This window comes from Hyphomicrobium sp. (assembly GCF_009026145.1).
Classification (GTDB): Bacteria; Pseudomonadota; Alphaproteobacteria; order Rhizobiales; family Hyphomicrobiaceae; genus Hyphomicrobium_A.
On record NZ_WBUE01000004.1, the window covers coordinates 57672 to 166215 of the forward strand.

The following is a 108544-nucleotide window of genomic DNA, read 5'->3' on the forward strand; positions in this document are numbered from 1 at the left end:
TAGTGGACCAGCATGGCCTCGACGTGCTCGATGGCGATGCGCGCCTGCTCACGCAGCGACGGCGTCGCAGGCGGCGTGCCATGCGCCAGAAAGCTGGCGATGCGGCCGGGCAGCCATGGCGCGCCATAAGCCCCGCGGCCGATCATCACTCCGGCGGCACCGGAGGCCGCGAGCGCATCGGCCGCATCCTGCCCCGAGGCGATGTCGCCGTTGACGATGACCGGCACGGAGACGGCGTTACTCACCTCCCGCACCGCGCTCCAATCGGCGCGGCCCTTGAAGAACTGGCAGCGCGTGCGGCCGTGCACGGTGATCATCTTGACGCCGGCGCTCTCGGCGCGGCGTGCCAGCTCGGCCGCGTTGCGGCTCCTCTCATCCCAGCCGAGGCGCATCTTGAGCGTGACCGGCACGCGCACGGCGCGCACGACCGCCTCGATCAGCGATAGCGCCAAGTCGAGATCGCGCATGAGCGCACTGCCCGACAGCTTGCCGGTGACCTCGCGCGCTGGACAGCCCATATTGATGTCGATGATATCGGCGCCCAGCCCCTCGACGATGCGCGCACCCTCTTCCATCCAGCGCGCTTCGCGGCCGACGAGTTGAATGACCAACGGAGTCAGCTCGCTGCCTTCGGCACGGCGCAGGACGTCGGCGCGCTGGCGGACCAGCTCCTCGCTGGCCACCATCTCCGACACGACGAGACCGGCGCCAAGGCGTTGGGCGAGGCGGCGAAACGGCAGATCGGTCACGCCCGACATAGGTGCGAGCAGAACCCGGTTCGGCGCGCTATACCCTCCGATGGTGAGTGCGTCGGCGTTCGACGTCATCGCGACTGTGTGGCCTGCTCAGGAATTAGGCAATATGAAATGGTGCCCTTCATTTGTGCAGAATAGGGGGTCGCGCATTATTTCGCAAGCGCGAACAGACCCATCCACAATTGCTCGAAATCCCCGATCTAGCTAAGCAGGCCGGGGCTTTCTCGGTGGGTGCGACAATGGTGACGACGGCGGCGGTGATCGTAGCGGCGGGCCGCGGAACGCGCGCGGGCAGCCATGGGACGGTACCCAAGCAATACCTGCCCCTGGCCGGAGAGCCCGTGCTTGCGCATTCGCTGCGCGTGCTTACCGCACACCCGCAAATCGATGTGGCCCTGGTCGTCTACAACCTTGAGGATGCAGATCTTTATCAGGCAGCAACGGCTAGGTTCAGCCACCGTCTCCTGCCCCCGGTTGAGGGTGGAGACACACGGCAGGCCTCGGTGCTGGCCGGCCTCGAGGCGCTTGCAGCGCGTGCCCCCGACCGGGTGCTGATCCATGACGCGGCGCGCCCCTTCCTGACTGCCGAGTTGGTGGGAGACGTCGTCGCCGCGCTCGATATGAACGCCGGCGCCATCGCCGCCGAGCCGGTCAGCGACACACTGAAGCAGGCCGCCGCCGACGGCACAATTGTGCGCACCATCGATCGGACCGGGCTGTGGCGCGCCCAGACGCCCCAGGCGTTCCGCTACGACGTGATTCTCGATGCGCACCGCCGCGCCGCCACGGCCGGCCGCTTTGACTTCACCGACGACGCAGGCCTTGCCGAGTGGGCCGGCCTGCCCGTCAGGCTGGTGGCCAGCAGCGGGCGCAACATGAAGCTGACGACGGCCGCCGACATGGAGCTGGCCGAGCGGCTGCTGGCGCCCGCCGCCGCCTTCCTGGAGCCGCGCAACGGCACCGGTTTCGACGTGCACCGCTTCGCGGCCGGCGATCACGTGTGGCTGTGCGGGGTCAAGATCGCGCACACGCATGGCCTCGAGGGCCACTCCGACGCCGACGTCGGGTTGCATGCGCTCACCGATGCTCTGCTCGGCGCCATTGGCGATGGCGATATCGGCCAGCACTTCCCACCCAGCGACCCGGCCTGGCGCGGCGCACCCTCGCGCATCTTCCTCGCCGATGCCGCCGCGCGCGTCGCCAAGCGGGGAGGCCGCATTTCCAATGTCGATGTTACGTTCCTGTGCGAGGCACCGAAGATCGGCCCGCATCGCCAGGCTATGCGTGAGGCCATCGCCGAAATCCTCGGCATTGGCGTCGAGCGCGTCGGCATCAAGGCGACGACGATGGAAGGGCTCGGCTACATAGGGCGCCGCGAAGGCATTGCAGCCATGGCGAGCGCCACCGTGCTGCTGCCCAACGCGTGAGTGAGTCGAGTTGCTTTGCTCATTTGACCCCTGCGACAGAATCGCGGCATCAAGGCCCTAGGTGGTTGTATGACCACGAACTCGGGGGCCGACATGAACCTGATGACCAACACGCTGGAGCGCAAGCCGGTCGAGACGGCCAGCATCGCCGACATTGCCGAGACCACGGCAAACGCCTGTCTCGCCACGCGCGTCCGCCAGCTTTCGCGCATCGTCACGCGCGTCTACGACGATGCCATGCGCCCACTCGGCATCACCGCCAGCCAGTACACGCTCCTGGCGCAACTGGCTGCACGCGATGCCATCACCGCAGTCGAGATCGGCCATGAGCTCGACATCGAGAAGTCGACGCTGTCGCGCAACCTCAAGCGACTCTTGGCGCTGGGTCACATCAACATGGACCCTCCGGCGGGGCGGCGGGGACGCGGGCTGCACCTGACGCCCAAGGGCCAGGCGATCCTGAAGGACGCCTTCCCAATCTGGCAGGATGCGCAGAAGCGTGCCTTCACCGTGATGGGGGCGGAGAGCCGCAATACGCTCGACAACCTACTGCATCAGGCCGAGAAGCTGGTGCCAGCCTGACCCAGTTTGACCTCGCAGGCAGTCGCAGGATTATATTCGGGGGTGCTGGTGGCGCCCCCGAATGCTGTCGAGGTTCATGACCACGCTGTTTCCCCCTGACCTATACGACGCGGCCCACGTGCTGCTCGCCGACCTGCAGCGGCATGCGCTGCTGATCACGACGGCGGAAAGCTGCACTGGTGGGCTGCTGGTCGGGCTGCTGACGGAGGTGCCTGGCTCCTCAGGGATGGTCGAGCGCGGCTACGTCACCTACTCCAACGCCGCCAAGACCGAGCTGCTCGGCGTCCCTGCCGATATGATCAGCCGCCACGGCGCGGTCAGCGAGGAAGTCGCGCGCGCCATGGCCCAAGGCGCGCTGAAGCGGACGCCAGCGCACATTGCCATCTCTGTGACGGGCATCGCCGGACCCGACGGGGGCTCGCCTGAGAAGCCCGTGGGCCTCGTCTATCTGGCCGTGGCGGTCCACGGGGAGGAACCGCGTGTGCGCGAATGCCGCTTCGGCAATATCGGGCGTTGCGAGATACGCTTGTCGAGCGTGCGCGCGGCAATCGAGCTGTTGCGCACCGCGGTCAAGCCGGGGCTCCCGCATGCATGAACGAAAGCGCCGCCTGACAGCCCTTGCACTCGTCGCCGCCGCGGTGTTGCCGGTCGACGCGTTGGGCGCCGACCTTTCCGTGCGCGAGCTGACGACGCGCCTCTACCATGCCGAGCGCAGCCAGCCGCTGCAGCTGCGCAGCCTCGATCTGCGCGAGCTGGACTTGAGCGGCCTCGACTTCAAGGCCGCGACGCTCGCCGCCAGCAACTTGTTCGGCGCCGACTTGACGCGCGCCGACTTGTCGATGGCCGACTTACAAGGGGCGCGGCTCGACCGGGTGATCATCATTGGGGCGCGCTTCGACGGCGCGAACCTTGCGGGCACGAGCTTTCTACGGCCGTCGAGCTTCTCGACGCTCGCCGCGCCGGCGAGCGAGGCACCGAGCTTTGTCGGTGCCAATTTGCGCCGCGCGTTGCTGTTCGGCCGCTTCAGCCGCTCGAATTTCAGCGGTGCCGATTTGAGCGGCGCCATGCTCGCCCCGCTCAACCGGACAGGCTTCATCGAGCACATCTGGCGCACTGAACTGACGGGCGCCGACCTATCGAAGGCCGTTCTTTCCGGCGCTGATCTCAGCTACACGCTGTTGGCCTTCGCCAATCTGCGTGGCGCCAATCTGCGCGGCGCCGTATTGCGCAAGGCCGACCTGTCGCGCGCCGACCTGACGGGCGCCGATCTGACCGGTGCCGACCTCGCCGAGGCCGATCTCGACGGCGCCATACTCACCGGCGCGCGCGGCCTCAACACGGCGCTCGGGCTCGACCGTGCGCGCAACATCGACAAGGCCATCCGCTAACGGGTCAATGCGGTAGCGGCGCCGCTTGCGTACAGCGCCCGTGCGCGCGCCTCGAACGTGTCCGTGTACTTGCTCACCGCCTTGTCGAACAGGGCGCCCATCAGCATCGACAGCATGCGCGAGGAAAACGCGTAGTCGATATAAAAGTGCACCTCGCAGCCGCCTGCGACGTCGCGAAAACGCCAGCGGTTGGCGAGATACGCGAACGGTCCGTCGATCTTGACGACGTCGATCTCGCGACGCTCCGGGCGCAGCGTGACGCGGCTGGTGAACGTCTCGCGTATGGCGTGGTACCCGACGACCATGGTGGCGATGAGGGTCGAGTGCGTGCTTCCGACTTCGCGCGATTTTACGACTAGGCACTCGCACAGCGGAAGGAACTCCGGGTAGCGCTCGACGTCGGCGACGACGGCGAACATCTGCTCGGCCGAGAAGGGAACGCGCCGCGTCGTCTCGAAGGTCGGCAAGGCCTAGTGTCCCGATTCCGAAGTTCGCCAGGGTTCGCGGCTGGAGCCGAGAGCGAACTTCGGAATCATGAGGGACACTAGAATCGTAAACTCGCTAGTGTGATTCAGATCGAGAAATTCGCTCAATACCTGGCCGCTGATGATAGCGAATTTATCGATCATCACACTAGCTCCGTTCCCGCTTTAGGCGTGCGCTGCCCGCCGCGCCGCCCGCAGCTTCGCGAAATCATCGCCCGCGTGATAGGAGGAGCGCGTGAGAGGGCTTGCAGCAACGAGCGCGAAGCCCTTGGCGACGGCGATCGAGCGCAGCGCATCGAACTCGGCCGGTGGCACGAAGCGCACTACCGGCGCATGCCGCGCGCTCGGCTGCAGATATTGGCCGATGGTGAGGAAGTCGACGCCGGCCGAGCGCAAGTCGTCCATGACCTGCATCACCTCTTCGCGCGCTTCGCCGAGGCCGACCATGATGCCCGACTTGGTGAAAAGCCGGCGATCGATTTCCTTGGCGCGTTGCAGCAGGCGCAGCGAGTGGAAGTAGCGGGCACCGGGGCGGATCGACAGGTAGAGGCGCGGGACGGTCTCGAGGTTGTGGTTGAATACGTCCGGCCCCGCCGCGAGCACGGTCTCCAGGGCGCCATCCTTGCGCAGGAAGTCGGGCGTCAGAACCTCGACGGTGGTCGCCGGGGCCGCTTCCCGTAGCGCGGCGATGACACGGGCAAAGTGCTGGGCGCCGCCATCCTTAAGATCGTCGCGATCGACCGAGGTGACGACGATGTGCGTCAGCCCCAGCTTCTTGGTCGCTTCGGCAACGCGCCGCGGCTCGTCCGCATCGAGCGGGCGCGGCATGCCGGTGCGCACGTTGCAGAACGCGCAGGCGCGCGTGCAGGTGTCGCCCATGATCATGAAAGTGGCGTGCCGCTTCGACCAGCACTCGCCGATGTTCGGGCAGCCCGCCTCCTCGCACACCGTATGCAGGCCGTGGCTGCGGACGACGCGCGCCGTTTCAGCATGGGCAGCCGATCCCGGTGCGCGTACCCGGATCCACGACGGCTTCGCCGTGCGGGGACGCACGACGGGCTCCGCGGCGGGGGGCGAGAGATCAGATTTTGCAGGTGTGCTCAATTGGGAGGCTCCGGCCTTGCACCGTTGCCATCTTAGAGCGGTGCGCCAGCCTGGCAAATCGCCACGTTCGTCGGGCCTATTAGCGCCCGATGATGCGGGCGATGATGATGATCAGGATGGCGCCGATGGTGGCAACCAGAATCTGGTGCGCCCACGGCCAGTCGAGCAGAATCGGCAGCTTGAGAAGGCCGGCCTGCACGAGTGCTCCGCCGACGAAGGCGCCGATGATGCCGACGAAGATGTCGCGGATCAGCCCTCCACCGCCAAGCAGCAGGTGGGCCAGCCAGCCGGCAACGAGGCCGTTGACGGCCATCACGATCCACGGTGCATAGGCTGAATAGTCTTCCATTGGCCGTCTCTCCCCTCATTTGTGTTGGGCGCGTCTCAGGCGATGAGCCGTGCCAATAGAACGACGATGACGGCACCGACCGAGGCGGTGACGATCTCCGACAGGAATTTGTTGCCGATACCGAGGTCGATTTTCAGCGCGTCGAACAGATAGCCGCCGACGAAGGCGCCGATGATGCCGGTGATCAGGTAGCGCAAGAGACCCCCGCCGCCACCGAGCAGCAGCGAGGCGATGAAGCCGGCGATGATACCCACGGCTACGAAGACAAGCAGCGCACGCGTTTCGATATCCATGCGTCCCTCCCGTTCGCCACCTTCAGCCGGATGCTCTTCCCGCCGGTGGAATGTGCAACGCCCGCCCATAGGCCGCCAGCGCGCTCTCGCCCATCATCTCCGAAAGGGTCGGATGTGGGAAGACGGTGCGTATCAGGTCCTCCTCGGTGGCCTCGAGCTGCATGGCGATGACGAAGCCCTGGATCAGCTCGGTGACCTCGGCGCCGATCATATGGGCGCCGATCAGCTCGCCGGTGCCAGCGTCGAAGATGGTCTTGACGAGGCCGTCGCGCTCGCCCAGCGCCAGGGCTTTGCCGTTGGCGCGAAATGGGAACCGGCCGACGCGCACCTGTCGCCCTTGCGCCTTGGCGCGCGCCTCGGTGAGCCCCACCGAGGCGATCTGCGGGCGGGAATAGGTGCAGGCGGGAATGCGCAGCTTGTCGAGGGCGTGCACGTCGAGGCCCTTGATACTTTCGACGCAGATGACTCCTTCGTGCTCGGCCTTGTGGGCCAGCATCGGGCCGCCGGCGACATCGCCGATGGCATAAATGCCGGCGACATTGGTGCGGCCGACGCCGTCGGCGACGATGAGCCCCTTGTCGAGCTTGACGCCCAGCGCCTCGAGACCGAGGCCTTCGACGTTGCCGACAACACCCACGGCGGAGATGAGGCGCTCGGCGGTGATGCTTTGGCGCCTACCATCGCCGTGCTCCACGGCAGCGGTAATATCGTCCTCGCCGCGCTTCACCTCGACGACCTTGGCTCCCGAGAAGATGCGGATGCCATCCTTCTCGAACGACTTGCGCGCCAGGGCGGCGATCTCGGCATCCTCGGCGGGAAGGATCTCGGGGAGCAACTCGACAACCGTCACCTCGCAGCCGAGTGCGCGGTAGAAGGAAGCGAACTCGATGCCGATGGCGCCAGATCCTGCGATCAGTAATGAGTGCGGTAAGCTGGGTGGCAGCATGGCCTCGAAATACGTCCAGATGCTCTTCCCGTCCGGCTCGAGGCCAGGAAGAGTGCGCGGACGCGCGCCAGTGGCAACGATGATGTGCGCGGCCGTATAGCGGCCGGGACCGTGCGCTTCCTTGGGCGGCCCCGGGTTCTGGCGGCCGGTTTGGGCAGGGGGCTCGACCTCGATGGCAGCGTTGCCTCGCAGCTTCGCCGTGCCCCAGATGACGTCGACGCCGTTCTTCTTGAGGAGGAAGCCGACGCCGGCGTTGAGCTCTTGGGCCACCGCGCGCGAGCGCGCGAGCATGGCCTTGAGATCGAGCGTCGGCGCCCCTGGCGTGACGACCCCGAAGTGGGCGGCTGCGCTCACCTCGTGGAGCACCTCGGCCGAGCGCAACAACGCCTTGGTCGGGATGCAACCCCAGTTGAGGCAGATGCCGCCGAGGTGTGCTTGCTCGACGACGGCCGTGCGCAGTCCGAGCTGCGCGGCGCGGATGGCGGCGACGTAGCCGCCCGGTCCTGCGCCGATTACAATGACGTCGTAGTTGGAGGAGCTCATTAGTCTCAACGCCTCAGTGGCAAAACATAAGGCCCCGGAGTCGTGCGACACCGAGGCCATTGCATTCGTCGTGGCGGGACGGCGCGGCGCCGGCTCATACGTGACAGCGCGCGCCCAGGTACTTGTCGAGCAATTGGTTGTAGAGGTCGGCCTTGGCCTTCTGTGCCGCCCCTAGCTTCTTGCCGGAGTTCTGTTGCTCGACGAGGGAGGGGACCCCCTCTCGATCGAGGCGGTTGAGGTTGGAGCGAATGGATTGGCACGTCTCGCCACCACTCAAGCTTTGCGGTCCTGGATCGCCACTGCCGGTGTTACCGGCACATCCCGCGAGCAGCACCGCAATGGTGCCCGCGATTGCCCCGCCGAAAGCACGCGCGCGCCGACCGTTGCCTGACACCATCTCCTCCAATTGGTATTGGCAGCCAGGGCGTTTTTCACCACACGCACACCGAGCGTGCAACCCTTCTCATCGCTATGTGCAGAAATGGTCGAGGTCCCGCCGCATCTTGGCGACACAGCAGGCGCCGGCAGCTGGGCAACAAGTCGGGCTTCAGGGCGATTGCACGGACGTGCCGTCGGTGGCCGGTGTAGTGGCCGCTTGGGTTGTCTCCTGCGGCACCATAGCCGCGGCGACCGGCTTCTGCGCTGGAACCGGCGGTTTGGTGACGGCGGCCGTCTTGGCGGGCGTCGATCCCGCCGCCGTGGTGGTCGTCACCGGCTCGACAGGCGCCGTCGCGGCGACGCGCGGCGGGTAGCTCGAGCACTTGCTCTGGAACTCGGTGTTGGCCTTGTTGAGCTCGTCCGCCTTCGTCAGGTCGGTGGCCTTGAGCTTGTACTTTTTGGCCGCAGCCTTCGCGACCTTGTCCGGCACGCCTTCCGTATTCAGCGCCTCGATCTGCGAGGCGAGCGTGAGGCAGAGGGCTTCCGTCGACTTCGCTGTTTGTGTCGCCGCCTGCGGATTGACCGAGCCGGTGTTGAGACCAGTCGATAGACTGCCATCCTGGGCACACCCGGCGAGCATGCAGGCGAGTGCTGTTGCGTAGATTGCGTTTGAGCGCGCCGTCATTGGGATTCACTCCAAGGGCTAGAGTCGGTCACCAGGTACGCCCACGCTGTGTTCCCGCTTCTAGTCTTGCCCCGGGCCAGCAGCAAGCAAGTGCCCTATTCTTATGCTTTTCCGATCCCGTTGTGACGCTCTTACCTGGGGAAAGAGGCCCGGGCGTGCCCGCCGCGCCACAGGTTGTGGTGTGGTTGCAGGGCTGACGGTCACCTCCCGATTCGCCTTAACCATACTTAGATCAGCATGCGGACGGGGTCCTCGATGAAGGCCCGGAGGGCCCCCAATAGCGCTGCCCCGGTCGCGCCGTCGACGACGCGGTGATCGCAGGACAGCGTCACGCTCATGACGGTGGCGGCTTCCAAGCCATCTCGCGCGACCACTGGTCGTCGTTCAGCCGCGCCGACGGCGAGGATGGTCGCATGTGGTGGGTTGATTACCGCATCGAAAGCCCTGATGCCGTACATCCCGAGGTTGGAGATCGAGGTGGTGCCCCCCTGATACTCGTGCGGCGCGAGGCGGCGCTTGCGGGCGCGCTCGGCAAGGTCGCGCATCTCGTTGGAGATCTCCGACAGCGACTTCACCTCCGCATGCTTGATGACGGGTGTGAACAGGCCGCCTTCGATGGCGACGGCGACGCCGACATCGGAGTACTTGTGCCGCAGCATGCCGGCGTCGGTCCAAGTGGCATTGGCGGCCGGCACCTCCTGCAGCGCGAGCGCCATCGCCTTGATGATGAAATCGTTGACCGAGAGCTTGTAGGAGCGTGGACCGTCGGCCGGGGCCGCCGCATTCATGCGCTCGCGGGCGCGGATCAGCTCGTCGAGGCGGCAGTCGATCGACAGGTAGTAGTGCGGGATGGTCTGCTTGGCGATGGTGAGCCGCTCGGCGATGACGCGCCGCATCTTGTCGTGTGGGACGAGCTCATAGCTGCCTTTGTCGTAGAGGGCGAGGATCTTATCGTCGGGAAGCGCGGCGGCGGGGTGCGGCGCGGTGGCGACCTCGCGATGCGCCATGCCGCTATCGGCCTGCTTAACGGTGCCGGAGGCGAGCGCTGCCTCGATATCGCGCTTGATGATGCGCCCATGCGGGCCGGAGCCGGACAGCGCCTCGAGCGCCAGGCCCGCCTGCCGCGCCAAACGACGCGCCAGCGGCGAGGCGAGGATCCTGTCATGGGCCGCCATGTTCATGTTCCTCCCCCCCAGACGTAGAGGACAGACTTGACGGCGGCGACGACCTGCTCGGCCGAGGGCAGCGCGAGCTTCTCGAGATTAGCCGCATACGGCATCGGCACGTCGGCGCCCGAGACTTTGACCGGCGGCGCATCGAGGTCATCGAAGGCCTGCATGGCAACCTGGGCACAAATCTCCGAGCCGACCGAGCATACGGGCCATGCTTCCTCGACGGTCACGAGGCGGTTGGTCTTCTTCACCGAGGCGAGCACCGTCGCGAGGTCGAGCGGGCGCAGCGTGCGCAGGTCGATCACCTCCACGTCGATGTTATCCTTGGCCAGCTGCTCGGCCGCTTCCAGTGCGTAGACCATGCCGCGTGCGAAGGAGACGACGGTCGCATCGCGCCCGGTGCGGGCGATGCGCGCTTTGCCGATGGGAAGAACGAAGTCGTCTCCCTTGGGCACCGGGCCATGCGTGCCGTAGAGGATCTCGTTCTCGAGGAAGACGACGGGGTTGGGATCGCGGATCGCGGCCTTCAGCAGCCCCTTGGCGTCGGCCGGTGTCGACGGCGCGATCACCTTCAGGCCCGGGACGTGCGCATACCAGGCCGAGTAGCACTGGCTGTGCTGGGCGGCGACGCGCGCAGCGGCGCCGTTGGGCCCGCGGAAAACGATCGGCGCGCTAACCGTGCCGCCGGACATGTAATGCGTCTTGGCGGCCGAGTTGACGATCTGGTCGATGGCCTGCATGGCGAAGTTCCAGGTCATGAACTCGACGATCGGCTTCAAGCCGGCGAATGCGGCCCCGACGCCGATGGCGGCAAAGCCCTGCTCGGTGATCGGCGTGTCGATGACGCGCTTGCCGCCAAACTCCTCGAGCAGGCCCTGGCTGACTTTGTAGGCACCCTGGTACTGCGCTACCTCCTCGCCAATGAGGAAGACATCCGGATCGCGGCGCATTTCCTCGGCCATGGCGTCGCGCAATGCTTCGCGTACCGAGATGTTGACCGTCTCGGTTCCCGGCGCGATCTCCGACTCGGCCGACGTCGGCGGCGCCTCGTGGCGCACCTCGGCGACCTTGGACTGAGGAGGGGCCTGCTCCACCGCTTCGGGCGCGGGCGGCGCCGAGGCCGCTGGCGGCGGCGCTGCTGGCCGCTCCTCGTCACCTTGTATCAGTGCAATGGGAGTGTTGACCTTGACGTTCTCGGTGCCCGCAGGGACGAGGATCTTGGCCAGCTTGCCTTCGTCGACCGCCTCGACCTCCATCGTCGCCTTGTCGGTCTCGATCTCGGCAATGACATCGCCCGCCTTGATCGCCTGTCCTTCGTTCACCAGCCATTTGGTGAGTGTGCCCTCCTCCATGGTGGGCGACAGCGCAGGCATCAGGACTTCCGTGGGCATCTACCGCTCGCTTGCTGTCAGACCATTACGTCGGTGGTGAGCTCGCCCGCGTCGGGCTCGGGGTCGGCGAGCGCAAACTCAGCCGCCGCATTCACCTCGTCGCGCACCTGTCGATCGATGGCCTTCAACTCGTCCTCCGCAACGCCGGCTTCAATGAGCCGCGCGCGCACCTGCTCGATCGGATCCTGCAGCTCGCGCACTTTTTGCACCTCTTCGCGCGTGCGGTACTTGGCCGGGTCCGACATCGAGTGTCCGCGGTAGCGGTAGGTCAACATCTCCAAGATCATCGGTCCATGGCCGGCGCGCGCGTGGGCAATGGCGCGCGCCCCGGCCGCGCGCACCTGCTCGACGTCCATGCCGTCGACATGCTCGCCGGGAATGGCGAACGACAGCCCGCGCTGCGACAGGTTGGTGGTCGAGGACGACCGTTCGATCGAGGTGCCCATGGCGTACTTGTTGTTCTCGATGATGAACACCACGGGCAGCTTCCACAGCTCCGCCATGTTGAAAGCCTCGTACACCTGGCCTTGGTTGGCGGCGCCATCGCCGAAGTAGGTGAGGCACACGCCATTGTTGCCGCGATACTTGTCGGCGAAAGCGAGCCCTGCACCGAGCGGCACGCACGCACCAACGATGCCGTGGCCGCCATAGAAGCCCTTGTCGGGGGCGAACATGTGCATGGACCCGCCCTTGCCCTTGGAGCATCCGTGGCGGCGCCCGGTGAGCTCGGCCATAACGCTTTTTGCATCCATGCCGACGGCCAGCGTATGGCCATGGTCGCGATAGGCAGTAATCACTTGATCGCCCGGCTCCAGCGCCATCTGCATGCCGACGACGACGGCCTCCTGGCCGATATAAAGATGACAGAAGCCGCCGATGTGCCCCATGCCGTAGAGCTGTCCGGCCTTTTCCTCGAAGCGGCGGATGAGAAGCATGCGCCGATACGCGTCGAGCCGCTCCTCGCGCGTGAAGGTGAAAGCCGCCGGCGCCTTGCCGTTACCGGCGAAAGCGCCCTTGCTGCTGCCCGCGCCGGCGGGCTTCCGGCTGGGTGAAGCTTTCGCTGACACCATCACGGCTCCATGCAAATCGAGGGTGCGATGGGCAGCACCGACGCAGGAAGGCTGCCGTGGCTCGCACGTTGAATCGAACCCTACAAGAGCCGATTGCCGATATCTAGGACCGTGAGGTCATCAATACTTTTGACGGATGTATCGATATGTTTTGCGGATATGACCGGCGCGTGCCTTAGTGCGCCATCACCACAGCATCGTCGGGGCGCACGAAGCCAAGCACTTCGCGGGCGATTTCCTCGACAAGGTCCGGGTCGGGTTTTTCGGCGGCGAGCAGAGCGACGTCGCGCTCCAGCTTGGCGCGCACGGCCTCGAGGCTTTTGATCTCGAACTCCAACAGAGCTGATCGCTCGATCAGCCTGGATCGCGCCTCGAAGCCGTGCCTGCCATTGATTGCATGATGGACGAAGTAGGCCGTCAATCCCAGGCAGAGAAGCAACACCGTCGCCTGCCTTAGCCTCGAGCGTCGATCATGTTTTTTTGGCTGACGCAGCACTTGGGTACGCTGCACAAAACTGGTGGACACCGTCGTTATCCCACACGCTGCTTAATGGCAGGTAAAGCGCTGTGCCGGCCGTGCGAAGGACCATGCGGAGCACGGCTGCGCCGCGACGTTCAGCCATGACGGCGCCAGAGCTGGATGGCGTATTGGGTTCAGGCGATGCTGCGGCCGCGGATGACGCTCTTGCCGGCGTAGCGCGCCACATCACCCAGCTCGCCTTCGATGCGGATCAGCTGGTTGTACTTGGCGAGGCGATCGGAGCGGCACAGCGAGCCGGTCTTGATCTGCCCGGCATTGGTGGCCACGGCGAGGTCGGCAATTGTGGCATCCTCGGTCTCGCCCGAGCGGTGCGAGATCACAGCGGTGTAGGCGGCACGCTGCGCCATCGACACGGCGTCGAGCGTCTCCGACAGCGAGCCGATCTGGTTGACCTTGACCAGGATCGAGTTGGCGATACCGCGCTCGATACCCCGCTGCAGCCGATCCGTGTTGGTGACAAAGATGTCGTCGCCGACCAGCTGGCAGCGCGCGCCGACCGCCTCAGTGAGCGCCTTCCAGCCCTCCCAGTCGTCCTCCGACATGCCGTCCTCGATAGAGATGATCGGATAGCGCGAGAGGAGCGCTTCGAGGTACTTGACCATGCCGGCTGCATCGAGCGACTTGCCCTCACCCGAGAGGTTGTACTTGCCGTTCTTGAAGTACTCGGTCGCCGCGCAGTCGAGCGCCAGCATGACATCCTCGCCCGGCTTGTAGCCGGCGCCCTCGATAGCCTTCATGATGTAGGAAAGCGCCTCGTCGGCCGACTTGAGATTGGGGGCGAAGCCGCCCTCGTCGCCGACGCTCGTCGAAAGGCCGGCATCCTTCAGCGCCTTCTTCAGCGTGTGGAAGATTTCCGCGCCCATGCGCACGGCATCGGCGATCGAGTCCGCCGCCACAGGCATGATCATGAATTCCTGGATGTCGATCGGATTGTCGGCGTGGGCGCCGCCATTGACGATGTTCATCATTGGCACGGGCAGCACGTGCGCTGCGGCACCGCCGAGATAGCGATAAAGCGGCAGGCCGCTCGATTCCGCCGCCGCCTTCGCCGTGGCCAGCGACACGCCGAGGATGGCGTTGGCGCCGAGCCGCGATTTGTTGCGCGTCCCGTCGAGCTGGATGAGCGCCGCGTCGACGCCGCGCTGGTCCTCGGCGTCCATGCCGGCCAGCGCGTCGAAAATCTCCGAGTTGACTGCGGCGACCGCCTTCTCGACCCCCTTGCCGAGATAGCGGGCGGGATCTCCGTCGCGCAGCTCCACCGCCTCATGCGCACCTGTCGAGGCGCCTGACGGCACGGCGGCGCGGCCCGTGGCGCCATCCTCCAATACGACGTCCACCTCCACCGTCGGGTTGCCGCGGCTGTCGAGGATCTCACGGCCGATGATGTCGATGATGGCGGTCATAGTCGATACCTTATGAGTTGCGGGCCGCGGATGGGCATGGGAGGGTCCGGCGCGTTTTAGCTGCTCTTGCCGCGAGCGCAAAGGCCAGAAAATAGGAGCCGCAGGGTGCCGGCGGCCGTGTCGCATGGAGGCCAGTCATGGCGGAGACCAAGACCTATACCGGGAGCTGCCACTGCGGGCGCGTAAGTTACGAGGTCGAGGCCGATCTCGGCCAGGCCGTGGCGTGCAACTGCTCGATCTGCCGCAAGCGCGGCACGCTCCTGACCTTTGTTCCAACTGACAAGTTCCGGCTCGCGGGCGGGGCCGAATCCCTCACCGACTACCAGTTCAATAAGAAGGTGATTCATCACCTGTTTTGTTCCACCTGCGGCGTTGGCTCGTTTGCGCGCGGGCGCGCCCCCAACGGCATGGAGATGATCGCCGTGAACGTGCGCTGCCTCGACGGCGTCGACCCCGAGACGCTGAAGGTCAGGCACTTCGACGGCGCCAAGTTGTGAGCCGGCGGCAATGAATGGCGACGCGGCATTGGTCCTGTTTTCCGGCGGCCAGGATTCGACTGTTTGCCTCGCCTGGGCGCTCGAGCGCTATGCGCGCGTCGAGACGGTCGGCTTCAGCTACGGGCAGCGCCACGCGGCCGAGCTGGGGCAACGCGACAAGTTGCGCGCCGGCCTCGCCAACCTGAAGCCGGAATGGCACCAGCGGCTCGGGCACGACCACATGCTCGAGCTTCCCGAGCTGGGGCGCCTGAGCGATACGGCGCTGACGCGTGATGCCGAGATCGTGATGACCGAGACGGGGCTGCCCTCCACGTTCGTACCGGGCCGCAACCTCCTCTTCTTCACCTATGCCGCCGCCCTCGCCTACCGGCGCGGCATGCGCACGCTGGTCGGCGGCATGTGCGAGACCGATTTCTCCGGCTACCCCGACTGCCGCAACGACACGCTGCAGACGTTGGCCAAAGCGATCTCGCTGGGCACCGATGCCGATTTCATCATCGAGACGCCGCTGATGTGGATCGACAAGGCCGGCACCTGGGCGCTCGCAGCCGAGCTTGGCGGCGCAGCGCTGGTCGAGCTCATCGTCGAAGACTCGCACACCTGCTATCTCGACGTTCGCTCCCGCCGTCACGACTGGGGATACGGGTGCGGGCACTGTCCGGCCTGCGCGCTGCGCGCCAAAGGATGGGAGAAATGGCAAGCCGCGAAGAAGAGCTGATCCGCGCCGTGGACGCTGCCATCGCCGGCGACTGGGAAGCCGCGCACAACATTGCCCAGCGCCACGAGGGTGATGCGGCTGCCGACTGGCTGCACGCCGTGCTGCACAAAATCGAAGGCGATCATAGCAACAGCCGCTATTGGTACCGCCGCACGTCGCATTCTCACGGAGAGTTTATTGATTCGAACGCCGAGCTTGCCGCCATCCGCGCCTTGCTCACAAAATAGTTTCCGAAAAGTTCTTTTGGCGCGTGCGTCAAACGGCGCACGTCAACTCGCCATTAGTCGGCTCGCAACCTTGTGTGTGCGTTCGCATATCAGTGGTCGCATATACTCGCGGCACTGAAGGCCGAGGAGAATCCCCATGGGCGATATGAGCAAGGCTGCCACGCGCCGCAAGGCGCCGCTGCAGACACCGAGCGTCTACGATTCCAATGCCATTCGCGATCTGTCCGGCGCGCTCAACGCGCTGCTCGCTGACACCTTCGCGCTCTATCTCAAGACCAAGAACTTTCACTGGCACGTCAGCGGCCCGCACTTCCGCGACTATCACCTGCTGCTCGACGAGCACGGCGACCAGATCTTCGCCATGACCGATGCCCTCGCCGAGCGGGTGCGCAAGATCGGCGGCACGACACTGCGCTCCATCGGCCATATCTCGCGCCTGCAGCACGTCGAGGACAACGACGCCGACTACGTGACGCCGCAGGACATGCTGGCCGAGCTGCGCGACGACAACAAGGATCTGGTCGGACGTCTGCGCGAGGCGCACGATTTGTGCGACGAGCACGAGGACGTGGCCACCGCCAGCCTGATCGAGAACTGGATCGACGAGAGCGAGCGGCGCGTATGGTTCCTCTACGAGGCGACGCGCGAGAAGCACGCGCCCTAGACGGAACTTAGGTCTTCGAGAACCGCACGCGCGTTGGCGCGGCGGTGATTTGGTGCGCTTTGCGCGCCCGCAGAAGGAGAACCCCATGTCCCTTTGTCAGGCCGACAAACAGGCCGGCAAGACGGCGCTGCCGAAGCGCCGCCTCGGCCGCACCGACATGCTCATCACGCCCGTCGGGCTCGGCGCCTGGGCCATCGGCGGCGGCGATTGGGCTGTAGGCTGGGGCAGCCAAGACGACAAGCAGTCGATCGCCGCCATCCGCCATGCGGTCGAGCGCGGCGTCAATTGGATCGACACAGCGGCGATCTACGGGCTAGGGCACTCGGAGGAGATCGTGCGCAGGGCGCTGATGGACATTCCGGTCTCGCAGCGCCCGTTGGTGTTCACCAAATGCGGGTTGCGCTGGGACGAAGCCGATCGCATGGCGCCGCCGCACAACGTCGGCGACCCGAAAAGCATCCGCTTCGAGCTCGAGGCCTCCCTGAAGCGGCTCGGCGTCGACCGCATCGACCTCTATCAGATGCACTGGCCGGCCAGGGATGGCACACCGATCGAGGAGTACTGGCAGGCGCTGCTCGACCTCAAGGCCGAAGGTAAGGTGCGCGCCATCGGCCTCTCCAATCACAACGTCGCACAGCTGGAGGCAGCCGAGAAGATCGGCCATGTCGACACCCTGCAGCCACCCTTCTCGGCCATCCGCCGCGAGTTCGCCGCCGCCGAGCTACCCTGGTGCGTGCGGCACGACACCGGCGTCATCGTCTACAGCCCGATGCAGGCTGGCCTGCTCACCGGCGCCTTCACGGCCGCGCGGGCGAAGACGCTGCCGGCCAACGACTGGCGCTCGCGCAACGCCGAGTTCACGGGCGATAAGCTAAAAGCCAACCTCGAGCTGGCCGAGACGATGCAGGCCGTCGGCAAGCGCCACGGCACATCGGCCGCTGCCGCCGCGATCGCCTGGACGCTCGCCTGGCCGGGGGTCAGCGGCGCCATCGTCGGCGCCCGCGAGCCGGCCCAAGTTGACGGCTGGATCGATGCGGCGACCCTGCACCTGCGCCAGGCCGATCTCGACGAAATCGCCGCCACCATCGAGCGCACCGGCGCCGGATCCGGGCCTGCCCTACCCGCCGAGATGCCGCGCTAGGGTCCCCTGACCTTGAATGCCGGCTCCCGGGCGATTAGGGATGCCCGCATGTACGCCGTGAAGGAGATCTTTTACACGCTGCAGGGCGAGGGTGCGAACGCGGGACGCGCCGCCGTCTTCTGCCGCTTTGCCGGCTGCAATCTGTGGTCGGGTCGCGAGGAGGATCGCGGCAAGGCTGAGTGCCAATTCTGCGACACCGATTTCGTCGGCACCGACGCTGAAGGCGGTGGCAAGTTTGCCACCGCCACCGACCTCGCCGACACCTGCGCGAAGGCGGCGGGTGATGCCGGAGCAAACTTCGTCGTGCTGACCGGCGGCGAGCCCATGCTGCAGGTCGACGCCGAGTTGATCGATGCACTGCACGCGCGTGGCTTTACCATCGCCATCGAGACCAACGGCACCCTGCCGGTGCCGCGCACCATCGACTGGATCTGCGTGAGCCCGAAGGCCGGAGCTGACCTCAGGCAACGCACCGGCGATGAGTTGAAGCTCGTCTTCCCGCAGCCGGGGCTCGACCCCGAGCAAGTCGAGGGGCTGGCGTTCACGCACCGCTATCTGCAGCCGATGGACGGCCCGGATGTTAAGGAGAATACGGCGCGCGCCGTCGCCTACTGCAAGGCGCATCCCGCCTGGCGGCTGTCGCTGCAGACCCACAAGCTGCTCGGTATTCCTTGAGCGCTGCCGAGGTGGATCTCCTTCCCCCTTGATGGGGAGGGAGACTTAGGGCGCCAGAGGCACTGGAAGTGCTGCACAAAATCGCTTAGAGACCGGCATGCGCATCTACAAAGAGTTCCAGTTCGAGGCCGCTCACTTTCTGCCCAGCGCCCTGCCCGGGTCGCCCAACGCGCGCGTGCACGGGCATTCGTTCCGCGCCCGCGTCACCATCGAGGGCATGCCCGGCGCCGACACCGGCTACGTCTTCCACTTCGACGAGCTGGCCCGCGTCATGTCGGAAGCGCAGGAGACCCTCGACCATCGCCTCTTGAACGAAGTCGAGGGGCTCGAAGCGCCGACGCTGGAGCGCATCGCCATGTGGCTATGGAACCGGCTGCAGAACCTCGTGCCGGGCCTCGCCCAGATCGAGATCGCACGCGACAGCTGTCACGAGGGCGCCATCTACGCGGGGCCGGACAACGAGAAGCCCGGACCGTCGCGTCTCGCCGCGGAGTGAACCCATGGGTCAGAAGGACACCACCGTCACCATCCTCGGGCACGCCACCAAGCTGCCGCAGAGCCCGGATGAGGCTACGCTCGAGCGCGTGCCGAACCCGCACCCCGATGTGCGCTATGTCGCCCGCTTCGCGGCACCCGAGTTCACCTGCCTGTGCCCAGTGACCGGCCAGCCGGACTTCGCCCATTTCGTCATCGACTACATGCCGCGCGACTGGCTGGTCGAATCCAAGTCGCTGAAGCTCTACCTCGCCTCGTTCCGCAACCACGGCGCCTTCCACGAGGACTGCACGGTGGCCATCGCCAAGCGCCTCATGGCATTGCTCGAGCCGCACTTTTTACGCATCGGCGGCTACTGGTTCCCGCGCGGCGGCATGCCCATCGACGTGTTCTGGCAGACGGGGCCGGCGCCGGAGGGCGTGTGGCTGCCCGACCAGGGCGTGCCGCCCTACCGCGGCCGCTGAGGTTGCGCCGCGAGCGCGTGCACGAGATCGTACAGCTCGGCGATCAGGGCGCGGCGATCCGTGCCGTGCCGCAGCGCCTCGAAGGAGACTACGTCGCCGACGCGGGCGATGAGCCGACTGCCGACACTGCGCCGGAACTCGTGGACGAGCAGCGACAGCCTCAAGGTCATGCTCACCTGCGAGGCGAGGTGGAACAGCGGACCGCACTGGCCCTCGAAATGCACCGGGAGAACCGAGGCACGTGCGGCCTGCACCATGCGCGCGGTAAACAGCTTCCACGCCAGCTCCACCGCCCGGCCGAATGGATAGGTCGCCGTGGCCACGCCGCCGGCGGGGAATACGATAATGGTCGTGCCTTCGCGTAGCAGCCGGATCGCCTCGTTGCGCGTCGCAAGGTTTCGTTCCAGCGCCGCCGGCGTGTCGCGGAAGTCGATGGGCAGCGAGAAGGGGCCGAGCTCGGGCACCTTCATCAGCTCCATGTTGATCAGCACCTTGAACGGCCGCCCGAGATCCTCGGCCAATGTCATCGCCCCGATGCCGTCGAGAATGCCGAAGGGGTGGTTGGCGACGAGGACGAGCGGGCTGTCGGGCGGGATCAGGGGCGGCCACTGGCGTGCGATGATCTCCAGCTCGACATCGATCAGCCCGAGCATGGGGCGAATGGCCTGCTCGCGCCCGATGCATGCATCCGATCGCCACTGAGCGTAGAGCGGCGCGAAGTAGTCGCGCCCCGCCATCCGCTCGAGCATGCGGATGAGCCCGCGCTTCAACGGGGGGTCGTCGGCATTGGCATAGGACAGCTCAGGGAATTTCACGCGCGCCACCCTCAGGGGCTCGAACGGCATAGGACCCGTGCCAATGGTTTCAGACATCTGTGTCAAAACCGTACCCGCCCGGCCACGCAGGTGAGCCCCCAGCCCCACACCGGCTGCCCCACGCTGGCCAGAAAGGCCTGGCTCGGTTAGCCTCCCGCGCCTCGGAGGGGGAATGATTCGACCAACGATTCTAACGCTCGCCGTCGTCCTGGCGCTGATCTCTGCCGGACGCGCCGGAGCCGCCGCGCCGGCCTCCGATGCCCCGGTCGCCACCGACCCGGCCATCACGCCGCCCATGGCGCCGCCGCCGGATGCCAATCCCGTGGCCAGCGCCGTGCGCTCCAAGCTCAACGGCCTGCCAACCGACGGCTCAGCGCAGGAATTGAAGGAGCACGCTGTTCTCTCGGATTTCTACGCCTCACGCCGCGACGCGCCCCTGTGGCTGAGCGAAGCGGGTCTCACCGACAAAGGCGCCGCGCTCGGCGCGGAGATATTGAGGGCCAACGACTGGGGCCTCGACGCCGGGGATTTCGCGCTACCGGAAATCCCGCCGGCCGCGCAGCTCGACTCCGAGACCATCGGCAAGGCCGACGTGGAGATCTCGCTGGCGCTGCTGAAGTACGCGCGCCATGCGCGCGGTGGCCGCATCACCGAGCCGTCGATCCTGCTCAACTCCAATCTCGACCGCAAGCCGCAGCTCATCGATCCGGAAATCATCATCAACGGGGTCGTCGATGCGGGCGAGCCCGATGCATACCTGCGCGCTCTGCACCCCAAGCAGCCGCAGTTCGAGAAGCTGCGCCAAGTCTATCTTGCCAACCGCAACAAGCCGCTGGGCCGGAAGATACTCGCCAACATGGAGCAATGGCGCTGGATGCCCGATGATCTCGGGCAGGTCCACGTCATGGCCAATGTGCCCGAGTTCATGGTCTATCTCGTCAGGGACGGCGCCCCGATCCATTCCGAGCGCATCGTCGTCGGCGAGACGGGCAAGCAGACATCGATCTTCTCCCGTCCTTTGAAGACGATCGTGTTCAAGCCAATGTGGCGTGTGCCGGACTCGATCAAGGCGAGAGAGCTGCAACCCAACCTGCGGCGCGGCGGCAGCATGTTCCGCCAGTACGACCTCGAGCTGGAGACCAAGGATGGCCGGCCGCTCGATTATCAGAGCATCGACTGGAACACGGCCAACCTTCTCGACTACGAGGTGGTGCAGCCGCCCGGGCGCAAGAACGTGATGGGGGTGGTCAAGTTCACGTTCCCCAGCCAGCACACAATCTTCATGCACGATACGGTCGACAAGTGGATGTTCGCGCAAAGCACGCGTACGTTGAGCCACGGCTGCCTGCGACTGCGCAACCCAATGCGCATGGCCGAACTGGTGCTGGCCGAGGACAAGGGTTGGGACGCAGAGAAGGTGCAAGCGGCGATGCGCGATGGTCCCCGTAACAACGAGATCGTCATCGAGAAGAAGATTCCCATGCACCTCGTCTACTTCACGGCGTGGGTGGACGAGGATGACAAGTTGCGCACTTTCGGCGACATCTACGGCCACGAGAAGCGCATCTCGCTCGCCCTCGATGGCAAATGGGACCAGATCGACGTCGGGCGAGATCACCTGGCACCGGTCGAAGCCTCGGACCCGAGTAACTTCGCGCCAGCGCCGGTAGCGCGGCAGCGGCGGCAGAAACAGCCGGCCACCATCGTCGATATGGTCGGCAGTGCGCTGGGCGGGGCATTCTGAGCGCTTAAGGTAGCGCCATGGCCATAGCGTTGCACGATCCCCTGATCCGGCGCCTCATCCTGCACACTAGCATTTGGCTCGCAGTGCTCGGCGCCATCCTGTTCGTGTCGGCGGGCACTATCCACTGGCCACAAGCCTGGGTGCTGCTGATCGAGAGCGCCGTGCTGGGGCTCGCCTCGGGGATTCTCATCGCCCGCCACGACCCGCAGCTGTTGCGCGAGCGCATGCGCGGGCCGATCCAGAAGGGTCAGAAGCCGTGGGACAAGGCCCTGCTCGGCGGGATCTTCGCGCTGTGCATGGCCATCCCTATCGTCGCCGGAGTTGATGCCGTTCGCCTGCAGAACTCGCAGATGCCGCTATGGCTGGAAGCGATCGGCGCGCTCGCCCTCGCCTTCGGGCTCTACACGTTCCACGTCGTCATGGAGACGAACTCCTATGCCACGGCCGTAGTGCGCATCCAGAGCGAGCGCGGCCACCGGGTGATCTCCACGGGGCCGTACGCCTACGTGCGCCACCCGATGTATGCCGGTGCGATCTTCTATTTCCTCGGCTTCGCACTCCTGCTCGGCTCCTGGTACGCAGTTGCCATCGCGATCGTCATCATCGGGCTGTTCGGACTGCGCGCCGTGTGGGAGGAGGAAACGCTGGCGCGCGAGCTTGACGGCTATGCCGCCTACGCTGAGCGCGTCCGCCACCGGCTCATTCCCGGGCTGTGGTAATTTAGGGCATCATGCCCGTCGACGATCCATTCAATCTGCGGCGCTTCGTTGAGGCACAGGCGCCGGTCTACACGCGCGTGCTGGGCGAGCTTGCCGGCGGGCACAAGCGCAGCCACTGGATGTGGTTCGTATTTCCGCAGATCGCGGGGCTCGGTGCGAGCCCCATGGCTCAGCGCTACGCCATCACCTCGCTGGCCGAGGCCGCAGCCTATCTCGCCCATCCCGTGCTGGGGCCGCGGCTCAAGGAATGCACGCGACTTGTAAATGCCATCGAGGGTCGCTCGATCCGCGACATCTTCGGCAGCCCCGACGACATGAAGTTTCACTCCTCGATGACGCTGTTCGCCGAGTCGGCGCCCGACAACGCCGATTTCCGCGCCGCGTTGGATAAGTACTTCGCCGGCACGCCCGATCCAGCCACGCTCTCCCGTCTGTAGCCGCGATCCGGGAAACTCCTCCGACTACAGTCTTTTTTAGCAAATTTTGCCTAAGATTAGAGCAAACTAAGAATAATCGGAGGCGTCTATGATCGGGTTATTGATCGGTCAGATCGAGCTGATGTCGCTCGCGGAAGGCTTGCACACAGCTGCTTTCACGGTATTCATCCTCTCCGGCGTTGTCTGCTGCTTCAGGCGCACCGACATCGGGCGCGTGCAGCAACCACCCGCGCGGCCCCAAGAGGTTGTCGCAGTAAAGATTAGCGCACCTCCCCGGCGTCGGCGCAGCACTCGTGCTGCGCCAACGGCGAAGCCGCGGCCGAGGCAGTTGCAGCTGCCGTTGCGCCGCGCGGCCTGAGAGCCGGCTCGGCGTCGGGACGATGCCGGCGCTCCACATGTTGACGCAAACGGCCTCTATGAGCGGCCGCGCAGTCTGGCGCGCAACTTGTGAGGAGACAGGATGGCGACGGCCCGTGACGTGCGGCGCGTCGCGCTGTCGCTCGAAGGGACAAGCGAAGCGCCGCACTTCGACCGCGCCGCCTTCAGGCTGAAGCGCATCTACGCCACGCTCGCCGCCGACGGCAAAAGTGCCAACCTCAAGCCGACGCCCGACGAGCAGGAGTTCAAATGCATGCTGGCGCCGGAGGTGTTCGCCCCGGTGCCGAACGCCTGGGGCAGGCAGGGCTGGACGACGTTGACACTGGCCAAGGCAAGCACCGCAGACCTGCGCGCCGCGCTGGAAATGGCCTGGGCGCACGCGTTGCCGGCCAAACCACGGCGGGCAAAGCGCCCATGATGCGGGCCTCGGCCACAGGACTGCTTCTGAGCGCCTCGGTTTCGGCAGCATTCGCGGTCCATACCAGCGTGCGGTTGGCGGATGCTAGCGTTCGCTTCGACGGCACCCGCTGGCAGGCGTCCGCATCGATCAACAGCATTCACTTTGCGCCGCAAGGAGAGGCCGCGCGCACGCTCGACCCCGTGGAGCTGCACCTCGTCCGCGACGACGCGCCGTGTATTGCGCTGGCGCGGCGTGCGCTGCAGTTCGGCGCCTATGACACCACAGCTTTGTTGCCGGTCCAGATATCGATCGCGGGCGTCAATGGCGAGCGTTTCGCCGCGCATACGATGTGCCGCAATGCGACGCCGCAGGGCGTCGTCGCCTGTGTGAAGGTCGGCCCCCGCACCTATCTTCTGCAGTCGGTGCAGGTCGGCTGCGGCGGCCGTAACCCGTTCTCCGGCATCGATCCGATCGCCGAGATCGCCTCCGGCATCAAGTTCACTGGGCGCTAAGCTTTATTTCCTGACAGCATGGCCACGTTCGCTCGCACGAGCCCGTAAAATATGCGCCGGGTGAGAGGCTATCGGGCAGAGATTCTCGACCCCATATAACTCGTGAGCCGAGAAAGTCCCGGCTCGACCGGGTCGGCTACCCAGTACCGATCCGCGCCTGATCAGTGGGCCTTTGGAAAGGAACCCATGTCATGGCTGCTTACTATGATAAATCGCACCACCTCGTAATCTCCGACGATGAGGCCCGTGGCGGTGTCACGGGTCACAACGTGCGCTATGTCCTTGCGCTCAGCATTACCGGCGTCATCGCGGCATTTGCCGCGATAGCAATCTATTTAGGCTTCGACCGTCTGACCGAGCGCCTTTCAGGAGCGTTCACCAGGCACCCCTGGGAGATCGTGCAAAGCTTCGCTCCGTTTGCCGCGATCATACTTGCGGGCGCGATCATCCTCGGCCTGGCACTTGGAATCTGGAATGTCGTTGCCGGGCACAGTGAGGATGACAGTGAGAGCTTCATGCGCGCACGCGTAGCCACCCAGTTCGCGGTCATCTGCGTGATCATGGCGATCCTGTACGTCTCGACCTACTGAGGCCCACCCGGCATGACGGAGGTACATACTGTCCTCCGTTCCATCGTCATCCCGGCACTTGTTGCCGGGATCCATGCTGCCTCTCAATTAGGAGCAAGCGGATAATGGATCCCGGGGACAAACCCCGGGATGATAGGTCGGATGCTCAAGCCGCCTTATCGACCACGCCCGCCGCGCGTTTCAGGTCGGGCGGAGTCGCCTCCTCGCACAAGCTCGCGATGGCCTCGGCGAGCGGCATCACCTTCTGGTCTTGGCTGCCGAGGCGGCGCATGGACACCTTGCCCTCCTCCGCCTCGCGCTTGCCGACCACCAGCATCACCGGCACCTTGGCGAGCGAGTGCTCGCGCACCTTGTAGTTGATCTTCTCATTCCTGAGGTCGACATCGACGCGCAGGCCCGCCGCACGCAGTTGCTCGGCCACTTGCAGCGCATAATCGTCGGCGTCCGACACGATGGTCGCCACCACGATCTGCAAGGGCGACAGCCACAGCGGGAAATGACCGGCGAAGTTCTCAATCAGCACGCCAGTGAAGCGTTCGAGCGAGCCGAAGATGGCGCGGTGGATCATCACCGGCGTCTTCTTCTCCGAGTGCTCGTCGATGTAGAAGGCGCCTAAGCGGCCCGGCAGATTGAAGTCGACCTGCGTCGTGCCGCACTGCCAGTCGCGGCCAATGGCATCCTTCAGGACGTACTCGAACTTCGGCCCGTAGAAGGCGCCCTCGCCGGGGTTGATCGACGTCTTGATGCGGCCCTTGCCGCGCTTCTCGATCTCCTTGAGTACCTTGGCCATGATGGCCTCGGCGTGGTCCCACTGCTCGTCGGTGCCGACGCGCTTTTCAGGCCGCGTCGACAGCTTGACGACGATGTCCTTGAAGCCGAAGTCCTCGTAGATCGACAGCAAGAGGTCGTTCACCTCCAGGCACTGCTCCTCGAGCTGCTCCTCGGTGATAAAGATGTGCGCGTCGTCCTGGGTGAAATGGCGCACGCGAAGAAGCCCGTGCATGGCGCCCGACGGCTCGTAGCGGTGCACCTTGCCGAACTCGCCGAGCTTTAAAGGCAGGTCGCGGTAGCTCTTGAGGCCGTGCTTGAAGATCTGCACGTGGCCGGGACAGTTCATCGGCTTGCAGCAGAAGGTGCGCTCGTCGGGAAGCTCGGTGACGAACATCATCTCCCGGTAGTTCTCCCAGTGCCCGGAGACTTCCCAGAAGCTCTTCTCCATCATGTCGGGCGAGTTGACCTCGTTGTACCCGGCGGCCGCGAGCCGGCGGCGCATGTAGGCGATGAGCGTCTGGAACAGCGTCCAACCCTTGGCGTGCCAGAATACCGAGCCCGGCGCCTCCTCCTGGAAATGAAAGAGGTCCATCTCGCGCCCGAGCTTGCGGTGATCGCGCTTCTCGGCTTCCTCGAGCCGGTGCAGGTAGTCCTTGAGCTCGTCCTCGCTGGCCCATGCCGTGCCGTAGATCCGCTGCAGCATCGGGCGGTTCGGGTCGCCGCGCCAATAGGCGCCGGCGATCTTCTGCAGCTTGAACGCCTTGCCGACCTGCCCCGTCGAGGCCATGTGCGGGCCGCGGCAGAGGTCGAGCCATTCGCCCTGCTTGTAGATCTTGACGTCCTGATCCTCGGGGATGGCGTCGACCAGCTCGACCTTGAAGTTCTCACCCCGCTCGCGGAAGAACTCCTTCGCCTTGTTGCGGCTCCACACCTCCTTGGTGAAGGGCGCGTTCTTGGCAATGATCTCGCCCATCTTCTTTTCGATCTTGGCGAGATCGTCGGGATGGAACGGCTCCTGCTTGGCAAAGTCGTAATAGAAGCCGTTCTCGATGACGGGGCCGATCGTCACCTGCGTCTTCGGCCACAGCGCCTGCACCGCTTCCGCCATGACGTGCGCGGCGTCGTGCCGGATCAGCTCCAGGGCTTCCGGGTCGGTGCGGGCCACGAACTTGATCGTCGCGTCCTCGGTGATGGGATCGGCGAGATCGGCGAGCTTGCCGTCTAGGCTCATGGCGACGGTGCGCTTGGCCAGCGACGGCGAGATCGCCTTGGCGACGCTCATGCCGGTCGTGCCGCGCTCGATCTTGCGCGTGGCACCGTCGGGGAATGTCAGGGTGATTTGCTTGGAATCGGGGGCCGCGTCGGCCATCGCCTCTCTCCTCTCACTCGCTGCCTACCAATGCAGCGTAAGTTGGAGCGGTTACATGCGGCGCCGGGGGCCTGAAGTCAAGCCGGCGGGGACCGGAGCGGCGCTAGAAGCGCGTCTTGAGGACGTCGAGGCTGCAGGAGTCGCAGCACCGAATCCGCCCCGGCGCCCGCATTTCGCGCATGCAGGCACAGGACAATCGAAACCGGCCGCGGGCCTGGAGGAAGGCTCGCCCCTCTGGCGTATCGCGCAGACGGGGGTCGCCGCCCGCCTCGTTGATGGGCGTATCGAGCAGGGCGTCCGTAACCGGCTTGGTCAGCGCCGCACTTACCAGGCGGCCGCGCTCGCCGAGCCTAGCTTGCATGGCGATGGTCTCATCGAACAGCTTCTTTCTTTCGCGCCTGTTCTTTGCGCTTCGAACGAGCGACGCCATCTCGACGGCTGTGCAGTAGCTGTCGCGAAAGGCTGCATCGCCTTCGGCCGACTTGATGGCGTCGGAGAGCTGCACGAGCTGGTTGCGCAAGGGTGCTGCCTTCTCGAGCTCCGCCGGTGTCAGATGTACGGTGGGCCCCGGTTCGGATTCGCTGCCTTTCCGGTCGGGCGAGCCGCTATCGTCGCAGGGTACGCGGATAATCTTACCGACCGCCGCCACGTAGCGCGTGCACTCGACGTCCTCGGCCGCAACCGTCAGGTCCGCCACCAAAGGCATAGCGAGGCAAAGGGATAGGAGAACATAAGGGCGGCGCATTGAGCTTCCCTCCGGCAAAGCCGGAAATCCGCCCGCTAGGATTCCGCAGGTTAGGCGCCGATGCAAAGCATCAATTGAAGATAGAGAAGATGGCGGCGAAGAAGGCACCTATGGCCGCCAGGATGCCCAGGATGAGGTTGGCCAGCATTTCGAACAGGGTCTCGAAGGTATCCCAGACGGTGCTTCCCACCACCAGCACGCCGGTGCCGCCGGCCGCGATCAGCGCCGCCGTCACGGCGCTGAAGATGGTGTACCAGAGCGCCCCGAACAGGATGAGCCCGATGACGGCCGCCACGGCGACGGTACGAATTAGGCTCCTGGACTGTGGCTGGGTGGGAGGCGGCGAGGCGTTCATGAACGGGCTCCATTCGGGCCATCGATCATGGCGCGAAATGCGACGCCGGCAGGTGTTCCCTTGGGAACAATGCCGAGCGTCGCCCTACTTCTTCGGCGGCTCGAGGCCCATTTCGCGGTAGCGCTCGGGATCGTCCTGCCAGTTCTGGCGCACCTTGACGAACAGGAACAGGTGCACGGGGCGCTCGAGGATCTGGCTGAGCTCGCGGCGGCTGTCCATCGACACCTGCTTGATGGTTTGCCCGCCCTTGCCGAGCATGATCGCCTTCTGCCCGTCGCGGGCGACGAAGATCGTCTGCTCGATGCGCACCGAGCCGTCCTTGCGCTCGGTCCACGACGTCGTCTCGACCGTCGAGGCATAGGGCAGCTCGTCGTGTAGGCGGTGGAAGATCTTCTCGCGCGTGATCTCGGCCGCGAGCAGGCGCAGCGGCGCGTCGGTGAGGTCGTCGGCCGGGTAGTGCCACGGTCCCGGCGGCATGCGCCCGGCGAGATAGCGCCTCAAGTCCTCGACCCCGTCGCCGTCCGTGGCCGAGATCATGAACACGCTGTCGAACGCCAGCCGCTGCTGCACGTCGGTGGCGAGCGCCAGCAGCTTGGCCTTGTCGGTGAGCTTGTCGACCTTGTTGAGCACGGCGAGGCGGGGAAGCTTCACGTCCTCGAGCTTTTCGAGGATGCCTTCGACCTCCGCGTCGAGCCCACGCGCCGCGTCGATGACGAGGACGACGATGTCGGCATCGCGCGCGCCGCCCCAGGCCGCCTCCACCATCGCCGTATCGAGCCGGCGTTTGGGCGCAAACAGCCCCGGCGTGTCGATGAACACGAGCTGGCTGTCGCCTTCGTTGGCGATGCCGCGGACGGGAACGCGCGTCGTCTGCACCTTGTGCGAGACGATCGACACCTTGGCCCCGACGAGCGCATTGACCAGCGTCGACTTGCCGGCGTTGGGTGCGCCAATCACGGCGATGAAGCCGCAACGCTGCTGTGCGGGCGCGGGAAGACCGTCGTTGTCGCCGTGCTCACTCATGCACTTCCGCCCCCGCGACACCCTCGCGCTCCAGAAGCGCACGCGCCGCCGCCTGCTCGGCAGCCCGCTTGGAGGCCCCCTCCCCGCGCGCCGGCGCGCAACCGGTGATGCGCACCTCCGAGGTGAAGCGCGGCGCATGGTCGGGGCCCTTGCGACTGACCTCTACGTATTCGGGCAGCGCCAGGCCCTTGCCCTGCGCCCATTCCTGCAGGGCGGATTTGGCATCGGGACCCGCGCTCGCCGGGTGCTGCTCGTCGTGGCTTTCCCACAGGCGGCGCACGACGGCACGCGCGATCTCGAAGCCGGCATCGAGGAAGATGGCGCCGAGGATCGCCTCCATGGCATCGGCAAGAATGGTGCCCTTGGCGCGGCCACCGCTGCCGGCTTCGCTGTCGGAAAGGATGAGGTGCTGGCCCAATCCTATCGAGCGGGCGACGCGGGCGCAGGCCTCGCCGCGCACCAGGCGATTATAACGACGGGCGAGCTCGCCCTCGCTGGCGGAGGGAAAGCGCTCACTCAGCGCCTCGGCGATGACGAGGCCGAGGACGCGGTCGCCGATGAACTCGAGGCGCTCGTTATCGCTCTTCTGCGCCTTGCCGCCGCGCATGCTGGCGTGCGTCAAGGCGACCTCGACCAACTGCTGGTTCTTGAAGCGATGACCCAGCGCTTTCTCGAGTTCCTTGAATTTTCGCGGGCGCAATATCACAGGATGAGCTTAAAGCATTTGCGGGCACCGCGCTGGAAGGCGCGGCAGCCTCGGTAAGCGTGGTGCAAGTTAGCGGACCAGCTTGAAGAAACGGTTCCAGCGAATGTCGAATGGCCAGGTCCAGGGGCTCCACCAGCGGAAGGCATCCGGCTCGTCGACGGCGGCGGAGAAGAAGATGATCTCGGCGCGACCGATGAGATTGTCGAACGGCACGTAGCCGACGCCCCAGGAAGCGCGGCTATCGGTGGAGTTGTCGCGGTTGTCGCCCATCATAAAGAAGTGCCCCGCCGGCACCTTGTATGGACCGACATTGTCGAATGGGCCGTTCTCCTCGGAATCGAGCACGGTGTACTTCACGCCGTTGGGGAGCGTTTCTTCGAAGGCGGGGATGGGGCGCGGCGGACCGGCATCCTCTTGCGTGACGAAGTCGCCGATGCGCTTGCGCGGCACTTCCTCGCCGTTGATGTACAGGGCGCCGCCGCGCACGTCGATCTGGTCGCCCGGCAGGCCGATGACTCGCTTGATGTAGTCCGTCGAGTTATCGCGCGGCAGCTTGAACACCACGACGTCGCCGCGCTTGGGCTCGGCGGCAAAGATGCGCCCCGAAAAGGGGATGAAGTTGTAGAATGAATAGCGGCTGTAGCCGTACGACAGCTTCGAGACGAAGAGGTAGTCGCCGATCAGCAACGTCTCCTTCATCGACCCCGATGGGATGTTGAAGGGCTGATAGAGGAAGGTGCGCACCACCATGGCGATGGCCAGCGCTTCGATGACGATGGTGGCTGTCTCCAGCCACCCCCCCTTCCTGGTATTCGCCGATACGGCCATGCGATACTCCCAATGCGGGCAGCCCCGGCTGCACGCCCGGGCCGCTATAGCCATTTTGCCGGCAGGGCGCAATTCGCGTCGTTGTATCAGCCTGCCGGCGTAACGCGGCGCTCGAGGCCGCCCCCTCAGCGACGATCGCCCTTCTCGGGAAGCCCGGAAATGATGACGATGGCGGCCGCGAGGGGAAAATCGTCGGTCAATGTCAGATCGATGCGCACCTCGTAGCCGTCCGGCGTCATCTCCTCGAGAACCTTTGCCGCCCCACCGGTTAGCTTCAGGGTTGGGCGCCCCGAAGGCAGGTTCACGACGCCCATGTCGCGCCAATAGACGCCACGCCGCAACCCCGTCCCCAACGCCTTGGCGCATGCCTCCTTGGCGGCAAAGCGCTTGGCGTAGGAGGCTGCCCGCTCGCGCCGGCCTTCAGATTTCCTCCGTTCAACGTCGGTGAACACGCGCTCAATGAAGCGCTCGCCATAGCGCTCGAGCGTCTTCTCGATACGGCGGATATCGATGAGGTCGTTGCCGACGCCGAGGATCACGCCGACCTCGCATGCCGGCTTGCCGGCGCCGGTACTTTGCGCGCCTCGTCCATCAGAGCGCGCATGCGCTCCACGGCACGCGCCAGGCCGACAAAGATGGCCTCGCCGATGAGGAAGTGGCCAATATTGAGCTCCACGATCTGCGGCAGGCGGGAGACGGCGCCCACAGTATCGAAGGTGAGCCCATGCCCCGCGTGCACCTCGAGCCCGGCCGCATCGGCGAGGCGCGCTGCGGTAGCGATACGCTCTAGCTCGCGCGCGACCGCAGCGGCATTGCCTTCGAGCGCACGCTCGCAGTAGGCGCCAGTATGCAGCTCGACGATGTCGGCGCCGATGCGCTGCGAGGCTTCCACGACGGCGGCGTCCGGCTCGATGAACAACGAGACGCGCACGCCTGCGTCCTTGAGACTGCCGACGATGCGCTCGAGACGCGCGCCCCCGGCCGCGACATTGAGGCCGCCTTCGGTGGTGCGCTCCTCGCGCCGCTCGGGAACGAGGCAGCAAGCGTTGGGCAGATGGCGCAGGGCAATGGCGAGCATCTCCTCGGTTGCCGCCATTTCCAAGTTGAGCGGTCGCGTCAGCTCGCTTTTCAGGCGCGCGATGTCATCGTCGGAGATATGGCGGCGATCCTCGCGCAAATGCGCCGTGATGCCGTCGGCGCCGGCCTCCACGGCGATGTGCGCGGCCCGCAACGGGTCGGGGTGACTGCCACCGCGCGCATTGCGAATGGTGGCGACGTGGTCGATGTTTACGCCCAGGCGCAAATAGGCAGGGTTAGGCATCTCGGTAAGCCAGGGAAAGGAGCGGACGAACTACTCGGCTGCGGCCGTCGTCCGGTTCATAATGCGCAGCCGCCATCCACGGACAACATTCCTTGAAATATAGTAGACGATTGCTGCCGTGAGCAGGCCAATCGGCACGCTGCCGGCAAGCATGGGCCAGAGCAGCGGCCACAGCAGGGCAGCCGTGGCGTCGAAGAGCTGCGGCGAAGGCTCCAGCAGAGCGCCCCACAACAAGAGAACATTGCGCTGCACGGCGGAGGGGTCGAAGGCCCCTTCGAGCCCGACGATCTGCAGTCCCATGACGTAGGTGGAAACCCAGATGAACGGCCAGCTCAGCGGGTTGCCGACGAAGGTGCCGATGACCGCCGCCGGCACGCTGGCGCGCAGCATCAGCGCCAAGACCACAGCGAGAAAGGTCTGCACACCGAGCAGCGGTGTGATCGACACGAAGGCGCCCAGCGCGCAACCGAGCGCGATCTCATGCGGGCTGGCGCGGAGATTGACCAGGCGGCGACCGGCGGTACGCAGGCTTTGCGCCCACCTCCAGCGCGGGGGCGCCAATACCATAGCCAACCGGCCTTCGAACTGACGACGAGGGGTAAGCACCATACCTTAGAGTACTCCGATGCCGGCCGTACCTATGTCTGTTCCCCGCCTGACAGATTCTCCTATCAATCGAATACCCGCTCAACCTTGTTGACCACTGCTTTCTCACGAAGGCCGGCGATGATGTGGTTCAAATGCACCAGGTCTAGAACCTCCAGCTCGATGCGCATCTCCGTGAAATCGGAGGCCCGGCGCATCATGCGGACGTTGTCGATGTTGCCGCCCGCCTCCCCTATAACTTTGGCGATCTGGGCCAAAGTTCCAGGCTCGTTGAGGGCTGTGACGCTAATTCGCGCCGGAAAGCGCTGGGGCGTGTCGGTGTCGACATCCCATGTGACGTCGATCCAGCCCTCGTGCTCGTATTCCCTGAGGCGCGGGGAGTGGATCTGGAAGATACGGATCCCCTCGCCCGGGATCATGACGCCGACGATGCGGTCGCCGGGCACGGCGCCCCCCGGCTCGAAGGTGACGGGCAGGTCATCCTTGACGCCGCGGATGGCCAGGCCGCCCCCCTTGGGCTCGGCATCGCCGCGGAACTTAAGGCTCATCACCCGGTCGATATTGAACCATCCCTCCTGACCGCGAGCGCGGCCGAAACGGCGCGTGCGGCGATAGGTCGGCTTCTTGGGCTCCTGCTCGAGCGCCTCCGGGATCGCCGCCTTGAGCACGTTGTCGATGGCCAGCTCGTTGCGGCCGACGGCGGCGAGCGCATCCTCGAGCGACTTGTAGCCCAGCCGCGGCAGCGCCTTCTTCAGCTTGTCGTCGGTCAGCTCTTCCCCGAGCCGCTCGAAGTGGGAGGCGATGAGACGGCGCCCGAGCTCGGAGTACTGACGGCGGACAGCGTCGCGGGCGGCGCGGCGTATGGCCGAGCGGGCACGGCCGGTGACGACGAGGTTTTCCCAGGCCGCCGGCGGAGTGTGGTTCTTGGCCGTCTCGATCTCGACCTCATCGCCATTGCGCAGCTGCGTGTCGATCGGCACGTGGCGGCCGTTGACGAAGGCGCCCACCGCCCCGTTGCCGATGTCGGTATGGACCGCGTAGGCGAAATCCAGCGGGGTTGCGCCGCGCGGCAGGGCAATGAGGCGCCCCTTGGGCGTGAAGCAGAACACCTGGTCCTGGAACAGCTCCAACTTGGTGTGCTCGAGGAACTCCTCCGGATTGGAGCCTTCGAGCAGCGTCTCGACCAGCCGGCGCAACCAGACGTATGGCCCGCTGTCCTTCTCGAACTCGCCCGGCGACCTCGCCAGCGCTTGGCCGTTGAGACGGGCCGGGTCCTTGTAAACGGCATGGGCAGCGACGCCGTATTCGGCGATGTCGTGCATGACGCGGGTGCGGATCTGCAGCTCGACGCGCTGGTGGCGGGGGCCGACGATGGTGGTGTGGATCGACTGGTAGTTGTTCTGCTTCGGCGTCGATATGTAGTCCTTGAACCGCCCGGGCACGGTACGCCAAGTCGTATGGGCGACACCGAGCACGCGGTAGCAGTCGTCGATCGTCTTGGTGATGACGCGGAAGGCGTAGATGTCCGAAAGCTGCTCGAGGCTGATCTGCTTGTTCGCCATCTTGCGCCAGATGGCGTAGGCCTTCTTCTCACGGCCCGATACCTCGGCATCGATTCCGACCTCGGTGAGCTTATTGGCAAGCGCGGCGCGAATCTCCTCGACGAGGCCTTCGTTGGATTTCCTCAGCTCGGCCAGCTTCGCGGTTACGGCAGCGTAAGCGTCGGGGTGCAGCCAACGGAAGGCGTGATCCTCGAGCTCCTCGCGCATCTTCTCCATGCCCATGCGCGCGGCGAGCGGAGCATAGATGTCGAGCGTCTCCTCGGAGATGCGCTTGCGTGTCTCCGGCTTCATGTGCTCGAGCGTGCGCATGTTGTGCACGCGGTCGGCGAGCTTGACGAGAAGCACGCGGATGTCGCTGGAGATGGCGACCAGCAGCTTGCGGAAGTTCTCCGCCTGCTCCGCCTTTTTCGACACCAGGTCGAGGCGCCGGATCTTGGTGAGGCCGTCGACCAGCCGGCCGATCTCGGGGCCGAACAGCTGGTCGATTTCCGCCCGGGTGATGGGCGTATCCTCGATGACGTCGTGCAGCAGCGCCGTGACGATCGTCGCGTCGTCGAGCTTCAGGTCGGTGAGGATGGCGGCGACTTCCAAGGGGTGCGAGAAGTACGCCTCACCGGAGGCGCGCTTCTGATTGCCATGCGCCTTCATGGCATAGACGTAGGCGCGGTTTAGCAGCGCCTCGTCCGCCTTCGGATCGTAGTCGAGAACCCGTTCGACGAGTTCATATTGCCGCATCATGGCCCGCCGCTCCTAGGCCGGCCGCCGCAAGCAGTTGCCGCGAACCCGCGCAATGCGGGGTCCGGCCCGCTACTCATCGGCCGCGATCGCGCTCGCGGGGGCCACCGTTAGGACCGCCATTGGCCGATGGCTCGGTCGGCGTCATGCTTTCGAGGCCGCGCAGCAGCTGCTCTTCCGTCATCACGTCGACGACGCTGTCGCTCGACTGGTCGTCGCGGCCGAGCACCGGAGCGCGGCGCTCGGGCGGCAGCAACGGCGCGGCGGCAGCTTCCGGCTCGTCGACCTCGACGTTCTTTTGGATGGAGTGGATCAGCGACTCGCGCATATCCTCGGGCGGGATGGTCTTCTCGGCGATCTCGCGCAGTGCGATGACCGGGTTCTTGTCGTCGTTGACCGCGACAGTCAGGGCGCTGCCATCGGCGATCGAGCGCGCGCGATGGGCCGCCAGAAGAACCAGCTCGAAGCGGTTCGGAACCTTGTCCACGCAGTCTTCAACAGTCACGCGTGCCATCAGCGACACCCCTCTGGGAACGGGCAGATTAATCGGGAAACGGCGCGCCGCGCCGGCGGAACGCGGCCTGGCAGCGCCAATGGACTTCTAGTCGCATGAAAGATCGTGCAAATCAAGCCAGGATGAAGCATTGTTGATAGGCTTTGCCACGTCATGACTTCCAGGTGGCTCCAAGCGTCGACAAGATAAGCTGCGGCAAATTTTGCTGAAGCTTGGCCGTGGGCCTTAATTGGGCAGAATTAACTTGCGGAGATACTTGGTGCTTCACATTGTCGCTTAAATTCGAGCCAATAGAATGCTTTGCATGCCTCTGGAAGTGGTAAGAAACTTGGGTCTGCAGATTGCCGGTCGCTACGGCGCAGCGGGCCCCTTCCATTGAGAACTACTGCACCAGTGCTTAACCGGCACTTGCGGCCCTAAGGGTGAAGGAATGCATTTCTATCAGAACGAACGCATCGCTCTGTTCATCGACGGAGCCAACCTCTACGCCACCGCCAAGTCGCTCGGGTTCGATATCGACTACAAGCGCTTGCTTGCCCTGTTCCGGCAGAAGGGTCAGCTGGTGCGCGCGCTCTATTACACCGCGCTCGCCGAGGATCAGGAATATTCCTCGATCCGTCCCCTCATCGACTGGCTCGACTACAACGGCTTCACCATGGTGACGAAGCCGACGAAGGAATTCACCGACGCCTCCGGGCGCCGCAAGGTGAAGGGCAACATGGACATCGAGCTCACCGTCGATGCCATGCGCCTCGCCGAGAACCTCGACCACGTCGTCTTGTTCTCGGGCGATGGTGATTTTCGCAGCCTGGTCGCCGCCCTGCAGCAGATGGGCAAGCGCGTTTCCGTCGTCTCCACCCTGCAGACGCAACCGCCGATGGTCGCCGACGAGTTGCGCCGGCAAGCGGATCAATTCGTCGATCTTGCCGACCTCGAGCAGCTGATCTGCCGCGATCCGGCGACCCGCCCGGCGCGCGAAGGTCGCTTCGGAGGCGGCCGCGGCGGATATTCTTCGCGCGAGCCCGCCTCGTTCCAGGACAACGACGACCTCTCCGAGGAGGTCTGACGGCTCGCGGGCCATGGGCGCAGCGGGGGAGACATTCGCGCCCGAGGCGCCGAAGCTGTGCGGGAAGTGCCCGCGGCTCGTCGGCTTCCGCGAGGAGAATCGGCGCAAGTCACCCGACTGGTACAACGGTGCCGTGCCATCGTTCGGGGATGAGGCAGCGCGGCTGCTGATTGTCGGGCTGGCCCCAGGCCTCAACGGCGCCAACCGCACCGGACGCCCGTTCACCGGCGATTACGCCGGCGACCTGCTCTACGCGACCCTGCTGCAATTCGGTTTCGCGTGCGGCCGCTACGAGGCGCGGCCAGATGACGGCCTGCAGCTCGTCGATTGCATGATCTCCAATTCCGTGCGCTGCGTGCCGCCGCAGAACAAGCCCACTCCGGAGGAGATCGCGACATGCTGCGGATTCCTGCGCGCGCGCATCGCCGCTCTGCCGAACGTTTCCGTCATCGTCGCCTTGGGACGCATCGCGCATGACAGCACGCTGACGACGCTCGGCTGCCGCAAGTCGCAGTTTCCCTTCGCGCATGGGGCGCATCACGAGGTGCGGGGCGGGCTGCACCTCTTCGACAGCTTCCACTGCTCTCGCTACAATACCAACACGCGCCGCCTGACGCCGGAGATGTTCCACGCCGTGTTCGCCGCGGTTCGTGAGCTGTTGCCCGCTACCCCCGCCAAGCCGTCGCGGCCGCCCATAGGGCGTACCGGCCCCTGAGCGCCGGAGCGGACTTCCGCGGCGCTGATTGCGATGCTATCTGAGCGATGCGCAGGTTGCTGGTCGCCGCAAGCTTAGGAGAGCTGCCGCTATGGGTCTGGACATCGCTCCCGAAAAGGTGGCGCACGTGATCATCAAAGCGCGCGAGTACGACGTCAAAGTCGGTGCCTGGGACGACACGCGCGAGGATGGCGACGCCGAAGAGGACCCTAGTGCCATCCTCGAGGACTTCACCAACGATCCGACGCGTGCCGAGCTTGCCGGCTTCATCGACCGCATGAACTACGACGAGCAGGCGAACCTCGTGGCGCTGATGTGGGTGGGTCGCGGCACCTACGAGAAGGACGAGTTCGACGAGGCGGTGGATACGGCTCGCGCCGAGCGCGTCAACGCCACGTCCAACTACCTGCTCGGCATTCCGCTGCTCGCCGACTACCTCGAGGAAGGTCTCGAGAAGATGGGCTACTCGGTCGACGACGTGGAGAGCGACGTCCTTTAGGACTTGGCGATGGCGCGGCGCTTCTCGTCCAGCCAATCGAGCACTTCGCGGGCGTGCGTCGCCGGCCGCTCAACCGGATAGAACGTGTGGGTAATGCGGCCGTCGCGCACGAGCAGCGTCAGGCGCTCGAGGTAGGTAACACCGCCGGCCTCGAAGGTCGGCAGGTCGAGTGCGGCTTTGAACTTCAGATGCTCATCACTCAGCAGCGGAAACGGAACCGCAAGGCGGTCAATCAGCTCCCGGTGATGTTCGCCGGGCTGCCCGCTGAGACCGAAGACCTCGATGCGCTGAGCGCGAAACTTCAGATAGTGGTCGCGGAACCCCTCCGTCTCCGGCGTCGAGCCGTGCGCCCCGGGGATGGCATCCCAGCCTGGAGGATCGGTGAACCCCGGCCGCCCGGTCCAGGGGTAGATGTACACGACCGAGGCGCCCTTGCGGGTGCTTAGATTTACTGTGCCGCCGCGGCTCGAGGGCAACGCGACGTCGGGCAATGCCAGTCCCGGCACGAGATGGCGCGCGGCGGCGTCGCGCTGTGCAGTTTGCGTGCCGTCCGTGGTCATCCCTGCCGCGCTCTCAACCACTCCAACACGTCGGCGGCGTTCCCGTCGGGCGGAAATACCGGATAGAACGCATGCGCGATGACGCCATCTTCGATAATCAGCGCCATGCGCTTCAGGAGCGTTGCGCCCCCGACGAGCATGACAGGAAGGCGCAATGCGGTCGTGAGGCGGAGCGCCGCATCCGACAGCAATGGAAACGGCAGGTGCAGCCGTCGCGCCGCCTCCTGCTGGTAGTCGGTGTCCTGGGTCGACAACCCGTACACGTGGTCGGCGCCGGCGGCCACGAGGTCCGCAAAATGATCGCGAAAGGCGCAGCTTTGCGGCGTGCAGCCGCGCGCGCCAGGTGTCTCGTCCCAGCCATCCGGAAGCGGTACGCCCGGACGCCCGGTCATCGGGTAGATGTACGCGACCGTGCGCCCACGCAGGCTGGCGAGTGTCACGCTCATGCCGTCCGTGGCCCGCAGGGCGATGGCCGGAACTGGGGTACCGGGCAGGTGGCGTGTGCCCCCGTCGTCCACCGGACGTGGCAGGCGCGACCAGTCGGTGATCAGGAAGTCGCTCATGGCGACGGTCGACATCACCCCTTCTCCCGCATGATGCGTGCCTTTTCACGGTTCCAGTCGCGCTTCTTCTCGCTTTCGCGCTTGTCGTGCAGCTTCTTGCCTTGTGCCAACGCGATCTTCAACTTGGCGATGCCGCGCTCGTTGAAATAGAGCTCGAGCGGAACCATGGTCATGCCCTGGCGCTCTACGGCGATGGCGAGCTTGTGGATCTCCTTGGCGTGCAGCAGCAGGCGCCGCTTGCGCCGCGGCTCGTGCTGGAAGAAGCGACCGGCCCCTTGATATTCGGGGATATAGGAGTTGATCAGCCACAGACCACCGTCCTCGACCGAGGCATAGCTCTCGGCGATATTGGCTTGGCCCTTGCGCAGCGACTTCACCTCCGTGCCCGTCAGCTGCAGGCCAGCTTCCAGCATATCGGTGAGGAAATACTCGTGACGAGCCTGCCGGTTCTCGGCGACGATGCGGCGGCCGTCGTCTTTTTTGGCCGCCATGGCCTGTCAGCCTCCAACGCTAATTGTGCCGCGCCGCGCTATTCGGCAGCGCGCGCCTGGACGAGGCCGACGCGCACCAGTGCGGCATCGACGATGCGCTGCGAGGCCTGCGAGATCGGCACCAGCGGCAGCCGCGTCTCAGCCTCGCACAGGCCCAGCCGCGAGGCGGCGTACTTCACCGGCCCGGGGTTGGACTCGCAGAACATCGCGTCATGCAGCGGCATGAGGCGATCCTGAAGCGCGAGTGCCGTCTTGAAATCACCGGCGAGGCACGCGTTCTGGAACTCGGCGCACAAACGCGGGGCGATGTTCGACACGACCGAGATGCAGCCATGGCCGCCGTGCGCCATGAAGCCGAGCGCCGTGGCATCCTCGCCGGACAGCATATTGAAGTCGGGTCCCAGCGCCAGGCGCTGCTGGGAAGCGCGCGCCAGATTGGCCGTCGCGTCCTTGACGCCGACGACATTCTTCAGGGCGAAGCAGCGCACCATCGTGTCGACGGCCATGTCGATCACCGAGCGACCGGGAATGTTGTAGATGATGATCGGGATGTCGGCTGCGTCGTTGACTGCCTTGAAGTGCTGGTAGAGCCCCTCCTGCGTCGGCTTGTTGTAATACGGCGTGACCACCAGCACCGCGTCGGCGCCCACCTTGGCGGCGTGGCGCGTAAAATCGATGGCCTCGCTGGTTGCGTTGGAACCAGCACCGGCGATGACCGGCACGCGCTTCTTGGCAGTCTCGACCGTCAACTCGACGACGCGCTTGTGCTCCTCGTGGGAGAGGGTGGGGCTCTCACCCGTCGTTCCTACCGGCACCAGACCGTGCGTGCCCTCGCAGATCTGCCATTCGATGATCCGCCGAAAGGCCTCCTCGTCGAGGCTCCCGTTCCTGAACGGGGTGATCAGCGCGGTGAATGATCCTTTGAACATGTGGCGTTACCCTTGAGCCTGTAGCTCTGTCTTAATCGTGTCGCGCGTCCGGTGTGAGCGGGAAAGTGCCTCAACGCCTTGCTCTCGCCGCATCCGGCGGCATGCTTCGGCGCCTTGTCCCTTGCCGGGCTACTTGGTATTTTTTGCGGCGCGTTGGTGATGGTGGAGTCGCGGCGCCCTGTCGAGCGGGACATTAGGACCTTGCTTTAAGCCCCGCAACCCGGCCGGGTCTGTGGTGCCTGTGGAAGGACGAACAATTGCCCCAGACACAACGCAAGCCAGGGATCAGCCGTCGCATCGAGAATTTGGCCGGTAGCGGCAGCGGTTTTGCTCCCCTGGCCCGGTGCGCCGCCGTTCTCGCCGCGCTTCCCTTGTTCTTCACCAGCGCAGAAAGCCCGGCTGCCGAGCCGGCGCGCGTTGAGCTGGCCCAGGCGGCTGCTGGCGCCGCGGCGGCGCGAGACAAGGGGCCTTCTCCCCAGGAGCGCGAGGCGGCCTATGTCGCCGAACTCGACAAGATGGTCGCGCCCCTTCGCGACTACAACCTCTCGGCCGAGGACAGCGCCAAGATCAGCGCCGCATTCAAGGCCATCTCCGCCGGCGATGGCGCCAGGGCCGGGGAGCTGCGGGCCACGATCAGCGATCCCCTCGCCCATCGGCTCATTGAGTGGGCGTGGCTGCGAGGCGGACACGGTCAAGCGGCGGAGTATCTCAAGTTCCTAGCCGAGAACCCCGACTGGCCGAGCCGTGAGATTCTGCAGCGGCGGATGGAAGAGACGCTGTTCGAGGAAGGCGGGGACACCGACCTCATCGCCACCTACTTCAAAGACGGCGCCGCGCGCAGCCCCGCCGGAAAGGCCGTCCTCGCCTCGGTGCACCTCGCCCACGGGGAGAAGGAAGAGGCCAAGACCCTGGCTGCCAAGGTCTGGCGCGAGGAGGATCTGCCCGCGCATCTCGAAAAGGGTTTCCTGGCGCGATTTGGCTCCATGCTGTCCGAGCAGGATCACAAGTGGCGCCTCGACCGGCTGCTGGTCGAGGACGTGCGCTACAAGGCCGATCGCGTCGAGCGCGCGGCGCAAGTGAAACGGGTTATCCCCTTGCTCTCGGCGGCCGAGCAGAAGACCGCGCAAGCACGCCTGGCGGTATTCATGCGGACGGGCAAGGGCAAGGCCGCCCTCGGCAATGGCAAGAAGGCGGACGGGTCAGATTGGGGGGTGGTGTTCCACAAGATCCAGCAACACCGCCGCGCGGGAAAGCTGGAGGAAGCCGCCAAGCTGATGCGCAGCGCCCCGCTCGACCCGCTCGTCGTCGCCAACCTCGACGATTGGTGGATTGAACGCCGCAGCCTCGCCTACCTGGCGCTCAAAGCCAACAAGCCGAGGCTCGCCTATGAGCTCGTCCGCGACGCGGGGCCGCTCGGCATCAACGCTCTGAACGACCAGACCTTCATGGCTGGCTGGATTGCGCTGCGCTCTCGCAACGACGTCAAGCAGGCCGAGAAGCACTTTGCCGATCTGGTGCGCAGTGCCGACGGTCCCTTGACCCGCAGCAGAGCCCATTACTGGATGGGCCGTACGGCCGAAGCGCTGGGCGACAAGACGCGCGCACAGGAAAGCTATCGTGAAGCAGCTCGCTTCAACGATACGTTCCACGGCCTGCTCGCCATCCAGAAGCTCTCCCCCGGCAGCAGCGCGCTGCGCTTTGATCCGCCGCAGGTGCCGGCGCCGCACCAGGTCAAGCGCTTCATCGACCACGATGCGATCAAAGCCATCGCCTTGGCGCGCAAAGCCGACTTGGGCCGGCATGTAACGCGTGTATTTCTGCTCAACGCGGCAAAGATCGAAAACAGCGAGGCTTGGGCGGCACTGGCTGCGCACCTTGCGCGCGTGACCGGCGACACGCAGACCAGCGTGCGCATCGGCAAGGCCGCCATCGCCAACGGCCACAACCTCATCTATTACAGCTATCCGGTGCACGGGCTGCCCAAGTACAATCCTCTGCGTCCACCTCCGGAGATGGCGTATCTGTTGGGGCTCGCGCGCCAGGAGACGGAGTTCAACAGCGACACGGTCTCGGGCGCCGGTGCGCGCGGCATCCTGCAGGTGATGAAGGTGACGGCCAATCACGTGTGCCGTGACTACAAGATCAAGTGCTCGCACGACCGGCTCCTGAAAGACGACGCCTACAACACGATGATCGCTTCGGCCTATGTTGCCGATCGCCTGGACGAGTGGCAGGGCTCCTACGTCCTCGGGCTGCCGAGCTACAATGCCGGTCCAGGCCGCACGCGTGAGTGGGTCAAGGAGTTCGGCGATCCGCGCGATCCTGACGTCGATCCGATCGATTGGATCGAGCGCATTCCCATCGAGGAGACGCGCCGCTACGTCGCCAAGGTGCTGTCAAACATTCAGGTCTATCGTGCCCGTCTCGGTGACGACTCCCCGCTGCGTCTCGAGGAGGACCTGACCCGGGCGCGGACGGCGTCCAATGGTGTGCGCCAGACGAGCACGGCGGATTCGCGCTAAGGCGACGCGAGGGCATTGCCGCTCGCCGCCATGGGCTCCCGTTGGATCCTTCGAGGGACTAGAGGTCAGGTGAGACGATGACGTCCGGCGAAGCATTCGAGGACATCTACTACACCTCGCGCGATGGACTGCGACTGCACGCCCGCCGCTATCCCGCCGCCGGCGGGGGCTCGCGCGCGCGCCCCGCCCTGTGCCTCGCCGGATTGACGCGCAACGGACGCGACTTTCACGACCTCGCCGTAGCGCTCAGCAGGCGCTCGAATAACCCGCGCACGGTCTACACGCTCGACTACCGCGGACGCGGTCTGTCCGATTTCGACCCCGACTGGCGCAACTATGCCGTCCACATTGAAATGCTCGACGTGCTGGATTTCATCACGCTCGCCGGGCTGCATAACGCAGCCCTCATCGGCACCTCGCGCGGCGGCCTGATCACCATGCTCATTGCCGCTGCCCAGCCGACCGCCATCGGCGCCGCGGTGCTGAACGACATTGGTCCCGTCATTGAGCACGAGGGGCTGGCGCGCATCAGCGGCTACGTCGGGCGCGTCCCGCTGCCCATCTCGTGGGCGGACGCCGCACGCATGGTGCGCGAGCTCAACCGCCGCCACTTCCCCGAAGTATCGGACGCGGTGTGGGAGGAAGCTGCGCGTCAGTGGTACAACGAGAAAAACGGCAAGCCGGCCCCGGGCTACGATCCCAACCTCGGCAACGCCCTGTCGGTGTTGGATGGGCCGCTTCCGGCGCTGTGGCCGCAGTTTGAAGCGTTGAAGCGCGTGCCACTGATGGTGCTGCGCGGCGAAAATTCCGACATCCTCACCGCCGAAACCGTGGACGAGATGCGGCGCCGGCATCCGGCCATGGCGACCATCACCGTCGCCAATCAGGGGCATGCGCCGCTCCTGAAGGACACGACCTCCATCGAGGCTATCCGGCATTTTCTCACCGCCACCGACGCGGGTCGCGAATTCGCTACCTTGGCCTCCGTTCCCGCCTAGGGCGCCGGCAGCAGCGCGTCGGAGCGCCCGCTCACCCGGTTGAGCAGCAGGCCGAGCCATTCCTTCACCGCAAAATCCAGCCGGCGCAGACCTTCGGCCGGCGAGTCGAAGAGCAGCCATGCGTCGGCGGGCCCGGCGGTGCGATAATCGCTCGGCCACGCCTCGACGTTGAATCCGGCTTTACGGAACAGGCCCATCGCACGCGGCATGTGCCAGGCCGAGGTGACGAGCAGCCAGCGCTCGCCGGGCCTGGGGTCGGCCAGCTGCTTGGCGAAGAGCGCATTCTCGGACGTGTTGCGGGCCCGGCGATCGAGCAGTAGATGCGTGTCGTCGACGCCAAGATCGCGCAGTATGCGCCCGGCCGCATCGGCTTCGAATGCCGGCTCCGAGAAGACCTTGCTGGATCCCCCGGTGAACACGATCCGCGCCTTGGGATAGCGGCGGGCCAGCGCTGCCGCCTCGGTCATGCGCTCGGCCGACATGTTGAGCGCGTGTGTTGAGCGCCCCGCCGCCACGCGCGCGTCCTCGGCTCCGCCAAGGACCACAATTCCGTCGATCGGCCGCCCGGCAAGGTCGGCGCGCGGAAAACGGTCTTCGAGCGGCAGGATGAGCCAAGTGCTGAGCGGCAGGAAGCCACCGACAACCCCGAGAACGGCGGCAGCAATGACGACCCGGCGACCCGCCCGCTGATAGCGCGTGCCGAGCAGTATGGCGCCGACCACGATCAGCACGATCAGCAGCGTCGCCGGCTGGGCAAGACCCCAGAGCATCTTCGAGATGTAGAACAAAGCGGTCTCCCTCGGTTGGAGCCCAGCGCCCGAGCAGGCCGGCGTTACCGGTTCCGAAACTCGATTTACGGCAATGTGCCCATAGCTGCAGCGCCTTTTATGGGCCAATCGATGACTTCGGCACTGGTGAATCTGCCATGAGGGAGATTGCGCTCTGGACGAGCGAGGTGCTCGACATCACCGCCTTCGCCGTCATCCTGCTCGCTGTCGGCATCTCGACGGCCGCGTTCCTGGTGCGGGTCTGGCACACCGGCTTTCTGGCCAACTACCGCGACTACCGTGCCAACCTCGGGCGCGGCATCCTGATCGGGCTAGAGATCCTGATCGCCGCCGACATCCTGAAATCGGTGGTCGTCGACCCAACCCTGCAGGGCATCGCCGTGCTGGGCGGCATCGTCCTCATCCGCACCTTCCTGTCGACTTCGCTCGACGTCGAGATTAACGGCCACTGGCCCTGGGAGACGACCCGCCTTGCGCAGCAGGCCAACGTTCCAGAAGAGCGCGGGCCGGCGTGACGCACCCCTTCTAGCCACCACCATCCGCAAGATTGCTTGTCGCCAGGGTCCTCCAACGGCCATGATCGGTGGGCGCACGACGCCGCCGGGGGGCTGCAATGATCTTGTTCGGAATGATCGCCTACGTGCTCGCGCAGTTCGCCGTTGGCATCTGGGTGTCGCGGCGGGTCAAGAGCGAGACGGATTACATCCTCGCCGGCCGCAGCCTCGGCCCCACGCTGATCGCGTTCTCGGTCTTTGCCACTTGGTTCGGCGCCGAAGCCATCGTGGCGACCTCGGCCGAAGTCTACGACAAGGGGCTATCGGGGGCGCTGGTCGATCCCTTCGCCTATGGTCTGGCCGTCATCGCCGCCGGCCTTTTCTATGCCGCCATGCTCTGGCGCAAGGGCGTCACGACGTTCGCCGACGTGTTTCGCGAGCGGTTCTCCCCGGGCGTAGAGAAGCTGGTGGTGATCGTCCTGCTCCCCGGCTCCGTGTTCTGGGCGGCCGCCCAGATCCGCGCCTTCGGCCAGGTGTTGAGCTCCGGCTCCGACATGTCGCTCGCTAATGCGATCACGCTGGCGGCGGTGCTTGTCGCATCCTACTCGGTAATCGGCGGGCTGCTGGCCGACGCCGTAACCGACCTGCTGCAGGGCTTCGCCGTCATTCTTGGCCTCGTCGTGCTGACCGTCGTCGTCGCCGTCGCTGCCGGCGGCATAACGCAGGCGCTGGTTGCCGTGCCCGCCGAGCACGTGGCGTTCTCCACGCAAGCGCACGGCACGCCGCTGGAGGTGATCGAGGCGGTGGCCGTCGCATTCTTCGGCTCGTTCGTGGCCATCGAGCTCATCTCGCGCTTTCTCGGTGCCCGATCGGCAGCGGTGGCGCGCGGGGGGACCATGGCCGGCGGCCTCATGTACATAGCCATCGGCACGCTGCCCCTGTTTCTTGGCCTTGCCGCTTCCGGCCTCGTCCGGTCGAACCCCGAGCTGCAGGCCAAGCTGGTCGATTCCGAGCAGGTCGTATCCGTCCTGTCGGAATTCTACCTGCCGCAATGGCACTACGTGATCTTCGGCGGAGCGCTGATCTCGGCCATCCTGTCAGTGGTCCACTCGGCGTTGCATGCTTCCGGCGCGCAGGTATCGCACAACATCGTGGTGCGGCTCATCCCGACGCTCGGCATGCGCGGCAAGCTCATCGCGGCGCGCCTCAGCGTCGTCGTGCTGACCGCGGTCGCCTTCCTGTTGGCGTTGACCTCCGACCGCATCAAGGAGCTGGTCGAGATCGCCTCGGCCTTCGGCAGCGCCGGCGTGTTCGTGTCAGCCGGCTTCGGGATGTTCACGCGCTTCGGCGGGGCATCTAGCGCGGCGGTGTCGATCTGCCTCGGAACCGCCGTGTGGGCTATCGGGCGCTTCATCCTCGAGTGGGAGGCGCCCTACCTCGTCGCGCTCGGCTGCTCGGCAGCGGCCTACATCGCCGTTGCCGCCCTTCATCGCCGCGAGAGGTCCCCGTAAGCGGGGAGAGCTTCCCTATCGAGGCTCGGGAATGTTGGTGCGGTCGAGAAGACTCGAACTTCCACGGGTTGCCCCGCTACCACCTCAAGGTAGTGCGTCTACCAATTCCGCCACGACCGCAAGCCGGGAGAACGAGAGCGCTCATATAGCCAAGTTGAGCCGTCCAAACAAGCGCGCCGGCGAGCCCGGAATTGCCGGGCTGCCGGGGGCCGCGGCGGCAAATCGCCCCTGGGCCTGTCCGCGCCGATGGTGGCCGCGCCCGCCGTCACGACCTAGACTGTGGGCATGAGCCAAAGGCACGCCGAGACCCACCGCAAACGCGCCGCTCCCGCGGTCGAGTGGGCACTGAGCCGTTCGCTTGTCGACTACCCCGATGCAGTGCGCGCCATGCAGGAACGCGCCGCCAAGATTGCCGACGGCGCCGCGCCGGAGCTCGTCTGGCTGCTCGAGCACCCGCCGATCTACACCGCTGGCACGAGCGCGCGTGCGGAGGAGCTCCTCGCCGCCGATCGCCTTCCGGTATTTCGTACCAGGCGTGGCGGGCGCCTGACCTATCACGGGCCCGGGCAGCGCGTTGCCTATGTAATGCTCAACGTGAAGCGACGCGGCAGCGACGTGCGCGCCTTCGTGAGTGCGCTCGAAGAGTGGATCATCGGGTCGCTGGCCGACCTTGGCGTCATGGGCGAGACACGCTCCGATCGAGTCGGAGTCTGGGTGCGGCGCCCCGACCGGGGCGATGGCGCCGAGGACAAGATCGCTGCCATCGGGCTGCGGTTGACGAAGTGGGTAAGCCTGCACGGCATCAGCCTCAACGTCGATCCCGACCTCACCCATTACGCCGGCATCGTGCCGTGCGGCATTGCCGGCCATGGGGTGACGAGCCTCGCCGAGCTCGGTGCCGAGCATTCGATGGAAGTTGTGGATAACGCCTTGCGGCGTCATTTCGAGCACCGCTTTGGGCCAACGACCGACGCTGCTACCCCGCTCGAATCGTCCAGCGTGATGCCCGCGACGTGAAAAGGACGCCTGCAACGAGAAAGCCCGGCCCCTAGACGGGGCCGGGCTTCCAAAGCGTAGCGTTCGTTACCTGCCCCTACTTGGCGCTGGGCTCTGAAGGCTGGTCCGCATCACCAGCCTTCGGCACTGCGGATGCGGGCGGCCCGTCGTAGTAGAGGTAGCCGTCCTCAATCGACACGACCTCCGAGCCCTTGAGCTCGTACTCGTCCCTTGCACTGTCGTTGAGACGGATGACGCAGCCCTTGTTACAGACCCCTTCGAGCGTCGCTGACGGCCGTAAAATATGGCTCGTCGCCGCATTTCCCTCGATGACATCGACCTTGTGGTCCTTGCCGTCTCGGTTGGTAATCGATGACGCGTACGCGCTGTGGGACCACATCAGGGCTACGATTAGAGACGCCGCAACGACCAGCTTGGACATCGCGGCAGCTCCGGTGATCTCTCCGAGAGAGATCGACTACCTCTTCTTCTTCTTGGCTGCCGGCTTCTTCGCCGCGGCTTTCTTCGCAGGTTTCTTCGCTTTGGCCTTCATGGTGTTCGTCCTTCCATTGTGAACCCGAACGTCGAGAGCCGAATCGGATTCGACTCTGTCGGGACGCTGACCAATTTGGTGAGAATCAACCCCATTCACAAACGGAATTTTCCGGTGACCACTATCGGAATTTTCGATAGATAGAATTTCAGAGCTTCGCAGACCAGTCGAGCACGATGGACGTCAACCTCGCGCGCACGTTTCTGATGGTTGCCGAGACCGGAAGTTTCATCGACGCCGCGCGCAAAATGAACATCACGCAGTCGACGGTGTCGGCGCGCATCAAAGGGCTCGAGGATCTCCTTGGGCGTCCGCTGTTCGAGCGCTCGAAGTCCGGCGCCGAACTCACCGCCGCCGGCGAGCAGTTCCAGAAGCATGCCTTGGCGCTGGTGCGCGTGTGGCAGCACGCGCAGTTGGAGGTCGGCCTTTCCGATCAGCATCGCGATCACCTCGCCGTCGGCGCGCCGATCTCCTTTTGGGATGGCTTCCTGCTGCGCTGGGTATCGTGGCTGCGCTCCAACATCCCCGATATCGCGGTATCGGCGAGCAGCGGCATGTCGGTCGAGCTCACCCAACGCCTGATCGAGGGAACGCTCGACCTCGCCGTCATGTACCGGCCAACGCAGCCTCCGGGGCTCAGCATCGAGCATCTGTTCGACGAGGAGTTCGTGCTGGTGACGAGCGTGCCGGCCAGCCAGCGCCGCTCCTCGTCCGACTATGTGTTCATCGACTGGGGGCCGGACTTTCAGCAGGACCACGCGGCGGCGTTTCCGGAGTTCACCAATCCGGGGCTCAACCTAGATCTTGGGCCGGTGGGGATCGACTACCTTCTGACCAACGAATGCTCCGGGTATTTCCCGGCCCGGCTCGTCGGCTCCTACATTGCGCGCGGCCGTCTGCGGCAGCCCAAGCGCGCGCGTAAGTTCGTCTATCCCGTCTACGTGGTCTATCCCGAGGCGCGCAACGAGGAGGCCTACGAGCCGATCCTCAAGGGCTTGCGCCAGCTGGCGGCCAAGTATGCTTGAGGCGTTCAGGTCGTCGGGCGCACCTGGAAGCCGCTGAAGACGCCGACCCCTTCACCGACGATCTCAACCCGCTCGACGCGGGAGGCCGGCGGGCCATTGCGACACAGCTCGAGCATGTCGGCAACCGCCGGCGTCGATCCCTGCACGACAGCCTCGACCGATCCATCGCGCCGGTTGCGCACCCACCCCGCCAATCCAAGGTCGGCCGCGTTCATCTCCACGAAGGCGCGGTAGCCGACGCCCTGGACGCGGCCCTCGATGCGGATGTGGACGGTGCGCGTCGGCTCGCTCATGAGCGGTGCCTCCGGCGGGGATGATCAGGCCGGCTTCAACGCCGTGACCTCGACCTCGATCAGCATGCGCTCGTCGACGAGGCCTGTCACCATGACCGTGCAGGCCGGGCGCACCTCGCCGAGGTACTTCTGCAGCACCGGCCAGATGGGCTCGAAATCCTCGCGCCGCGTAAGCAGGTAGTGGACGCGGACGACATCGCCCAAGGACGAGCCGGCCTGCGCCAGCGCCGCCGCGATGTTCTTGAAGCACTGGTCGGCCTGATCGACGACGCTATTGGATATGGTCATCGTCGCATAATCGAACCCGGTGGTGCCGGAGACGAACACCCAGCGCCCGTCGACGACGGCGCGCGAGTAGCCGATCTTCTGCTCGAACTGCGAGCCGGAGGAAATGAGCTGGCGATTGGACATCAGGCGAACTCGAGAATGACGGCATCGACGGCCAGGCTGTCGCCCGGCTTGGCATTGACCTTCTTGACCGAGCCGTTGCGCTCGGCGCGCAGGATATTTTCCATCTTCATCGCCTCGACGACGGCCAGCGGGTCTCCCGCCTGCACCTCCTGGCCCTCGCCGACGTGGATGGCCTTGACGAGGCCGGGCATCGGGCAGAGCAGGAACTTCGAGGTGTCGGCGGCGGCCTTCTCGGGCATCAGCGCGACGAGTGCCGCCTCGCGCTCCGTATAGACGTAGACCGGCACCTGAATGCCGCGGTAGGCGAGGTTGACGCCATTGAGGATCGGGCGCACCTGCACCGCGACGTGGCTGTCTCCGACCTGGCCGGTCCACACCGGCTCCCCCGGACGCCAGGCCGATTTCAAGTCGAGCATTCCCCCGCTGTCCGGGAACGCCACCCGATAAGCGCCGCCGTTGCCCTCGACCTCTACCGGGAGGATCGTGTCCTTCACCTTGACGATGCGCCGCCGCGCGAAAGAGACCGGCTGGCCCGGCATCTGATGGGTGATTTCGCGCCGGCGAGCGTTATTCTCGTGGTCGATGACGGCGGCAACGGCGGCAACCACGTGCAGCTCGTCGCCCTCGGCAGCGCGCGGCTTGAACCCGTCCGGGAACTCCTCGGCAATGAAGCCGGTCGACAGGGCACCCTTGCGCCAGCGCGGATGCTGCATCAGCGCGGTGAGGAATGGAATGTTGTGCTGAATGCCGTCGATACAGAAGCTGTCCAGCGCCTCGGCCTGGGCGTCGATGGCCGCCTCGCGCGTCGGCGCATGGGTGACGAGCTTGGCGATCATCGGGTCGTAGAACATCGAGATCTCGCCGCCCTCGAACACGCCGGTATCGTTGCGGATGGTGACCCCATTTACGGTTCCCTCGTCCGGCGGCCGGTATTTCACCAGGCGGCCGATGGAGGGCAGGAAGTTGCGGTAAGGGTCCTCGGCATAGACGCGGCTCTCGACCGCCCAGCCGTTGAGCTTCACGTCCGATTGCTTGAAGGGGAGCTTTTCGCCGGCGGCGGAGCGGATCATCAACTCGACGAGATCGACGCCGGTGATGAGCTCGGTGACCGGGTGCTCGACCTGCAGGCGCGTGTTCATCTCCAGGAAGTAGAAGCTGCGGTCCTGGCCGGCGACGAACTCGACCGTGCCAGCAGAATCGTAGCCGACGGCCTTGGCCAGCGCGACGGCCTGCTCGCCCATCGCCTTGCGGGTCTTCTCGTCGAGCAGCGGCGAAGGCGCTTCCTCGATGACTTTCTGATTGCGCCGCTGGATCGAGCACTCGCGCTCGGCCAGGTAAACGACGTTGCCGTGCTTGTCGCCAATCAGCTGGATCTCGATGTGGCGCGGATTGACGATGAACTTCTCGATGAACATGCGGTCATCGCCGAAGCTCGCCTTGGCCTCGGATTTGGCCAGCGGGTAGCCTTCCTCGACCTCCTTACGGTTGAAGGCTATGCGCATGCCCTTGCCGCCACCGCCGGCCGAGGCCTTCATCATCACCGGGTAGCCGATATCCTCGGCGATCTTCACCGCGTGCTTGGCGTCGGCGATCTCCCCCATGTAGCCGGGCACCGTGGAGACCTTCGCCGCGGCCGCCGCCTTCTTGCTTTCGATCTTGTCGCCCATGGCGCCGATGGCCTTGGGATTGGGGCCGATGAAGACGATGCCGGCCTCTTGCAGGGCGATCGGGAAGGCTTCGCGCTCGGATAGGAACCCATAGCCCGGATGCACGGCCTCGGCGCCGGTCTGTTTGCAGGCTTCGACGATCTTATCGATCAGCAGGTACGACTGAGCGGCAGGGGGCGGACCAAGGTGGACTGCTTCGTCCGCCATTTCCACGTGCAGCGCGTCCCGGTCGGCATCAGAGTAGACTGCGACAGTCTTGATGCCCATTTTGCGCGCAGTCTTGATGACGCGGCAGGCGATCTCGCCACGGTTGGCGATCAGAATCTTTTTGAACATAACCCCTTACGGTCCACTAGGTAGGCGCGCCTCAGGAGGCCCGCCAGCCGGTTGCATAGCTGACGTTCTAGACGGCCATTGAAGTGTCGTAAACTGTCGCAGTTCGGCAAAAAGCGCGCAGATATGGGGCCGCGGGCCACACCGCGCAGCCCGCGGAGTGCCGCTGCACGACGTTAAGCAGCCCGCGCCAGGCGCTCGACCGCGGCTTGCAGATCCGGATGGATCTTGGGGCTTTCCTTCTTCAGGTAAGCGACCAGCGCCGCCTCGTTCGGCGTCGGATGCCCATCGCGACCGATCCGCCCGCACAGCCACGCGGCCTCGGCCTGCGTGATCTCCTCGTTGGTGATGATCTCGATGCGCTGCTGCTCCAGACGCGCCAGCGCCCGCTCCTCAGCGGATTGCTCCTGATAGGTGGCACGCACGGCATCGAGGCTCGAGGAAACCATGGCGGACAGCAATGCCAGGGGCGAGAGCTCCCCCTTGGCCTCCATCAGCCACGCATCGCGGCGCAGGGCCTCCTCGCGCGTCGGCACCGCCTGCCCGGACGCGGCCATGACGGCATTGGTCACCGCCTTGACGAACAGATCGGTCCACGCGGCGTTGGCCTGCGGGTCGAGGATGGCGTCGTTGATATCGAACAGGACCTCGGCCTCGGGGCGGGTGATGGCAACGTGTCCGTCGCCGCCGAAGGCATAAAGAATACGGCGGATGAGCTCGACCTCGCACTCGCGAATGGTCCCTGCCTGGTTCGGGTGCGCCTCGCGCAGCGGGCCATCGCCGTCGATGACGGCGCGCTTCACCTGCTGCAGGGCGATGCGCGACAGGCTGACGGGCGACCAGCGGGACTTGTCGAGGACGTTGACGATCAGATCGAGGTCCGACTTGCGCGCCACGACGCCGCCTGGGGCGATGCGGTCGGTGAGGCGCTTGGCCTCCGCGGCCGTCAGGTATCCCTCGGGCTCGACCTGGCTCACGAGGTGGTCGGTCAGCGCCTCGATGTAGAACTCGGCCCACGCCGGGTCCTGTTGCTGGCACGTCTCGTTGAGGGTGAAGAGGGCTTCGGCCTCGTCGGCAGAGATGAAGCCATCGTTGTGGAAGGCGCCCCTGAGCCTCAACACATCGACGTCATGGATACTGCCCCGCTGCAACATCTCGGTAATCGGAAGCGACTGCAACGCGCTCATCTCCAGCCCCGCTCGCAAAAGCTACATGCCGGCAGATTAGGGAACCGGGCTTACTAATTGGCTAACGTGTGCCCCGCCGCGGGGCACGTATGGCACCGACCGGCCCGCTGTGTTGCGCTTCCACATCAGCCACAGACCTCCAATGAAAGAAGGGCCGCCAAGCGGCGGCCCGAAGGTGAATGGAGGCACTTGTCGTCGACTTACTTGCCGACGCGCGGCAGCCACCACGCGCGCCGCCAGCCGTCGTTCTTCTCATCGGCAATATGCTCGGAGGCTTCGTTTTGCATGTAGCGGAGCTTGCGCCGCTCGGACTTGCTCAGATAGCCGTCGGACTTGAACTCGGCTTCCTTGTTGGCGATGCGCTTCTGCTCAGCGCGCAGCTTCAGGCCCTCGGTCCACGTGATCTTGCCGGTCTTGCGACCCTGCTCGATGCGCTTGGTCTGGTACTCCTGACGGTCGTCGAAGCTGTGCGCGGACGCACCGGCCGTGGTCGCGATGAGAACGGTCGTAGCGATGAGAGCGATCTTGTTCATGGTCCACCTCTTCCTCGGATCGGCACCGCTCCACCGGGAGCGGCGTGTTCGATGAGGCGGAGAATGCCGTCGGCGCTTTGAACCGGTTCTGAATGATGGTTACAGCCGCCGTTCATGTGCCGGGAGGGCCGGAATCGCGGCCTTGAAGCGGGGCCTGGCGCCCGGCTAGGTCAGCAGCCGCGCCGCTTCTCGATCGACTGGATGATGCGGATGTTGGCGCGCTCGAAGTCGTTGAGCGGCACGTCCTCCTGCACCGGATAGCGGCAGCCGTCGTTGCCGAACTCTTGCTTGCCGCGCTCGGTGTGGAAGCAGTAGCCGCGCGCCGCAAATATGCCGTTGCGCACCGTCCACAGCTGATCGCAGCCGAGCCGTTCGGCATCGGCCCGCGCTATCACGCGATTCTGCACGCAGCCGACGTCCTCGAAGCAAAGCCGCGCGGGATCCTCGTCGCCGGCCATCGCCGGGCCGGCGAACGCAAGAGCAACCACGACATAGAATGCCCTCTTCACTACAGACCTCCTATGGCCCCCAGCGCCGGCGGGCGCCTGCTTCGATGCCGCTAGCCTAGCACGTTCTGCCGGCGACAGGCCAAGGAGGCTCAGTTCGACTGCGCCGCGAGGTACTCGGCCCAGGTGACGTTGCCGTCTCCGTCGGCATCGACCTTGCCGAAGGCACGTCCGTAGGCGTCGTTCGCCTTGATCTTGGGCGCGCGGCCGATCTGGGCAGCGGCATTGAGATCGATGAAGGTCTTGAACTCGGCCGCCGTGAGCGCACCGCTGCCGCTGGCGTTCGCCGCCTTGAAGTTCTCCTGCGCCTGCTTCAACGCCTCCGGTGCCAACTGGGCGTGCACGGCGCCGATAGACGCCGCACCGATCAGTCCGGCGAACATCGCCGCGCGGCACGCGGCCTTTGCTTTCTGCATGATAGTCCTCCCAAGCCTGAGGTTCACGCCGCAGGTGTAGCCTCACGCTCGAGGCGCCATAACTGTAGATTTTCAGCTCCATTGCGATTTTCCGGCGCCGCCGCCCCGCATGCCACCGCGGGATCGATCAAGGCGCGGCGAGGCTCTTGAGCGGCGTCTCGGGCGCATACACGTACCAGAGCGGCGTCGATACGACCTCGAGACTCTGAGCGTCGCCGGCCCTCGCCATGACCTGCTCGGCAAACTGCTCAGGTGCTGCACCCGTTTGATCGGCAGGGACCATCGCGAGCGACAGAAAGAGCTGGTTGCCGTTCGCAAAGACGTCAACGATGCACATGTTGGTCGCCTCGTAGCCGAAGAGATCGAGCGTCTCGCGATACTTTCCTTGCGTAAGCTGGATTGGCTCGTCCGACCCGCGGATCTCCGGAAAATCGGATTGCCGCAAGCCGTGCAGCTCCTCAGGATCGTCGGCAGCGCGGCCCAACACCGTATGCGAGAAATTCGTCCACATATCCTTGTTGCGGCACGCCTGATCGAGCATGCGGGCCGTGAGGGCCGCAGGCGGCCTATAGCCTTTGAGCTTGATCGACCAGACGCCGGCCTTCTCGATGGTATCAACGTACAAGAGATAGTTCGGCCCAACCTGAAGCGCCCTGGCCAGGAGGCCGCGCGGGAAAAGCTCGCGCCGGTCTATCTCGAGCAACTTCGCGATCGCGTAAACGCCGCGGCGAAAGTTCTCAACGGTCGCCGCGGCGACGTCCGTGCCGGTGGCCGTGTTGAGGTAGGGTGCGTGAAAACCCAGCGTAGCGCCGACGTCCAGCGTGCGGTCGGGTCCCAATTCCCCGTCCTCGGACCGCTGGGCGTTGCCGGCGAGGAACAGGAAGGCGCAGGCCGAGTAGCACTGGGCGCCTCGATCAATCACCGTGGCAACGTTGGTGTGCTTGAGCAGGGTCGTAATCAGCTTCAGCGCTTCGTCGTAGTTGCCGCCGGGGCTGTTGAGGCACAGGCTCACGTTGGCGCTGTCGAAGCCGCCCGTAGACCCCAGGCCATCTAGCGCCGCAGAGAGCTTGTCGCTGTCCCCCGCCTCGATGGGGCCCTCGAGCCTCAGCTGGCAGCCCAGAAAGCCCCCAGGCCCGACCTCGGCGCCATGTGCCGGCAGCACCGAGGCCAGAAGAGCCAATGATCCGATTACAGCGCTGCCAAATCGAACCATGGCGGCTCAGCCCTTACAGCGGGATGTTGTCGTGCTTCTTCCAGGGGTTCTCGAGCGTCTTGTTGCGCAGCATGTTGAGCGCCCGGCAGATGCGCCGGCGCGTGCCGTGCGGCAGGATCACCTCGTCGATGTAGCCGCGCTCGGCGGCGACGAACGGGTTGGCGAACCGCTTCTGGTACTCGTCGATGCGCGCCTTGATCTTCTCCGGGTCGCCGAGGTCGGCGCGATAGAGGATCTCGGCGGCGCCCTTGGCACCCATGACCGCGATCTCGGCCGACGGCCAGGCGTAGTTGACGTCGCCGCGGATGTGCTTGGAGCTCATGACGTCGTAGGCGCCGCCGTAGGCCTTGCGGGTGATCACCGTGATCTTCGGCACCGTGGCCTCGGCGAAGGCGAAGAGCAGCTTGGCGCCGTGCTTGATGAGGCCGCCGTACTCCTGCGCCGTGCCCGGCAGGAAGCCCGGCACGTCGACGAAGGTGACGATGGGGATCTCGAAGCAGTCGCAGAAGCGTACGAAGCGGGCCGCCTTGCGCGAGGCGTCGCTATCGAGCACGCCGGCCAGCACCATCGGCTGGTTGGCGACGATGCCGATGGTGCGCCCCTCCATGCGCGCGAAACCGGTGACGATGTTCTTGGCGTAGGCTTCCTGGATCTCGAAGAAGTCGCCCTCGTCGACGACCTTCAGGATCAGCTCCTTGATGTCGTAGGGCTTGTTCGGGTTGTCCGGGATGAGCGTGTCGAGCGAGTAGTCGGGTCGATCGGCGCTGTCGGAGGTCGGCAGCGCTGGAACGCCCGACTTGTTGTTCGACGGCAGGAAGTCCATCAGGCGGCGCATCTGCAGCAGCGCCTCGACGTCGTCCTCGTAGGCGCGGTCGGCGATCGACGACTTGGTGGTGTGCACCTTGGCGCCGCCGAGCTCCTCGGCCGTCACCGTCTCGTTGGTCACCGTCTTCACCACGTCGGGGCCGGTGACGAACATGTAGCTCGTGTCTTTCACCATGAAGATGAAGTCGGTCATCGCCGGCGAATAGACGTCGCCGCCGGCGCACGGGCCCATGATCACCGAGATCTGCGGGATGACGCCTGAAGCGAGGACATTGCGCGTGAACACCTCACCATAGCCGCCGAGCGCGTCGACGCCCTCCTGGATGCGCGCGCCGCCGGCATCGAAGAGGCCGATGATGGGCGCGCGGTTCTTCAGCGCCATGTCCTGGATCTTGGTCATCTTCTGGGCGTGCGCCCCGGACAACGATCCGCCGAACACCGTGAAGTCCTTGGCGAACACGTAGACGACGCGGCCGTTGATCGTGCCCCAGCCGGTGACGACGCCGTCGCCCGGCGTCTTCTGCTTCTCCATGCCGAATTCGGCGCAGCGGTGCTCGACGAAGGTGTCGAACTCCTCGAAGGAGTCTTCATCCATCAACAGCTCGATGCGCTCGCGGGCGGTCAGCTTGCCGCGCTTGTGCTGCGCGTCGATGCGTGCCTGCCCGCCGCCCAGCCGAGCATTCGCGCGGCGCTTCTCCAGCTCTTCGATGATATCCTTCATGGCCTTCCCTCGAGCGCGCCATCCGGCGCCAAATGGTCGAGAGCGCTCATAGCACGCGGCTTGGCCCGTGAGAACGCGGGCCAAATGAGCCAATGTGCGACGTTTCGGGTCGGCCCCGAGGCCGGCTAGGCCTGGCTGCGTCGGCTGCGTAGATAGTGCGCGACCGCCCTGACGGCCAGCCAGATCTCAACCACGCCGGCAATCAGGAAGGGGATGCCGATCGCGGGCAGGGCCGCCTCGGCGACAGCCGCGGAGATGAGGCCGAAGTGGCCGGCGAGCTGGACCAGGGAGAACAGGCTCAAGAGGCCGATGATGACCAGCGCCACCCGCATCAGGTTGGGATGCTCGCGCCACAGGTAGGCGTTCAGCGGATACTTCGCGCTCCAGCCCTTCAGGTTGGCGACGATCAGGAGCGGCATCGCAACCACCACGAAGATGTTGAGCAAGAGGTCGTAGGTTGTGAGAGGTTGCATGGACGTCTCCCTTGGCCACCTTGCGGGGCCTCGTTGCGCACTACGCGCCGCGGCTGGAGCGCATGTATTTGACGAAGGCAAGGCTGCCCATGACGATGATCGCCATCGACAGCACGAACAGCGGGATGCCGAGCGCCATCGACAGAAGGTCATCGGCTTCCAGCGATAAGAACCCGTAGTGGGAGAGAAGCCTCGCCGCCGCCGACGCGAAGACCAGGCTGAGAAACACGAGCGAGGTCCAGACCAGCGTGGGGCTCTCGCGCCAAAGGTACCCCTGCAGGCCGCCTTCGCGCTTGGAGTAGTTCACCCAGATGATCAGCGGCATCATGACGACGACGATGATCGCGACCCAAAGGTCGAAGGGGCTGAGGGTCATCGGCCGGCTCGTATCACGAGAGGCATGGCCGCGATGACGATGATCAAGATCGCGAGATCGAAAAGGCTCAACATGGACCGCTCCTAGGGCTAAATCCTGGATCGGTCGTCACTCTAGAATCCCGCAAGACCGGGGGCTGTTCCTCCGGGAACAGCCCCGCGCGGCGGCTCTCAATCGGCCGCAAGCAACTGCAGAAAGCGGCTTGCCGCCTGCATTTCGGCGTGGCGGCGGGCGCGCCGCTCGGCGGCCTCGACGTCCACCCCCCAGCGCGCGATCTGCCAGTCCTCATCGAGGTGCGCGGCATCCCAGGCGGCCTCGACGCCGAGGCGTCCCTTGGCCACCGCAAGGGCGAGGAACGCCGAGCCGGTCAGTGTCGTCATCACGTGCAGGCAGGTGAGCGCAAAGGCGCCGAACGGCGTAAGGAGATCGCCGAAGCGCGACAGCGCTTGCCGGCTCTGCGTCACCGGCATCACCCCCTCGGCCAAGAAAAAGCGGGCGCCACTCTCCGCCTCGACCCAGCGCAGGACGGGATCCCACGCGGCCGCCTGCAGCACGGCGAGGGCGACGGGGGCCTCGGCGCGGTAGCAGAGAAGGTCGCTGCCAGCGAAGCGTACGATGTCGCCAGCCACCTCGGGCATGCTGCCGGCGACGCCGTCGATGGCCGTGATGGCGAGCTTGGACAGCGGCATGGTGACGGGGTCGATGCGTTCCTTCTGCGCGGCCCACTCAGCGGCCATGGCCTCGGCAAGGGAACGCGTCGGCACGCTGAGCGGCAGCTTCTTCGGCGTGCGCACGGGGCGCCCGTCGAGCAGGACCGCGAATCCTCCGTCGTCCGCCTGCCCCACCGAGACATCGGTGTAAAAGCGCTTCGGCAGCGGTGGCTGCAGAGCCTCCTTGCCGGGGACATTCGCAGCCGCCGGGGCAGTATCATCCGGCTCGCTCACGCCGCCTTCTCCCGCCCTGCAAAGAACGCGTCGACCGTGGCCGTAAGGTCTTGGCACGCCCCGATCACGGCATGGGCGCCGGCAGTCTTTAGCTCGTCGATGGAATGATAGCCCCAGCCGACGCCCAGCGCCCCAGTACCGGCGGCGAGCGCCATCTCCATGTCGAAGGTCGTGTCGCCCACCATGACCGTGCGCTCGGGGGCAACGCCAGCCTCCGCCATGGCGGCGCGCAGCATAGCCGGATCCGGCTTGGAGGGGTGATCGTCCGACGTTTGCACGGTCAGGAAGCGATGCCCCCAGCCCTCGCGCGCAAACAGGCGGTCGATGCCCTTGCGCGATTTGCCGGTGGCGATGCCGAGGATGAGATCGTCGCGGTCGCCGAGGGCCTCGATGGCGGCGGCGATACCGTCGAACAAAGGCTCATGCAGGGCGGGATCGCGGCGGATTTCCAGGAAGGCGGACTTATAGCGCTCCACCATGGCGGTGCGCAGCTCTGCATCGAGCTCGGGCGCCAGAGCCGCCAACGCCTCGGGGAGCGACAGGCCGACGATAGCCAGCGTCGCCTCTCGCGTTGGCGGAATGAGGCCCAAGCCGGTGAAAGCGTGGGCCATCGCCTCGCAGATACCGTTCTGGCTGTCGACCAGCGTGCCGTCGCAATCGAGGACGACGAGCTTCATCGGCTGGCCTCCTCGTAGCGGTCGGCGTCGAGGCTGAGCAGATCCCAGGTCTTGCGCATGTGCTCGGGCAAGGGCGCCGTCACGTCGATCTTGCCACCGGTGAACGGGTGCGGGAGCACGAGCCGACGGGCATGCAGGTGCAGCTTGTTGTCGATTTGCTCGGCGGGGAGATTTTCATCGCCACCATATTTGTTGTCGCCGACGATCGGATGGCCAATGAGCGCCATGTGAGCGCGCAGCTGATGCTGGCGGCCGGTCACCGGCTTGAGCGACACCCACGCGGCCTTGTTGGCCAATCGATCGATGACCGAGTAATGCGTCGTCGCATGCATCGCCTCCTCCTGCTCGCCGGGGAGCGCCTTGCGCACGCGGTCGCCGTCGGGACCGGCGGCTTTGACGAGCGCGGCTTCGACCTTGCCCTGCGGCGGTTTCGGCACGCCCTTGACCAGCGCCCAGTAGGTCTTGGCGGCGGAGCGGGTCTGGAACACGCGGCCGAGCTTAGCCGCGGCATCGCGATGCTTGGCGATGAGCAGCACGCCGGTAGTGTCGCGGTCGAGGCGATGCACGAGGCGCGGGCGCTCGCCGCCGAAGCGGTCGGCCATGCCGGCCAGCATGCCGTCGATATGCCGCTTGGTGCCAGTGCCGCCCTGCACGGCGAGCCCGAAAGGCTTGTTGAGGACGAGCACGTGCTCGTCCTCGTAGAGGATCATCTTCTCGATGCGGTCGCGGTCGGCCTTGGAGAGCCCGAGCGGCGGCTTCACGCTCGGGGCGGCGGACGGCTTAGCGGCAATGCGCACGATGGCCGGCACCCTGATCTGGGCCCCGGCGGCGAGACGAGCGTTGGCCTCCGCCCGACGGCTGTCGACGCGCACCTGGCCGGTGCGCAGCAGCTTTTGCAGATAGGAATAACCGACATCGGGGAAGTGGAGGCGAAACCAGCGATCGAGGCGCATGTCCGCTTCGCTCGCCTTCACTTCGATGGTTTCGACGCGATCGCTCATCGAGGTTCAATAGGGGTGCGCGCGGGCGCGCGCAACCGTGGGAGGGGGCGCGGTCCGGCCGCGGGCCGACTATATCCCCCGCTCAACCGATAAAGGTAAAGATGCGGCTATCAGGCCGCCGGCGTGTCCGCGCGCCCGGCGCCGCCGATGACCCAACCTACCAGCCAGCCAACGAAAAGGGCGGCGGCGTTCGTGCCGATAAACACCAGCATATGCAAATTTTCCGCGTCGTCGGAACTTTCGAACGACTGGCGCGCGACCACCCAGTCGGCAACCGACGAACTCAGGAACACCGTAGCGAGCGCCGCTGCGATGAACGCGAACACCATGGCAACGATGTAGCGCAGCATGCAAGACCCCCGGGGCGCTAGTGTCCCTATTTCACTTCCCAAAACCAGATTTCGCCGGCGTTGGCGTAGTTCGAATAGTACCCGACCCACGAGAACCACTCGAGCAGCCACTTGGCCGACGACCGATAGCCGTTCCACACGTCGATATGATCGCCCGTCGCGCGTCCCGAGTCGGAGCTCCGTTTCCAATAATCCTGGAAATAGATGATCCCGGTGCGCCCGAACAGCTTCGGGTAGTAGTGCGCGGCCTCGGTGCCGGTGATCTTCTCCACCGGCGCGATGCCCGGAATGTTGGCGTGGGTGATGGCGTTGGCGAGCTGGCTGGCGTTGATGAAGTGCATGTCGGAGCGCGGATGCACGGCGCAGGAAGCGCAACCGCCAATCTGGCCGTCGGCGACCCCAGCGCGACGCAGGGCCACCCCCATGCGGATGGCACACTGATTGTGAAACACCGGAAAGCCCATGGCGACGTGCTGGCCTTCCATGTTCGTCAGGTCGTGCGGGGCGATGCACGGCGTGGTCACGGACTCGTTGATCGGATGTCCGCGCCACAGATCGATGAATTGAACCATCAGACTGCCCCTCCAACGACCCTTCCCTACCGCCAACTATAGGGGTTGGATGTGACGTCGTGAACTCGTGAAATCGCGAGGTGGACCCGCGACTTCGCCATTTCACGATTTCGCAGGTCCGCGCTTGGCCCTGAGGTCCGCCCAATACGTCAGACGCTTGCGGATTTCCCGCTCGAAGCCGCGATCGGGCGGATCGTAATACTGCGGGCGGTTAGCGAACTCCTCGGGGAAATAATCCTGCCCGGAAAATGCCCCCTCGGCGTCGTGGTCGTATTCGTAACCGGCCCCGTACCCCTCCGACTGCATGAGCTTGGTCGGGGCGTTGAGGATGTGCTTTGGGGGGCTGAGCGAGCCGTGCTCCTGCGCCGCGCGCATCGCCGCCTTGTAGGCGACGTAGGCGGCATTCGATTTGGGCGCCGTGGCGAGATAGATGGTCGCCTGCGCCAGCGCCAGCTCGCCCTCCGGACTGCCGAGGAAGTCGAACGTATCCTTGGCGGCAAGCGCCTGCACCACCGCCTGCGGATCGGCGAGGCCGATGTCCTCGATCGCCATGCGCACCAGGCGGCGGGCGAGGAACAGCCGGTCCTCGCCACCGTCGAGCATGCGCGCCAGCCAGTAGAGCGCAGCGTCGGGGTCGGAGCCGCGCACCGACTTGTGCAGCGCGCTGATCAGGTTGTAGTGCCCCTCGCGCGATTTGTCGTAGAGCGGCGCGCGGCGCTGCACGAGCTCGCTCAGAGCCGCGCGGTCGATGGGCTTGCTACCCGGCGCCACGGCGGCGAACACCTCGTCGGCAAGATTGATCGCCGCGCGGCCATCGCCGTCGGCCATCACGATCAGAGCCTCGCGCGCATCGGCATCGAGCGGCAGCGCACGCTTCTCTTCCCGCTCGGCGCGCAGCAAGAGCTCCTCGATCGCCGCCTCACTGAGGCGATTGAAGACCAAAACGGAAGCGCGGCTCAAAAGTGCCCCATTGAGCTCGAAGGAAGGGTTCTCCGTCGTCGCCCCGACGAGCGTGATGGTGCCGTCCTCCATGTGCGGCAGGAAACTGTCCTGCTGCGCCCGGTTGAAGCGGTGGATCTCGTCGATGAAAAGGAGCGTCCCCTTGCCGTGCTCGCGACGCGCCTTGGCGCGGTCGAAGGCTTTGCGCAGATCCTGCACGCCGGAGAAGATCGCCGACAGCTGCTCGAACTCCAGCTGTGTCTCATGAGCGAGCAGGCGGGCGACCGTCGTCTTGCCGGACCCCGGTGGGCCCCAGAGGATGAGGCTCGGCAACCGGCCGCTCCTCAGCATGCGCGTCAGCGTGCCCGAGGGGCCGACGAGGTGCTCCTGGCCGACGACCTCCGACAGCTTCGTCGGGCGCAGCCGGTCGGCGAGCGGGCGCGGCGCTCCCTTTTCAAGTCCGGCCGCTTCGAACAGGGTGGCCAAGGCCGCTTATCCCGACATTTGCAGCTTCATCAATCGCCCGCCGCGCTTGATGGTAACGCTCCAGATGCGTTGCGGCGTGCGGGTTATCTCGTCGAGCATGACGACGTCGGTGATCTTGTCATTGCCGATCTGAACGATGATATCGCCTGGCTGGAAATCGAGGCGAGCGGCAACGCCACCCGAACGCACCGCAATGATAACGACGCCATCCGTCTCGTCGAGATTGAACTCGTCAGCGACGCTCGGGAGAATGTTGGAGACGCGCGCGCCATCGAATGGATGGTTGCCGGACAGGTTGCGCACATCGTCCTTGCCGGGCTTGGGCGCCGGCACCAGTGTCACTTCAACAGCGACGCGCTTACGGCTGCGTATCACGTCGAGGCGGCTGTTATTGCCGACGCCGCGGGTCGTCAGCCGGTAGTGGACAGAATGGGCGTCGGCGACCTCGAAACCGTCGACGGCGACGATCACGTCACCCAGCTGCAGCCCGGCTCTGGCCGCCGGGCTGTTGTTGGTCAGACGCACCACGACGGCGCCCGAGATGCGCTCCAGACCGAGATTGGTGGCCATCTCGCGCGTAACGGTCTCGAGCTGCGCGCCGAGCCATGGCCGTTCGATCTTGCGGCCGGCGATGGCGTTGTCGGCAACGAGGCGCACGAGGTTCGAGGGGATGGCGAAGCCGATGCCGACCGAGCCCCCCGATTGCGAGAAGATCATGGTGTTGATGCCGGCCAGCCTGCCGTTCATATCGACGAGGGCACCGCCCGAGTTGCCCGGATTGATGGCGGCGTCCGTCTGCAGGAACACCTGCGTGTCGGACTGCGCCATCTCGGTGCGCGCCAGGGCCGAGATGATGCCGCTGGTGACCGTCTGGCCGACGCCGAACGGGTTGCCGATGGCGAGGACCACGTCACCGACCTCGAGCTTGTCGCTGTCGGCAAACTGCAGATACGGGAAGTCCGTGCCTCCCTTCTCGATCTTCAGCACGGCGAGGTCGGTGCGCTCGTCCTGGGCGACGATGCGCGCGTCGTACTCGCGCTTGTCGGCCAACGCGACGCGGATTTGCGTATCGGTGCCACCCCGCACGACGTGGGTGTTGGTGACGATGACACCGTCAGGGCTGATGATGACGCCGGAGCCGAGCGAGGACTGGATGCGCTCCTGCGGCAGGCCGAAGCCGCCGCGGCCACCGAAGAAGCGCTGGAAGAATGGATCGTTGGCGAAGGGCGACACGGTGGTGCGCACGCGCGAGCGGACGTAGACGTTGACCACCGCCGGCGCCGCCATCTTGACGATGGGCGAATAGGAATACTGCAGGGCCTCGCGCGAGGGCGGCACCGCGCGCTCCTGCGCCGGTGCGGCCACCGGCGCCACGCCGGCCACGGTGGCCAACGCCAGGGCGGCGGCTTTTTGCTTAAAGCTCAACTTTATCGTCGGCATGCTCATGCTGCTTGGCGACCCCTGGCACGTTATGTCGGTTGGGATACCGCCCCATTCCAGGAGACGGCTCCCGCGGCAGAATTAGCATAGCGCCGGGCATGATGGTTGCTCCCGTGACGAAGCCTGCTGAAACGCCCCATGCGGCCGCATTGCTTCAAATGACCTGCAGCGCCCGCAAGCTGGCGGCCGCAGAGGTGACGGCCTCCTGCGGCGAGCGGAACGTCTGCCCCAGCACCCTGTGCGCCTTGGCGTTGGTGACGGGACGCGGAAAGCCGAGGTCGGGGAGCACCGCCTTGAGCCGCACATCGACCAGGGCCAGGGCGCGAACGGCCAAATCGGGCAGCTCGCCACGCGGCACCTTCTTGGCCAGATCCGGCAGCGTCTGCTTGATCAACTGGCCGATTTCGAACAGGCGCAAGAACCCATTGGCCGACAGAAAGCGCTGCCCTGCGGCGGCGGGATTCGTCATCGCCAGTGCGTGGGTCACCGCCACATCACGCACGTCGCTGATGGGAAAGCCGATCTTGGGCGCCGCCGGATAGGCTCCCGTGCCCATCAAGCGAATGACCTCGTGCGAGGTGGAGAGATCGGCGTCCGGAGCCGGCCCGAGGACGAAGGCGGGATTGACGACCGTCAGCTCCGGCACCCCTGGAGTATTCGTGACGAAGTCCCAGGCCGCGCGCTCGGCCAGCGTCTTGGATACGACATACGATGTCACGTCGGGGCGATCGGGGTTGCTCCAATCGGTCTCGTCGAACACGTGCCCCGGGGCCGCCTCCGGCCACGGCAGCGTGATGGCGACGATCGAGGAGGTAAGCACCACGCGCTTGACCCCCGCCCCGGCGGCGGCTTTCAGCACCCGCACGGCGCCCTCGCGCGCCGGCCTGATCACTTCCTCGGGGTCTTTGGGAGTCTTGAGCGGAAAGGGGGAGGCGACGTGCAGCACATACGTGCACCCCTGCATCGCCTTGTCCCAGCCCTCGTCATCGAGCAGGTCCGCAGGATAGAACTTGATGTCACCCGCCGTTGCGCCGGCGTTGCCGATCGCGCGCCAGGTTTCCTCCTCGCGCGCGAGGTCACGCAGGGTAGCCTGCACCGCGTAGCCCTGGCGTATGAGCTCGGCGATGCAGTGCTTGGCGATGAAGCCCGAGGCTCCCGTGACCAGAACCTTCTCACCCGCCATCGGCACCTCCCAGCGCCCGTACCCAACCGGTGGCAGCATCAGGGCGCGCAGCCGGGTACCTGGGCACCACGGCACCCAGTGCTGCCCGCAGAATGCTTAGCGGTCAGCTAGCGATTAGGCCAGTGGCGAGGCGTACCGGCGCCGATCACGATTCCGCTTGGGCTGCTGCCACGGCCGCCTCGTGCCGCTCGCGGTCTTCCTTGCCCTTGATCGAGGTATCGCGGTCCACGAGCTCGATAACGGCGCGCGGAGCACTATCGCCGTAGCGGAAGCCCGCCTTCAGCACGCGCGTATAGCCGCCCGCCCGATCCTTGTAGCGCGGGGCGAGCGTGTCGAAGAGCTTCTTGACCATGTCCTCATCGCGCAAACGGCTGGCTGCCAGCCGGCGCGAGTTGAGGTCGCCACGCTTGGCGAGCGTGATGTACTTGTCCATCACGCGCTTGAGGTCCTTGGCCTTCGGCAGCGTCGTCACGATCTGCTCGTGCTTGATCAGCGCTGCCGCCATGTTGGAGAACATGGCCTGGCGGTGACCACTGTCGCGGCTGAACCGCCGCCCCAGCTTCTTGTGTCGCATCGTCTTTCCCTTTCGTTGTGCAATGGGGGGTTCTGCGGCCCCGCCTTGTTGCGAAGAGTGAGTAGCGAAGAGCGAGTAGTGAACGGAGGGAAGGCGAACTATTCGCTATTCGCCACTCCCTATTCGCGGCTTAATACTGGTCCTCGAAGCGCTTGGCCAGCTCCTCGATGTTGTCCGGCGGCCAGTTCGGCACTTCCATACCGAGGTGCAGCCCCATGGAGGCGAGCACCTCTTTGATCTCGTTCAGCGACTTGCGCCCGAAGTTCGGCGTGCGCAGCATCTCCGCCTCGGTCTTCTGGATGAGGTCGCCGATGTAGACGATGTTGTCGTTCTTCAAGCAGTTGGCCGAGCGCACCGACAGCTCGAGCTCGTCGACCTTCTTGAGCAGGGCGGCGTTGAAGGCCAGCTCCGGGTGACGCGCCTCCTCGACGGCCTTCTTCGGCTCCTCGAAGTTGATGAACACGGCGAGCTGGTCCTGCAGGATGCGCGCGGCGAGCGCGATGGCATCCTCTGGCTTCACCGAGCCGTCGGTCTCGACCGTCATGGTCAGCTTGTCGTAGTCGAGGATCTGGCCCTCGCGCGTGTTCTCGACCTTGTAGGAGACCTTCTTCACCGGGCTGTAGAGGCTGTCGACCGGGATGAGGCCGATCGGAGCGTCCTCCGGCCGATTGCGCTCGGCGGCGACGTAGCCCTTGCCCATGTCGGCGGTGAATTCCATGCGGATGGCGGCACCCTGATCGAGGGTGCAGATCACGTGCTCGGGGTTCAAGATCTCGACGTCGGCGCCGGCCTCGATGTCCTTGGCGCGCACCGGGCCGCCGCCTTCCTTCTTCAGCACCATGCGCTTCACGCCTTCGGAGTGAATGCGCAGCGCGATCTCCTTGATGTTGAGGATGATGTTGGTCACATCCTCGCGCACCGAGGGGATCGAGGAGAACTCGTGCAGCACGCCGTCGATCTGCACCGTCTTGATAGCAGCGCCCTGCAGTGACGACAGGAGCACACGGCGCAGGGCGTTGCCGAGCGTCATGCCGAAGCCGCGCTCCAGCGGCTCCGCCACCACGGTGGCGATCCGGCTGCGGTCGCGGCCGGCGGCCACGTCGAGCTTGTTCGGCTTGATCAGGTCTTGCCAATTCTTCTGCAGAACGTTCACCACGGGGAGCCTCGCTACGTAACGTCTGCGTCCGGGACGCGCAGACGAAGGGGATACTGGTCATGCGTCGCACGCCAACGCGGAGCGACGCGCGGGGCGGAAAGATCCTCGCCCCGCTGGAGAAATCAGACGCGGCGGCGCTTGCGCGGCCGGCAACCGTTGTGCGGAATGGGCGTCACGTCGCGGATCGAGGTGATCTGGAAGCCGACTGCCTGCAGGGCACGCAGCGCCGATTCACGACCGGAGCCCGGACCGCAGACCTCGACCTCGAGGATCTTCATGCCGTGCTCCTGCGCCTTGCGGCCCGCGTCCTCGGCGGCGACCTGGGCGGCGTACGGCGTCGACTTGCGGGAGCCCTTGAAGCCCTTGGTGCCCGACGACGACCAGGCGATGGTGTTGCCCTGCGCGTCGGTGATGGTGATCATGGTGTTGTTGAACGATGCGTTGACGTGCGCAACGCCCGACGTGATGTTCTTCTTCTCGCGGCGGCGCACTTTGGCGCGTCCTGCGGGGGCAGTCGTCTCTTTGGCCATCCGTCAATTCTCCAGGGGCCGGCCGGCGGCCCGTCATGCGATATGCGTTAGAAGCGAATTGGGACAGGCCCTGCGCCCGCCCCCGAATAGGTGCGTCAGGCCTTCTTCTTGCCGGCGATCGGCTTTGCGGGGCCCTTGCGGGTGCGCGCGTTGGTGTGGGTGCGCTGGCCGCGGACGGGAAGCCCCTTGCGGTGGCGCAGGCCGCGGTAGCAGCCGAGGTCCATGAGGCGCTTGATGTTGGTGATGACCTCGCGGCGCAGATCGCCTTCGACGAGATAGTCGCGGTCGATCGTCTCGCGGATCTGCAGCACCTCGGCGTCGGTCAGCTGCTGTACGCGCCGCTCGGCCGGAATGCCGACCTTGGTGCAGATGTCCTTGGCAAACTTGGGACCAATGCCGTGAATATACTGCAGCGCGATGACAACGCGCTTCTGCGTCGGAATGTTGACGCCTGCGATACGGGCCACACGTCTCTCCTGAGGTATCGATTGCCGCCGGCAGAAGCACTCCGCCCCCGGTGCGGCATGCCGCTGCTCTAGTGTTCCTGCGCCAAAAACGCACCTCTCCAGCCCGTCTGTCGGCAGACCGGATGCTTGTGAAGGTGCGTTAAGAACGGGGTGTTGTAGCGGAGCAATAGGCCCCCGTCAATTGGCCCGATAATGGTTTTTTTAGGGTGCGGCGAGAGTGTTCAGAACACCGTCCACTTGCGCCGCCACGTCGGCGATCGGGGCCATTCCGTCGACCGAATGCAGCTTGCCCTTGGCGAAGTAGTAGCCGATCAGCGGGGCGGTTTCCCGGTAGTAGGCCATCAGGCGGTTCTTCACCGTCTCGGGGTTGTCGTCGGGGCGCCGGATGAAATCCTTACCCCCGCAGCGGTCGCATACCCCCTCGACCTTCGGCTTGCAGCTCGTGTCGTGGTAGCTGGCGCCGCAGTTGGCGCACACATAGCGTCCCGAGATGCGGTCGATGAGTGCCGCGTCGTTTACCTTCAGCTCGATCACGGCGTCGATTTTCTTGCCCTGCGAGGTGAGCAGCTCGTCGAGCGCCGCCGCCTGCTTCAGGGTGCGCGGAAAGCCGTCGAGGATGAAGCCCTCGGCGCAGTCGGGGAGCGCGATGCGCTCGGCGATGATCTTGATCACCACGTGATCGGGGACGAGACCGCCGGCCTCCATGATGACGCTGGCCTCCTGCCCGACCGGCGTGCCGGCCTTGACCGCCTGCCGCAGCATGTCGCCGGTAGAAAGCTGGATGAGTCCCCGTTTCTTGGCGATCCCCTCCGCTTGCGTCCCTTTGCCGGCTCCTGGTGGACCCAGCAGGATCAGATTCATCTCCGTCCTCGTCCCGTCGCGCCTCTGAGCTTGGCCTTTTTGATAAGGCCTTCATACTGGTGCGCAAGCAGATGGCTCTGCACCTGAGCCACGGTGTCCATGGTCACGCTCACCGCGATGAGCAGCGAGGTGCCGCCAAAGTAGAACGGCACGGCGGCGTAGGAAATTAGTATTTCCGGTAACACGCAGACGGCGGCCAGGTAGAGGGCGCCGACGACGGTGATGCGCGTGAGGACATAGTCGATGTACTCCGCCGTCTTCTCGCCCGGACGGATGCCGGGCAGGAACCCGCCGTATTTGCGCAGGTTGTCGGCCGTCTCCTTGGGATTGAACACGACTGCCGTGTAGAAGAAGGCGAAGAAGATGATCAGCGCCACGTACAGCAGGATGTGCAGCGGCTGGCCGCTGCCCAGCGCCGCGGTTATCTCGTTCAGCCACTGCGGTCCCTGACCGGCCGTGAATTGCGCGGCGGTGATCGGCAGCAACAGCAGCGAGGAGGCGAAGATCGGCGGGATGACGCCGGCGGAATTGAGCTTCAAGGGCAGGTGCGAGGAATCGCCCTGGAACATGCGGTTGCCGACCTGGCGCTTCGGGTACTGGATCAGCAGGCGGCGCTGGGCGCGCTCCATGAACACGATGGCGCCAACGACGAACAGCATCAGCGCCAGGAGGGCGAGCAGCAGGCCGACCGAAAGCGAGCCGGTGCGCGCGAGCTCGAACAGTCCGACCATGGCCGACGGCAAGCCGGCGACGATGCCGGCGAAGATGATGAGCGAGATGCCGTTACCGACGCCGCGCTGCGTAATCTGCTCGCCGAGCCACATCAGGAACAGCGTGCCGCCAACCAGGGTGATGACGGTGGTGATGCGGAAGAACCAGCCGGGATCGATGACCACCGGTCCCGCCGCGCTGTGCGATCCCTCGAGGCCGATGGCGATGCCGTAGGCCTGGAAGGCGGCGAGAACGACGGTTAGATAGCGCGTGTATTGATTGATCTGCTTGCGCCCCTGCTCGCCTTCCTTCTTCAGGGCCTCGAGCTTCGGCGACATCGAGCTCATGAGCTGCATGATGATCGATGCCGAGATGTAGGGCATGATGTTGAGGGCGAAGATCGCCATGCGTTCGACGGCGCCACCGGCGAACATGTTGAACATGCCGAGGATGCCGGAGGCATTGGCGCTGAACGTCTGCGCGAAGGCGGTCGGATTGATGCCGGGCAGCGGGATGAAGGTGCCGAAGCGATAGACGATGAGCGCGCCCAGCGTGAAATAGATGCGACGCTTGAGGTCTTCTGCTTTGGCGAAGGCGCCGAAGTTCAGATTGGCTGCAAGCTGCTCGGCAGCGGATACCATGGTTCGTCTCTCCCGACCTTCGCGCCCGTAGCGGCGGGCCGCCCTGGGGATGTCCCCTCGCCTAAGATGGGAGCCCGTCCCGGGTGCGGCAACGCCGCTAAATTATTACCGCCCATCAGGCAGATCGGCGGCTATTTGCGCCAAGGCTATTCCTCGCTGCTGTCCCCTGCGGGTTTCTTCGTCGTGCTAGTGCTCTTCTTGGCAGCCGATTTCTTGCGCTTCGCCTCGTCGGCGGCGAGCACCTTCTTTTCGATGAGCTTGATCGAGCCGCCGGCCTTCTCGATCGCCGCCTTGGCGGTGCCGGAGGCATGGTCGACGGTGAGAGTGAGCTTGGCCGTAATCTCGCCCGAGCCGAGGAGGCGCAGGCCGTCCTTGGGGCGGCGCACGATGCCAGCGGCGACGAGAGCCTCGATGTCGACCGGCTTGCCGGCGTCGAGACGCTTGTCGTCGATCGCCTGCTGCAGAGCGCCGACGTTGACCTCGTTGTAATCCTTGCGGCGCCACTTGTTGAAGCCGCGCTTCGGCAGGCGGCGGTGGAGCGGCATCTGGCCGCCCTCGAAGCCGCCGATGGCGACGCCGGTACGGGCCGTCTGACCCTTGCCGCCGCGGCCGCCGGTCTTGCCGATGCCGGAGCCGATACCGCGGCCGATGCGCACGCGCTCCTTCCGCGAGCCGTGCTTGTCTTTGATCTCGTTGAGCCGCATCGGACCCTAGCTCCTCAGGATTTCTTCGCCACCGGCGCATCGACGATGCGCACCAGGTGGGGGATCGAGTTGATCATGCCGCGAATGGTCGGAGTGTCCTCCAGCGTGCGCGTGCGGTGCAGCTTGTCGAGACCGAGGCCGCGCAGCGTCTTGGTCTGGACGGCAGGCCGGCGATTGGCGCTGGCGATCTGCTCGACGGTGATGGTCTTCTTGGCCATGTCACTTCATTCCTTGCCTATGCCGGGTGCGCGCCGGATCACGCCTCGGCAGCAGTCTCGCCGGCGGCCGAGCCGTCGCGGCGGCGCGACACGATCTCGCTCACCTTCTTATTGCGGCGAGCGGCGACGGCACGCGGATTCTCCTGATGCTTGAGGGCGTCGAACGTGGCGCGCACCACGTTGTAGGGGTTGGTGCTGCCCAGCGACTTGGCGACGACATCGTGCACGCCGAGCATCTCGAACACGGCGCGCATGGCGCCGCCGGCGATGATGCCCGTACCGGCGGGTGCCGAGCGCAGCACCACCTTGCCGGCGCCGTGGCGACCCTCGCTGTCGTGGTGCAGCGTGCGCGCGTCGCGCAGCGGCACGCGAACGAGCGAGCGCTTGGCCGCTTCCGTCGCCTTGCGGATCGCTTCCGGCACCTCGCGCGCCTTGCCGTGCCCGAAGCCGACGCGGCCCTTGAGGTCGCCCACGACCACCAGCGCGGCGAAGCCGAAGCGCTTGCCGCCCTTCACGACCTTGGCGACGCGATTGATGTGAACGAGCTTCTCGGTGAACTCGCTATCACGCTCTTCGCGATCGCGACCGCGGTCTCTTCCTTGGGGACGTGCCACGTTGCAATCCTCTTCCTAAAAGTTCAGGCCGCCTTCGCGCGCGGCATCGGCCAGCGCCTTCACGCGGCCGTGGTAGATGTAGCCGCCACGATCGAAGACGACGTCCTTGACGCCAGCCTTGATGGCGCGTTCGGCAATGAGCTTACCCACGGCGGCTGCCGCGGCTTTGTCGGCGCCGGTCTTCAGCGTCGACTTGAGATCCTTGTCGAGGGTCGAGGCCGCCGCAACGGTCTTGCCCGCCGCGTCGTCGATCACCTGCACGTAGATGTGCTTCGACGAGCGGTGCACGGAAAGACGCGGGCGATCCGTCGCATTCGCCTTCAAGGCGCGGCGGACGCGCGACTTGCGCCGATCGAACAGTTTATTGAGCGCGGTGATAGCCATAGCTGGCGTCCTTACTTCTTCTTGCCTTCCTTGCGGAAGATGTATTCGCCCTGATAGCGGATGCCCTTGCCCTGGTAGGGCTCCGGCGGCCGCGAGGCGCGGATGTTGGCCGCCACCTGCCCGACGAGTTGCCGGTCGATCCCGGAGACGGTGATGATCTCCTGCTTGGCGCCGGACACCTTCACCTCGACGCCGGCGGGGATCTTGTGCACCACGTCGTGGCTGAAGCCGATGTTGAGCTGCAGCTGATCCTTGCCCTTCATGGCGGCGCGGAAGCCGATGCCCTGAATTTCCAGCGTACGCGAGTACCCGTTGGTGACGCCGCCCATCAGGTTCGAGATCATGGTGCGCGACATGCCCCACATGGAGCGCGCCATCTTGGTCTCATCGAGCGGCGTGACCTCGATGCCCTCGGCCGACTTCTCGACCTTGATCTTGTCGGGAACCGTGAAGGAAAGCTCGCCCTTCGGCCCCTTGACCTTGACCTCTCGCCCGCTGACCGTCGCCGTCACATTGGACGGGACCGGGACTGCTCTCTTGCCGATACGTGACATGGTCGTTCCAAAGCCTTGTTGCGAGCCCGCCGAGCGCGAGCCGCAGATTAGAAGATTGAGCAGAGAATCTCTCCGCCGACGTTCTGCTCGCGCGCCTTAGAGTCGGACATGACACCCTTCGGCGTCGAAAGGATCGCGACACCAAGCCCGTTGGCGACGGTGGGCAGATCGCGCACCGGCGAGTAGACGCGCCGACCCGGCGTCGACACCCGCTTGATCTCGCGAATGGCGGGCTGCCCGTTGTAGTACTTGAGCTCGATTTCGAAGGTCGGCAGCGCGCCCTTCTGCTCGACGCGCGCGTAGCCGCGAATGTAGCCCTCCTCCTCGAGCACGTCGAGGACGCGCGCGCGAATGCTGGAGGCCGGCGTGACGACTTTCGGGCGCCGCCGCATTTGAGCGTTGCGGATGCGGGTCAGCATGTCGCCCAAGGGATCGTTCATGGACATTCTTCTTGCTCCCTTACCAGCTCGACTTGACCATGCCGGGAATGAGGCCCTGGCTCGCCAGATCGCGAAGCTGGTTGCGGCACATTCTGAGCTTGCGGTAATAGCCGCGCGCGCGACCGGTGAGCTCGCAGCGGTTGCGGATGCGCGTCGGCGAGGAGTTGCGCGGCATCTCGGCCAGCTTGATGCGCGCCGCGAAACGCTCTTCCGCCGGACGCTTCAAGTCGTTGGCGATCGCCTTCAGGCGCTTGCGCTTCTCGGCCTTCTGGGCCGACAGCTGCCGCCGCCTGTTGTTCTTCTCTACCGAGCTCGTCTTAGCCATCTAAATCCTCCAAAGGCCTTTCGGGCTGATCCCGAGGTCCTCTAGCTGCGAAACGGGAAGTTGAAGCCACGCAGAAGCTCGCGGGCCTCCTCGTCGGATTTCGCCGACGTACATACGATGATGTCCATGCCCCAGATCTGGTCGACTTTGTCGTAGTCGATCTCAGGGAACACGATGTGCTCCTTCAAGCCGCAGGCATAGTTGCCGCGGCCGTCGAAGCTCTTCGGGTTGAGACCGCGGAAGTCCTTGACGCGCGGCAGCGCGATGGTGACGAAGCGGTCGAGGAACTCGTACATGCGGTCTCCGCGCAGCGTCACCTTGGCGCCGATCGGCATGCCCTCGCGCAGCTTGTAGGTGGCGATGGCCTTGCGCGAGCGCGTCTGCACGGGACGCTGGCCGGCAATGAGGGCGAGGTCGCCGGCGGCACTGTCCACCTTCTTGCGGTCGTTGACCGCCTCGCCGACACCCATGTTGAGCACGATCTTCTCGATCTTCGGCACCTGCATGTTGTTCTTGTACTCGAACTTCTTCTGCAGGGCCTCGCGCACCACCTTCTCGTAGTGCGCTTTCATGCGCGGCTTGTAGTCCTTCGGACGCGGGGCAGCAGGCGCCCGCGGCTCCTTGGAAGCCGCCGCCTTCTTGTCGCCCTGCTTGGCGCCCTTGGCCTTCTGCGGCGCGCCCTCCTTGGGGGCGCCAGCGGCCTTCGCGGGTTTCTCTTTGTCAGCCATGGCTCATTATCTCTCCGGAATGACTTCGCCCGAGCGCTTGGCGAAGCGAACCTTCTTGCCGTCGTCGAGGAACTTGAAGCCGATGCGGCTCGGCTTGCCGTCCTTGGGATCCTCGAGCGCCAGGTTGGAAATGTGAATTGGCGCTTCCTTGGAAACGATGCCGCCTTCCTGCGCGGCGGTCTGCTTCTGGTGGCGACGCACGACGTTGACGCCACGCACGATCGCCCGCTGCTCCTTGGGCAGCATCTCGACGACCTCGCCGTGCTTGCCCTTGTCGCGGCCGGCGATCACGATGACGTGGTCGCCCTTCTTGATCTTGAGCGATGCCATCACAGCACCTCCGGAGCGAGCGATACGATCTTCATGTGGTTCTTGGCCCTCAGCTCGCGCGTGACCGGTCCGAAGATGCGGGTGCCGACCGGCTCGCCCTGCGCGTTGATCAGCACCGCGGCGTTGCGGTCGAAGCGGATCAGCGAGCCGTCGGGACGGCGCACGCCCTTGGCGGTGCGCACCACGACGGCCTTCATCACCTGGCCCTTCTTCACGCGACCCTTCGGAATGGCTTCCTTGACCGAGACGACGATGGTGTCGCCGACGGTCGCGTACTTGCGCTTCGAGCCGCCCAGCACCTTGATGCACTGAACGCGGCGCGCGCCCGAATTGTCGGCGACGTCGAGATTGGTCTCCATCTGGATCATCGCGCTCGTCCTTTCCAACTTCCGCCCGCAGGCGGACCTTCATCCTTCGGCGAGCCCCGGCGCCCGCCCATCCCCGAGGTGGCCTCAACCGGCCTCGGTCAAAACCACCCAGCGCTTATTCTTCGAGATCGGCGCGCTTTCGACGATCTCGACGCGATCCCCGATCTTGAACGCGTTCTTCTCGTCGTGGGCGTGGTACTTCTTCGTGCGGCGCACGGTCTTCTTGAACAGCGGATGCGTGTAGCGACGCTCCACCTCGACCACCACCGTCTTGTCGTTCTTGTCAGAGACGACCACGCCCTGCAGCACGCGTTTCGGCATTCCAGTTACTCCTTCGCAGCGCTTTTGGCGCCGCCGGCACGCCGCGCACGCGCGACGGTCAGCAAGCGGGCGATGTCGCGACGCACCGCGCGCACGCGCGAGGTGTTCTCGAGCTGGCCGGAAGCCCGCTGGAAGCGCAGGTTGAACTGCTCCTTCTTGAGCTTCTGCAGCTGGTCATCCAGCTGGTCGAGAGTCATGTCTCGAAACCCGTCCGCCTTCATCGCCTTAGTTCCTCGTCCAATCCCTTAAGCTCAGCCAAGCCGCGTCACGATACGCGTCTTGATCGGCAGCTTCGCTGCCCCGAGCACCAATGCCTCGCGCGCCACCTGATCCGGCACGCCGTCGAGTTCGAACATGATGCGGCCCGGCTTGACGCGCGCGCACCACAGCTCGGGCGAGCCCTTGCCCGAGCCCATGCGCACTTCCGCCGGCTTCTTCGTCACCGGCAGATCCGGGAAGACGCGGATCCACACGCGGCCGGCGCGCTTCATGTGGCGCGTGATGGCGCGGCGGGCGGCCTCGATCTGGCGCGCGGTGACGCGCTCGGGCTCAACTGCCTTCAACCCGTGCGAGCCGAAGTTGAGCGCCGTGCCGCCCTTGGCGGCGCCATGAATGCGGCCCTTGAAGGCCTTGCGGTACTTGGTGCGTTTCGGTTGCAACATGTCTTGTCGTCCCTGTCAGCGCTCAACGCTGCCTCACGCCTTCTCTGCGCCGTCGCCCTCGGGGGCCGCAGCCGGTGTCTCACGGCGCTCGCGACGCTCGCCGCGATCACCACGATCGCCCCTGTCGCGGTCGCCGTCACGGCGCGGGCGCCCGCCGCCGCCGCTCTCCTGCAGCTCGGTCGCGCGCTTTTCGGCGGCCATGGGGTCGTGCTCCATGATCTCGCCTTTGAAGATCCACACCTTGATGCCGATGACACCGTAGGCGGTGCGGGCGACGCCGTAGCCGAAATCGATGTCGGCGCGCAGGGTGTGCAGCGGCACGCGGCCCTCGCGGTACCACTCCGTGCGCGCGATCTCGGCGCCGCCCAGACGGCCGGCGACGTTGATGCGGATGCCGAGGGCGCCGAGCCGCAGCGCCGACTGCACGGCGCGCTTCATGGCGCGGCGGAAGGCGACGCGGCGCTCGAGCTGCTGCGCGATGGTCTCGGCGACCAGCGTGGCGTCGATCTCCGGCTTGCGGATCTCGACGATGTTGAGGTGCACTTCCGAGTTGGTGAAGCGGGCGAGCTGGCCGCGCAGCTTTTCGATATCCGCGCCCTTCTTGCCGATCAGCACGCCGGGGCGCGCCGTGTGCACCGTAACGCGGCACTTCTTGTGCGGGCGTTCGATGACGACCTTGGCGATGCCGGCCTGGCGGCGCTGCTGCATGATGTGATCACGCATGCGCATGTCCTCGTGCAGCAACCGCCCGTACTCCCCGCGGCCGGCGAACCAGCGGCTGTCCCAGGTGCGGTTGACGCCGACGCGCAGGCCGACCGGATTGACCTTCTGACCCATTATGCAGTCTCCTTGGCGGCCGGCTTCGCCTTGCCGCCCTTCTTGGCTGACGCAGCCGGCTTCTTTGCACCGCCCTTGGCTTCCTTGGCGGACTTGCCGGCAGGCTTCGACCTCTTCTTCACCTTGGCCTCACCTTCCTCGTCCGACTTCTGGCGGACGATGACGGTGATCTGCGAGAACGGCTTCATGATCGAAGAGGCGCGGCCGCGACCACGGGCAGCGAAGCGGCGCATGATCAGGTTCTTGCCGACAAAGGCCTCCGAGACGACGAGCTCGTTGACGTCGAGGCCGTGGTTGTTCTCGGCATTGGCCACGGCCGACATCACGCACTTGCGCACGTCCTGCGCGATGCGCTTGCGCGAGAATTCGAGGTCGGCCAGCGCGGTATCGACCGCCTTGCCGCGGATGAGACCGGCGACAAGGTTCAGCTTGCGCGGCGAAACCCGGAGGTTTCTCGCCACGGCCTGTGCCTCGCTGTCGGAGAGGCTGCGCTCGCGTTTGGGCTTGCCCATAATACTTCGCCTTAGCCTTATCTGCCTTTGGTCGCTTTCTTGTCGCCGCCGTGCCCATGGAACATCCGGGTCGGAGCGAACTCACCGAACTTGTGGCCGATCATGTCCTCGGTCACGGCGACCGGAACGTGCTTCTGCCCGTTGTGCACGCCGAACGTCAGGCCGACGAACTGCGGCAGGATCGTCGAGCGGCGGCTCCACATCTTGATGATCTCGTTGCGGCCCGACGAGCGCACCTTCTCCGCCTTCTTGAGAAGATAGCCGTCGACGAACGGGCCTTTCCAAACTGCACGTGCCATAGTCTGTCTCCTCGCAGCCGCCGGTTACTTCTTCTTCGCCTGACGGCTACGGATGATGTACTTGTCGGTCGACTTGTTCTTGCGTGTCTTGGCACCCTTCGTGGGTTTGCCCCACGGCGTCGCCCAGTGCTTGCCGCCCTTGGTGCGGCCGCCGTTCGGGTGATCGATCGGGTTCATGGCGATCGAGCGCACGGTCGGGCGACGGCCCTGCCAGCGCGTGCGCCCGGCCTTGCCCGTCACCTCGTTCGAGTGGTCGGGGTTCGAAACCGCGCCGATGGTCGCCATGCACTCGGCGCGCACGCGACGCGTCTCGCCCGAGTTCAGCTTCAGCACGGCCCAACCGGCGTCGCGGCCAACGAGCTGCACGAAGGAGCCGGCGGAGCGAGCCAGCTTGCCGCCGCCGCGCGGCTTCAGCTCCACGTTGTGCACGATGGTGCCGATCGGCATGCCGGCGAGCGGCATGGCATTGCCCGGCTTCACGTCCACTTTTTCGCCGGCAACGACTTGGTCGCCGACGGCCAGGCGCTGCGGCGCCAGAATATAGGCGAGTTCCCCGTCCTGGTACTTGATGAGGGCGATGAACGCGGTGCGGTTGGGATCGTACTCGATGCGTTCGACCTTGGCCGGGGCGTCGAAGCGCCGGCGGCGGAAGTCGACGAGACGATACGACCGCTTGTGGCCGCCGCCGATGTGGCGCGTCGTGATGCGGCCATCGTTGTTGCGGCCGCCGGTCTTCGACTTGCCTTCGACGAGGACCTTGATCGGCGCCCCTTTCCAGAGCTGCGCGCGATCGACCAGCACCAGATGGCGCAGGCCGGGAGAGGTCGGACGGAATGTCTTCAGTGCCATGGTCGTTTCCTCACAGGCCCGTCGCGATGTCGATGTGGTGGCCCTCGACCAGCGTCACGATCGCCTTCTTGGCGTCGCTCTGCAGCGCGCGGTGACCGCGGAAGGTCTTCAGCTTGCCCTTGCGGACCAGCGTGTTCACGGCTTTCACCTTGACCTTGAACAGGGTCTCGACGGCCGCCTTGATCTCCGACTTCGTCGCCTTCGGGGCGACGTTGAAGATGACCTGGTTGGCTTCCGAAACGAGCGTCGACTTCTCGGTGATGACCGGAGAAACGATGACGTCGTAGGCGCTGCGCTTGCTCATCGCTTGCTCCCCTCGGCGTTGGCGCCGTTCGCCGCGCCGGCAAAGCGCTCCTCGAGCGCCGCGATGGCGGCCTTGGTCAGCACCAGCTTCTGCCGGCGCAGGATGTCGTAGACGTTGATGCCCTGCACCGGGAGCACGTCGATGTTCGGCAGGTTGCGCGCCGCGCGCACAAAATCCGACTGCAGCTCGGCGCCGTCGATGATCAGCGCGTTGGTCCACTCAAGCTTGGTGAACTGATCGCGCAGGCCAGCTGTCTTGCCGTCCTTCGATTCCGCCTTGTCGAGCACCACGATCTCGCCCGCCTGGGCCTTCGCCGACAGGGCGTGGCGCAGGGCGAGCGCGCGCACCTTCTTCGGCAGCTCGATGGCATGGTCGCGCGGCTTGGGACCGAAGGCCTTGCCGCCGCCGCGCCACTGCGGAACCGACTTGTCGCCGTGGCGGGCGCTGCCGGTGCCCTTCTGCTTGTACATCTTCTTGCCCGTGACGTTCACCTCGGAACGGTCCTGGGCATGATGCGTGCCGGCGCGCCGCTTCAGGAGCTGGTAGCGGACCATGCGCTGGATGAGGTCGGGGCGCGGCTTCAAACCGAAGATCGCCTCGGGGAGCTCGACCGTGCCGGCCTTGGCGGCCGCGAGCGTGGTGACATCGGCTTTCATCACGCTTGCTCCTTCGCCTGAGTGGCCTCGCCCGAAGCGCCGCGCGACTTGAAGGCGCCGGGACGCGGCGCATCCTTGTGCGGCTGCTTGAGGACGGCATCGCGCACCAGCACCCAGCCGCCCTTGGAACCCGGGACAGCGCCGCGCACCATCAGAAGGCCCCGGTCGACGTCGGTCTTGACGACGACGAGGTTCTGCGTCGTCACCCGCTCCGAGCCCATGTGGCCGGCCATCTTCTTGCCTTTGAACACCTTGCCGGGGTCCTGGCGCTGGCCGGTAGAACCGTGGCTGCGGTGGCTGAGCGACACGCCGTGCGTGGCTCTGAGGCCGCCGAAGTTCCAGCGCTTCATGGCGCCCTGGAAGCCCTTGCCCTGGTTGGTGCCCGTCACGTCGACGAACTGGCCAGGGACGAAGTGGTCGGCGGTGATCTGGGCACCCACCTCGATGATGTTCTCGGGGCTGACCCGGAACTCGACGAGCTTGCGCTTCGGCTCGACCTTGGCGACGGCGAAGTTCTGCCGGTCGGCCTTGGTGAGGCGCGAGGGCTTGCGGGTGCCGGCACCGAGCTGCAGCGCGGTGTAGCCGTTCTTGTCGTTGGTGCGATGACCGACAACCTGCACGTTGTCGAGCTTCAGCACGGTCACCGGGATGTGCTCCCCGGCGTCCGTGAAGATGCGGGTCATGCCCACCTTCTGTGCAATCACTCCGGAACGCATGAGAGCATTCCTTCCTTCTCAATTCCCGGTGCCTGGCGACTACCGCCGGCCCGAATTGCCCTTAGAGCTTGATCTCGACGTCGACACCGGCCGCCAGGTCGAGCTTCATCAGCGCGTCGACCGTCTGCGGCGTGGGGTCGACGATGTCGAGAAGGCGCTTATGGGTGCGCATCTCGAACTGATCGCGACTCTTCTTGTCGATGTGCGGAGACCGGTTGACGGTGAACCGCTCGAACCGCGTCGGCAACGGAATGGGTCCGCGCACCTCCGCGCCGGTGCGCTTCGCCGTGTTGACGATCTCCCGCGTCGAGGCATCGAGGATTCGATGGTCGAATGCCTTGAGCCGGATGCGAATGTTCTGGCCGTTCATGTCCCGCACTCTTTCAAAAGAAAGAAGCGCCCGGCGGCCGAGCGCTCTTTCACTTGCTTGCCCTACTCGACGATCTTGGCGACGACGCCCGAACCGACCGTGCGGCCGCCCTCGCGGATAGCGAAGCGCAGCTTCTCCTCCATGGCGATCGGCGTAATCAGCTCGACGTCGATCGTCACGTTGTCGCCCGGCATCACCATCTCGGTGCCCGCCGGCAGCGTCACCACGCCCGTCACGTCGGTCGTGCGGAAGTAGAACTGCGGCCGGTAGTTGGTGAAGAACGGCGTGTGGCGCCCGCCTTCCTCCTTGGTGAGGATGTAGGCTTCCGCCTTGAACTTCTTGTGCGGCTTGACGGAGCCGGGTTTGCACAGCACCTGGCCGCGCTCCACGGCTTCCTTGTCGATACCGCGCAAGAGGCAGCCGACGTTGTCGCCGGCCTGGCCCTGGTCGAGCAGCTTGCGGAACATCTCGACGCCGGTGACGGTCGATTTCTGCGTGTCCTTGATGCCGACGATCTCGACTTCCTCGCCGACCTTGACGACGCCGCGCTCGATACGGCCGGTGACGACGGTGCCGCGGCCAGAGATCGAGAACACGTCCTCGATCGGCATCAGGAACGGCTGGTCGATCGGACGCTCGGGCTGCGGGATCGACTCATCGACTGCCTTCATGAGCTCGAGGATGGCGTTCTTGCCGATCTCGGGCTTCTTGTCCTCGAGCGCCATCAGAGCCGAGCCCTTGACGATCGGAATGGTGTCGCCGGGGAACTCGTAGGACGAGAGCAGCTCGCGCACTTCCATCTCGACGAGGTCGATCAGCTCTTGGTCGTCGACCATGTCGACCTTGTTGAGAAACACGACGAGCGCGGGAACGCCGACCTGGCGGGCGAGCAGGATGTGCTCGCGGGTCTGCGGCATCGGGCCGTCAGCGGCCGAGACGACGAGGATGGCGCCGTCCATCTGCGCGGCGCCCGTGATCATGTTCTTCACGTAGTCGGCGTGACCAGGGCAGTCGACGTGCGCGTAGTGGCGCTTGTCGGTCTCGTACTCGACGTGCGCGGTCGAGATGGTGATGCCGCGCTCGCGCTCCTCGGGAGCCTTGTCGATCTGGTCGTAAGCGGTGTACTGCGCCTTGCCCTGCTCGGCGAGGACCTTCGTGATCGCGGCCGTCAAAGACGTCTTGCCGTGATCGACGTGGCCGATCGTGCCGATGTTGCAGTGCGGCTTGGTCCGCTCGAATTTTGCCTTGGCCATCGTGGCTCTCCACTTCAGTTGTCGGTCCCCGTGAGGACCGGGTCTTCGTTACAAGGGGCGCCTTTCGGCGTGCCCTATCCCTGTTGTCGTTCTCAGGCGTACTTGGCCTTCACCTCGTCCGCCACGTTGCGCGGCACGTCCGCATAGTGGGCGAACTGCATGGTGTAGGAAGCACGACCCTGGCTCATGGACCGCAGCTGGCTCACGTAGCCGAACATGTTGGCGAGCGGCACGTAGGCGCGGATGACGGTGGCGTTGCCGCGCATCTCCTGATTGCGGATCTGACCGCGGCGGCTGTTGATGTCGCCGATGACACTGCCGACGAAGTCGCCCGGTGTCACCACCTCGACGTCCATCACCGGCTCCAGGAGCTTCACGCCGGCCTTGTCGCAGCCTTCCTTCATCGCCGAGCGCGAGGCGATCTCGAAGGCGATGGCGGACGAGTCCACCTCGTGGAAGGCGCCGTCATAGAGCGTAACCTTAGTGTCGACCATCGGGAAGCCGATGAGGACGCCGTTCTCCCACACCGAGTTGATGCCCTTCTCGACGCCCGGAATGTACTCCTTCGGCACCGTGCCGCCGACGATCTCCGACTCGAACTCGTTGCCCTTGCCGGTCTCATTCGGCTCGATCTTGAGCTTGACGCGGGCGAACTGGCCGGTGCCGCCCGTCTGCTTCTTGTGCGTGTAGTCGACGTCGGTGGCGCGCACGAGGGTCTCGCGGTACGCGACCTGCGGGGCGCCGACGTTGGCTTCGACGCCATAGGTGCGCTTCAGGATGTCGACCTTGATGTCGAGGTGAAGCTCGCCCATGCCCTTGAGGATGGTCTCGCCCGACTCCTGGTCGACGGAGACGCGGAACGAGGGATCCTCGATCGCCATGGTCGACAGCGCCATCGACATCTTCTCTTGGTCGGCCTTGGTCTTGGGCTCGATCTTCATTTCGATGACGGGGTTGGGGAACTCCATCTTCTCGAGCAGCACCGGCTTGTTTGGATCGCTTAGCGTCTCGCCGGTGCGCGTGTCCTTGAGGCCCGAGAGGGCGACGATGTCGCCGGCGTAGGCTTCCTTGATCTCCTCGCGGTCGGCGGCATGCATCAGGTACATGCGCCCGACGCGCTCCTTCTTGTCGCGCGTGGTGTTGGTCAGCGCCATGCCGCTCTGGATCTTGCCCGAGTAGATGCGGCAGAAGGTAATTGAGCCGACGTGCTCGAAGCTCATGATCTTGAAGGCCAGCAGCGATAGCGGCTCCTCGTCGATCGGCTTGCGCAACAGCGGCTCGCCGGTCTTAGGATCGATGCCCTTGAACGCCTCGCGATCGGCAGGCGATGGCAGGAAGTCGACGACGGCGTCGAGCAGCGGCTGCACGCCCTTGTTCTTGAAGGCCGAGCCGCACATCATCGGATAGAAGGCGGTAGTGATCGTCGCCTTGCGGATCAGCTTGCGCAGCGTCTCCTCGTCGGGCTCCTTGCCCTCGAGGTAGCCTTCCATCGCGGCATCGTCCATCTCGACGGCGGCCTCGATCATCGCGGCGCGATACTCGGCGGCCCTGTCCTTGAGGTCGTCAGGAATCTCCTTCTCGACCATCTTGGCGTCTTTGCCGTCGCCATCCCAGACGTAGGCCTTCATCTTGATGAGGTCGACGACGCCGGCAAACGAGCTCTCGGCACCGATCGGGAGCTGGATGGGCACCGGACGCGCGCCCAGCTTCTCCTTGATGTCGCTGACGCACATGTAGAAGTCGGCGCCGGTCTTATCCATCTTGTTGGCGAAGATGATGCGCGGCACGCCGTACTTGTCGCCCTGCCGCCAGACGGTCTCGGTCTGCGGCTCGACGCCCTGGTTCGAGTCGAGCACGCACACGGCGCCGTCGAGCACGCGCAAGCTACGCTCCACCTCGATGGTGAAGTCGACGTGGCCTGGGGTGTCGATGATGTTCAGACGGCGCATGCGCCCTTCGCGACCCGGCCAGAAGCAGGTCGTCGCGGCCGAGGTGATGGTGATGCCGCGCTCGGCTTCCTGCTCCATGAAGTCCATGGTCGCGGCGCCGTCGTGCACCTCGCCGATCTTGTAGGACTTGCCGGTGTAGTAGAGGATCCGCTCGGTCGTCGTCGTCTTTCCGGCATCGATGTGGGCCATGATGCCGAAATTGCGGTAGTCCTTGATGTCGTATTCGCGGGCCATTCTCTCAGCGCTCCGATCCGATCACCAGCGGTAATGGGAGAAGGCGCGGTTCGCCTCCGCCATCTTGTGCGTGTCTTCCCGCTTCTTGACCGCCGTGCCCCGGTTGTTGGCGGCATCCAACAGTTCGCCCGACAGCCGATCGACCATCGTGTTCTCGTTCCGCGCCCGCGCCGCGGTAATCAGCCAGCGGATGGCCAGCGCCTGACGGCGCTCGGGTCGCACCTCGACCGGCACCTGGTAGGTGGCGCCGCCGACGCGCCGCGAGCGCACCTCGACCGCCGGCATCACGTTGTCGAGCGCGGCGCGGAAGAGCTGCACCGGGTCCGACTTCGCCTTCTGCTCCATGCGCTCGAAGGCGCCGTAAACGATACGCTCGGCGACCGACTTCTTGCCCTGCTCCATCACCGCGTTCATGAACTTGGTGATGACGACCTCGCCGAACTTCGGGTCCGGATTGACCACTCGCTTGTCGGCACTGTGACGACGGGACATTGCTCTTCAGCCCTTCGCTTCGCTTCTCTCAATGACAATGGGCCGACTTACCGGCCCATGGTTCCCGCGTTCTGCGGGACAGACCGCCGCAAGGCGGTCACTTCGGTCTCTTGGCTCCGTACTTGGAGCGGCGCTGCTTACGATCGGCGACGCCTTGGGTGTCGAGCACGCCGCGGATGATGTGGTAGCGGACGCCGGGGAGGTCTTTGACGCGGCCGCCGCGGATGAGCACGACGGAGTGCTCCTGCAGGTTATGGCCTTCGCCGGGGATGTAGCCGATCACCTCGAAACCGTTGGTGAGGCGGATCTTGGCGACCTTGCGCAGCGCCGAGTTCGGCTTCTTCGGCGTCGTGGTGTAGACGCGCGTGCACACGCCACGCTTCTGCGGGCACGATTCCATGTGGCGCGACTTCTCGCGGTACGTCTTCTGAACCCGGGGTTTCCGGATCAACTGTTGTATCGTCGGCATGCGCCTCTTCCGTCCACGCTTGCCCGGCTGACGCGTGCGCCAAACCGAACCTGCCAAGCCCACACCCCCGAAGGCGTGTGCCCGGCACGAAAAAACCAGAGGATCATGCGTGCTCGGCGAGAGCCGCAGATCTTGGTCCGAATTTGTCCTCTGCTTTGCGACGGTAGCGTCTAGGTCAAGGCATCCGGAATGAAAGGATGCGAAATTGTCCTACCGCCTACCGTGAGAGTGCGAGACCTATATACAGCCCGCGGAATCCGGTCAACACCTGCCAACCGCCCGCGGAGACAATTTTTTACGACGACCGGCCACCCCCCAAAATGCCGTTCGGCTTGCCGCTCCATCAAGAAGAAGAAGAGCGCGGCCGCGAGCTGCGACCGCGCTCCCCTTAATGCCTGGCAATCGCCTTATTCCACGGCCTCCTCGGCGGTGCGCCGACGACGCCGCACCGGACCGGCTCCGGGACCGGCCAGCGCCTTCTCGGCATCGACCTTGGCCTGCTCCCGCGCAATGAGCTCGTCGCGCTTTGCGGCGATCTTGCGCAGGCGGCGCAGCGCACCACCCGTGCCCGCCGGGATGAGGCGGCCGACGATGACGTTCTCCTTGAGGCCCTCGAGGGTGTCGACCTTGCCGTTGACGGCGGCATCGGTGAGCACGCGCGTGGTCTCCTGGAACGAGGCCGCCGAGATGAACGAGCGGGTCTGCAGCGAAGCCTTGGTGATACCGAGCAGCACGGGGCTCGCCGTCGCCGGCTTCTTGCCGGCCTCGACCGCCGCCGCGTTCACCTCGTCGAGCTCCACCCGGTCGAGCTGCTCGCCCTTGATCAGGTCCGTCTCGCCGGTATCGGTCACTTCCACCTTCTGCAGCATCTGGCGAACGATCACCTCGATGTGCTTGTCGTTGATGGTCACGCCCTGCAGACGGTAGACGTCCTGGATCTCGTTGATCAGGTAGTTGGCGAGCTCCTCCACGCCCTTGATCGCCAGGATGTCGTGCGGTGCCGGATGGCCGTCGTAGACGAAGTCACCACGCTCGATGCGGTCACCGTGTTGCACCGCCAAGCTCTTGCCGCGCGGGATGAGGTACTCGACGGGCTCGACATTGGCATCATCCGGCTTGATGGTGATGCGCTGCTTGTTCTTGTAGTCCTTGCCGAACTCGACCGTGCCCGAAACTTCCGCGATGATCGCGTGGTCCTTGGGGCGGCGCGCCTCGAACAGCTCGGCGACGCGCGGCAGACCGCCGGTGATGTCGCCCGAGCGCGCCGACGAGGTCGGGATACGCGCCAGCACGTCACCCGCCTTGACGTCCTGCCCCGGCTCCACCGACAGAATGGCGTCGACGGGGAGCAGGTAGCGGGCATCGCCGCCGCGCGCCACCTTGATGGGCTTGCCCTTGCCGTCCTTGACGACAATGGCAGGCTTCAGGTCGGCTGAACGCGGCGAGGCACGCCAATCGACGATGACGCGATTGGTGGTGCCCTTCATCTCGTCCGTCTGCTCGCGCACCGAGGCGCCCTCGATGAGATCCTCGAAGTCCACCTTGCCGTTCACCTCCGTGAGGATGGGGCGGGTGTAGGGATCCCACTGGGCGAGCTTGGTGCCGCGCTTGACGGCATCGCCTTCCTTGACGTGCACGCGGGCGCCGTACTGCACCTTATGTGTTGCCAGCTCCTTGCCACTCTGGTCGACGATGACGATCGACATCGTGCGGCTCATAGCGACCTCGCGGCCCTGGCTGTCTTTGACGACAGCCGGGTTCTTGAGCTTCACGGCGCCGTTGAAGTTCGACTCGATGAACGAGCTATCGACCAGGTTCGCCGTGCCGCCAATGTGGAACGTGCGCATCGTGAGCTGGGTGCCCGGCTCGCCGATCGACTGCGCGGCAATGACACCCACTGCCTCGCCGATGTTGACGGGCGTGCCGCGAGCGAGATCGCGCCCGTAGCACTTGGCGCACACGCCGGTGACCGTATCGCAGGTCAGCACCGAGCGGATGCGCACTTCCTGCACCTGCGCCTTCTCGATCGCCTCAGCGTGCCGCTCCTCGATGAGCTCGCCGGTCTTGACGAGCACCATCTTGCGGTTGGCGGGATCGACGATGTCCTCGGCGGCCGTGCGACCGAGCACGCGGTTGGCGAGCGAGACGATAACCTGTCCCGCGTCCACCACGGCCTGGACGCTGATGCCCTTCTCGGTGCCGCAATCCTCTTCCGAGATGATCGCGTCTTGGGCAACGTCGACGAGACGCCGCGTCAGGTAACCGGAGTTGGCCGTCTTCAAAGCGGTGTCGGCGAGACCCTTGCGGGCGCCGTGCGTCGAGTTGAAGTACTCGAGCACGCTCAGGCCCTCCTTGAAGTTGGAGATGATCGGCGTCTCGATGATCTCGCCCGACGGTTTGGTCATCAGGCCGCGCATGCCGGCGAGCTGCTTCATCTGCGCCGGCGAGCCGCGGGCACCCGAGTGGCTCATCATGTAGACGGAGTTGATCGGCTTCTCGCGGCCGGCCTTGTCCTTCTGCACCGAGGAGATGCGCTCCATCATCTCCTTGGCGATCTGATCGGTGCACTTCGACCAGGCGTCGACGACCTTGTTGTACTTCTCGAGCTGCGTGATGAGGCCGTCGTTATACTGCTGCTCGAACTCGCGCACCATTTCCGTCGTCTGGCCGACGATCTTGGCCTTGGAATCCGGGATCTGCATGTCGTCCTTGCCGAACGAGATGCCGGCCTTGAACGCGTGCTTGAAGCCCAGCGCCATGATCTGGTCGCAGAAGATCACCGTCTCCTTCTGACCGCAGTTGCGGTAGACGGCATCGATCATGCTGGAGATGGCCTTCTTGGTAAGCAGCTGATTGACGAGCGCCGGCCTCACGCCCGGCTTCTTTGGCAGCAGCTCGGCGAGGATCATGCGGCCCGGGGTAGTGTCGAGAACCTCGATCACCTCGTTGCCGTTCTCGTCCATCGTCGTGAAGCGACCCTTGACCTTGGCGTGCAGGCTGACGGCACCTGCTTCCAGAGCGTGGCGTGCCTCGGAGACGGATCCGAGCAGCATGCCCTCGCCGGGCTCGTTGTCGCGCACGATCGACAGGTAATAGAGGCCGAGCACGATGTCCTGCGACGGCACGATGATGGGCGAGCCGTTAGCCGGGTGCAGAATGTTGTTGGTCGACATCATGAGGACGCGCGCTTCGAGCTGCGCCTCGAGCGACAGCGGCACGTGCACGGCCATCTGGTCGCCGTCGAAGTCGGCGTTGAAGGCCGCGCAGACGAGCGGGTGCAGCTGGATCGCCTTGCCCTCGATCAGGGTCGGCTCGAAGGCCTGAATGCCGAGGCGGTGCAGCGTCGGTGCGCGGTTGAGCAGCACCGGGTGCTCGCGGATAACCTCATCGAGGATATCCCAGACCTCGCCCTTCTCCTTCTCGACCAGCTTCTTGGCCTGCTTCACGGTGGCCGCCTGCCCTTGCGCCTGCAGGCGGGCGTAGATGAACGGCTTGAACAGCTCAAGCGCCATTTTCTTCGGCAAGCCACACTGGTGCAGCTTGAGCTCCGGGCCGACCACGATCACCGAGCGCCCCGAATAGTCGACGCGCTTGCCGAGCAGGTTCTGGCGGAAGCGACCCTGCTTGCCCTTCAGCATGTCGGCGAGCGACTTCAGCGGACGCTTGTTGGCGCCGGTGATGACGCGGCCGCGGCGGCCGTTGTCGAACAGAGCGTCGACCGCCTCCTGCAGCATGCGCTTCTCGTTGCGGATGATGATGTCCGGCGCGCGCAGCTCCATCAGCCGCTTCAGTCGGTTGTTGCGGTTGATGACGCGGCGGTAGAGGTCGTTGAGGTCGGACGTGGCGAAGCGGCCGCCGTCGAGCGGCACCAGCGGGCGCAACTCGGGCGGAATGACCGGCACGACGGTGAGGATCATCCACTCGGGACGGTTGCCAGACTCCAGGAACGCCTCGATGACCTTCAGCCGCTTGCCGAGCTTCTTCGGCTTCAAGTCGGTCGTCGACTCGGCGATCTCCTGGCGCAGATCATCGCGGATCTTCGGCAAGTCCATGGCCGACAGCATCTCGCGAATGGCCTCGGCACCGATGCCGGCGGTGAAGCTGTCGGGCCCATGCTCGTCGAGCGCGCGGTTGTAGTCCTCCTCGCTGAGCAGCTGCTTCTCCTTGAAGGCGGTGATGCCCGGCTCGATGACGATGTAGTTCTCGAAGTAGAGAACGCGCTCGAGGTCCTTCAGCGGCATGTCGAGCAGCAGGCCGATGCGCGAGGGCAGCGACTTCAGGAACCAGATGTGGGCGACGGGCGCGGCGAGCTCGATGTGGCCCATGCGCTCGCGGCGCACCTTGGCGAGCGTCACCTCGACGCCGCACTTTTCGCAGATGAGGCCCTTGTACTTCATCCGCTTGTACTTGCCGCACAAGCACTCGTAGTCCTTGATCGGGCCGAAGATGCGCGCGCAGAACAGGCCGTCACGCTCGGGCTTGAACGTGCGATAGTTGATGGTCTCGGGCTTCTTAATCTCGCCGAACGACCACGACAGAATGTCGTCAGGACTCGCGATGGAGATCTTGATCTGGTCGAACGTCGGGAGCGGCGCTTGCGTCTTGAACAGGTTGGTAATCTCGTTCATCCGTCTCTCCATTCGGGGCGTGGCGGCGGGCCGCCCCGTGTCAAGCTTGCGAGGACTGGATCGCGGCGATCCTCGCAGAAAACGGGCTCTTGGCGTCGGCGAGCCCTGGATCCGTGTGCGCGTCTAACGCGCAGGTGCCCGGGGCCTTGAGGGCCCCGGACAAAGTTCAAGCGGTCATTCGGCGGCCGGCGGAAGCTGCGGCTGCTTCGCAGGCTCTTCCTCGGGCGCCGGAATGGCGGCGACGTCCGAGTTCTCGAGCTCGACGTTGAGGCCCAGCGCCCGCATTTCCTTGACCAGCACGTTGAAGCTTTCCGGCACGCCGGCCTCGAAGGTGTCGTCGCCGCGGACGATCGCCTCGTAAACCTTGGTGCGGCCGGCGACGTCGTCGGACTTCACCGTCAACATCTCCTGCAACGTGTAGGCGGCGCCATAGGCTTCGAGCGCCCACACCTCCATTTCGCCGAAGCGCTGGCCACCGAACTGCGCCTTGCCGCCCAGCGGCTGCTGGGTGACAAGCGAGTACGGGCCGATGGAGCGCGCATGGATCTTGTCGTCGACAAGGTGGTGCAGCTTCAGGAGGTACTTGTAGCCGACCGTCACCTTGCGATCGAACGGCTCACCCGTACGTCCATCGAACAGCGTCACCTGGCCGGAGCTGTCGAAGCCCGCCGACTTCAGCATCTCGACGATGTCGCCTTCCTTGGCGCCGTCGAACACCGGCGTCGCAATCGGCACACCCTTGGTCAGCTTGTCGGCGATCTCGGCCAGCTCCTCGTCCTTGACGGTCGGCTTGATCTCGTCCTTGCCATAGACCTGCGCCATCGCCTCGCGGAGCTGCTTGGCCTGCCCGCTCTCGTGGAACTTCTGCAGCGCCTCGTCGATGATCCGCCCAAGGCCGCGGCACGCCCAGCCGAGGTGCGTCTCGAGGATCTGCCCCACGTTCATGCGCGACGGCACGCCGAGAGGATTGAGCACGACGTCCACGTGCGTGCCGTCCTCGAGGAACGGCATGTCCTCGCATGGCACGATCATCGACACGACGCCCTTGTTGCCGTGCCGGCCGGCCATCTTGTCGCCCGGCTGGATCTTGCGCTTCACGGCGACGAAGACCTTGACCATCTTCATCACGCCCGGCGGCAGCTCGTCGCCGCGCTGCAGCTTGTCGACCTTGTCGACGAAGCGGCGCTCCAGGCTCTTCTTGGCGTCCTCGTACTGCTTGTTGATCGCCTCGATCTCGCTCTGCGCCTTCTCGTCCTTGAGGCCGAACTCCCACCAGTGGCTGCGTGGAATTTCCTCGAGGATGTCCTCGGTGATGTGCGTGCCCTTGCGCGCCGCCTTGGGGCCCTTCGACACTTCCTTGCCGAGCAGAGCCTCCTTCAGACGCGCATAGACGTTGCGGTCGAGGATCTGCATCTCGTCGTCGCGGTCCTTGGCGAGACGCTCGATCTCCTCGCGCTCGATGGCCATCGCACGCTCGTCCTTCTCGACGCCGTGGCGATTGAACACGCGCACCTCGACGACCGTGCCGGAAACGCCCGGCGGCAGGCGCAGCGAGGTGTCGCGCACGTCGGAAGCCTTCTCGCCGAAGATGGCGCGCAGGAGCTTCTCTTCCGGCGTCATCGGGCTCTCGCCCTTGGGCGTGATCTTGCCGACCAGGATGTCGCCGGGATTCACCTCGGCGCCGATGTACACGATGCCCGCCTCGTCGAGGTTCTTCAGCGCCTCTTCCGAAACGTTGGGGATGTCGCGCGTGATCTCCTCCGGCCCGAGCTTGGTGTCGCGGGCCATCACCTCGAATTCCTCGATGTGGATCGAGGTGAACACGTCGTCGAACACGACGCGCTCGGAAAGCAGGATGCTGTCCTCGAAGTTGTAGCCCATCCACGGCATGAAGGCGACGAGCACGTTCTTGCCGAGCGCCAGATCGCCGAGATCGGTCGAGGGACCATCGGCGATGATCTCGCCGGCTTCGACGGCATCGCCCACGTGCACCAGCGGACGCTGGTTGATGCAGGTGTTCTGGTTGGAGCGCTGGAACTTGCGCAGCCGGTAGATGTCGACGCCCGGCTTCGACGGATCGGTCTCGGCCGTGGCGCGGATGACGATACGCGTGGCGTCCACCTGATCGACGATGCCGGTGCGGCGCGCCGCGATGGCGGCGCCGGAATCGCGCGCCACCACCTCTTCCATGCCGGTGCCGACCAGCGGCGCCTCCGCCTTGATGAGCGGCACGGCCTGGCGCTGCATGTTGGAGCCCATGAGCGCACGGTTGGCGTCGTCGTTCTCGAGGAACGGAATGAGCGCCGCGGCCACCGAGACGAGCTGCTTGGGCGACACGTCGATGTAGTCGACCTTGTCCTGCGGAACGAGCAGCACGTCACCCTGGTAGCGACAGGTGATGAGATCGTCGACCAGCTTGCCCTTGGCGTCGACCTCGGCATTCGCCTGCGCAACGTGGTGGCGCATCTCCTCCATCGCCGACAGGTAGACGACTTGGTCGGTGAGCTTGCCGTTGACCACTTTGCGGTACGGACTCTCGATGAAGCCGTACTTGTTGACGCGCGCAAACGTCGCCAGCGAGTTGATGAGGCCGATGTTCGGGCCTTCCGGCGTCTCGATGGGGCAGATGCGACCGTAGTGGGTCGGATGCACGTCGCGCACCTCGAAGCCGGCGCGCTCGCGCGTCAGGCCGCCCGGACCAAGTGCCGACAGGCGGCGCTTGTGGGTGATCTCCGACAGCGGGTTCGTCTGGTCCATGAACTGCGACAGCTGAGAGGAGCCGAAGAACTCGCGCACGGCGGCCGCCGCCGGCTTGGCGTTGATGAGGTCCTGCGGCATCACGGTGTCGATATCGACGCTCGACATGCGCTCCTTGATGGCGCGCTCCATGCGCAACAGACCGACGCGGTACTGGTTCTCCATCAGCTCGCCGACCGAGCGCACGCGCCGGTTGCCGAGGTGATCGATGTCGTCGATCTCGCCCTTGCCGTCGCGCAGGTCGACCAGCGTCTTGATGACCGCAAGGATGTCCTCCTTGCGCAGCACACGCATGGTGTCCGGCGCGTCGAGCTCGAGACGCATGTTCATCTTCACGCGGCCGACGGCCGACAGGTCGTAGCGCTCTGAGTCGAAGAACAGCGAGTGGAACAGGTTGGTCGCCGCCTCGATCGTCGGCGGCTCACCGGGCCGCATGACCCGGTAGATGTCCATCAACGCCTCTTCCTGATTGGCGTTCTTGTCGATGTTGAGCGTGTTGCGGATGAACGGCCCGATGTTGACATGGTCGATGTCGAGGATCGGGAACTCCTTGACCTTCTGATCCTTCAGCTCGGCCAGGAGCTCGGCGTCGAGCTCATCGCCGGCTTCGGCGTAGATCGCACCCGTTTCCATGTCGACGATGTCGGCGGCGATGTAGCGCCCGGCGAGGTCGTCGGAGGAGACGAGCACCTCCTTGAGGCCGCCTTCAGCCAGCTCGCGCGCCTTGCGGGCGGTGAGCTTCTCGCCTGCCTTGATGATGACCTCGCCCGTCTTGGCGTCGGCCAAGTCGGCCGTCGGCGTCATGCCACGCATCTTCTCGGGCACGAACGGCATCTTCCAGCCGCGCTTCGATTCCTTGATGGTGATATGCTTGTAGAACGTCGCCAGAATCTCCTCGTCGTTGAGACCCAGCGCGTAGAGCAGCGTCGTTACCGGCAGCTTGCGGCGGCGGTCGATGCGGACGTAGACGATGTCCTTGGCATCGAACTCGAAGTCGAGCCACGAGCCGCGGTAGGGGATGATGCGTGCGGCGAACAGCAGCTTGCCCGAGGCGTGCGTACGCCCGCGGTCGTGGTCGAAGAACACACCCGGCGAACGGTGCATCTGAGAAACGATGACGCGCTCGGTGCCATTGATGATGAAGGTGCCGTTCGACGTCATGAGCGGCATGTCGCCCATGTAGACGTCCTGCTCCTTGACGTCCTTGATCGACTTGGAGCCGGTCTCCTCGTTCACATCGAACACGATCAGGCGCAGCTTCACCTTCAGCGGCGCTGAGAAGGTCATGTCGCGCTGCATGCACTCGTCGACGTCGTACTTCGGCGGCTCGAACTCGTAGCGCACGAACTCGAGCGTCGCCCGCCCGGAGAAGTCCGAAATCGGGAACACCGACTTGAACACCGCCTGCAGACCATGATCGTCGGAACGGCCGCCGGGTGGCTCCTTGACCATCAGGAAGTCGTCGTAGGAGCTCTTCTGAACCTCGATCAGGTTCGGCATCTCTGCGACTTCGCGAATGGATCCGAATTTCTTCCGGATGCGCTTGCGGCCGTTGAACGTCTCAGCCATTTCCGCTCCTTGTGATCTGCGCAGGTGACGGCCCGCGCGACTGCTGCCTGCATGGCGAGGGCCGCCAACCCTCGCTTTAGCCTTTAAACGGCTCACCGGAAGGTCCGTTTGAGGGTTGCATGACCCTCAAAAAGACCCTCCGGAGAGACGTCCGATGCTCGCCCTGTTGGAGCGAGCGGAGGCAGGCGACCGGCACCCGATGTGCCCGCCGCCCGCCACCTCGATCACTTCACTTCGACGGTCGCGCCCTGGTCCTCGAGCTGCTTCTTCAACTTCGCAGCCTCGTCCTTGGACACGCCCTCCTTCACGGTCTTGCCGCCGGCCTCGACGAGGTCCTTGGCTTCCTTGAGGCCAAGGCCCGTGATGGCGCGGACTTCCTTGATGACGTTGATCTTCTTCTCGCCACCCGATTTCAGGATGACGGTGAACTCGGTCTGCTCCTCGGCCGGAGCGGCAGCGCCGCCGGCAGGAGCCGCAGCGACGGCGACGGCCGCAGCCGCCGATACGCCCCACTTCTCCTCGAGCATCTTGGCAAGCTCGGCCGCCTGCAGGACGGTGAGGCTGGAGAGATCCTCTACGATCTTCGAAAGATCGGCCATGTTGTTACTTCCTTCGGTTTGAACCTAATGACTGATGCAGTCTGAACTGCGTTCTCGATTTCGTGGCGCCCGTTGAGCGCCGCCCTTGCCGTTATGCGGCCTCGCCCTGCGATGCCTTCGCCTGAATGACGCGCGCAAGCTTGGCTCCCGGCTCCTTGACGGTGCGGGCGATCTTCGTCGCCGGCGCGTTGAGGAGACCGATGAGCTTGGCTCTGAGCTCATCCAGCGATGGCAGTTCGGCGAGCGCTTTGACGGCGTTCGCGTCGAGGACCGTCGAGCCCATGGCGCCGCCGAGAATGACAAGCTTCTCATTCCCCTTGGCGTATGCGACCGACGCCTTCGCCGCCGCGATCGGATCCTGCGAGTAGGCAACGCATGTCTGCCCCTTGAAGAGATCGGCGATCGGTTCGTACGAAGTGTCCTTCAGCGCGAGCTTCGCCAGCCGGTTTTTGGCTACCTTGACCTTGCCGCCAGCTTCTTTGACGCGCTTGCGGTAGTCGGTCAGTTGGGCGACCGTCATTCCGGCATAGTGGGCGACGACCACCAACCCCGTGTCTTTCAACACGGTGTTGAGCGACGTCACGAGCTCACGTTTCGCGGCTCTATCCACCTGCTCACTCCAGTTTACGGATCGGCTCGCTAGACCGGTCCGCGGGTTGCACCTTGCCGCCGTCGGCGGGAACCCCGCTTTGAGGCGACGCTTCGTCTGTCCAACCGCGCGCCCTTGTAAGGCGGCACGGTGCTGACCCAGGTTCAAACCGGCTCTGCGCCCCTCATCGGGGAATGAAACCGGGTTCGCTCCTGTCTCATGCGGGCCCTCTTTGAGGCTTAAGCTGCCAGCATCGCGAAGAGGCTGACGGCACCCACAGTCTCGGACAGTCTTCGGAAGGCGAGCCGAAGCTCATCTTCCGTCTCCACGCGCCGCCCCTTGCGAAAACGACGCGCGAATTCCTCACTCGCCCTCGCTAAGCGAGGGCTTGCCCGCCCCCGAGGCTGGTGGAGTCGATCTTCACTCCGGGCCCCATGGTCGAGCTGATCGAAACCTTCTTCACGTACGTGCCCTTGGCGCCCGACGGCTTGGCCTTCACCACGGCGTCGACGAACGCCTTGATGTTCTCGGCCAACGCACTCTCCGTGAAGCTCGCCTTGCCGACGCCGGCGTGCACGATGCCAGCCTTCTCGACGCGGAACTCCACCGAGCCGCCCTTGGCGCCCTTGACGGCGGTGGTGACGTCCATGGTCACCGTGCCGACGCGCGGGTTGGGCATCAGGCCGCGCGGCCCGAGCACTTTGCCGAGGCGCCCGACGAGGCCCATCAAATCCGGCGTCGCGATGCAGCGATCGAAGTTGATCGTGCCCTTCGACACCTGCTCGACGAGATCCTCGGCACCGACGACGTCGGCCCCCGCCGCCTTCGCCTCATCGGCCTTGGCGCCGCGGGCGAACACGGCAACGCGCGCCGTACGGCCCGAGCCGTTCGGCAGGTTGCACACGCCGCGCACCAGCTGATCGGCGTGCTTGGGGTCGACGCCCAGGTTCATCGCCACCTCGATCGTCTCGTCGAACTTCGCCTTGGCGCGTTCCTTGACCAGCTTGACGGCCTCCTCGATCGAGCAGGCCTTCTCGCGGTTGAGACCGCCGAGCGCTGCCGCCATGCGCTTGCCACCGGCAACGCGGGTCTTCTTGATCGCCTCAGGGCTGAGCTTCTGCGCCATCGCCGTTACTCCTTCACCTGCAGGCCCATCGAGCGGGCGGAGCCGGCGATCGTCTTGGCCGCAGCCTCGACGTCGTCCGTGTTGAGATCCTTCATCTTCAGCTTGGCGATGTCGCGCACCTGCGCCATCGTCACGCTGCCGGCCACGCCGCGGCCTGGGTCCTTGCTGCCCGAGGTGATCTTCGCCGCCTTCTTGAGGAAGAACGACGCCGGCGGCGTGCGCATCTCGAACGTGAAGGAGCGATCGGAGAAGACCGTGATCTTCACCGGGATGGGCGTGCCCTGCTCCATGTCCTTCGTCTTCGCGTTGAACGACTTGCAGAACTCCATGATGTTGACGCCGCGCTGACCCAGCGCGGGACCGATGGGCGGCGAGGGATTGGCCGCCCCCGCCGGCACCTGCAAGTTGATGTAGCCTTCAATTTTCTTCGCCATGGTCTCCCCTTAGCACTTGACGGGAAGGGGCTTTCCTTCCCAGGGTTAGCGGTCCGACGGGCCTCATGGCCCTCCCGCGGGTTTTCCGCAGGGAGGCCTCGTGAGAGGCTGTCCTTGCGGCTCTGACAGACAGACGAGCATCAGCGCGTCCGCCGTATTTCTCGAGCTCCTCATTGAGCTCCGGCGGTCTAGCCCGGCACCTTCTCCACCTGGCCGAACTCGAGTTCGACCGGTGTCGGCCGCCCGAAGATCGACACGGCCACCTTGAGCCGCGAACGCTCCTCGTCGACCTCTTCCACGTGGCCCTGGAAGGATGCGAACGGGCCATCGGCCACTTTCACCTGCTCGCCCACCTCGAAGGTGATCGAGGGCTTCGGCCGCTCCACGCCTTCCTTGACCTGATGGAGGATGCGCATCGCCTCATCCTCCGAAATCGGCATCGGCTTGTTCTCCGCGCCGAGAAAACCCGTGACCTTGGGCGTGTTCTTGATCAACAGAAACGCCGGGTCGGTCATCTCCATCTTCACCAGCACGTAGCCGGGGAGAAACTTCCGCTCGGCCTGCACCTTGCGGCCGCGCTTGACCTCGACCACCTCTTCGGTCGGCACCAAGACTTCCTCGAACAGATGCTCGAGGCCCGCTGCCTTGGCGCGCTCCCGGATGGCATCGGCCACCTTGCGCTCGAAATTCGTGTACGCGTGCACGATATACCAGCGCTTCGCCATGGCCGCTCTTTCAGGGCGCGTTTGCGCAACTTGGGTCGTCACTAGTTTTTAGCTCCGGTTCAGCGGTTCGCGCCCAGCACGAGCTGGACGAGCCATCCGATCGCTTGATCCGTGATTAGGAAGAATACCGAGGCCAGGCTGACCATGATCAAAACCATGAGGGTGGTGATCCACACCTCTTTCCAGGTAGGCCAAGTGACCTTGGAGGTTTCCTGGCGAACCTCCTGAATAAACTCGACCGGGTTGTATTTAGCCATTAATTTGACTTTCCCGGGCGCCATGCGACAACCTGACGCACCCCAAGCGCCGGTTGTTGGCACATCCGGCGCCCTCGCCACGGATGCGACCATACGATTTGGCAGGGGCGGAGGGTCTCGAACCCCCAACCTTCGGTTTTGGAGACCGACGCTCTGCCAATTGAGCTACACCCCTTTTTCGCGGAAAAGCGCGCGCTTGCCTCCGCGGGGGCGGCATACTTACCCGAAGTTTTCCCCCTTGTCACTTGCCAGTGACGAAATTGTCGCGAGCCGGAATCAGGGGGCCGGCTCGACCACTACCGCGGTCCCATAAGCCAGCACCTCCGTCACCGCCGCGGCGATCTCGTTGGCGTCATAGCGCATCGCCAGCACCGCGTTGGCCCCCATGGCCTCGGCGTGCTCGATCAGCTGATCAAAGGCTTCCTGGCGCGCATCCTCCGCCAGCCTTGTATATAGAGTGATGTTGCCGCCAAAGAAGATCTGGATCGCGGCGCCGATGTTGCCGATGACGCTGCGCGAGCGGACGGTGAGGCCGCGCACGACGCCAAGGTGCTTTACGACCCGGTAGCCCGGCAGGTCGTTGGTCGTCACCACCATCATCGCTGTCGTCCCCGCCAGCCTCTCGCCGCCTCTCGCTTAGCGGAAAAACACGTTTTCCTCCAGCCGCCGTCGGGGAAAGCGCCCCGGTCCGTTCGGCGCCGGACCGGGGCGCTGGCGGGCCTAGGCGTCGCCGTCGGGCCCGCCAAACGCAGGCAGGTTTTCAACCGGGCGGCATCAGAGCCTTTGGAGCGGGCGGCCGGGCTGGGAGATCTGAATGTCGGCAAAGCGGCAGCTTCCCTGCCGCCGCTGGATCACCGTTACTCCCAAGAGCCAGATGCGGACGATCGACTTTGCCGGGCCGCCGATGTGGTCATTATAGTCGGCATAAAGATCGCGCTCCTCGCGCTGCCAGGCGCCGAGACCGGTGGCGCCGCTACGGATGGCCATGTGGGTCTCGACTGGCGTCCAGCGCGGGAACGGACAACGGAAGGCGGTGCCAGTGGGCAGGCCCTGGCTCCAGATGTACGTGAGGTCCTGCCCGTCATCGAACTCGGCGCCGATCGACAGGTAGTCGTGCGTGGTGAACTCGTTCTCGGGATGCAGCGAGGGAAGCTCCTCGATGATCCAGCGCCAATTCAGCTTGGTGTCGGGTTTCAGCTCGATCGACACGGGCCGCTGCAAGATGCCGGCGTTCTTGTGCGACTGGCAGGAAATCTGCCCGTTGCCGAGATCGTTGAAGATGACGGGTCCGCCGCCGAGCATGTAGAGGTTATGCCAGCCCGGCGGCAGTCGGCGCGGGCTCTCGATGCGCGCGACCTCGGCGCCGATGACGCCACCGACGTCGCCGTGCGCCAGCAGGCTCTTCAGGCCTTTCAGCGCGCCGCCGCGCCACGCCAGCGCCACGCCGTAGATGTTGGCCTCGACTTGCTTATAGGCGTCCTCCGGCGTCCACAGCTCGCCATCCTCGCTCCGCCATTCGGCGAGCGAGCGTGCGATCTCGATGGGACCGTCATGCGCCGCCACCATCGTGCCTGTGTTGCTCATCGGATTGTAGATCGGCCGCTGCCCACGGCTGCGCGCATGAAACGCGGTGCCGGGCTCCACCCACAGGTCGAGATCGCGCGCCAGCCACAGCCGCCCACCGAGCAGGAAGGTCACGGCTTGCCCCTTGGCGGGCTTGAGGCCGAGATCCTTCCACGGCATGTCGCCGCTGCCGAGCTCGAACACGCGATAGGCAAGCAGCTCCTGCGATTTCGCGCGCGCGATCAAGTCCTGCAGCCCGGCCACGAACTCGGCGCGATCGAGAAAGCTCAACGCCTCGCCGGCGACGGCTTGGTCGAGCGCAGCCGTCGCTAGCGGCAGGCTGAGCCCCAGCGCCGCAAGCCTAGCCAGCATGTCGCGCCGGCTGGGCGCATCGGCATTGCCGCGCGCGCATTCCTCATGCATCGGTGATGTGCACATAGGTCCTCCCCTTGGTCTCTTACTGTCCCTGACTCGGCGACGCGGCCCCGCGCCTCGCATTGCTGAGCGTGCCGACCATGTATTCGGCAGCGCGCTGCCAGGCCTTCTCGTTGTCGCCGCGGAAGTCGAACACGCGGGCGTAAACCGTCCGGCCGCTGGCGACGTCCTTGATCTCGATGTGCAGGCTGCCGATGAGCGTGCTGACCTTCCAGAACCAGCCGATCAGCACCGCATCCGCCCCTGCGCGGCGCGCGATGTCGATCTCGCAGCCGTTGCAGCTGCGCAGGAAGGTGCCGGAATTCACGCTGGCGACGGCGCTGTCGACGCGCGGCTGCGGAACGACCCTGTAGAGACCTGAGGCCTCGATCTTCTCCCCGACCAGGCGGGTGAGCGCCGCCAGCATCGCGTCATGCCGCGTCGGCGATCCGACCTCACCCGAGGTATCGTGGATCTCGAACGGCAGCACGGCGATGGTTTGCGGAGGCCCCTCGGCCCACGCGCAGGCTGCCCAGGCGAGGAGACTGGCCACGACCCAGGCGGCACGATGAATGCGGCACACATTTTCCAAGTTGATCGGTCCCTTTTGCTTTCCAAGCCCGCGTAAGCGAACGCTAGGAATGGCAGCGGGGCACGGATACGGCCGGTCACCCGAGAAGCATCGGGCAAATTGCCCGAACACAGTCTGCTATCCTGCCGACGAGCCCGAATTGGATGGGGACATGCCCGCTGCCCTACGCCCGGATACCGCCCCGCGCATCAGGTCCGTGGACCTGAAGCGCTCGCTGACTTTGCGCATCGCGATTGTTGCCACGGCCTGTCTGGCGCTGGTGACGGCGATTGCCCTCATCGAGACGCATGCCGAGGAGCAGCGGCGCGCCGCGACAACCGCCGATCTCGTGGCCAAGCAGCTCGATCTCCAGCTGATGCGCATCAACGCCGGCTTCGACCTGTCGAACCGTTTCCCCGACTTGGACGTCGTCGTCGATAACGCCGCCGCCGGCGGCCAGTGCGTGCGCTTCTACGACGAGCGGGGAGAGATGAAGCGCGGCAGCTGCGTCGGCGCCGCAACCTCCGACAAGCGCGCCCCCGAGTGGTTCTCAGCCGTCTCGGGGCTGCTGTTCTCTCCCGGTGACGGCGTGCAGCGCCCGGTCACCTACAAAGGTTCCAGTTACGGCGCCGTCGTCGTCTCCTCCGACCCGGAGGCCGTCACTGCCCGCGTGTGGCGCGAGATCAAGCACCCGCTGATCCTCACTTTCCTCACCATCGCCTCGCTGTCGGTCTTCGTCTATGTCGCCATCGCCCGCGCGCTGCGGCCGACGCAGCAGGTCATCGCCGGCTTGAACCGGCTCGCCGACGGCGACTTCAGCCACCGTCTGCCTGCCTTCCGGCTCGCCGAGCTGCAGCGCATCAGCGAGGTCGCCAATCAACTCGCCGGCAAAATCGAGGCGACGCTGGCCGAGCGCGGCGAGCTCACCAAGCGGCTGATGAATATTCAGGAGGACGAGCGGCGCCACCTCGCCCGCGAGCTGCACGACGAGTTCGGCCAGAACCTCACCGCCATCAACGCCCTCGCCGCCTCCATCGAGAAGGCGGCAGAGCAGGACTGTCCCGACGTATGCATTGAGGCGCGCAGCCTGGGGCAGATTTCCATGCGCATGATGCAGTCGCTGCGTGGCACGCTCCTGCGTCTGCGACCCGCGGACTTCGACAAGTTCGGCCTCGTGGAGAGCCTGCGGCAGCTGGTCGACGTGTGGAGCGCCAGCCGGCGCCAGACGCGTTTTGAGCTCAGCGTGCCGCGCACCCTTGGCGCCCTTCCCGACAACGCCGCCATCCACATCTTCCGCATCGCCCAGGAGGGCCTGACCAACGCCGCCAAGCACGCGCAGGCCAGCACCGTGCGCCTGAGCGTCGAGCCCATCCCGGCATCGGGGGCTAGGGGCCGAGATGCAGCGGGCATCCGCCTCACCATCGAGGACGACGGGGCGGGGCGCGGCGCCAACGGCGTGCCCGCCGCCGGCGGCAGGGGCCTGCTCAACATGCAAGAGCGGGTGGCGGCGCTCGGCGGCTCCATATCATTCGACGACCGCCCCGATGCCGGCCTCAGGGTGCGCGTCATCGTTCCGGTCCATCCCGAGGAGAGAGCGGCGGATGAGCTCAGCCGGCATTAGCATTATGCTCGTCGATGATCACGCCGTGGTGCGCGAGGGCTACCGGCGGCTGATCGAGAAGCACAAGCACATGCAGGTCGTCGCCGAGGCGCCCGACGGCGCCGCCGCCTATCGCGACTATAAGGTGCACCAGCCTGACGTCGTGGTGCTCGACCTGTCGATGCCCGGCAAAGGCGGCATCGAGGTCATTCGGCACCTGCGCCAGTGGGACCCCAACGCGCGCATCCTGGTGTTCACCATGCACCAGAACGGCGCCTACGCCCTGCAGGCGTTCCAGGCCGGCGCGCAAGGGTACATCACCAAGAGCAGCGCGCCGGAGCTGCTGATCAGTGCCATCCGCGACGTCGCCGCCGGCAAGAAGGCGTTGAGCCCGGATGTGAGCCACGAGCTGGCCCTGATGCGCGTCGAGTCCATCGTCCCCGCCAATCTCACCGCAAGGGAGTTCGACATCTTCCGCATGATCGCCGAGGCCAAGTCGGTGGCCGAGATCGCAGCGACGCTCAACCTCAGCGCCAAGACCGTTTCCAACTACCACTACCTGATCAAGTCCAAGCTCGGCGTTTCGTCCGACGTGGAGCTGGTGCATCTGGCCATGCGCATGAAGATCGTCGACCCGGACAAGCTGTCGTCGGCCGATTAGCGGCTGGCTCGTTCAGAGGTCGAGAGAATGGAGCGGGTGAAGGGAATCGAACCCTCGTATTCAGCTTGGAAGCAATAGTGTCATGCGTTGTTGGTCAAAGGGTTAGCTGGGGTTTGGCAGTGTTTTGGCAGTAGCTGGGAGGCGTTTCGGAGTGTGCTGCTATGAGCAGCGCCGCGAAGTGATTTGGTGGCGGTCAAGCGGAAAGTGGGTGCTGTGTATATAGCGGGGACAGAAGCCCACAGAATACATTTCGTCAGTCCGCAAATCAGACATGATCGGCTCAACGCTCATGGAGAGTTGAGATGCCGGATGATGATGAAGTGAAGCAGGACCTGGACTGGGAGCCGGTTCCGCTGCGCGATCACTTGGAGTTCGCGTTGGACACGCTGGTCAAGGAGTACATGGCGGCGACTGAAGAAATGATCCGTCGGATGAAGAAGGCGGGCTGAGTATTCAAATGGAAGCCCCGTCTTCTGGCGGGGCTTTTGCGTATGGGGGGCGCTATGAAGAATATCGAGCGATTTAATCTGTACACTGCGTATTTGCTAGGCAAGCTATACGACCAGTTCCCGGTCGCGCGAGCGATCGACATAAAGGACGTGATTGAGGCTCTCAAGCTTCCACCACAGAAAGCGGACCCAAAGCAAAACGCCGAGAGCAAGGAGATGGCGTTCGTTGTGCACACGCTTCAATGGCTGGTGGACACTGGTTACCTGATCATGCGGGAGAGCGGCGCTCATGTGAAACGATACGTGCTCTCGCCAAAGGCATTCGAAGCGTTGAACGCTACGTTGAGTGCTTTGGAAGGTAAGAAAGCAGAACCGACGGAGAAGAGCGTGGGCGAAGTCCTGTCGGACGCGGCGGCTGATGCAGGAAAAGAGATGGCGAAGGAGACGTGGAAGCAGGTGTCTTCGCAGATCGTCGGCCAGGTTATCGGACACGCCGTGAAAGTGATTTCAGGACCGACCTAGCAACTCTGGGTTCTTGTAGATGTTGCCCTGGACCGTCGCGCTTCCAGCTATTTCTTCAAGGCAAAAATCTACGCCCCCATTTATGCCGATGGCCTCGAACATCGCGCGGTCGGTGTATTCGACGCGCCACCAATCGGCGTCTTCTTCGAGAATATCCCCCTCGTAGATGTCCGTGCCGTTCTTGTCTTTGAGGCCAGTGAATTGCATGAGCTCAAGGTCTGTAGTGTTTTGCACCTCCAGGGGTAGTCGGCCGTCGTGCGCCTGAACGAGATTGTGTGGGGTGCCGAACATTACTTGGAGGACAGTCAGCATTTTGAGTTGCCGTTTATCCCAAGCCCTGAACTTGATCTCGCGCATATATCGTCAGTGTACGCACGAGCAGCGTCCGCGCAAGCTCGCGGTGTGGCCTGGTTTTGGCAGTAGCTTGGCAGTGGAACGTGCCGCGCTTGGAAATCGAAGCAGCAGGAAAATCAGGGCTTCGTGAGCGCAAGGGCCGTTAGAGCATCAGTCGTTCGTAACTCTGCAACGGCCTGATAGTTCGTCAATGTTTTCTGTGGGTTATGGAGCGGGTGAAGGGAATCGAACCCTCGTATTCAGCTTGGAAGGCTGCTGCTCTACCATTGAGCTACACCCGCGTCGCCTCTCTCAATAGTTAGCGCCGCGCCACAGTCAAGCGCCGCGCTTTGTCGCCGGCCGCCGGCCCGCGCCTGCGCCGGCGCCGTCGGGCACGAGAACCGCGGCGCCGACGAGGCGCCCGGCACGCAGGGCGGCGATCGTCTCGTTCGCCTCGCTGAGAGGAAAGGTCGTGACATGCGGCCGGATGGGCACGCGCGGGGCGAGCGCGAGGAACTCGATGGCGTCCTGGCGGGTGAGGTTGGCCACCGAGCGCACGACGCGCTCCCCCCATAGCAGGTCGTACGGCATCGCCGGAATATCGGTCATGTGGATGCCGCCCAGCACCAGCGTGCCGCCCTTTTCCAGCGCCTTGAGCGCCAGTGGCACCAGCGGGCCGACGGGAGCGAAGATGATGGCGGCGTCGAGTAGCTTGGGGGGCATCTCCTCGGACGCTCCCGCCCATACCGCTCCGAGCTCGCGGGCGAGCTTCTGCGCGGACCGATCGCCGGAGCGCGTGAAGGCGTAGACCTCCTGCCCCTCGTGCACGGCGAGCTGCGCCACGATGTGCGCCGCCGCGCCGAACCCGTAGATGCCGAGGCGGCGCGCGGAGCGCACCAGCTTCCACGAGCGGTAGCCGATGAGGCCGGCGCACATCAGCGGCGCTGCCTCGGCATCCGAGTACGCGGGCGGTATGGGGAAGGCGTAGTGAGAATCGGCGGTGATGAACTCGGCATAGCCGCCGTCGAGCGTGTAGCCGGTGAACTTCGGCCGCTCGCACAGGTTCTCGCGCCCCGAGCGGCAGTAGCTGCAGCGCCCGCAAGTGTAGCCCAGCCACGGCACGCCCACGCGGTCGCCGACCTTGATGCCGCGCACGCTGGGGCCGATTGCCTCCACCCGGCCGATCACCTCGTGCCCGGGAATGACGTGCGGCTTGGGGTGCGGCAGATCTCCGTCGAGCACGTGCAGGTCGGTGCGGCAGATGCCGCAGGCGCCGACGCGCACCAGGAGATTTCTCCCTGTGGGGAGCTTCACGGAACGATACGCCGGACGCAGCGGCACACCGGCCCCGGAAAACTCCATGGCTGACATGCGCTTTGGCAAAGAGGTCATGGCGAGCCCTAAGCTTCCGCGGCAAGCTTAACCGATACTCCCCAACGAGGCGTCAAGCGCCCCGGTCACTCCTTCGGGGTGCGCAGGCTCATGATGTAGGCGATGACGTTGTCCATATCGTCCGGGGGGATGATGAAATCGGGCATATTGGGATGCGAAGTCTGCAGCCACACGGCCAGCGCCCGCGGGCTCATACCTTGTGAATCCGCTACCTCCTGGAAGCTCGGGATGTCGGTGAAGAGAAAGTTGGTGTCCTTCTCGACCGCATGACAATCGGCGCACACCTTCTGCGCGTAGGCGTGCCCCGCGTCCTTGTCGCCGAGCTCGACCGCGCTCGCCCCGACGGGCAGCAGTGCAAATGCAACGGCCAAATACTGCAGCAAGCGTGACATGCGATCCTCCGCGCGGGCTTCGCATCAGGATAGGCGTCCCACAGGCCCGTTCGAATGATCTGCGTCAATCGATCTTCGGGCGCCGCGGCGCAGGAATTCGCAAGAGTTGCCTCAAAATCCGCGCGTCGAACCGTTTTTGCAGGCGCTTCTCGACTTCCAGAACGGCGAAGAGAGCGACCCCGGTCAAGATGACGACTATCCCACCCGCAAGCGGCACGGGACGCGTCTCGAAGATGCGGTTCAGCGCCGGCAAATAGGTGAATGCGAGCTGCAGTACGACGACGCTGCCGACACCCAGAATCACGGCGGGCGTTCCCAAAACGCCCTGCCAGGTGAGCGAGGGAGCGCGCAGGTAGCGGATGGTGAACAGGTAGGCGATCTCCATCACGACGATGGAGTTGACCACCATGGTGCGCGCCGTCTCGATCCCGAAGCCCTGGCCGACGGCCCACCCGAACACACCGAAGGCGCCGGCTGAGAACAGCAGCGAGACGAGCACCACGCGCCACACCAGAAACTTCGACAGCAGCGGCTCGGTCGGCGAGCGCGGTGGGCGGCGCATGATGTCGGGCTCGGCCGGCTCGAAGGCCAACACCAGGCCGAGGCCGACCGCGGTCACCGTGTTGACCCACAGAATTTGCACGGGCGTCAGCGGCAGCGTGAGGCCGAACAGGATCGCCCACACGATGATGAAGGTTTCGCCGCCGCTGGTCGGCAGGGTCCAGCCGATTACCTTGGTGAGATTGTCATAGACGGCCCGCCCCTCGCCCACCGCGGCCACGATGGAGGCGAAGTTGTCGTCGACGAGCACCATCTCGGCCGCCTCCTTGGCCGCCTCGGTGCCGTTGCGGCCCATGGCGACGCCAACGTCGGCGCGCTTCAAGGCCGGCGCGTCGTTGACGCCGTCGCCGGTCATGGCGACGATCTCGCCCGCGGCCTGCAGGGCCTCGACCAGGCGCAACTTTTGCTCCGGCGTCGTGCGCGCGAATACGCAGGTCTCACCAACCAGCCGCCGCAGCTCTGCGTCATCGAGCCCGTCGAGGCGGCGTCCGGTGACCGTAGGGCAGCTCGCATCGATGCCGAGCTGCCCGGCTATCGACTGGGCGGTCACGGCATGGTCACCAGTAATCATCTTCACGCCGATCCCAGCGGTGCGGCACTCGGCAATCGCCGCCACGGCTTCCTCGCGCGGCGGATCGATGAGACCGACGATGCCTTCGAAGACGAGGTCGTCGACATCGGCGAATGCGAGGTGCTCGGCCGCGTCTGCACTCTTGGATGCCACGGCCAGTACGCGGTATCCCGCGCGGGCGAGGTCCTCGACTGCATCCTCCCAGTACGAGCGGTCAATGTCGGCAACCCCACCCGACTGCAGTTGGCGGTCGCACATGTCGAGAAGCTGCTCGGGCGCCCCCTTGACGCAGAGGAACGAACGGCCGTCGTGATCGCGATGCAGCGTCGCCATGTACCGATGCGCCGCATCGAAGGGTATCTCGTCGATGCGCGGAAAGTTTTTGCGCAGCATCTCGGCGTCATAGCCCGCCTTGATGGCCACCACGATCAGCGCGCCTTCGAGCGGATCCCCATCGACGGCCCATCCGCGCTGCGTCTGATGCAGGGCCGCCTCGTTGCACAGGGCGGCCGTGCGAAGGAGGCGCATGAAGGCTGGATCGCGCTCCGGATCGATTTCGGACCCGGCCAGCGAGAACCCACCGTGTGGCGTGTAGCCGACCCCGCCGACGACGTAGGCGCGCTCGGCCGTCACGATGCGCGTCACCGTCATCTCGTTCTTGGTGAGCGTCCCCGTCTTGTCCGAGCATATCGTCGACACGCACCCCAGCGCTTCGATCGCCGGCAGCCGACGCAGGATCGCGTTGCGCCTCGCCATGCGCTGCACGCCGATCGCCATGGTGATCGTCGTGACCGCCGGCAAGCCTTCCGGGATGGCTGCGACCGCCATGCCGACGACGATCATGAAGGCTTCGTTGACCGCATAGCCGCCCACCAGCCACGCATAGGCGAAAGTCAGAAGCGACAGCGCCAGGATGGCGGTCGTGGCGCGGCGCGCGAAAACGTTCATCTGCCGCAGCAGCGGCGTCTGCGGCTCCTCGACGCGCTCGAGCAGGGCAGTAATGCGGCCGAGCTGCGAGGCCTTGCCGGTCGCCGTTACGATCGCCGTGCCCTGCCCCGCGACCACCAGCGTGCCGGAGAACGCGAGTGAGCCACCGTTGTCGACGGCGCTCGCCTCTGCCGCCGGCGATGGCGTCTTACCGACGGCGAGCGATTCGCCGGTGAGGATCGATTCATCGATCAGCAGGTTGCGTGCCTTTATGAGGCGCGCATCGGCCGCCACGCGGTCTCCGGCCTCGAGGAGCAAGACGTCGCCGGGCACCACCTCGCTCGCCGCGATATCCAGCCGATGCCCGTCGCGGCGAACGGAAGCCCGCGGAGCGATCATGCTGCGGATGGCATCGAGCGACCTCTCGGCGCGCCCCTCCTGGATGATCCCCACTGCCGCGTTGACTACCACAACGGCGAGAATGACGGCGGTGTCGACCACGTGGCCGAGGAGAGCGCTTATGGTGGCCGAGCCGAGCAGCACGTAGATCAGCGGGTTGGTCAGCTGCTCGAGGACCCGGCGCAGCATCCCCTTGCG

At 65.3% G+C, this 108544-nt stretch carries 126 protein-coding genes, 3 tRNA genes and 2 pseudogenes (2 of these 131 only partly in view); 32 read left to right on the forward strand and 99 right to left on the reverse strand.

Going from position 1 to position 108544, the window contains the following annotated elements; genetic code table 11:
• Positions 1-827: the 5' portion of a tRNA dihydrouridine synthase DusB gene (gene dusB, locus F9K20_RS04850; RefSeq protein ID WP_290997990.1), read on the reverse strand. The gene continues 181 nt to the left of window position 1, outside the view; only the first 827 of its 1008 coding nucleotides appear in the window; it begins with the start codon at positions 825-827; its stop codon lies beyond the left edge, outside the window.
• Positions 828-994: 167 nt separating this feature from the next.
• On the opposite strand from dusB, the gene F9K20_RS04855 reads away from it, so the two are divergent.
• The 4 genes from F9K20_RS04855 (at position 995) to F9K20_RS04870 (ending at position 4152) form a co-directional block, all read left to right on the forward strand.
• Positions 995-2182 carry a bifunctional 2-C-methyl-D-erythritol 4-phosphate cytidylyltransferase/2-C-methyl-D-erythritol 2,4-cyclodiphosphate synthase gene (locus F9K20_RS04855; RefSeq protein WP_290998465.1) on the forward strand — a complete coding sequence of 396 codons (1188 nt, stop codon included), beginning with the start codon at positions 995-997 and terminating at the stop codon, positions 2180-2182.
• Between the two features lie 69 nt (positions 2183-2251).
• On the forward strand, positions 2252-2764 hold the full coding sequence (locus tag F9K20_RS04860; protein ID WP_290997993.1) for a MarR family winged helix-turn-helix transcriptional regulator: 513 nt from the start codon (positions 2252-2254) through the stop codon (positions 2762-2764).
• Positions 2765-2825: 61 nt separating this feature from the next.
• The gene (locus F9K20_RS04865) at positions 2826-3359 is read left to right on the forward strand and encodes a CinA family protein (RefSeq protein WP_290997996.1); all 534 of its coding nucleotides are present in this window, start codon (positions 2826-2828) and stop codon (positions 3357-3359) included.
• A complete protein-coding gene (locus tag F9K20_RS04870; protein ID WP_290997999.1) occupies positions 3352-4152 on the forward strand; it encodes a pentapeptide repeat-containing protein in 801 nt (266 codons plus the stop codon). Before F9K20_RS04865 ends, F9K20_RS04870 begins: the two co-directional genes overlap by 8 nt.
• Here F9K20_RS04870 and F9K20_RS04875 read toward each other — a convergent pair.
• From F9K20_RS04875 to eno, 12 genes and pseudogenes are all read right to left on the reverse strand, one after another.
• Positions 4149-4619 carry a type II toxin-antitoxin system RatA family toxin gene (locus F9K20_RS04875; RefSeq protein WP_290998002.1) on the reverse strand — a complete coding sequence of 157 codons (471 nt, stop codon included), beginning with the start codon at positions 4617-4619 and terminating at the stop codon, positions 4149-4151. The genes F9K20_RS04870 and F9K20_RS04875 overlap by 4 nt on opposite strands.
• 183 nt (positions 4620-4802) lie before the next feature.
• Positions 4803-5690: a lipoyl synthase gene (gene lipA / locus F9K20_RS04880; RefSeq protein ID WP_290998005.1), complete on the reverse strand. Its 888-nt coding sequence runs from the start codon at positions 5688-5690 to the stop codon at positions 4803-4805.
• 130 nt (positions 5691-5820) lie between these two features.
• A complete protein-coding gene (locus tag F9K20_RS04885; protein ID WP_290998008.1) occupies positions 5821-6090 on the reverse strand; it encodes a GlsB/YeaQ/YmgE family stress response membrane protein in 270 nt (89 codons plus the stop codon).
• A 35-nt stretch (positions 6091-6125) separates the two neighbouring features.
• On the reverse strand, positions 6126-6383 hold the full coding sequence (locus tag F9K20_RS04890; RefSeq protein ID WP_290998011.1) for a GlsB/YeaQ/YmgE family stress response membrane protein: 258 nt from the start codon (positions 6381-6383) through the stop codon (positions 6126-6128).
• A 22-nt stretch (positions 6384-6405) separates the two neighbouring features.
• A complete protein-coding gene (gene lpdA / locus F9K20_RS04895; protein ID WP_290998013.1) occupies positions 6406-7872 on the reverse strand; it encodes a dihydrolipoyl dehydrogenase in 1467 nt (488 codons plus the stop codon).
• 94 nt (positions 7873-7966) lie between these two features.
• Positions 7967-8269, reverse strand: a complete 303-nt coding sequence (locus tag F9K20_RS04900; protein ID WP_290998016.1) for a hypothetical protein — start codon at positions 8267-8269, stop codon at positions 7967-7969.
• A 150-nt stretch (positions 8270-8419) separates the two neighbouring features.
• On the reverse strand, positions 8420-8935 hold the full coding sequence (locus tag F9K20_RS04905; protein WP_290998019.1) for a hypothetical protein: 516 nt from the start codon (positions 8933-8935) through the stop codon (positions 8420-8422).
• A gap of 227 nt (positions 8936-9162) precedes the next feature.
• Positions 9163-10104, reverse strand: a pseudogene (locus tag F9K20_RS04910) (2-oxo acid dehydrogenase subunit E2); the annotation flags it as partial.
• An 8-nt stretch (positions 10105-10112) separates the two neighbouring features.
• Positions 10113-11498 carry a pyruvate dehydrogenase complex E1 component subunit beta gene (locus F9K20_RS04915; protein WP_290998022.1) on the reverse strand — a complete coding sequence of 462 codons (1386 nt, stop codon included), beginning with the start codon at positions 11496-11498 and terminating at the stop codon, positions 10113-10115.
• Positions 11499-11515: 17 nt separating this feature from the next.
• The gene (gene pdhA, locus F9K20_RS04920) at positions 11516-12568 is read right to left on the reverse strand and encodes a pyruvate dehydrogenase (acetyl-transferring) E1 component subunit alpha (protein WP_290998026.1); all 1053 of its coding nucleotides are present in this window, start codon (positions 12566-12568) and stop codon (positions 11516-11518) included.
• A gap of 175 nt (positions 12569-12743) precedes the next feature.
• Complete coding sequence (locus tag F9K20_RS04925; RefSeq protein ID WP_290998029.1) at positions 12744-13010, reverse strand: septum formation initiator family protein; 267 nt, start codon at positions 13008-13010, stop codon at positions 12744-12746.
• A gap of 212 nt (positions 13011-13222) precedes the next feature.
• Positions 13223-14512, reverse strand: a complete 1290-nt coding sequence (gene eno / locus F9K20_RS04930) for a phosphopyruvate hydratase (RefSeq protein WP_290998032.1) — start codon at positions 14510-14512, stop codon at positions 13223-13225.
• A 137-nt stretch (positions 14513-14649) separates the two neighbouring features.
• On the opposite strand from eno, the gene F9K20_RS04935 reads away from it, so the two are divergent.
• From F9K20_RS04935 to queF, 8 genes are all read left to right on the forward strand, one after another.
• On the forward strand, positions 14650-15009 hold the full coding sequence (locus F9K20_RS04935) for a GFA family protein (protein ID WP_290998035.1): 360 nt from the start codon (positions 14650-14652) through the stop codon (positions 15007-15009).
• 10 nt (positions 15010-15019) lie between these two features.
• Positions 15020-15727: a 7-cyano-7-deazaguanine synthase QueC gene (gene queC, locus F9K20_RS04940; protein ID WP_290998038.1), complete on the forward strand. Its 708-nt coding sequence runs from the start codon at positions 15020-15022 to the stop codon at positions 15725-15727.
• The gene (locus F9K20_RS04945) at positions 15703-15954 is read left to right on the forward strand and encodes a hypothetical protein (protein WP_290998040.1); all 252 of its coding nucleotides are present in this window, start codon (positions 15703-15705) and stop codon (positions 15952-15954) included. Before queC ends, F9K20_RS04945 begins: the two co-directional genes overlap by 25 nt.
• A gap of 145 nt (positions 15955-16099) precedes the next feature.
• Positions 16100-16618 carry a DNA starvation/stationary phase protection protein gene (locus F9K20_RS04950; RefSeq protein WP_290998468.1) on the forward strand — a complete coding sequence of 173 codons (519 nt, stop codon included), beginning with the start codon at positions 16100-16102 and terminating at the stop codon, positions 16616-16618.
• 85 nt (positions 16619-16703) lie between these two features.
• Positions 16704-17759, forward strand: coding sequence for an aldo/keto reductase (locus F9K20_RS04955; RefSeq protein WP_290998044.1), 1056 nt, complete (start codon positions 16704-16706; stop codon positions 17757-17759).
• 48 nt (positions 17760-17807) lie between these two features.
• Entirely contained in the window at positions 17808-18434 is a 627-nt protein-coding gene (gene queE / locus F9K20_RS04960) for a 7-carboxy-7-deazaguanine synthase (RefSeq protein WP_290998047.1), read from the forward strand.
• A gap of 97 nt (positions 18435-18531) precedes the next feature.
• Positions 18532-18930: a 6-carboxytetrahydropterin synthase gene (locus tag F9K20_RS04965; RefSeq protein WP_290998050.1), complete on the forward strand. Its 399-nt coding sequence runs from the start codon at positions 18532-18534 to the stop codon at positions 18928-18930.
• Between the two features lie 4 nt (positions 18931-18934).
• A complete protein-coding gene (gene queF / locus F9K20_RS04970) occupies positions 18935-19393 on the forward strand; it encodes a preQ(1) synthase (protein WP_290998052.1) in 459 nt (152 codons plus the stop codon).
• On the opposite strand, the gene F9K20_RS04975 is transcribed toward queF, so the two are convergent.
• Positions 19378-20265, reverse strand: coding sequence for a 1-acyl-sn-glycerol-3-phosphate acyltransferase (locus F9K20_RS04975; RefSeq protein ID WP_367115915.1), 888 nt, complete (start codon positions 20263-20265; stop codon positions 19378-19380). The two genes, queF and F9K20_RS04975, sit on opposite strands and share 16 nt — an antisense overlap.
• Before the next feature lie 115 nt (positions 20266-20380).
• Between F9K20_RS04975 and F9K20_RS04980 the strand changes: the two genes are divergently transcribed.
• The 6 genes from F9K20_RS04980 to F9K20_RS05005 all read left to right on the forward strand — a co-directional run bounded on the left by F9K20_RS04980 (position 20381) and on the right by F9K20_RS05005 (position 24988).
• Positions 20381-21952 carry a L,D-transpeptidase family protein gene (locus F9K20_RS04980; RefSeq protein ID WP_290998054.1) on the forward strand — a complete coding sequence of 524 codons (1572 nt, stop codon included), beginning with the start codon at positions 20381-20383 and terminating at the stop codon, positions 21950-21952.
• Between the two features lie 17 nt (positions 21953-21969).
• Entirely contained in the window at positions 21970-22671 is a 702-nt protein-coding gene (locus F9K20_RS04985) for an isoprenylcysteine carboxylmethyltransferase family protein (RefSeq protein WP_290998056.1), read from the forward strand.
• An 11-nt stretch (positions 22672-22682) separates the two neighbouring features.
• Positions 22683-23108 (forward strand): DUF1810 domain-containing protein, encoded by a 426-nt coding sequence (locus F9K20_RS04990; protein WP_290998058.1) that lies wholly within the window; start codon positions 22683-22685, stop codon positions 23106-23108.
• A 460-nt stretch (positions 23109-23568) separates the two neighbouring features.
• Complete coding sequence (locus tag F9K20_RS04995; RefSeq protein WP_290998060.1) at positions 23569-23904, forward strand: MmcQ/YjbR family DNA-binding protein; 336 nt, start codon at positions 23569-23571, stop codon at positions 23902-23904.
• Positions 23901-24398, forward strand: coding sequence for a hypothetical protein (locus F9K20_RS05000; RefSeq protein WP_290998063.1), 498 nt, complete (start codon positions 23901-23903; stop codon positions 24396-24398). Before F9K20_RS04995 ends, F9K20_RS05000 begins: the two co-directional genes overlap by 4 nt.
• 191 nt (positions 24399-24589) lie before the next feature.
• Entirely contained in the window at positions 24590-24988 is a 399-nt protein-coding gene (locus F9K20_RS05005; RefSeq protein WP_290998066.1) for an HIG1 domain-containing protein, read from the forward strand.
• A gap of 145 nt (positions 24989-25133) precedes the next feature.
• Here F9K20_RS05005 and thrS read toward each other — a convergent pair whose 3' ends face one another.
• The 11 genes from thrS to rpoZ all read right to left on the reverse strand — a co-directional run bounded on the left by thrS (position 25134) and on the right by rpoZ (position 35523).
• On the reverse strand, positions 25134-27128 hold the full coding sequence (thrS, locus tag F9K20_RS05010) for a threonine--tRNA ligase (RefSeq protein WP_290998068.1): 1995 nt from the start codon (positions 27126-27128) through the stop codon (positions 25134-25136).
• 103 nt (positions 27129-27231) lie between these two features.
• The gene (locus F9K20_RS05015) at positions 27232-27873 is read right to left on the reverse strand and encodes a hypothetical protein (protein WP_290998071.1); all 642 of its coding nucleotides are present in this window, start codon (positions 27871-27873) and stop codon (positions 27232-27234) included.
• Between the two features lie 70 nt (positions 27874-27943).
• Complete coding sequence (locus F9K20_RS05020; RefSeq protein WP_290998074.1) at positions 27944-28228, reverse strand: hypothetical protein; 285 nt, start codon at positions 28226-28228, stop codon at positions 27944-27946.
• Between the two features lie 84 nt (positions 28229-28312).
• Complete coding sequence (gene era / locus F9K20_RS05025) at positions 28313-29251, reverse strand: GTPase Era (RefSeq protein WP_290998075.1); 939 nt, start codon at positions 29249-29251, stop codon at positions 28313-28315.
• A complete protein-coding gene (rnc, locus tag F9K20_RS05030; RefSeq protein WP_290998079.1) occupies positions 29244-29957 on the reverse strand; it encodes a ribonuclease III in 714 nt (237 codons plus the stop codon). Before rnc ends, era begins: the two co-directional genes overlap by 8 nt.
• Before the next feature lie 69 nt (positions 29958-30026).
• Positions 30027-30785, reverse strand: coding sequence for a signal peptidase I (gene lepB / locus F9K20_RS05035; RefSeq protein ID WP_290998082.1), 759 nt, complete (start codon positions 30783-30785; stop codon positions 30027-30029).
• Positions 30786-30910: 125 nt separating this feature from the next.
• Positions 30911-31324, reverse strand: coding sequence for a holo-ACP synthase (gene acpS, locus F9K20_RS05040; protein WP_290998085.1), 414 nt, complete (start codon positions 31322-31324; stop codon positions 30911-30913).
• Positions 31321-32106, reverse strand: coding sequence for a pyridoxine 5'-phosphate synthase (locus tag F9K20_RS05045; RefSeq protein WP_290998088.1), 786 nt, complete (start codon positions 32104-32106; stop codon positions 31321-31323). The genes acpS and F9K20_RS05045 overlap by 4 nt, the downstream gene beginning before the upstream one ends.
• A gap of 30 nt (positions 32107-32136) precedes the next feature.
• A complete protein-coding gene (locus F9K20_RS05050; RefSeq protein ID WP_290998091.1) occupies positions 32137-32673 on the reverse strand; it encodes a DUF2062 domain-containing protein in 537 nt (178 codons plus the stop codon).
• 104 nt (positions 32674-32777) lie between these two features.
• The gene (locus F9K20_RS05055) at positions 32778-35012 is read right to left on the reverse strand and encodes a bifunctional (p)ppGpp synthetase/guanosine-3',5'-bis(diphosphate) 3'-pyrophosphohydrolase (protein ID WP_290998093.1); all 2235 of its coding nucleotides are present in this window, start codon (positions 35010-35012) and stop codon (positions 32778-32780) included.
• A 73-nt stretch (positions 35013-35085) separates the two neighbouring features.
• Positions 35086-35523, reverse strand: a complete 438-nt coding sequence (rpoZ, locus tag F9K20_RS05060) for a DNA-directed RNA polymerase subunit omega (RefSeq protein ID WP_290998096.1) — start codon at positions 35521-35523, stop codon at positions 35086-35088.
• Between the two features lie 430 nt (positions 35524-35953).
• On the opposite strand from rpoZ, the gene F9K20_RS05065 reads away from it, so the two are divergent.
• The 3 genes from F9K20_RS05065 (at position 35954) to F9K20_RS05075 (ending at position 37803) form a co-directional block, all read left to right on the forward strand.
• Entirely contained in the window at positions 35954-36589 is a 636-nt protein-coding gene (locus F9K20_RS05065; RefSeq protein ID WP_290998099.1) for an NYN domain-containing protein, read from the forward strand.
• Positions 36590-36602: 13 nt separating this feature from the next.
• Entirely contained in the window at positions 36603-37304 is a 702-nt protein-coding gene (locus F9K20_RS05070; RefSeq protein WP_290998102.1) for a uracil-DNA glycosylase, read from the forward strand.
• 91 nt (positions 37305-37395) lie between these two features.
• Complete coding sequence (locus tag F9K20_RS05075; RefSeq protein WP_290998105.1) at positions 37396-37803, forward strand: DUF3775 domain-containing protein; 408 nt, start codon at positions 37396-37398, stop codon at positions 37801-37803.
• On the opposite strand, the gene F9K20_RS05080 is transcribed toward F9K20_RS05075, so the two are convergent.
• The 4 genes from F9K20_RS05080 to dapA are packed head-to-tail and all read right to left on the reverse strand — an operon-like array spanning position 37800 to position 40346.
• Complete coding sequence (locus F9K20_RS05080; protein WP_290998108.1) at positions 37800-38363, reverse strand: peroxiredoxin; 564 nt, start codon at positions 38361-38363, stop codon at positions 37800-37802. The two genes, F9K20_RS05075 and F9K20_RS05080, sit on opposite strands and share 4 nt — an antisense overlap.
• Positions 38360-38941 carry a peroxiredoxin gene (locus F9K20_RS05085; protein ID WP_290998110.1) on the reverse strand — a complete coding sequence of 194 codons (582 nt, stop codon included), beginning with the start codon at positions 38939-38941 and terminating at the stop codon, positions 38360-38362. The genes F9K20_RS05080 and F9K20_RS05085 overlap by 4 nt, the downstream gene beginning before the upstream one ends.
• A complete protein-coding gene (gene smpB / locus F9K20_RS05090) occupies positions 38941-39417 on the reverse strand; it encodes an SsrA-binding protein SmpB (protein WP_290998113.1) in 477 nt (158 codons plus the stop codon). The genes F9K20_RS05085 and smpB overlap by 1 nt, the downstream gene beginning before the upstream one ends.
• 38 nt (positions 39418-39455) lie before the next feature.
• Complete coding sequence (dapA, locus tag F9K20_RS05095) at positions 39456-40346, reverse strand: 4-hydroxy-tetrahydrodipicolinate synthase (RefSeq protein ID WP_290998116.1); 891 nt, start codon at positions 40344-40346, stop codon at positions 39456-39458.
• A 257-nt stretch (positions 40347-40603) separates the two neighbouring features.
• On the opposite strand from dapA, the gene F9K20_RS05100 reads away from it, so the two are divergent.
• Complete coding sequence (locus F9K20_RS05100) at positions 40604-42868, forward strand: lytic transglycosylase domain-containing protein (protein ID WP_290998120.1); 2265 nt, start codon at positions 40604-40606, stop codon at positions 42866-42868.
• 77 nt (positions 42869-42945) lie between these two features.
• Positions 42946-43866: an alpha/beta hydrolase gene (locus F9K20_RS05105; RefSeq protein WP_290998123.1), complete on the forward strand. Its 921-nt coding sequence runs from the start codon at positions 42946-42948 to the stop codon at positions 43864-43866.
• On the opposite strand, the gene F9K20_RS05110 is transcribed toward F9K20_RS05105, so the two are convergent.
• The gene (locus F9K20_RS05110) at positions 43863-44654 is read right to left on the reverse strand and encodes a YdcF family protein (protein WP_290998126.1); all 792 of its coding nucleotides are present in this window, start codon (positions 44652-44654) and stop codon (positions 43863-43865) included. The two genes, F9K20_RS05105 and F9K20_RS05110, sit on opposite strands and share 4 nt — an antisense overlap.
• A 137-nt stretch (positions 44655-44791) precedes the next feature.
• Here F9K20_RS05110 and F9K20_RS05115 point away from each other — a divergent pair, with 137 nt between their 5' ends.
• Positions 44792-45169, forward strand: a complete 378-nt coding sequence (locus F9K20_RS05115; protein WP_290998128.1) for a DUF1622 domain-containing protein — start codon at positions 44792-44794, stop codon at positions 45167-45169.
• Positions 45170-45267: 98 nt separating this feature from the next.
• Positions 45268-46659, forward strand: coding sequence for a hypothetical protein (locus F9K20_RS05120; protein ID WP_290998130.1), 1392 nt, complete (start codon positions 45268-45270; stop codon positions 46657-46659).
• Positions 46660-46694: 35 nt separating this feature from the next.
• Here F9K20_RS05120 and F9K20_RS05125 read toward each other — a convergent pair.
• Positions 46695-46779: transfer RNA gene (locus F9K20_RS05125), tRNA-Leu, on the reverse strand.
• Positions 46780-46944: 165 nt separating this feature from the next.
• Between F9K20_RS05125 and lipB the strand changes: the two genes are divergently transcribed.
• Positions 46945-47676 carry a lipoyl(octanoyl) transferase LipB gene (lipB, locus tag F9K20_RS05130; protein WP_290998132.1) on the forward strand — a complete coding sequence of 244 codons (732 nt, stop codon included), beginning with the start codon at positions 46945-46947 and terminating at the stop codon, positions 47674-47676.
• Between the two features lie 76 nt (positions 47677-47752).
• Here lipB and F9K20_RS05135 read toward each other — a convergent pair whose 3' ends face one another.
• Positions 47753-48097: a hypothetical protein gene (locus tag F9K20_RS05135; RefSeq protein ID WP_290998134.1), complete on the reverse strand. Its 345-nt coding sequence runs from the start codon at positions 48095-48097 to the stop codon at positions 47753-47755.
• Here F9K20_RS05135 and F9K20_RS05140 point away from each other — a divergent pair.
• Both F9K20_RS05140 and F9K20_RS05145 read left to right on the forward strand, forming a co-directional pair.
• On the forward strand, positions 48090-48230 hold the full coding sequence (locus tag F9K20_RS05140; RefSeq protein ID WP_290998136.1) for a hypothetical protein: 141 nt from the start codon (positions 48090-48092) through the stop codon (positions 48228-48230). The two genes, F9K20_RS05135 and F9K20_RS05140, sit on opposite strands and share 8 nt — an antisense overlap.
• A gap of 154 nt (positions 48231-48384) precedes the next feature.
• Entirely contained in the window at positions 48385-49233 is an 849-nt protein-coding gene (locus F9K20_RS05145; protein ID WP_290998138.1) for a LysR family transcriptional regulator, read from the forward strand.
• Between the two features lie 5 nt (positions 49234-49238).
• On the opposite strand, the gene F9K20_RS05150 is transcribed toward F9K20_RS05145, so the two are convergent.
• The 62 genes and pseudogenes from F9K20_RS05150 to F9K20_RS05455 form a co-directional block, all read right to left on the reverse strand.
• Entirely contained in the window at positions 49239-49526 is a 288-nt protein-coding gene (locus F9K20_RS05150) for an acylphosphatase (protein ID WP_290998140.1), read from the reverse strand.
• A 24-nt stretch (positions 49527-49550) separates the two neighbouring features.
• The gene (locus F9K20_RS05155; RefSeq protein WP_290998142.1) at positions 49551-49937 is read right to left on the reverse strand and encodes a RidA family protein; all 387 of its coding nucleotides are present in this window, start codon (positions 49935-49937) and stop codon (positions 49551-49553) included.
• Positions 49937-51940, reverse strand: a complete 2004-nt coding sequence (locus F9K20_RS05160; RefSeq protein ID WP_290998144.1) for an acetyl/propionyl/methylcrotonyl-CoA carboxylase subunit alpha — start codon at positions 51938-51940, stop codon at positions 49937-49939. Before F9K20_RS05160 ends, F9K20_RS05155 begins: the two co-directional genes overlap by 1 nt.
• Before the next feature lie 173 nt (positions 51941-52113).
• Complete coding sequence (locus F9K20_RS05165) at positions 52114-53124, reverse strand: hypothetical protein (RefSeq protein ID WP_290998146.1); 1011 nt, start codon at positions 53122-53124, stop codon at positions 52114-52116.
• A 200-nt stretch (positions 53125-53324) separates the two neighbouring features.
• Positions 53325-53657 carry a hypothetical protein gene (locus F9K20_RS05170; protein ID WP_290998148.1) on the reverse strand — a complete coding sequence of 111 codons (333 nt, stop codon included), beginning with the start codon at positions 53655-53657 and terminating at the stop codon, positions 53325-53327.
• Positions 53658-53827: 170 nt separating this feature from the next.
• Entirely contained in the window at positions 53828-54166 is a 339-nt protein-coding gene (locus F9K20_RS05175; RefSeq protein ID WP_290998150.1) for a YARHG domain-containing protein, read from the reverse strand.
• Positions 54167-54255: 89 nt separating this feature from the next.
• Positions 54256-54579, reverse strand: a complete 324-nt coding sequence (locus F9K20_RS05180; RefSeq protein ID WP_290998152.1) for a hypothetical protein — start codon at positions 54577-54579, stop codon at positions 54256-54258.
• Positions 54580-54706: 127 nt separating this feature from the next.
• Positions 54707-55759, reverse strand: coding sequence for a hypothetical protein (locus F9K20_RS05185; RefSeq protein WP_290998155.1), 1053 nt, complete (start codon positions 55757-55759; stop codon positions 54707-54709).
• A 46-nt stretch (positions 55760-55805) separates the two neighbouring features.
• Positions 55806-57338: an acyl-CoA carboxylase subunit beta gene (locus F9K20_RS05190; protein WP_290998157.1), complete on the reverse strand. Its 1533-nt coding sequence runs from the start codon at positions 57336-57338 to the stop codon at positions 55806-55808.
• A 125-nt stretch (positions 57339-57463) separates the two neighbouring features.
• On the reverse strand, positions 57464-57811 hold the full coding sequence (locus F9K20_RS05195) for a hypothetical protein (RefSeq protein WP_290998159.1): 348 nt from the start codon (positions 57809-57811) through the stop codon (positions 57464-57466).
• Between the two features lie 40 nt (positions 57812-57851).
• The gene (locus F9K20_RS05200; RefSeq protein WP_290998161.1) at positions 57852-58187 is read right to left on the reverse strand and encodes a hypothetical protein; all 336 of its coding nucleotides are present in this window, start codon (positions 58185-58187) and stop codon (positions 57852-57854) included.
• Between the two features lie 170 nt (positions 58188-58357).
• Complete coding sequence (locus F9K20_RS05205; protein ID WP_290998163.1) at positions 58358-59131, reverse strand: ATP12 family chaperone protein; 774 nt, start codon at positions 59129-59131, stop codon at positions 58358-58360.
• Positions 59128-59808, reverse strand: a complete 681-nt coding sequence (locus tag F9K20_RS05210) for an HAD-IA family hydrolase (protein ID WP_290998165.1) — start codon at positions 59806-59808, stop codon at positions 59128-59130. The genes F9K20_RS05205 and F9K20_RS05210 overlap by 4 nt, the downstream gene beginning before the upstream one ends.
• Complete coding sequence (locus F9K20_RS05215; protein ID WP_290998168.1) at positions 59805-60809, reverse strand: RluA family pseudouridine synthase; 1005 nt, start codon at positions 60807-60809, stop codon at positions 59805-59807. The genes F9K20_RS05210 and F9K20_RS05215 overlap by 4 nt, the downstream gene beginning before the upstream one ends.
• Positions 60810-60919: 110 nt before the next feature.
• On the reverse strand, positions 60920-61159 hold the full coding sequence (locus tag F9K20_RS05220; RefSeq protein ID WP_290998170.1) for a hypothetical protein: 240 nt from the start codon (positions 61157-61159) through the stop codon (positions 60920-60922).
• 26 nt (positions 61160-61185) lie between these two features.
• Positions 61186-61731, reverse strand: a complete 546-nt coding sequence (locus F9K20_RS05225; protein ID WP_290998172.1) for a type VI secretion system amidase effector protein Tae4 — start codon at positions 61729-61731, stop codon at positions 61186-61188.
• 102 nt (positions 61732-61833) lie between these two features.
• A complete protein-coding gene (locus tag F9K20_RS05230) occupies positions 61834-63156 on the reverse strand; it encodes a replication-associated recombination protein A (protein WP_290998174.1) in 1323 nt (440 codons plus the stop codon).
• A gap of 6 nt (positions 63157-63162) precedes the next feature.
• On the reverse strand, positions 63163-64596 hold the full coding sequence (locus F9K20_RS05235; RefSeq protein ID WP_290998176.1) for a Do family serine endopeptidase: 1434 nt from the start codon (positions 64594-64596) through the stop codon (positions 63163-63165).
• A gap of 154 nt (positions 64597-64750) precedes the next feature.
• Positions 64751-65818 carry an NAD-dependent epimerase/dehydratase family protein gene (locus tag F9K20_RS05240; RefSeq protein ID WP_290998179.1) on the reverse strand — a complete coding sequence of 356 codons (1068 nt, stop codon included), beginning with the start codon at positions 65816-65818 and terminating at the stop codon, positions 64751-64753.
• Positions 65819-65924: 106 nt separating this feature from the next.
• Positions 65925-66353, reverse strand: a complete 429-nt coding sequence (gene rplQ / locus F9K20_RS05245) for a 50S ribosomal protein L17 (protein WP_290998182.1) — start codon at positions 66351-66353, stop codon at positions 65925-65927.
• 130 nt (positions 66354-66483) lie between these two features.
• Complete coding sequence (locus F9K20_RS05250) at positions 66484-67506, reverse strand: DNA-directed RNA polymerase subunit alpha (protein WP_290998473.1); 1023 nt, start codon at positions 67504-67506, stop codon at positions 66484-66486.
• A gap of 125 nt (positions 67507-67631) precedes the next feature.
• Positions 67632-68039, reverse strand: a complete 408-nt coding sequence (rpsK, locus tag F9K20_RS05255; protein WP_290998185.1) for a 30S ribosomal protein S11 — start codon at positions 68037-68039, stop codon at positions 67632-67634.
• A gap of 95 nt (positions 68040-68134) precedes the next feature.
• Entirely contained in the window at positions 68135-68506 is a 372-nt protein-coding gene (gene rpsM / locus F9K20_RS05260; protein ID WP_290998188.1) for a 30S ribosomal protein S13, read from the reverse strand.
• A gap of 201 nt (positions 68507-68707) precedes the next feature.
• Complete coding sequence (locus F9K20_RS05265) at positions 68708-69367, reverse strand: adenylate kinase (protein ID WP_290998190.1); 660 nt, start codon at positions 69365-69367, stop codon at positions 68708-68710.
• Positions 69364-70719: a preprotein translocase subunit SecY gene (gene secY, locus F9K20_RS05270; RefSeq protein WP_290998192.1), complete on the reverse strand. Its 1356-nt coding sequence runs from the start codon at positions 70717-70719 to the stop codon at positions 69364-69366. The genes F9K20_RS05265 and secY overlap by 4 nt, the downstream gene beginning before the upstream one ends.
• A gap of 146 nt (positions 70720-70865) precedes the next feature.
• Positions 70866-71423: a 50S ribosomal protein L15 gene (gene rplO / locus F9K20_RS05275; protein ID WP_290998194.1), complete on the reverse strand. Its 558-nt coding sequence runs from the start codon at positions 71421-71423 to the stop codon at positions 70866-70868.
• Between the two features lie 14 nt (positions 71424-71437).
• Complete coding sequence (gene rpmD / locus F9K20_RS05280) at positions 71438-71641, reverse strand: 50S ribosomal protein L30 (protein WP_290998196.1); 204 nt, start codon at positions 71639-71641, stop codon at positions 71438-71440.
• Between the two features lie 38 nt (positions 71642-71679).
• Entirely contained in the window at positions 71680-72255 is a 576-nt protein-coding gene (gene rpsE, locus F9K20_RS05285) for a 30S ribosomal protein S5 (protein ID WP_290998199.1), read from the reverse strand.
• Positions 72256-72270: 15 nt separating this feature from the next.
• Positions 72271-72639: a 50S ribosomal protein L18 gene (rplR, locus tag F9K20_RS05290; protein ID WP_290998202.1), complete on the reverse strand. Its 369-nt coding sequence runs from the start codon at positions 72637-72639 to the stop codon at positions 72271-72273.
• 11 nt (positions 72640-72650) lie between these two features.
• Positions 72651-73193: a 50S ribosomal protein L6 gene (rplF, locus tag F9K20_RS05295; RefSeq protein ID WP_290998205.1), complete on the reverse strand. Its 543-nt coding sequence runs from the start codon at positions 73191-73193 to the stop codon at positions 72651-72653.
• Positions 73194-73240: 47 nt separating this feature from the next.
• Entirely contained in the window at positions 73241-73639 is a 399-nt protein-coding gene (gene rpsH, locus F9K20_RS05300; protein ID WP_290998207.1) for a 30S ribosomal protein S8, read from the reverse strand.
• Between the two features lie 13 nt (positions 73640-73652).
• Positions 73653-73958, reverse strand: a complete 306-nt coding sequence (gene rpsN / locus F9K20_RS05305) for a 30S ribosomal protein S14 (RefSeq protein ID WP_290998209.1) — start codon at positions 73956-73958, stop codon at positions 73653-73655.
• A gap of 41 nt (positions 73959-73999) precedes the next feature.
• The gene (gene rplE, locus F9K20_RS05310) at positions 74000-74686 is read right to left on the reverse strand and encodes a 50S ribosomal protein L5 (RefSeq protein WP_290998210.1); all 687 of its coding nucleotides are present in this window, start codon (positions 74684-74686) and stop codon (positions 74000-74002) included.
• A 6-nt stretch (positions 74687-74692) separates the two neighbouring features.
• Positions 74693-75016, reverse strand: a complete 324-nt coding sequence (gene rplX, locus F9K20_RS05315; protein WP_290998213.1) for a 50S ribosomal protein L24 — start codon at positions 75014-75016, stop codon at positions 74693-74695.
• Positions 75016-75384: a 50S ribosomal protein L14 gene (gene rplN, locus F9K20_RS05320; protein WP_290998215.1), complete on the reverse strand. Its 369-nt coding sequence runs from the start codon at positions 75382-75384 to the stop codon at positions 75016-75018. The genes rplX and rplN overlap by 1 nt, the downstream gene beginning before the upstream one ends.
• Before the next feature lie 84 nt (positions 75385-75468).
• Positions 75469-75705, reverse strand: a complete 237-nt coding sequence (gene rpsQ / locus F9K20_RS05325; protein ID WP_290998217.1) for a 30S ribosomal protein S17 — start codon at positions 75703-75705, stop codon at positions 75469-75471.
• A gap of 5 nt (positions 75706-75710) precedes the next feature.
• On the reverse strand, positions 75711-75926 hold the full coding sequence (gene rpmC, locus F9K20_RS05330; protein ID WP_290998219.1) for a 50S ribosomal protein L29: 216 nt from the start codon (positions 75924-75926) through the stop codon (positions 75711-75713).
• 30 nt (positions 75927-75956) lie between these two features.
• Positions 75957-76367, reverse strand: coding sequence for a 50S ribosomal protein L16 (gene rplP / locus F9K20_RS05335; RefSeq protein ID WP_290998222.1), 411 nt, complete (start codon positions 76365-76367; stop codon positions 75957-75959).
• A 33-nt stretch (positions 76368-76400) separates the two neighbouring features.
• Entirely contained in the window at positions 76401-77204 is an 804-nt protein-coding gene (gene rpsC, locus F9K20_RS05340; RefSeq protein WP_290998225.1) for a 30S ribosomal protein S3, read from the reverse strand.
• 149 nt (positions 77205-77353) lie between these two features.
• Positions 77354-77716, reverse strand: a pseudogene (gene rplV / locus F9K20_RS05345) (50S ribosomal protein L22); the annotation flags it as partial.
• Between the two features lie 17 nt (positions 77717-77733).
• Positions 77734-78015: a 30S ribosomal protein S19 gene (rpsS, locus tag F9K20_RS05350; RefSeq protein ID WP_290998228.1), complete on the reverse strand. Its 282-nt coding sequence runs from the start codon at positions 78013-78015 to the stop codon at positions 77734-77736.
• A 24-nt stretch (positions 78016-78039) separates the two neighbouring features.
• On the reverse strand, positions 78040-78864 hold the full coding sequence (gene rplB / locus F9K20_RS05355) for a 50S ribosomal protein L2 (RefSeq protein ID WP_290998231.1): 825 nt from the start codon (positions 78862-78864) through the stop codon (positions 78040-78042).
• A 10-nt stretch (positions 78865-78874) separates the two neighbouring features.
• The gene (locus tag F9K20_RS05360) at positions 78875-79168 is read right to left on the reverse strand and encodes a 50S ribosomal protein L23 (protein ID WP_290998234.1); all 294 of its coding nucleotides are present in this window, start codon (positions 79166-79168) and stop codon (positions 78875-78877) included.
• Complete coding sequence (rplD, locus tag F9K20_RS05365) at positions 79165-79824, reverse strand: 50S ribosomal protein L4 (RefSeq protein WP_290998237.1); 660 nt, start codon at positions 79822-79824, stop codon at positions 79165-79167. The genes F9K20_RS05360 and rplD overlap by 4 nt, the downstream gene beginning before the upstream one ends.
• On the reverse strand, positions 79824-80540 hold the full coding sequence (gene rplC, locus F9K20_RS05370) for a 50S ribosomal protein L3 (RefSeq protein ID WP_290998240.1): 717 nt from the start codon (positions 80538-80540) through the stop codon (positions 79824-79826). The genes rplD and rplC overlap by 1 nt, the downstream gene beginning before the upstream one ends.
• 61 nt (positions 80541-80601) lie before the next feature.
• Positions 80602-80910: a 30S ribosomal protein S10 gene (rpsJ, locus tag F9K20_RS05375; protein WP_072377406.1), complete on the reverse strand. Its 309-nt coding sequence runs from the start codon at positions 80908-80910 to the stop codon at positions 80602-80604.
• A gap of 62 nt (positions 80911-80972) precedes the next feature.
• Positions 80973-82163 carry an elongation factor Tu gene (tuf, locus tag F9K20_RS05380; protein ID WP_290998245.1) on the reverse strand — a complete coding sequence of 397 codons (1191 nt, stop codon included), beginning with the start codon at positions 82161-82163 and terminating at the stop codon, positions 80973-80975.
• Between the two features lie 92 nt (positions 82164-82255).
• Positions 82256-84346, reverse strand: a complete 2091-nt coding sequence (fusA, locus tag F9K20_RS05385; protein WP_290998249.1) for an elongation factor G — start codon at positions 84344-84346, stop codon at positions 82256-82258.
• Positions 84347-84367: 21 nt separating this feature from the next.
• Positions 84368-84838: a 30S ribosomal protein S7 gene (rpsG, locus tag F9K20_RS05390; protein WP_290998252.1), complete on the reverse strand. Its 471-nt coding sequence runs from the start codon at positions 84836-84838 to the stop codon at positions 84368-84370.
• A gap of 97 nt (positions 84839-84935) precedes the next feature.
• Positions 84936-85307 carry a 30S ribosomal protein S12 gene (gene rpsL / locus F9K20_RS05395; RefSeq protein ID WP_290998255.1) on the reverse strand — a complete coding sequence of 124 codons (372 nt, stop codon included), beginning with the start codon at positions 85305-85307 and terminating at the stop codon, positions 84936-84938.
• A gap of 407 nt (positions 85308-85714) precedes the next feature.
• A complete protein-coding gene (rpoC, locus tag F9K20_RS05400) occupies positions 85715-89935 on the reverse strand; it encodes a DNA-directed RNA polymerase subunit beta' (protein ID WP_290998258.1) in 4221 nt (1406 codons plus the stop codon).
• 174 nt (positions 89936-90109) lie between these two features.
• Positions 90110-94261, reverse strand: coding sequence for a DNA-directed RNA polymerase subunit beta (gene rpoB / locus F9K20_RS05405; RefSeq protein ID WP_290998260.1), 4152 nt, complete (start codon positions 94259-94261; stop codon positions 90110-90112).
• Positions 94262-94485: 224 nt separating this feature from the next.
• A complete protein-coding gene (gene rplL / locus F9K20_RS05410) occupies positions 94486-94860 on the reverse strand; it encodes a 50S ribosomal protein L7/L12 (RefSeq protein ID WP_290998262.1) in 375 nt (124 codons plus the stop codon).
• Positions 94861-94951: 91 nt separating this feature from the next.
• Positions 94952-95470, reverse strand: coding sequence for a 50S ribosomal protein L10 (gene rplJ, locus F9K20_RS05415; RefSeq protein WP_290998266.1), 519 nt, complete (start codon positions 95468-95470; stop codon positions 94952-94954).
• Positions 95471-95825: 355 nt separating this feature from the next.
• The gene (rplA, locus tag F9K20_RS05420) at positions 95826-96575 is read right to left on the reverse strand and encodes a 50S ribosomal protein L1 (RefSeq protein WP_290998269.1); all 750 of its coding nucleotides are present in this window, start codon (positions 96573-96575) and stop codon (positions 95826-95828) included.
• A gap of 5 nt (positions 96576-96580) precedes the next feature.
• On the reverse strand, positions 96581-97009 hold the full coding sequence (gene rplK, locus F9K20_RS05425; protein WP_290998271.1) for a 50S ribosomal protein L11: 429 nt from the start codon (positions 97007-97009) through the stop codon (positions 96581-96583).
• A gap of 188 nt (positions 97010-97197) precedes the next feature.
• On the reverse strand, positions 97198-97734 hold the full coding sequence (gene nusG / locus F9K20_RS05430; RefSeq protein WP_290998273.1) for a transcription termination/antitermination protein NusG: 537 nt from the start codon (positions 97732-97734) through the stop codon (positions 97198-97200).
• Between the two features lie 59 nt (positions 97735-97793).
• Positions 97794-97991 carry a preprotein translocase subunit SecE gene (gene secE, locus F9K20_RS05435; RefSeq protein ID WP_290998275.1) on the reverse strand — a complete coding sequence of 66 codons (198 nt, stop codon included), beginning with the start codon at positions 97989-97991 and terminating at the stop codon, positions 97794-97796.
• Positions 97992-98090: 99 nt separating this feature from the next.
• A tRNA-Trp gene (locus F9K20_RS05440) sits at positions 98091-98166 on the reverse strand.
• Positions 98167-98267: 101 nt separating this feature from the next.
• Positions 98268-98591, reverse strand: coding sequence for a YbjQ family protein (locus F9K20_RS05445; RefSeq protein ID WP_290998277.1), 324 nt, complete (start codon positions 98589-98591; stop codon positions 98268-98270).
• A 174-nt stretch (positions 98592-98765) separates the two neighbouring features.
• Complete coding sequence (locus F9K20_RS05450; protein ID WP_290998280.1) at positions 98766-99992, reverse strand: DUF3047 domain-containing protein; 1227 nt, start codon at positions 99990-99992, stop codon at positions 98766-98768.
• A 19-nt stretch (positions 99993-100011) separates the two neighbouring features.
• Entirely contained in the window at positions 100012-100551 is a 540-nt protein-coding gene (locus F9K20_RS05455) for a DUF3280 domain-containing protein (RefSeq protein ID WP_290998476.1), read from the reverse strand.
• 160 nt (positions 100552-100711) lie between these two features.
• Between F9K20_RS05455 and F9K20_RS05460 the strand changes: the two genes are divergently transcribed.
• The 4 genes from F9K20_RS05460 to F9K20_RS05475 all read left to right on the forward strand — a co-directional run bounded on the left by F9K20_RS05460 (position 100712) and on the right by F9K20_RS05475 (position 103771).
• Positions 100712-102160 carry a sensor histidine kinase gene (locus F9K20_RS05460; RefSeq protein WP_290998283.1) on the forward strand — a complete coding sequence of 483 codons (1449 nt, stop codon included), beginning with the start codon at positions 100712-100714 and terminating at the stop codon, positions 102158-102160.
• Entirely contained in the window at positions 102141-102800 is a 660-nt protein-coding gene (locus tag F9K20_RS05465) for a response regulator transcription factor (protein WP_290998286.1), read from the forward strand. Before F9K20_RS05460 ends, F9K20_RS05465 begins: the two co-directional genes overlap by 20 nt.
• A gap of 302 nt (positions 102801-103102) precedes the next feature.
• Complete coding sequence (locus tag F9K20_RS05470) at positions 103103-103249, forward strand: hypothetical protein (protein WP_290998288.1); 147 nt, start codon at positions 103103-103105, stop codon at positions 103247-103249.
• 54 nt (positions 103250-103303) lie between these two features.
• Positions 103304-103771 (forward strand): hypothetical protein, encoded by a 468-nt coding sequence (locus F9K20_RS05475; protein WP_290998291.1) that lies wholly within the window; start codon positions 103304-103306, stop codon positions 103769-103771.
• Here the strand turns inward: F9K20_RS05475 and F9K20_RS05480 are convergent.
• The 5 genes from F9K20_RS05480 to F9K20_RS05500 form a co-directional block, all read right to left on the reverse strand.
• Complete coding sequence (locus tag F9K20_RS05480) at positions 103757-104128, reverse strand: YopX family protein (RefSeq protein WP_290998294.1); 372 nt, start codon at positions 104126-104128, stop codon at positions 103757-103759. The two genes, F9K20_RS05475 and F9K20_RS05480, sit on opposite strands and share 15 nt — an antisense overlap.
• A gap of 204 nt (positions 104129-104332) precedes the next feature.
• Positions 104333-104406 (reverse strand) — tRNA-Gly (locus F9K20_RS05485).
• Between the two features lie 34 nt (positions 104407-104440).
• The gene (locus F9K20_RS05490) at positions 104441-105496 is read right to left on the reverse strand and encodes a zinc-dependent alcohol dehydrogenase family protein (protein ID WP_290998296.1); all 1056 of its coding nucleotides are present in this window, start codon (positions 105494-105496) and stop codon (positions 104441-104443) included.
• Between the two features lie 65 nt (positions 105497-105561).
• The gene (locus F9K20_RS05495; protein ID WP_290998299.1) at positions 105562-105888 is read right to left on the reverse strand and encodes a cytochrome c; all 327 of its coding nucleotides are present in this window, start codon (positions 105886-105888) and stop codon (positions 105562-105564) included.
• Positions 105889-105952: 64 nt separating this feature from the next.
• A protein-coding gene (locus F9K20_RS05500) for an HAD-IC family P-type ATPase (RefSeq protein WP_290998301.1) crosses the window boundary here: on the reverse strand, positions 105953-108544 show its 3' portion. Its footprint extends 123 nt past the window's final position; only the last 2592 of its 2715 coding nucleotides appear in the window; its start codon lies beyond the right edge, outside the window; the stop codon is at positions 105953-105955.

Coding starts and splice junctions, on each gene's coding strand:
- F9K20_RS05155 (WP_290998142.1), bottom strand. CDS start 49,937: ATGTCCAATCGCCAGCTCATTTCCTCCGGCTCGCAGTTCGAGCAGAAG.
- F9K20_RS05480 (WP_290998294.1), bottom strand. CDS start 104,128: ATGCGCGAGATCAAGTTCAGGGCTTGGGATAAACGGCAACTCAAAATG.
- F9K20_RS05015 (WP_290998071.1), bottom strand. CDS start 27,873: ATGCGCCGCCCTTATGTTCTCCTATCCCTTTGCCTCGCTATGCCTTTG.
- F9K20_RS05235 (WP_290998176.1), bottom strand. CDS start 64,596: ATGCCGACGATAAAGTTGAGCTTTAAGCAAAAAGCCGCCGCCCTGGCG.
- rplD (WP_290998237.1), bottom strand. CDS start 79,824: ATGAAAGCCGATGTCACCACGCTCGCGGCCGCCAAGGCCGGCACGGTC.
- rpsN (WP_290998209.1), bottom strand. CDS start 73,958: ATGGCTAAGACGAGCTCGGTAGAGAAGAACAACAGGCGGCGGCAGCTG.
- F9K20_RS04900 (WP_290998016.1), bottom strand. CDS start 8,269: ATGGTGTCAGGCAACGGTCGGCGCGCGCGTGCTTTCGGCGGGGCAATC.
- dapA (WP_290998116.1), bottom strand. CDS start 40,346: ATGTTCAAAGGATCATTCACCGCGCTGATCACCCCGTTCAGGAACGGG.
- F9K20_RS04980 (WP_290998054.1), top strand. CDS start 20,381: ATGATTCGACCAACGATTCTAACGCTCGCCGTCGTCCTGGCGCTGATC.
- F9K20_RS04890 (WP_290998011.1), bottom strand. CDS start 6,383: ATGGATATCGAAACGCGTGCGCTGCTTGTCTTCGTAGCCGTGGGTATC.
- F9K20_RS04905 (WP_290998019.1), bottom strand. CDS start 8,935: ATGACGGCGCGCTCAAACGCAATCTACGCAACAGCACTCGCCTGCATG.
- F9K20_RS05165 (WP_290998146.1), bottom strand. CDS start 53,124: ATGAGCGCGTTGCAGTCGCTTCCGATTACCGAGATGTTGCAGCGGGGC.
- F9K20_RS04975 (WP_367115915.1), bottom strand. CDS start 20,265: ATGTCTGAAACCATTGGCACGGGTCCTATGCCGTTCGAGCCCCTGAGG.
- rplA (WP_290998269.1), bottom strand. CDS start 96,575: ATGGCGCAGAAGCTCAGCCCTGAGGCGATCAAGAAGACCCGCGTTGCC.
- F9K20_RS05490 (WP_290998296.1), bottom strand. CDS start 105,496: ATGACCTCTTTGCCAAAGCGCATGTCAGCCATGGAGTTTTCCGGGGCC.
- rpsL (WP_290998255.1), bottom strand. CDS start 85,307: ATGCCGACGATACAACAGTTGATCCGGAAACCCCGGGTTCAGAAGACG.
- F9K20_RS05210 (WP_290998165.1), bottom strand. CDS start 59,808: ATGAAGCTCGTCGTCCTCGATTGCGACGGCACGCTGGTCGACAGCCAG.
- rpmC (WP_290998219.1), bottom strand. CDS start 75,926: ATGAAGGCGGACGGGTTTCGAGACATGACTCTCGACCAGCTGGATGAC.
- F9K20_RS05045 (WP_290998088.1), bottom strand. CDS start 32,106: ATGCCTAACCCTGCCTATTTGCGCCTGGGCGTAAACATCGACCACGTC.
- pdhA (WP_290998026.1), bottom strand. CDS start 12,568: ATGGTGTCAGCGAAAGCTTCACCCAGCCGGAAGCCCGCCGGCGCGGGC.
- F9K20_RS05050 (WP_290998091.1), bottom strand. CDS start 32,673: ATGGTATTGGCGCCCCCGCGCTGGAGGTGGGCGCAAAGCCTGCGTACC.
- F9K20_RS05190 (WP_290998157.1), bottom strand. CDS start 57,338: ATGAAGGATATCATCGAAGAGCTGGAGAAGCGCCGCGCGAATGCTCGG.
- rpsK (WP_290998185.1), bottom strand. CDS start 68,039: ATGGCCAAAGAGACGACTGCCCCCGCAGGACGCGCCAAAGTGCGCCGC.
- F9K20_RS04865 (WP_290997996.1), top strand. CDS start 2,826: ATGCTGTCGAGGTTCATGACCACGCTGTTTCCCCCTGACCTATACGAC.
- thrS (WP_290998068.1), bottom strand. CDS start 27,128: ATGGCCGACGCGGCCCCCGATTCCAAGCAAATCACCCTGACATTCCCC.
- F9K20_RS05180 (WP_290998152.1), bottom strand. CDS start 54,579: ATGCAGAAAGCAAAGGCCGCGTGCCGCGCGGCGATGTTCGCCGGACTG.
- F9K20_RS04950 (WP_290998468.1), top strand. CDS start 16,100: ATGAGCAAGGCTGCCACGCGCCGCAAGGCGCCGCTGCAGACACCGAGC.
- queF (WP_290998052.1), top strand. CDS start 18,935: ATGGGTCAGAAGGACACCACCGTCACCATCCTCGGGCACGCCACCAAG.
- F9K20_RS05160 (WP_290998144.1), bottom strand. CDS start 51,940: ATGTTCAAAAAGATTCTGATCGCCAACCGTGGCGAGATCGCCTGCCGC.
- rplO (WP_290998194.1), bottom strand. CDS start 71,423: ATGCGGCTCAACGAGATCAAAGACAAGCACGGCTCGCGGAAGGAGCGC.
- rplE (WP_290998210.1), bottom strand. CDS start 74,686: ATGGCTGACAAAGAGAAACCCGCGAAGGCCGCTGGCGCCCCCAAGGAG.
- F9K20_RS05070 (WP_290998102.1), top strand. CDS start 36,603: ATGGGCGCAGCGGGGGAGACATTCGCGCCCGAGGCGCCGAAGCTGTGC.
- queC (WP_290998038.1), top strand. CDS start 15,020: ATGAATGGCGACGCGGCATTGGTCCTGTTTTCCGGCGGCCAGGATTCG.
- smpB (WP_290998113.1), bottom strand. CDS start 39,417: ATGGCGGCCAAAAAAGACGACGGCCGCCGCATCGTCGCCGAGAACCGG.
- F9K20_RS05220 (WP_290998170.1), bottom strand. CDS start 61,159: ATGCTGCGCTACATCGTTGCCATGGTGTTCGCGTTCATCGCAGCGGCG.
- F9K20_RS05465 (WP_290998286.1), top strand. CDS start 102,141: ATGAGCTCAGCCGGCATTAGCATTATGCTCGTCGATGATCACGCCGTG.
- rplQ (WP_290998182.1), bottom strand. CDS start 66,353: ATGCGACACAAGAAGCTGGGGCGGCGGTTCAGCCGCGACAGTGGTCAC.
- F9K20_RS05135 (WP_290998134.1), bottom strand. CDS start 48,097: ATGTCCAAGCTGGTCGTTGCGGCGTCTCTAATCGTAGCCCTGATGTGG.
- rplC (WP_290998240.1), bottom strand. CDS start 80,540: ATGCGTTCCGGAGTGATTGCACAGAAGGTGGGCATGACCCGCATCTTC.
- rpsQ (WP_290998217.1), bottom strand. CDS start 75,705: ATGCCGAAACGCGTGCTGCAGGGCGTGGTCGTCTCTGACAAGAACGAC.
- F9K20_RS04935 (WP_290998035.1), top strand. CDS start 14,650: ATGGCGGAGACCAAGACCTATACCGGGAGCTGCCACTGCGGGCGCGTA.
- F9K20_RS04860 (WP_290997993.1), top strand. CDS start 2,252: ATGACCACGAACTCGGGGGCCGACATGAACCTGATGACCAACACGCTG.
- F9K20_RS05105 (WP_290998123.1), top strand. CDS start 42,946: ATGACGTCCGGCGAAGCATTCGAGGACATCTACTACACCTCGCGCGAT.
- F9K20_RS05020 (WP_290998074.1), bottom strand. CDS start 28,228: ATGAACGCCTCGCCGCCTCCCACCCAGCCACAGTCCAGGAGCCTAATT.
- rplB (WP_290998231.1), bottom strand. CDS start 78,864: ATGGCACTGAAGACATTCCGTCCGACCTCTCCCGGCCTGCGCCATCTG.
- F9K20_RS05195 (WP_290998159.1), bottom strand. CDS start 57,811: ATGCAACCTCTCACAACCTACGACCTCTTGCTCAACATCTTCGTGGTG.
- era (WP_290998075.1), bottom strand. CDS start 29,251: ATGAGTGAGCACGGCGACAACGACGGTCTTCCCGCGCCCGCACAGCAG.
- F9K20_RS05450 (WP_290998280.1), bottom strand. CDS start 99,992: ATGTGCACATCACCGATGCATGAGGAATGCGCGCGCGGCAATGCCGAT.
- rplK (WP_290998271.1), bottom strand. CDS start 97,009: ATGGCGAAGAAAATTGAAGGCTACATCAACTTGCAGGTGCCGGCGGGG.
- F9K20_RS05075 (WP_290998105.1), top strand. CDS start 37,396: ATGGGTCTGGACATCGCTCCCGAAAAGGTGGCGCACGTGATCATCAAA.
- F9K20_RS05215 (WP_290998168.1), bottom strand. CDS start 60,809: ATGAGCGATCGCGTCGAAACCATCGAAGTGAAGGCGAGCGAAGCGGAC.
- secY (WP_290998192.1), bottom strand. CDS start 70,719: ATGGTATCCGCTGCCGAGCAGCTTGCAGCCAATCTGAACTTCGGCGCC.
- F9K20_RS05000 (WP_290998063.1), top strand. CDS start 23,901: ATGATGCGGGCCTCGGCCACAGGACTGCTTCTGAGCGCCTCGGTTTCG.
- F9K20_RS04955 (WP_290998044.1), top strand. CDS start 16,704: ATGTCCCTTTGTCAGGCCGACAAACAGGCCGGCAAGACGGCGCTGCCG.
- F9K20_RS04995 (WP_290998060.1), top strand. CDS start 23,569: ATGGCGACGGCCCGTGACGTGCGGCGCGTCGCGCTGTCGCTCGAAGGG.
- rplF (WP_290998205.1), bottom strand. CDS start 73,193: ATGTCACGTATCGGCAAGAGAGCAGTCCCGGTCCCGTCCAATGTGACG.
- F9K20_RS04965 (WP_290998050.1), top strand. CDS start 18,532: ATGCGCATCTACAAAGAGTTCCAGTTCGAGGCCGCTCACTTTCTGCCC.
- rpmD (WP_290998196.1), bottom strand. CDS start 71,641: ATGGCCAAGAAGACCATCACCGTCGAGCAGATCGCCAGCGCCAATCGC.
- F9K20_RS05225 (WP_290998172.1), bottom strand. CDS start 61,731: ATGGTTCAATTCATCGATCTGTGGCGCGGACATCCGATCAACGAGTCC.
- F9K20_RS05055 (WP_290998093.1), bottom strand. CDS start 35,012: ATGATGCGGCAATATGAACTCGTCGAACGGGTTCTCGACTACGATCCG.
- rplP (WP_290998222.1), bottom strand. CDS start 76,367: ATGTTGCAACCGAAACGCACCAAGTACCGCAAGGCCTTCAAGGGCCGC.
- F9K20_RS05470 (WP_290998288.1), top strand. CDS start 103,103: ATGCCGGATGATGATGAAGTGAAGCAGGACCTGGACTGGGAGCCGGTT.
- tuf (WP_290998245.1), bottom strand. CDS start 82,163: ATGGCCAAGGCAAAATTCGAGCGGACCAAGCCGCACTGCAACATCGGC.
- lepB (WP_290998082.1), bottom strand. CDS start 30,785: ATGGCCGTATCGGCGAATACCAGGAAGGGGGGGTGGCTGGAGACAGCC.
- F9K20_RS04885 (WP_290998008.1), bottom strand. CDS start 6,090: ATGGAAGACTATTCAGCCTATGCACCGTGGATCGTGATGGCCGTCAAC.
- F9K20_RS05240 (WP_290998179.1), bottom strand. CDS start 65,818: ATGCTGCCACCGGTTGGGTACGGGCGCTGGGAGGTGCCGATGGCGGGT.
- F9K20_RS04870 (WP_290997999.1), top strand. CDS start 3,352: ATGCATGAACGAAAGCGCCGCCTGACAGCCCTTGCACTCGTCGCCGCC.
- F9K20_RS05120 (WP_290998130.1), top strand. CDS start 45,268: ATGATCTTGTTCGGAATGATCGCCTACGTGCTCGCGCAGTTCGCCGTT.
- rpsC (WP_290998225.1), bottom strand. CDS start 77,204: ATGGGTCAGAAGGTCAATCCGGTCGGCCTGCGCGTCGGCGTCAACCGC.
- rpoC (WP_290998258.1), bottom strand. CDS start 89,935: ATGAACGAGATTACCAACCTGTTCAAGACGCAAGCGCCGCTCCCGACG.
- rpoZ (WP_290998096.1), bottom strand. CDS start 35,523: ATGGCACGCGTGACTGTTGAAGACTGCGTGGACAAGGTTCCGAACCGC.
- rplL (WP_290998262.1), bottom strand. CDS start 94,860: ATGGCCGATCTTTCGAAGATCGTAGAGGATCTCTCCAGCCTCACCGTC.
- lpdA (WP_290998013.1), bottom strand. CDS start 7,872: ATGAGCTCCTCCAACTACGACGTCATTGTAATCGGCGCAGGACCGGGC.
- fusA (WP_290998249.1), bottom strand. CDS start 84,346: ATGGCCCGCGAATACGACATCAAGGACTACCGCAATTTCGGCATCATG.
- rplX (WP_290998213.1), bottom strand. CDS start 75,016: ATGGCATCGCTCAAGATCAAGAAGGGCGACCACGTCATCGTGATCGCC.
- F9K20_RS05065 (WP_290998099.1), top strand. CDS start 35,954: ATGCATTTCTATCAGAACGAACGCATCGCTCTGTTCATCGACGGAGCC.
- rpsJ (WP_072377406.1), bottom strand. CDS start 80,910: ATGAACGGCCAGAACATTCGCATCCGGCTCAAGGCATTCGACCATCGA.
- F9K20_RS04990 (WP_290998058.1), top strand. CDS start 22,683: ATGCCCGTCGACGATCCATTCAATCTGCGGCGCTTCGTTGAGGCACAG.
- F9K20_RS05005 (WP_290998066.1), top strand. CDS start 24,590: ATGGCTGCTTACTATGATAAATCGCACCACCTCGTAATCTCCGACGAT.
- lipB (WP_290998132.1), top strand. CDS start 46,945: ATGAGCCAAAGGCACGCCGAGACCCACCGCAAACGCGCCGCTCCCGCG.
- queE (WP_290998047.1), top strand. CDS start 17,808: ATGTACGCCGTGAAGGAGATCTTTTACACGCTGCAGGGCGAGGGTGCG.
- F9K20_RS05495 (WP_290998299.1), bottom strand. CDS start 105,888: ATGTCACGCTTGCTGCAGTATTTGGCCGTTGCATTTGCACTGCTGCCC.
- F9K20_RS05265 (WP_290998190.1), bottom strand. CDS start 69,367: ATGAATCTGATCCTGCTGGGTCCACCAGGAGCCGGCAAAGGGACGCAA.
- rpsS (WP_290998228.1), bottom strand. CDS start 78,015: ATGGCACGTGCAGTTTGGAAAGGCCCGTTCGTCGACGGCTATCTTCTC.
- eno (WP_290998032.1), bottom strand. CDS start 14,512: ATGACCGCCATCATCGACATCATCGGCCGTGAGATCCTCGACAGCCGC.
- F9K20_RS05200 (WP_290998161.1), bottom strand. CDS start 58,187: ATGACCCTCAGCCCCTTCGACCTTTGGGTCGCGATCATCGTCGTCGTC.
- F9K20_RS05085 (WP_290998110.1), bottom strand. CDS start 38,941: ATGTCGACCGTCGCCATGAGCGACTTCCTGATCACCGACTGGTCGCGC.
- F9K20_RS04945 (WP_290998040.1), top strand. CDS start 15,703: ATGGCAAGCCGCGAAGAAGAGCTGATCCGCGCCGTGGACGCTGCCATC.
- F9K20_RS05080 (WP_290998108.1), bottom strand. CDS start 38,363: ATGACCACGGACGGCACGCAAACTGCACAGCGCGACGCCGCCGCGCGC.
- F9K20_RS04855 (WP_290998465.1), top strand. CDS start 995: ATGGTGACGACGGCGGCGGTGATCGTAGCGGCGGGCCGCGGAACGCGC.
- rpsG (WP_290998252.1), bottom strand. CDS start 84,838: ATGTCCCGTCGTCACAGTGCCGACAAGCGAGTGGTCAATCCGGACCCG.
- rpsH (WP_290998207.1), bottom strand. CDS start 73,639: ATGTCCATGAACGATCCCTTGGGCGACATGCTGACCCGCATCCGCAAC.
- F9K20_RS05460 (WP_290998283.1), top strand. CDS start 100,712: ATGCCCGCTGCCCTACGCCCGGATACCGCCCCGCGCATCAGGTCCGTG.
- F9K20_RS05445 (WP_290998277.1), bottom strand. CDS start 98,591: ATGATGGTGGTGACGACCAACGACCTGCCGGGCTACCGGGTCGTAAAG.
- nusG (WP_290998273.1), bottom strand. CDS start 97,734: ATGGCGAAGCGCTGGTATATCGTGCACGCGTACACGAATTTCGAGCGC.
- F9K20_RS05150 (WP_290998140.1), bottom strand. CDS start 49,526: ATGAGCGAGCCGACGCGCACCGTCCACATCCGCATCGAGGGCCGCGTC.
- rplR (WP_290998202.1), bottom strand. CDS start 72,639: ATGGCTATCACCGCGCTCAATAAACTGTTCGATCGGCGCAAGTCGCGC.
- rplN (WP_290998215.1), bottom strand. CDS start 75,384: ATGATCCAGATGGAGACCAATCTCGACGTCGCCGACAATTCGGGCGCG.
- F9K20_RS04915 (WP_290998022.1), bottom strand. CDS start 11,498: ATGCCCACGGAAGTCCTGATGCCTGCGCTGTCGCCCACCATGGAGGAG.
- secE (WP_290998275.1), bottom strand. CDS start 97,991: ATGGCTAAATACAACCCGGTCGAGTTTATTCAGGAGGTTCGCCAGGAA.
- F9K20_RS05115 (WP_290998128.1), top strand. CDS start 44,792: ATGAGGGAGATTGCGCTCTGGACGAGCGAGGTGCTCGACATCACCGCC.
- F9K20_RS05145 (WP_290998138.1), top strand. CDS start 48,385: ATGGACGTCAACCTCGCGCGCACGTTTCTGATGGTTGCCGAGACCGGA.
- rpoB (WP_290998260.1), bottom strand. CDS start 94,261: ATGGCTGAGACGTTCAACGGCCGCAAGCGCATCCGGAAGAAATTCGGA.
- F9K20_RS04985 (WP_290998056.1), top strand. CDS start 21,970: ATGGCCATAGCGTTGCACGATCCCCTGATCCGGCGCCTCATCCTGCAC.
- F9K20_RS05170 (WP_290998148.1), bottom strand. CDS start 53,657: ATGAACAAGATCGCTCTCATCGCTACGACCGTTCTCATCGCGACCACG.
- F9K20_RS05360 (WP_290998234.1), bottom strand. CDS start 79,168: ATGAGCAAGCGCAGCGCCTACGACGTCATCGTTTCTCCGGTCATCACC.
- F9K20_RS05475 (WP_290998291.1), top strand. CDS start 103,304: ATGAAGAATATCGAGCGATTTAATCTGTACACTGCGTATTTGCTAGGC.